Origin of the sequence: Nocardia sp. NPDC049190 (assembly GCF_040648115.1) — a bacterium.
In the GTDB taxonomy this organism is placed as follows: domain Bacteria; phylum Actinomycetota; class Actinomycetes; order Mycobacteriales; family Mycobacteriaceae; genus Nocardia.
On the sequence record NZ_JBEZDE010000023.1, the window covers coordinates 1 to 113,095 of the forward strand.

Consider the following 113,095-nt stretch of genomic DNA (forward strand, 5'->3'; position numbering starts at 1 on the left):
CCTTCGGCGTCCCCGTCGACCCCGACGTATACAACACATACGCCGTATCCCACACACAACAACCACGCACACGATCCACATCCGACACAGCAGCCCCCGACCGCGACGCGATCGACACCTCCGCATCCGGATCATCCAGTACCAACACCCGAACCCCGCCTGGAAGCAGGTTCCGTGACGCCTCCACCGTCACCCCCACCCGCACACCTGAATCCGCGACCATCCGCGCAACACGATCAGCCGGATTCCGCGGATCAATCGGAACAAACGCGGCACCCGTCTTCGCCACCGCCCATACACCCACCACGAACTCCACCGACCGCCCCATCGCCAACGCGACCTGATCACCCGGGCCCACACCCCACTCGATCAACTCCCGAGCGACACGATTCGACCACACATCCAACTCCGCATAAGACACTTCACGCTCACCCGACACCACCGCGACCGCCGCCGGATCCCCCACCGACAACACCTCCGCCAACACCCGCGGAGTCTCGGCAACACCACCCGAAGCAGGCACCAACCCCAACCGCTCGTCAACGGACAACAAATCAACGCCACCCACCGGCATCTCCGGACGCAACACGAACGCCTCGAGAATCCGATTCAACCGGGCAGCGAATTCCTCCACGGTCTCGCGGTCGAAGAGATCCGTCGCGTAGTTGATCCGCAGTGCGACGTCGCCGTCTGCGGCGGCGTTTTCCGCGACGGTGACGATGATGTCCACCTTCGCCGGTTCCGGCCCCGGATCCAGAATCTCCACGGTCAACTCGGGCAGCTCCAAGCTCGCCCGGTCCATGTTCTCGAAAGCAAGGTAGACCTGGCACAACGGTGCATATGCCAGAGACCGTTTCGGATCGATTTCCTCCACGACTCGCTCATACGGCAGATCGCTGTAGGCGAAGGCATCCGCGTCGATGTCTTTCACTCGACCGAGGAATGCGGTGAACGATTCGTCGAAACGCACCTCGGTGCGCAGTGGCACAGTGTTGACGAACATGCCGATGAGTGGTTCGAGAGCTCGCTCGCCCCGTCCCGCCACCGGCGTACCGATGGTGATGTCCGACGAACTCGACAGGCGGGCCAGCAGAACCGCCAGCGCGGCGTGGACGACCATGAAGGTCGTGACGTGCGCCGCACGGGCGAGTTGTTCGATTCCGGCGAAGGTCTCGGCCGTGATCACCGAGTCCGCGACGTCTCCGCGCATGGACTGCCGCGCCGGGCGCGGACGGTCGAGGGGAAGCTCCAGTACCGGCGGCATCCCCGCCAATTGCGCTGCCCAATAACGCAACTGCTGCGCCGCAAGGGACTCCGGGTCGCTCTCCTCGCCGAGCAGGCTGCGATGCCAGATGCTGTAGTCGGCATACTGCACCTTCAATGGCTGCCAGTCCGGCCGCTTTCCCTCTGACCTCGCCGCGTAAGCGGCCGCTACGTCGGCCGCGAGTGGTCGAAGAGACGATCCGTCGCAGCAGATATGGTGCAGCACAACGACCAGCACGTGGCGTCGACGACCGGCGGTCGCCAGCAGCGCGGCCTGGATCGGCGCACGTTCGCGCACGTCGGTCCCGATCGAGGCCAGCTCGCGAATCCGGCTCGCGATGTCATCGGGATCGGTTGCCTTCGGGGTCAGGTCGAGATCCGCGACTACCTGCTCGGCCGGCAGAATGACCTGCGCTCCTTCACCATCCACGGCAGGGTAGACGGTGCGCAGGGACTCGTGCCGATCGATCACGTCGGTCAGGGCCGCGCGCAGTGCGGCCGTATTGAGCCGTCCGGTCAGCTGCACCACCAGGGGGATGTTGTACGCCGCGGAGGCCGGGTCGGTCCGATTGACCAGCCACATCCTATTCTGCGCTGGTGACAACGGGATGGGCAGAGCCCGCGCCGTCGCCCGCAGGGCAGGCCGGCCCGGCCGGTGCTCACCTTCGATATGCGCCGCGAGTTCGGCGACAGTCGGTTTGCCGAACAGATCCCGGACCGACACGCCGCATCGGGTCACCTCGGCGATACGCACAGCGGCACTGGTCGCGGTCAGCGAATTGCCACCCAGCTCGAAGAAGCTGTCCAACACGCCTACCCGCTCTATACCCAAGACCTCGGCGAAGACGTCGGCGATAGATTCCTCGACCACCGTACGCGGCGCGACATACGCCGCGGCCGAATCGAACACCGGCTCGGGCAGTGCACGAAGGTCGAGTTTGCCGTTGACGGTCAGTGGCAACGCGGGCAACACGACAATGCTCGCCGGGACCATGTACTCCGGCAGACGGGTGCCGAGGTGCGCGCGCAGGGAGTCGGCCGCACAGACCGTATCACCGGCCGGCACGACATATCCGACCAGTCGGGCCGCCTCGGTGCCGGGAAGATGCACGACAACGGCCGCCGCCGAGACAGTGCCATGCGTCAACAGCGCATCACGGATTTCGTCCAACTCGATCCGGAACCCGCGCAGCTGCACCTGCTGGTCGGCTCGGCCGCGGTATTCCAACTCGCCCTTGTGATTCCATCGTGCGACATCGCCGCTGCGATAGAGGCGCTCGCCCGGCTTGCCGAACGGGCTGGCGACGAAGCGTCCTGCGCTCAACGCTGGTCGATTGAGGTAGCCGCGGGCGAGTTGGGCGCCCGCGACATAGATCTCGCCCCACGCGCCCAGCGGGACCGGACGCAACCGTCCATCCAGGACATACGTGCGCAAACCCGGCAGCGCCGGGCCGATCGTGCTCGGTGCACCCGGCACGGCGATTTTTGACGTCAGGCCGATATAGGTGACGAAGACGGTGGTTTCGGTGATCCCGTAGCTATTGGCCAGCACGGGCAGCGTCGGGTTGTGTTCATACCAGTCCGCCAACGACGCCGGGTTGAGAGCTTCTCCCGAGAGAATGACCAGCCGGAGGAAAAGCTCCCCATGCGGCGCACCTGCCTGCGCATACCGCTGTTGCGCGGCTGCGAACTGGTGAAACGCCGACGGCGTCTGGTTGAAGATCGTCACCTTCTCGCGCACCGCGAGGCGGACGACATCATCGGGCGAACGTGTGGTGGCGCTATCGACAACGACGACACGGCCACCGGAGACCAGCGCACCGAATATCTCCCATACCGAGTAATCGAACGCGAACGAGTGGAAGAATGTCCAGACGTCTTCGGCCCGGATTCCGATCTCGGCACACGCGTTCACCAAATAAGTGGCGACGGCACGATGGCTGATCGACACGCCCTTCGGGCGACCGGTCGATCCGGAGGTGTAGATGACATACGCGAGGTGGTCGGAGCACAGTGGACCGGTCCGATCCGCATCGGTGATCGGATCCGACCCATACTCGGAGGTATCCGGGCTGTCATCGAACAGCACCACACGCACGGGATCGCCCGGCACGTGCTCGCGCAGGCTCTGATTCGTCACGACAACGATCGGATCGGCATCATTCAGGACGTATTCGAGCCGATCGGCCGGATGAGCCACGTCCAACGGCAGATATCCGGCGCCTGACTTGAGCACGGCAAGTACTACAACGAGCAGATCGGCATCCCGGGGCATCGCGATAGCCACCAGTGATTCCGGTCCGGCGCCGCGAGCGATGAGCTGACGGGCGAACCGGTTGGACCGCTCGTCCAACTCGCGGTAGGTGAGTTCGGTCTCGCCCGACGTGACTGCCACCGCGGACGGAGTGGCGACAGCCTGTCGAGTCAGCAGATCCACCAGTGTCGCGGAGGGCAACTCGCCGTCGTGGCCGGCGAGTTCCCCGATGATGCGTGACTCATCGGCCGGGCGGACGAGCTGGATGTCGGCGACTGGAGTGTCCAGGGGGGATTCCATCAGACGACGCAGAAAATCGATGAACAGTTGGGCGTGCGATTCGAGTTCATCCTGGCCGTACAGGTTTGCGTTGCCGTGCAGTTCGATGAGCAGCGGCGCATCGGCTCCGGAGCGGTACAGGTTCAGCTGCAGATCGTCGAGTGCCCCCGAGGTCAGTGCGCGGTATCGGCCGACGGCTGACCCGAGCCGAATCTCGGAGTCGAAGAACAGGATGTTGACGATCGGACCGAACGAGTTCGCTGCCGCGTCCAGCGCATTCGATTCGCGGCGCAGGTCTTCGAACCGGTACAGCTGGTGCCGCATCGCCGAGATGAGTTCGGACACCGATGCGCGAACCAACTGTTCCACGGTGGTCGTCGGATCCACAGCGAGTCGAATCGGCACCATGTTCGCCAACATCGCCGCGGCATTGCGCAGACGCATCGTCACCCGACCGCTCACTGGCATCGACAACACCACGTCGTCGGTTCGTGTCATCCGACCGAGGAACGCGGCGAACGCGGCGATCACCACCTGCGCGGGGGACGCCTCCAGTTCGTCGGCGAAGCGATCGAGCGTGTCGGACAACTGCGACGGAAGCTGTTGGCCGGCTACGCGATCGACTTTGCTCCACCGCGCGGTCCGGCCGGACAGACTCGCCGGTGTCGGAAGATCAGCGACCTTGTCGAGCCAGTACGCTTTGTCGGTCTCGAAACGGGGACTCGTGCGATACGCGCGCTCCGTCTCGACGATGTCGCGCAACCTGGCCGCCACCAACCGCGTGGGCGCCCGGCCCTCGACGAGGGCGTTGTAGTGCTCGGCGATCCGGGTCACCACGTTGAATGCGCCGTACCCGTCGATCACGAGATGATGGGCACGCCCGTACCAGAGATACCGGTCTTCGGCGAGCCGGATGAGTCGCATCGCGGTGAGCCGGTCGCGGCTGAGATCGACGGCCTTGGTGTTGTAGTCGCGGCGCATCCATTCCATCGCCGCCGCGAACGGATCGTCCTCGTCACCGAGATCCAGCACAGCCTCGTCGTAGATGATGCTGCGGTCGACGAATTGATATGGACGACCGTCGGACTCGACGACCCGCACCACCAAGGACTCGGTCTCCAGTGCGGCGCTGTTCACCGCCCGGCTGAACGCGTCGATGTCCAACGAGCCCTCGATCTCGACATACTGTGCGATGTTGACAGCCGGTCCACCGGGCATGTTGTCCGCGAACCACATGCCGTATTGCGCTGTCGAGAGCGGAATCAGACCCAGATCGCCCTCGGCAGTTCCGGCTGACTTCAGATTCATCCTATGACCCCTCACTCAGACTCGGAGGCACTGAGGCACGGCGAAATCAAGCCACCCAGCCCGTATCCGATTTTTGGCTTTAAATGCACTTTGTCCACGCCGAAGCGGCACGCACCCCTGCTCCCGAACGCGCCGATGATTTATAGCATGTGTCCCCGCGTAATAAATATTCGAACCCCAGCGTCGACACAACTGGTGCAGCTACTCTCCACCTCCGCTGTCGGATTCCCAACACCTCAAGATCTGAAATGCAGAACTTTTGAACGTACGGCCGATTCGACCGACGGTCATGCGCGATCAGCTATCTGACAGCATTGCGGGTCAGTCTATCCGCGTCCAACCCTGCAGCCGTGCATGAACGCGGGCGTTTCGGCCCGGTTTCCAGAACAGCGGCCGCGACAGCCGGAGCCGACTTCGGCAGGTAGAGACGGTGAGTTGTTGCCAAAAGTCATGGCATCGAGGCAAATTCGGCGCGCGCCACCCAGGCCCGGCGCAGCCGTCACGTCCGGAGCGACTCGAACGCCAGCCCGTCCTACAGCGGATAGGTACGGCAAATCGACCGCATTCTTCGAACGTTTGCGCGAACGCGTCCGCTCGTGATCACTCACCGGCATTCATGTCCAAGAATCAAGATAGCCATAGCAATATTGCGGCAAAAAGAACATTTCGTCATCCGAACCGGAAACTCGAATCGCCAGGCCCAATACTCGATGCGGGGCAGCTTCGGTTCATATAAACCCGACTCGAAGTTTATTGAGGTCGGCCAAGGAAACCGCCGGTATGATTTTCGCCAGTGCGAATCCGCCCGAATTTCGGGGCCGCGGTACCTTTTCCAGGTGCTGGGGTTGGTTCCGGACATAGTGGTCGAGCGCGGGCAATGCCGAGGCTTCGGTCATGGGCGCCCCGGCGGCAGCCGCGGCTCGGCGCAGGCCGCACCGGACGCGGACGCCGGAGTCAGCCTGGATGTTGCGACACCACTGGACGCGTTCACCGAAGCCGGACACCGCGTTTGCGGCCGAAGTGCATCGGATTCTGAACGGTCCGCACCGCACAACTACTCGCGGTTGAACCGCGCCCGAACCACGTCCATTCGCACGCGCAACTCCTCCGGTGTGATCACTCCGCGATCCATCAGCGTATGAGCCGTCACGACGACCGATCGGGTCCGTACCGGAAAATCGTGATAGACGGTCTCCCCCAGCGCGTCCTCGGCATGGCGGCGTTCCAGATTGTCCAACGCGCCTCGCCAGGACAGGCATTCACAGGTCGCCTGCATGCTCGACTCCCACGGGTCTGGCTTGCGGTCGAGTTCTGGCAACGTGCTCTCCCGCGTCGAGTCGGGGTCGAGTGTGCGTAGAAGGACTTCGTACGGAGTGCTTTTCACCGTTGCCCCCCTGTGCCCGAGGCTGCCTGGACCTGGTCCGGCGATGCTTGGGCGGTCCAGTCCACCTGTGGCAGCGCGACGCCGATCATGGTGTCTCGGGTGACGATGGCCGCGAGTTGATCTTCGGTCCACCCCTCGGTGCCTTCGGGGCGCATCGGCATCACCATGAACCGGGACTTCTGGTTCGAATCGTGTACCCGCACCTCGACCTCGGGGGGGAAATGCAAACCGAACTCGGCGAGGACCTCCCTGGGCCACCGGACGAGCCGGCGACGGTAGTTGGGGGTGCGGTACCAGTCCGGAGACATGCCGAGGACCGGCCGCGGGTAGCACGAACACAGCGTGCACACGATCACGTTGTGCACCGTGGGCGTGTTCTCCAGCACATAGAAAAAGGTGTAGTCGCTTGGCGTACCGGATCCGGTCGGATCACGCCAGTCGATGCCGATTTCCTTACATGTCTCGGTGCCGTCGGCGAGCAGGCGCGCCTTGAAATCCGGGTCCATCCACGCCTTCGCGACCAGTTTCGAGCCGCCGTGCGGACCGACCGATTCAGCCCACTCGGCGAATCGTCGGTGGTCTTCCTGCGAAAACAGGCCTTTTTCGATGGCAAGTTCGCGAACCGCGGTCTCCAGGACCTCGAACTCGCTGATCTGTTCACTCGTCTGGATCGGTGCGTGTTCCCCATGATCGTGGGTTCGACTCACTTGCCATCCTCCTCTGCGGGCTCGAGCCAGCGCTCGGAGACCTCCGTCTCCAGGGTGTCGACGTCGAAGCCGGTGTAGTTGGGCCAAAGGTCCTTCTGGCGGAACCGCACTACATAGAAAGGCTCGAAGCGACCGTCTTCACGTCCCCAAGCCTCATCCTCCGGAATCACCCACTCGGGTCGGTGCTCCACGACGACACCGGTTTGCCCGCGGGTGTATGCCTGGGTACGAGTATGGAACATCGATGTCGCGTTTCGAACCCTGACGTGATCGCCGATTTCATACTTCCTGGTCACCTCCCCGCCTCCAATCGTGCGCGCACCTCGTCCACCTTTGCGGACAATTCGTCCGGGGTGATCAAACCCTTGTTGATCAAAACCTTCGCGGCGACGGTCGCCCAGCGCGCGTAGTAGGGCAGGCCGAAGTACAGCGTCGCGCCGAGGTCGTTCTCGGCGCGTCGGCGTTCCTCGGAATTCCACGCGCCACGCCAACCGAGGCATTCACACGTGACGTAGGTGTTCATCTCCCACGGTTCTTCGGTCTTCTCCTGATACACGATCGGTACATCCGGCTGCCCGCCGACGTCATGCAAGACGTGCCGGAGTACGTCGAACAATTCGTTGGATATCTCGTACGGCGAGTCGAGCGGCCTGCGTAACACCGGAGCTATATCTGCCACGCGACTTTGCATTTCGTCGAATCGGTTCGGTGAACTCATAAGGTCTCCGTAGTGACGGATCCGATGTCCCGGCCGGCCGGATGCTCGCCTGCCGCGCAGACCGGGCGACGCTCGAGCGAGCGAAGCCGGTGACAGTGCACTGCGAACCAGCGCCTGCCGTCCTCCATCGGTTCGTGCAGGTGGACCGCCATTTGCGACGCCGCACTCCGATCAAGTCCGACAACGTGCAGCACAGGTGACACGAGCACAAAGATGGACATCTCGACGAGTGCCGAGGGAACGCCGCTACGCGTCGACACGGGCGTATGAACGAGCACCATAGGATCTCCAACCGGCTGATCCGACGGCCTGACAAACGGGTGAACACTGCTCGCGGGGGTATGGCCCCTATCCCAATTGCATGATCCGCTTGACACGGTACACGCCGAGATCGGGTTAATGAAGATACGCGCACGCCGGGCGCGGTAGACAATACCCACCACAGCAGCGCACTGCGTCGTCCGACCTTCGTGCGGCGCCGCAACGCATCCTGCCGAACGCTGTACCGCCTCGAGGCTCGGGGGCTTCGCCATCGACCGCTGGTTTCCGAGCGTGCTCGGATAATGGTCGACCCGCTCATCTCGCGGAAATCATCCCCTATTGATGGCGGCGCAGGTATTGAACTAGGGGCCGATCCGGAGGAAACTGATTGTTACACCGGAATACCGGAGAGAGCCACACTGAAGACGGAGACGTCCGTCGGAAGTGATGAACTTATCCAGGATCCGGCCAGGCCCCCGGCAAGCCAATCGAATACCGGAGTTGTCAGCGACGACTGGAGCTCATGGTTTCGATGGAGACTACCGGGGACTGCTTTGTCTGGGGGTGTCGTTCTGGATGGTCTCGAATGCAATGTCGGCCGGCACGATCGCCGAACGCGTGATGGAACAGGTGGCGGTTCAGTGCCCCCAAGGCGGCCCTGACCGGGGCATCAGCCCTCCCGGAAGCCCGTGGCGTTCGTACGTCTAGTCGGCCACACCCAACACCAGCGTCGCAATGGCGAGCGGAAGGAAGAACCCGGTTCCCAAGCAGAACTGTGGTGAATAGTCAGCCACGCGGATGTGGGTGTACGCCGCACAGACGAAGAACAAGACCAACCCGATCGCGGCCGCGGTGCCGACCAGCGGTACGCCGAGGAGTCCGAGCGCAAGACCGAGTGCCCCAGCTGTTTTGAGCGTGCCGATCGGGAAGATCAGCCAGGATTCCGGCACACCGGCACTGGCGAGTGCGGGCCGCAGCGTCCGCATGATCGGTGCGAACCGGGTTATCGCGGCAACTCCGGAAAACGCGTTGACCGCGATCGTGATGAGTGCGACGACGACGTAAGGGACGCTCATTGGGATTCTCGATTCCACTGGCCGACGATGTCGGCGGTCTGCCAGCTCGCTGGTTTCGGGCCCTTCGAGTGCCCGCGGCGTGCGGCACCCGTGCGCATGGACAAGACGGCTTCTCGCGCCCGACCGTCAGACGACTCCAGTTCGGACCGTGCCTTCCTCTACCCCGGCATGACAGGCACGCTGACGCTCGGCATGCCGTCCAGGCGCGCCTTCCAACCGGAAAATACACTGTTCATATAATACGAATACCATACGACATTCGATGGGAACAGTGCACTACGCAACTCGTGACATGGGCAACTTCAGCGCGGCCGCCGTCGGTTCCAAGGTCGAACGGCCTGCAGAATCTGTCCGGTCGGCGGAGGATCGACGCCCGCATCGCCGGTCGACCCTCGTTTCGAATGCCCATACGGCTCTCCGCGGCGAACTCGCGTCACGTGCCATAGCCGATCCCCTTCGCACCGGCCCACGCCCCGCAGCCTGCGTCACCATCCAGACCATGGGGGCGTGAGTCCATCGACAGCCCCGACCGAGGGCCGACGACCGGGCAGTGGTTCGTCCAGATAGAGGACTTCACCCGCACCGAAGGGCAGGCGCTCATGACAGCGCACGCGCGACCAGCCCACTCCGCAGCACTTGCACCCGCGGCGGACGGGCTATGCCCGACTCAATCCGCGGCAAATTGATTGGTGGCGTCTCGCCCTGCTGCGCTGGTCCGGTGCAGGAAGTCGGCGATCAGTTCGAGTTCGGCGTCGCTGTAGCTGCCGCAGATCTCGTCCATCAACACATTCATGCCTGCGTAGTGCCGAAACAACTCCGCGTTGCGTTCGCGCAGCGCACGAACGGTTACCGCACGCCGATCTTTCGAAGCACGCTCCCGAAGTACCCAGCCTCCCCGCTCGAGGCGGTCCAGGATGCCGGTCATGGTGGCGGGATGCAATCCCGTCACCCGGGCGAGCCCACTGGGGCTCAGCGAACCATGCTGGGTGATGATGTCCAAGCAGTCCAGATCCACGTCCTTGAGATCGATCTGATCGCCGACTCGATAGTTGAGCAGGGACAACTGGACGCGTAGATCCCGTAGCGCACCCTTGACGGCGGTAGTCAATCGCCTACGCCGGCGCGCCTCGCTCACTTCCGACTCGGAGCTCACACCCCAATCCCCTCACATCATATGAAACTCAAATAATCTCAAACAATACAGGAGAGAAGGCTCGGGGCCTGAGAGCACGCGAATCGGCAGCCAGTTCTCGATCCCCGCAGCTACGCCGGCATGACATCAGTCCGCAGAAGTTTCACTGCGGTCGCCGCTCCAGAGGGTGTGGTATTTGCCGTCGGCGTCGACGCGTTCGTAGGTATGTGCACCGAAAAAGTCGCGCTGCGCCTGCGTGAGCGCCGCCGGGAGCCGCTCGGCGCGCAGGGCGTCGTAGTACGAGAGCGAGGATGCGAATGCCGGCACCGGGATTCCGAGCAGGGTGGCCGTGGATACGACACGGCGCCAACTGTCGATAGCTGTTTCGATCGCGTCACGGAAGTACGGCGCGAGGATCAAACTCGGGAGTGCCGGGTTCTCGTCGTAGGCCTCTTTGATCCGGTTCAAGAACCGAGCCCGGATGATGCAACCGCCGCGCCAGATCGTTGCCAGGTCGCCAGGATGCAGATCCCAGTTGTACTCGACACTGCCCGCCGCGATCTGGTCGAAACCCTGTGCGTAGGCGACGACTTTCGACGCGTAGAGGGCCTGCCTGATGTCTTCGGTGAACTGAGCAATATCGGTGGGCTTCTCCGCGAGCGTGCCCGAAGCGAGACCCACGGCCGCTTTGCGCTGCTGGCGGGACCCGGACAACGCGCGCGCGAAGACGGCTTCGGCGATCCCGGTCACTGGAACACCGAGATCTAGCGCGGACTTCACGGTCCAGCGGCCGGTGCCCTTCTGCTCGGCCGCGTCGACGATGACATCGACGAGCGGGCGGCCGGTTTTCGCGTCGACCTGGTCGAGGACCTCGGCGGTGATCTCGACGAGGTAGCTTTCCAAGTCGCCGGAGTTCCACTGGGTGAACACTTCGGCGATCTGCTTCGCCTCGAAGCCGAGCGCGTCGCGGAACAGGTGGTAGGCCTCGCCGATGAGCTGCATATCGGCGTATTCGATACCGTTGTGGACCATCTTCACGAAGTGCCCGGATCCGTCCGGGCCGATATGCGTGCAGCATGGCGTGCCGTCGACCTGCGCCGCGATGGATTCCAGCAGCGGTCCGAGTGAGTCGTAGGACTCTTTCGGGCCGCCCGGCATGATCGCGGGGCCGTTCAGCGCGCCCTCCTCGCCGCCGGAGATGCCGGCACCGACGAAATTCAGTCCGCGGTCGCGCATGGCGGCTTCCCGCCGAATGGTGTCGGTGTAGAGGGCGTTACCGCCGTCGATGATGATGTCGCCCGGCTCCATCGCGGCGGCTAGTTCCTCGATGACGGCATCTGTCGCTGCGCCCGCCTTGACCATGATCAGCACTCGGCGCGGCTTCTCGAGCGCCGCTACGAACTCCTCGATGGTCTCGGTCCGCACGAAGTCACCGTCGTCGCCGTGCGCCTGCAGGAGTGCATCGGTCTTCGCGATGCTGCGGTTGTGCAGGGCCACGGTATAGCCATGCTTGGCGAAGTTTCGGGCAATGTTGCTACCCATCACCGCCAGGCCGGTAACCCCGATCTGTGCACGCGCTGTAGAAGACGCCATGAACCGCTCTCTTCGTTCGACAGGTGTAATTGGGTGACCGCGCGACGCTGCACGGTGGCATCGTGGAGTTCTTCCATGACGCCCCGACCTTTCTACCCCCTCGACCCCCGACGCGACGAACACGCCCGGCAAGTTTACGATCGCGACGACCACACTCGCCCGAAGTGCTCGTACCGGATTTCGGTCACCCACCCGAGCGTCGAGCCGGCGAGCGCCCGCGCCACGCTTTTGCCGACCCATACCGCGAGCCGCGTGACCGCCCGATCCTCTTGAAGCGATGTCGCTGTGTCGCCGATCGCGGCGACAACGGTGTGACACACCGCGACACTGCTCGGTCGCCTCGCTACAACCAGTACGCTCGGCGCGGCGCCCTCGACCTCAGTCTCGGTGACCGGGATGCACCGGGATTATGCTTATCGGCCCGAAACTCGGCTGAATAGCCAACTCGCACACCCGAAACCGATCGTCGCAAGCACAACGCACCAGAACACGGCAAGCGCGGCGTAGGATCCGGCGCCGGTGGCGTTGAGCAGCCCACGCACCGTTTCCACGACGGGCGTTGCCGGCTGATGTTCGGCGAAACCGCGCAGCCATCCCGGCATGGTGGCGGTCTGTACGAACGCGCTGCTGATATACGGCGTGAACATGATCGCGTAGGTGAGCCCACCAGCCGCCTCCGGATTCTTGGCCGCCAGTCCCAGTGCGACGGCGATCCACGAGACCGCCACAATGAACAGTGTGATCACCGCCGATGCCGACAGCCAGCCGACAATGCCTGCCTGCGGGCGGTAGCCGAGAACGATCGCCGCGGCGACCGCGATGCCGATGGCGGCGACATTCCGGACGACGCCTTCAGCGACATGTCCGGCCAGGAGAACTTGGTCGTACATCGGCAGCGTGCGGAAACGATCGATGCTGCCCTTCGTCATATCGGTCGACACACTGGTTGCCGTGATCGATGATCCGAATCCGGTACAGAGCAGCATTATGCCCGGCACAACGTAGTCCAGATACGGTCCGCCGACGTCGATCGCCCCGCCGAAGACGTAGGTGAACAGCATCATGACCAAAACCGGCATGAGCAGCGAGATGATCAGGGTATCCCGACTGCGCACAGTGTGCCGGGCGCAGCGCCGGAACATGACGATCGTGTCGGAGACGATATGCGGCGTCATCGGGCACTGGCCTCGACGATGTCAGCCGTGCGGGCACCAGCGTCGTCGGTGTTCAGGGTTCTCGCGAAATCCCCTGCGCGGATCCTGCGTTCCCGCGCGAGTATCGACGCCACGCCTTGCTCGAGGCGGTCTGCCGTGAGCTGCGTGAATCTGATGTGCGCACCCACCCCGAGCCGTTCGACCTGCCCGCCCCACATGGGCTGCTCGAACGAGACGGAGCACACCAACGTCGGCAGTCCGGCACGCAAGCTTTCGAACAACGTGCCGACACCGCCATGATGGACCGCGGCGGCACAATGCGGAAAGACCAGGTCATGCGCGAACGGACCGACAACCTTCACGTGGGCGCCGACGTGCGCGCCCGCGACGTCCAGATCGCTCCATCCCGCGCTCACCAGCGCCCGCACACCGAGCCGAGCAGACACCCTGGAGACCATGGCCAGCACGGCGGCAGCATCCCGGATCGGCATGCTGCCGAAGCCGAAGAATACCGGAGGATCCCCGCCGTCTACCCAGGACAGAATGTCGGCATGGTCGCCCGCGAGGTCGCCGACGGCTGCTCGGGTGGCACGATCGAGCGTGAGAAACCCGGTGAAAGGTCTGCGCTCGCCCCACTGCCGAGGCAACCCCGGAACGAGCGCAGGATCGTAAATCTGCACTTCCGGGACGTTCCGACGAGCCAGCACCGCGGCCGTACCCGCCCGCGACTTCGGCAGCCCCAGTTCTGCCCGCAGGTCGTTGATATAACGCATGAACACGACGCGGCGCAGATTCTCACCGAGCATCCAGGTCGCGCGATTGATCGGTGCCGGCGGGCGCCAATGCGACGGCAGCGCACCGGGAAACGGATAGGCGCCGTTGCTCCGGCACGGAAAGTAGTGCAGGCTGACCAAGGGAACGCCCATTGCCTCGGCCACAGAACACGCCCGGTCTTCGGTTACCGTGCTGGCGACGATCAGGTCGGCTCCTGTGCAAACATCGATGACTTCGCGGTTCATCTGGGCGGCGTACCCGGCCATCTGCCGTGCGACGAGTTGCATGAGGCGCAAGGAATTTCCCGAGGCCAGCGCCTTCTGCCCTGGCTCCGAACTGTAGAGCCGCTGGACATCGGGACCACACGCGCGGGCGGCGAGCCCGGTACCGGTCACGAAGTCGATCAAGTTGGGCGGCGCGCCGAGTAGTACGTCATGACCTCGCCGCCGTAGTTCCAGCCCCAGCGCCACCACCGGCTGGACGTCTCCCCGGGTTCCGGTGAGCGGAATCGCAATTCTCACAACGCTTCTTTCGTGCTGTTGTCATACCCGTTCACACTGTGCTCTCCGCGGCACGCGGCCGACTGCGATGCGGGCTCAGTAGACATCGTGCATCGGTACAGTAAACAGTTGTGCACATCGCGATGTTCATGGATTACCACCCGACGACGCTCGGTGGTGTCCAGACCGCGGTGCGTTCACTGTGTCGGGGACTGGAGCGTGCCGGTCACCAGGTCACACTCTTCGTCGCGCCGCTACCCGGTGCGACCACGACGACCTCGGCGGTCGAACTCCGCTCCACTCCCGCTCTGCAGGTGAACGGTCTCGCAGTTGTACTGCCTACCAAGCGGATCGACGAGATGATCGACGCCGCCTTCGCCGCACGCGGCCCGATCGACATCGTGCACACGCACACCACCTACGGCGTCGCGATCGCCGGAATGAAAGCAGCACGGCGGCACCGACTTCCGCTGGTGCATACCGCGCAGAGCCGTGATGACGCCTTCATCGAATACACCTCGCCCGCACCATATCTGGTAGCGCTGGCCCTGCGCGTGGTGCACGGCCGGTTCGTGCCGCACCGCCACTACATGCCACGCTGTTTCGAAAGCCGCGCCGCGCGGCACGCATGGTGGACGATCGTCGGTCAGGCGCAAGCCGCCGACCAGGTGATCACACCGACTCGCCATTTCGCCGAATTGATGGCCGAACACGGGCTGACCCGGCCGATTCGGGTCGTGTCGAACGGCATCGACGACGAACTGCTCGAAAGCCACAGCGGAGGCACGATCTCCGATCGGCGACCCAGCGAGCACTTGCGACTGGTCTGGTGTGGACGGTTGTCGACCGAGAAGCGTCTGCTCGAATCCATAGACGCAGTACGACAGGTGGACAACTGCTCACTCGAAATCTTCGGCGACGGCGATTTGCGCGACGCCGCGGCGGCCGCCATCGCCGAGCACGACCTCGGCGGCCGAATCCGATTGCATGGCAGAGTGACACAGGCGGAATGCCTCGAAGCAATGTCCGATTGCGATGCGCTGCTGTTTCCTTCCTACGGCTTCGACACGCAGGGAATGGTGCTGCTCGAGGCGGTGGCGGTGGGACTGCCGATCATCTATTGCGATCCCGACCTCGACGAGTCGGTGCCGCCCGGTGGCGGCGTTCGCACCGCAGAGCCCTCAGCGCATGGGATTGCCGCAACAATCGCCGAGCTCGCCGGCGACCGCGCCGCACTCGCCACCATGCGGAATATTCTGGCCGAATGGAGCCACTCGGTGCTCCAGTCACGCCACACCGGAGCGGTCATGGAAACATACCGGCAGACAAACGAAGCACTGATGCGCGCCACGGAACCGGTAATGCCGCACGATCTCTCGGAAGTTCCCACCGCGCCCGGCCGACTACCACTGGTGGGGCATAGTCTCATGGCGCTGCGCAACGCCCCCGGGTTCGTAACATCCCTGCCCGAACTCGGGCCGATAGTACGGATATTCTTCGGACGGAAAACCGGATACGTTCTCACCACTCCGGATCTGGTTCGCGAGGTCGGCCTGAGCGACGCCGGATTCAATCGTGACGACCTCCACGAGGCGATCGAGGACATAGCCGGTGGAGCGGTCAATGTCTTGCGCGGGGAAGAGCACCGGTTGCGGCGGAGGATGATCGCGCCCGCATTGCGACAGAGCCGCCTCGCCGAGTACACGAAGACAGCGGCCGATATCGCGAATACCTGGTCTGCGGGGCTCCCGTCGGGCAAGCGCGTGAATTTGATGGACGAGGCGCACGCTCTGGTGCTCGACACGGTGTCGTCGACGCTGTTCACGGCGGACTTCAGCGACGACGTACGTCGGGAAATCCGGGAAAGTGTGCCGTGGCTGCTCAGTCAAGTGATTCTGCGGACCGCGTTGCCGCCACAGCTTCGTCGTCTTCGGGTACTCGCGAACCGGCGCTGGCGCACGAAAGCCCACCGCCTGCGTGCCACGATCGGGAAGGTCGTGTCCGAATATCGTCGACGTGACGAAGATTTCAACGACGTGGTCTCCGCGCTCATCCGTCACATCGACAGCGAGACCGGAGCAACGCTGTCCGATGAGCACATCATCGACGAGACGATCCTGATGCTGGCCGGCGGGGTGGGGTCGATGGCGTCGCTGACGGGATGGCTGTGGCATGAAGTCATGCGCCACCCCCACGTAGCCGAACAGCTCTACGACGAACTCGACGCCGTCATCGGTTCGGGCCCTATTACGGCCGATCATCTCGGTGCGCTTCCTTATCTCAAACACGTTGTGGCGGAGACGCTCAGAATGTGGGGGCCTTGGATCAGCGCCGCCACCGCCGACGGCGATATCACAGTATGCGGGCTGACCATTCCGAACGGCACGGCAATCATGTTCAGCCCCTATATGGTCCAGCACGACAGACGCTATTTTCCGAATCCGGAGGCGTTCAACCCTGCTCGCTGGTCCGCCGAGCACGTCGGTGCGAACGACAAAAGAGCCGGTCTCTCTTTCGGTGTCGGCCGCCGACGCTGTCTGGGCGACCACTTCGCAATGCTCGAGATCGCGCTGGCGGCCGCGGCGCTGCTGTCGCGATGGCGGCCGATTCCCGACCCGAATTATGTTGTGCGGGCATCCAATCGAGACTTTGTTCTTTCACCGTCGTCGCTGCCGGTCACGCTGCATCCGCGATAACGATCGCATGTCGCGGTTTCCGGGCGTTTCTCCGGCGTCACCTCCCACCACGGGCCCGATTCAGCTGAAGGCTCACGCCGGACAAGTTCAACGCAACTGTCGGTTTCGGCGATAACGTCTCGATAATTCGCGTCGAATGACTGTGCATGGACCGACGTTTCCCCTGTGTGGTGCGCCCGTACGCTCAGCGACGCCCTCGCGGAAATACGGATCAGGGATCGACCGCAGGCACGCAACGCGCCCGGACGGACTTCTTCGACCGTGCACGCTGAGCGCCGGCTATTGTAGCAGCGGTGATCACGCCGTTACCTCACGCGACGGAAGTTGACATTTCCTTGACTGGAATTCGCCGTCACGAGGGTGAACACTGACAATTGTGGGTTAGCGATGTCAACAATTCCGCCCAACCGAAGGATGCAATATGTCCACCAGAATCGTAAAAATCGCCGCCGCGACGGCCACGGCGTTGGCCCTCGGCGCAGTCGCAGCTCCCGCCGCATCGGCCGATACGTCTCCGTCTACAGCGCCAGCGACGGCCTCAGCCACTCCGGTCCAGGGATCAGTCGCGATTTGCATACCCCTGGGCAGCGTCGTCTTCTGCATCTGAGGTCATCGGCCGAGCGGCCCCTCCGAAGCGGGCTCGAGTCGGCCTCCGTGAAAATACCGATCCGTCGCTGGAAGCGTTGCGCGGTAGCTCGATTCACGTTTTCGCTCGAGCGACGGGTTCGCCCGCCGCGGTCGCGACAGTGGCCGCGGCGGCCTGTTCCGCAGCCTCGACCGTGCTTCGTCCGAGGCCGCATGCGGTCGCAACACCGTACGCGGTGCGGCCGGATGCCTGCTCGAACAGCGACAGACTCTGGATACTGGCTGTGACGTCGGCCGGCGACACGACACCGGCGATCACTCGCCACTGCTCATCCAGGCCGCGAAGCGACCGGTAGAACACCGGGTCGAGCGGCGCGGGGTGGGATCCGTACGCGCAGGGGATATGCGCAGGCGGCAGCGGAACTCCCTGGCTACGCAGTATTCGCGCGGTGGCATTCAACAGATTCACAGCAGGCGCGATGGTACGCGGAGCAAGCAGTTCTTTGTGCTGGTAGTCGCCGTAACACAGATGTAGAACGGTCTGCGCGCCGATCTCGTGCGCACGAGCGAGGAATCCCGCCAGCTGGCGCGCCACCAACCGTCCGACCGGCGCCTGCGCGCCCAGTTGCGTCGCCTTCACCACCGCCAGCTGGGCGATCGGCGACTCCACCTGCCAGGTGAGCGTGTCGCCGAATTCCGCAACCAATTCGGCCATTTCGGCGAGCACGGCTTCGACGAAAACCGGCAGATTGCGCAATGCCGGGATGACCGTGCCCGCGTGCCGTAGCGCGCGCCCCAGCGGCAGCCCATCGGCGACCGCGGCGCCCGCGAAGACGAACAACGCCATGTCCAGCGGATTCGGTTGACTGATCTGCAATCTCGTGTCCGCGAGCTCGGGATGTCGCTGCTGTACGGCGCGGAACGCGGTGACTGCCTCGGTGATTCGTTCGACGCGGTTCATCGACACGTGGCGCGGCCCGAGTGCGCGCCCGTCGCGGATGCCGTAGCTGCGCATGTCTGAGTAGTCTGCGAAGTCACCGACCCGTGCCACCTCGAATACGTCGAGGTGCTGCTCGCGATCTCGGAGATACTGGACGACCCAGTCCGGGTCGATGTCACAAGGGACACCAGTCAAACGATGTCCAGCGGCACGTTGAACGAACCACTCCAGCACGTCGTTGTCGCTTGTCATCAACGGCCGCGGCAAACTGCCCACAAAGTGTACGAGTCTGGTCATCGCCTGTCCAAAGGTAGTGATCAGTTGCGGATCAGGCGCTCGTCCCCCTGGTGATCCGGGGCCACAATCCGATGATTGCGGTCAACGGTAAGTCAGTTGACAACCGCGGCTTCCCCATTATTGGGAAGGTAACGCACTGCGCTGGGCGCGGAGCGTCGGATCAGGCCATCCGCCGAAACCTGCTGCGCGCGTGCCGAGATCGGCCTGAGCACAGCATCGCGGATGCCAACGCCACACTCGCTGCCCTCGCTCACGCGCTGGACTGCGACGCTGCCGACTTCCGCAATCACACGCACTCTCAGGAAAAGATCGCCGAAGCACTCACGACCGGAGCAGCAACTTGGGAATACAGCAGCGGACTCGGTCATGGTTGCCAGGCAGCCGCCGAAGGCGTGTCGAGAAGTCGCCGGCCGCGCTGACAAGGTGCAGTGACGGTACTGGTAACGCCGGAGTTTCCGTCGTCGATTACGGCACCGTTGGTGTCGTAATAGGGTTCTACGCCGCAAGTATCGAGGGCGTACCTGGTGTGACGGAGACCGCTCGCCGACGGCACTCGCGCCTGTCGCTACCTCGTGGAAGGGCTGGTATGGCAGGACCAGCAAAAGTGACCTCGACAGCGGGGCGGCACGCGGTGTCGGCATGCGCCGGGGAGTGCGCTACGGCAGTAGCGGCGCCCTGGGTAGATCAAGACGGTGCGGCATCGCCGATGAGCGGACTGGAGCGCGATCACCGGCGGCCGCCAGAACTGTCGGCAACTCCACATCGGCCGCTCTCCGGCGGTCATAGCCTGACCGTCGAAACGGCCTCATCCCCGGTTCCGAGTCGATCGCGAGCACCAAGTCTCAATCGTTATCGCACAGAGATTCCTGCTCGGACGGCGGAGTTTCGCGGAATTACGGTGGTATCGGGTCGATTCGCCAGCGCCAGGAGCAGACCGCGACCGTTTTCCCGGATAGGATCTACTTCGGGGGAATCGCCAACTCAACTCCCGATGGCCAATTCAACTCCCGATGGGAGGTCTCCGGTGAGCAAAACTATTCGAATTCCCGCAGCGGAACTCGCCGACCATATCGGCGAATCCATTGTCGGGTACGGCACGCTCACACAGGCCGGCGTGGTCCAGTCGCGCGGCGATCTTGTGGTCGCGGTATTCGGGATCGAGTCCAACCGGCGCGAGAAGTCGTTCACGCCAAGCCAGTTGGTCGAAGTGGAGGTCACCGAGTAGTCAAGCCGCCCGCGCCGCGGCCGCGCGCGTACCTCCGCTATCGGAGGAGCCGTTATTGCGACTTCACCGATCCCGGTGCGGCGTGGTCAGCCGATCAGCGCGTTCATGATCGTTCCGGCGCTGGTGGCGATGGTACCGCCGGCCATACCGCCCGCGACCATTTTCGCCGATGCGAGTGACCCACCGTTCCATTTCTCCCAGGCGAATCTGCCGCCCGCGTAGGTGATTCCCATGACTCCCGACAGCATCACTAACCAGGTGAAGTATCGGACGAGCATCAGGATCTTGTCGGAATTGGGCGGGGCCTCAGGGACAGGATTGCTCACTTGAGCCATCAACAATGCCTCGACTGCAGTATGGATCATGGCTGATCTGTCCTCCGCGTATTCCGCTGGACAATTAATACGCAATCGCTCTGACGATCGAAGTATCGTGGTCGCCGCAGAATCCGTCAACCCCCGCGGCAGCTACTCGATTTTCTCGGCAATCGACGCGAGGGCGCCGAATCGGTGTCAGACGGTCGATGTTGGGTAGTGCCGGGATGTGAGCGATTGTCCGGCAGGTGCACTCGGCGGCGGGCGAGATGGTCGGTCACCGCTACTTCTGGGCGACGGCGAAGATCCGCCTAAACGGTAGCCACGTGGTGCCATCGGCGCGGCGCGGATAGGCGGAACGCAACAGTGACGAGAGCTGGACGGTGAATTCGCGCCACCCCGCGTCGTCGAGGGTGCTACGAACAGGACGCAGGGCCGTACCGGCCACCCAGTCGAGAACCGGGTTTTCGCCGGTCAGGCGCTGAAGGTACGTCGTCTCCCAGGCATCGACAGTTCCGCCCGCAGTGGCGAGCGCCTCGGCGTATCCAGCGGGATCCAGGACCGCTCGCGGCGGCAGCAGCCCCGCGGGGCTCAGCTGGTCACGCCATTCGTCGCGGGCGGCGAGTTCCCGAATCGCACGGTGCGAGGGCGCGTCGAAGTTGCCTGGGACCTGAATGGCCAGCCATGCCCCGGCGGGCAGTTGCCGCAGCCACTGCGACAGCAGTGTCGGATGGTCGGGCACCCACTGCAGGACAGCGTTACACACCACGACGTCGGTGTCCGCGCTCGGTCGCCAGTCCCGCACCTCGCCGAGCGTCACGTCGATACCGCGAGTCCGTGCCGCGACGACCATGTCGGGCGACGAGTCGAGGCCCCGAATCCTCGCAGCGGGCCAGCGCTCGGCGAGCGCCGCGGTGAGATGCCCGGGTCCACAGCCGAGGTCGACGACGCAGCGGGGTGCGGCCGCGACAACCCTGTTCACCAGATCGAAGAACGGGCGGGAGCGGTGATCGTCGAAGGCGAGGTACTTCTCCGGATCCCACATCGGCCACTCCACGAGTTACATTCACCCAAACCGTACGTACGTACCGTACGCTTCCCGCGCCGAGGTGCACGTCCCCGGGCGACAACAGCCGCCACGTCCGGCGATTCCTGCGCGCCGACGCCTTCCGTTGACTGGGTCGCCGAAGGGGTCAGCGCGACGACGGCCGGGCCCGACTCCGACACATGGTTTCGACTCGATCCATGACGGAACCGCATCCGCCCGCAGTCACGGTTTCATAACGGCCGACTATGGGTATCACAGGGTTATGACGGATCGCCGACCAGCCCGGATCGCCGGTATGGAACCGGGAACCGGAGCGCTTGCTTTGTCCACGTGCCTTGCCTTTTCGATCGGCATCGCCGCGATTACACAGTCCGCGTTTCCAACTCTCGTGGCCTGCGGAAGCATCATGGCGGGACTTGCTCTCGTGCTGAACATTCTGCCGCGCAGGACATAACGCGGTCTCTGCAGACCGCGCCGCGCCGACCCCTTGCCCTCGGCCTCGAATCCTGGTGGCATCTAGTGAGGTACCGGCATTACTCGGAGGCGCGCATGCTGTCGTTGCAGGAGATTTCGGATCGGTTGGAGATCGAGGATCTGATGGTGCGTTATTCGCACGCGGTCGATACCCAGCAGTGGGACCTGCTGGACGAGGTGTTCACGCCGGACGCGCACATCGACTACTCGGCCATGGGCGGCTCGGCGGGCGATCTGAAATCCACGAAGAAGTTCCTCGCGGCGGTACTACCGAATTTCCTGGCGTTCCAACATCTGATCGGCAACTCGTCCATCGCCGTCGACGGTGACACGGCCACCGGGCGCACGCTGTGCCACAACCCGATGATGGTGCCCGGTGGCGACGGTCCGCCGAGCATGATGCTGTGCGGGTTGTGGTACCTGGACACATTCGTCCGCGTCGACGGGCAGTGGCGAATCAAAAAACGGGTCGAGGAGAAAAGCTTCCTCTTCGTGGCGCCGTCAGCGCCGGGCACGGTCTGACCCCCTTTTGCGCGCGCTCGACACCCGCCCGGAGATCCATATCCGGCAGGTCGAACGCGCGGATCGTTGCCGCTACGCGCCGAATCCCGCAGTCGGCGGCGCCGCGTACGCGGTGTGTCGCTGTGCGCGTCAGGGCTGATGGTGGGGCGACAAGGCATATGCCGACTCGTCGCGTGGACCGTCCGTATCGCGTGCCGCCGCCGTTCGCGCTCTGCTCACCAGGAAAACCACGACCAGCACCACGCTGAACCAGACATAGGTATTGCCGATGACGTGCTGCCATGGCGTCCACGCGGATTCGCGATGCTCGCCGTCGGGCAGCCAGTTCTGCGGACCGATCACGAACACAGCCGTGGTGACCGCGATCGTCACCCACCAGCCGATCGCCTGCCGGCCCGGGAGACGGGTCGTGTAGCCGACGAGGGCGAAGAGCGCGGGCGCGATCCACACCCAGTGGTGCGACCAGGAGATCGGCGAGACCAGCAGGGTGAACACCGCGTTGATAGCCAACGCCAGTGCGGGGAAAACTGCCGCCCGGCGCATCGCGACGACGACCAATGCGAGCAGCAGGGTACCGAGAACCAGCCACACAGCCGTGAAGGCGGGCTCGGGCACCTCGAATCGTGCGAACACCGCCTGGATCGACTGGTTGGTGTGGAACGCCGAACCACTCAGCCCGGATACGTTGCCCAGGCCGCCGAACCAGTACTTGACCGACTCCTTGGGCAGTATCGCGAAGCCGAGCGCCGTCGCGACCGCGCCGGTGACCGCGGCCGTCGCAGCAGCCCGGTAGTCCCGCCGCACCAGGAAGTAGAGGACGAACGCCGCGGGCGTGAGCTTGATCGCTGCGGCAATACCGATAAGCATGCCCCTCCGCCAGCGCGGCTTGTGCGTGAGGCAGTCCGCGGCGACCAAGGCCATCAGCAACAGGTTGACCTGACCGAAGTCCAGAGTCGAATGAATCGGTTCCAGCAGCAGCGCGAGCGGCGTAGCACATGCCGTGGCCCAGATCGCGAGTCGGCGCTGGGTCTCCTGCGGCCATACCCGCCGCGCGACCGAATACAGCGTAATGGCGAGCGCGGCGACCGATGAGACGAAGAATGTGAGCGCGGCCACGTCCCAGGGCAGCACCGCGAACGGGCTCAGCGCGAGTGCGGCGAACGGTGGATAGATGAACGGGAGGCCCGCGCCGATGGTGGTCTGCGGCAGCTGTCCGTACATATCCGCGCCATGCCGCAGCGCGTCGACACCGAGCCGATATACCTGCAGGTCGATGAACCCGCCGGTAATTTTGTGGAACGGCCAGACTGGTGTCAGCAGGAAGAACGCGGAGAACGCGATCGAGAGGACAGGCGCCAGCCGCACCACACGCTCGAGTCGGCGGTTTCGGGACATCGGCGTATCAGTGGTGGCGGTGACACTACTCATCCGCGGCGACTATACCGACCACGTCCGTCCGCTCGGCAGGCGGGAGACATTCATCGGTACCGGACAAGGCGAGCCACGGCATGGGCGATGACAATCGGGGTTGCATCGGCACCGGCCCGCGACCGCGGGAGGTCGGCATCATCACGGCGTCCGTAGCCCGGGCGCAGCCGGAAAAGTCCGCGACGGCACGCGGGAGGTCACCGTCTTCGGACGTGATCACGTGGTAGGAAGGGCTCGTGGGCGCTGACGAGATTGATCCGGAACTGCTCGAACTGGCCGGGAAGGTGTTCGACTTCGCTCGACGTGGTGACGCGGCCGGCTTGGCCGCCTTTGTGGACGCGGGCGTTCCGGTGAACCTCACCAACGACGCCGGCGACACGTTGCTCATGCTTGCCGCATACCACGGTCACGACGACGCGGTAGCGGCGCTACTCGAGCGGTCGGCCGACCCGAACCGCACCAATGACAAGGGCCAAACCCCCTTGGCCGGGGCGGTATTCAAGGGAGAAACGGGGATCGCGCGGCTGCTCACCGCAGCGGGAGCCGACCCGGATGCCGGCACGCCGTCCGCACGTGCCGCGGCCGTCATGTTCGGTAAGACCGATCTTCTCGAGCTGTTCGGCGCCTGAGTTTCGCGTCATCCGCGCTCCCGGACGGCCATTACCGCTTTGCGGGCCGCCACCAGTACCGGATCCCACACCGGTGAGAACGGCGGCGCATATCCGAGGTCGAGGGCCGTCATCTCCTCGACGGTCATCCGGGCGGTCAGCGCGACCGCGGCGATGTCGACACGCTTGCCCGCGCCTTCACGTCCCACGATCTGCACGCCGAGCAGCCGGCCGGTGTTGCGCTCGGCGAGCATCTTCACTGTCATCTTCGCGGTGTCAGGGTAGTAGCCAGAGCGACTGGTGGATTCGATGGTGACCGCGACATACTGCAAGCCCGCGGCGCTCGCGTCCTTCTCACGCAAGCCGGTTCGCGCCACCTCGAGGTCACACACCTTGCTGACAGCGGTACCGACAACGCCGGGAAAGATCGCGTATCCCCCGCCGATTCCCGCGCCGATGATCTGGCCATGCTTATTGGCATGCGTGCCGAGTGGGATGTGGCGTTCACGACCGGTGACCAGATCGAGCACCTCGACGCAGTCACCGCCCGCCCAGATATTCGGATGGCCGTGCACGCGCATGGCGAGATCGGTGAGCAGACCGCCGTGCACACCGACCGGTAGGCCGGCGACGCGGGCCAGTTCTGTCTCCGGGCGTACACCGATGCCGAGCACCACGACGTCCGCGGGGTAGTCGGCGGTGTCCGCCACGACCGCAGCGACCCGGCCGTCCTCGCCGGTCCGGATCTCGGTCACCTCAGCGTTGCACACGATTTTGATGCCCATTTCACACATCGCGTCGCGGACCAAAGCACCCATGTCCGGATCGAGGGTGGACATCGGTTCCGCGCCGCGGTTGACCATCGTGACGTCGTAGCCACGCTGGATGAGCGCCTCCGCCATCTCGACACCGATGTATCCCGCACCCACCACGACGGCGCGGTTTCCGCGCGCCCGCTGCAATGTCTCGATCAGCGCCTGCCCGTCATCGAGGGTCTGTACACCGTGAACACCGTCCGCGTCGATACCGGGCAGCGGCGGCCGAATGGGGCTGGCACCGGTGGCGACCACGAGCTGGTCGTAGGCCGTCCACGTTTCGGCACCGGACGCGAGGTCGCGGGACCGCACCCGGCCGCCGCTGATGTCGATCTCGGTTACCTCGGTGCGCAGTCGCACGTCGATGTCGCGGGCGCGGTGTTCCTCTGGTGTCCGCGCGATCAGGGCATCCCGGTCGGCGACGTCGCCTCCGACCCAGTAGGGAATACCGCAGGCGGAGAACGAGGTGAACCGACCGCGTTCGAAGACGACGATTTCCAGCTCGCCCGCGTCCTTCATCCTGCGCGCCTGCGAAGCCGCGGACATCCCCGTCGCATCACCGCCGATGACCACCAGTCGCTCGCTCATGGTTCTCACGCTACGACGAAAGGGAACGACGCATCGAGACTTGCTCTGGTCGCCGCCCGTGGCCGTCCTGTTCGGCGCACGAGTCACCGCGTTATGCGGATTTCCGGTTGCCGCGCAGCTGACCCGGTATTTACTTCACACTGACCTTCTGCAACTATGCCTCGGTCACCTTCTGCCTCACGCATGCCGTTCGCGTTCTCGCGCGACGGCGCCGTGCCGGGGTTCCCACTGTGGTCGACGCTGTCGGCACGCTAGGCGCCGGTCCACGCGGTGCTGTTCATCTCGTTCTTCGCTTTCGTCTTGCTGCTTCCGTCGATGCTGGTGCCGCCGACCAGCGCGCCGACCGCATACGCGGCGGCCACCTCGATCGCGACCATCGGTCTGTATATCGCCTGGGGCGTTCCACTTCCGCTGCGCCAACTGTGCGGCGGCCGATTTCGCAGCGGCCCAGGGCAACTCGGCGCTCGGTACCGGCCGACCGGCGTGGTCGCCCTGATCTGGATCGTGGTGATCAGGGTCCTGCTCATCCTGCCCACCGGCGATCGCGGTTATCCGTGGCACGACGAGTTCACCTGGAACGTCGTGAATTACGCACCGATCACCTTGGTGGCGGTGGTGGTCGCGATCGGGATCTGGTAGCTGATGTCGGCACGGACCTGGTTCAACGGTCCGAAGCGAACCGTGGACGAACCTCCTGCCGACGAATCGGATAGCGAGACGACCGCCGTCGCCTGAGCGATCGTGCACGGCGGCGAGCCGGCGTGTCGAATTTGTCGGCTCCGATCGCTAGTGTTCGTCGGCATGGAAAGGACCGACCTGGTGCGTGTTTCGCCTACCGGGAGGATTGTGTTCCCGGGAAATCCATGGCCCGACGGGCATGCGATCGAGGAATTCGCCTGGACCGGGCGCATCGATCCGGCGGGCCGCCTGTGGTTCGATCTCCACCTCAGGTCCGCGGACTACAACACCGAGCGCACGCCCGAGGACGATGCGGACGGACAGGACGACAAAGACGACTGGTCCTCACCGATAGTCTGGAACAACTACCACTGCTGCACGCTGTCGTCCACGTATTGGGGCGAGGACGACGAGACGGGATTTCGTGCCGCCGAGCCCGGTCGAGCCTTTCTGTTGACAGCGGATCAGCCGCAGCGGCTGGTGGCCGATCCCCTGCCCCTTGCCCAGTTCGACGACGTCGAAAGCCTCGCGTTCAATATCTATCTGCTCGGGCATGATTCGGTCGCCGACCAGGAAGTGTCGTTCACCCGGCGTGCTGACGGCCGGCATGACATCGACTGGCAGGGCCGGATCGCGCTCACCTACGTGAGTCGGTACGAATTCGAGTACGAGTTCCGCGCCCAAATATCCGGCGCCACACTCGACTTCATTCGCTTTCCCGCACACTTCTCGGTCGAACAGGCGCGTCAGAGATTGGCCGCGGTGCTGGACGCGCCTGAGGAATTCGAGCTCGGTCTGGTTGACGGTCAGCCCGCTTGGGTATCGAAACCGACGATCCGCCGACCTGGGCCTGTTGCCAGACCGCACTGAGCCGCGCTACTTCGCGTGATCGGACCTATCGGCCGGACAGGTGACCGGGCAGCACGCAGATCGCGTCCAGGCCGAGAACGTGGTTGAGTCGGCCGAAGGCGAGCCAGGAGCCGATGCTCATGCTGAGTTCGACTACTTCGACTTGACTGAAGTGGGCGAACATTCGGGCCCAGAACTGGTCGTCCAGGTTATGGTGATCGGTGGCATACCGCTCGGCGTATTCGGCGGCGAGGCGGGTGCGTTCGTCGAACGCATCGGTGCCGCGCCAATCGGCAACGGCGTCCGCGAATTCGGGCTCCACTTTTGTCCCGTCGCGTTCGGTGCGCCAGTCCTGACAGAACAGGCACCCGTTGATCTGTGCAATTCTCAGCCGGGCCGCCTCGAACTCCCGTAGACCCAGTGTGCTGTGCGAATACACCGACAGCGAGAAGTTGGACGCGGCGATACCGATACCGGGGACCATTTCCCCCCAGACGTATCCGATCGGATCTTTCCCCTGAGGAATGTCGATGATCATCTTTGTATCCTTCCGAGTTTGCCGACTGCGGGGCGTAGGGGAACATCCAGCGCGTCGTAGAGTCCGGGATCCGCCGTCATCAGCCAATCGATCGCGCTCACCAAACGCCCAACGGCCGTGGCGTTCCCGCCGGCAGCGCGGTTGCCGGCCGGATCGGTCGCCTCGACCGTCACTTCGATACGCGGGATACCCTCGATGATCACGCGGTGTGCGCCCGCGCCGCCGTCGGCGGGTACGGGCCAGTCGGGAGCGCAGGACGGGTGGATGCGGGTGACGTGCTCGATGACCAGGCGTGGTTCACCTTCGACGATGCCCTGCACCTCGAACCGCACGGCGCCCTGCGTGCCCGCCTCGAACTCCCCCATGGATCTGGTGGTGATGGTGCAATCCAGTGCTCGGCGGTCCAGTGTTTCGCGGATCTCGTCGAGTTCGACGCCGAGCGCCCGCGCCATCAGCCGAATCTGCCCACCCCACACCATAGTCGGCACCGACGGCGCCACCATCGGTGGCTGATAGTCCATCGGTTGCCCCATGCCGACCAGGTAGCGCACCGAGTCCGGTTGGTCATAGGTGGAATAGTCGAAGATCTCCTGGCAACGAATCACCTCGACCGTGCTGCCGAGTCCGCTGACCAACAGCGGCAGGACGTCATTGCCCCATCCGGGGTCGATGCCGGAGACGAATAGCGAACCGCCGCCCTCGGCAATCGCGGCGAGCACTGGCTCGCGCACCTCTGCCGGCGCGTTACGCGGGTCGTAAAGCGCGTAGAGCGCGGGCGTGACGACCACGGCACCCGCTCGGAGTGCGCGAATGATGTCGGCGAGCGCGTCGTCGGGGCGGATGTCGCCGGAGGCCGCGTAGACGACGGCGTCCGGGACCGCTGCGAGCGCTCCATCAATGTCATCGCTGGCCGCGATGCCCAACACATAGTCGAGGCCGCCGAGCTCACCCGCGTCTCGGCCGACCTTGCCGGGATCGTGGACGAGCACTCCGGTCAGGCGCAGTGCAGGATGGGCTTCGACAGCCCTGATGGCTGCCTGGCCGACATTGCCGGTGCCCCAGACCACCGTGGAGATCATCAATTGAGCGTAGCAAGCGCTTGGTCGGCCGTGCGTTATTCCGCACAAGCCAGCGCGCATCACGCCGCGTGAACTCTCCGGCCTCGATCCCCACCGCGGCGGCTCCGGACCCCTGGGTATCGGCGAACAAGTCTGGTCGGCGTCGAGTTACGGTATACCCCCGCGGCACAGCACAGGGACGGTGGTACGGATCGGGTGGAAGGCAGACACGACAATGAACGACCCGTATTCGTCGTGGACCGCGCGGAATTCGCCCGATGAGCCGCCGCTGTCCGCCCGCTACCAGAGTGCCGACCCGATCGTCTGGCACGGCAGCATGGTCTATCCGATGTACACCGAGCAGATCGGACCTTCGCCCACTACCGTCACCGTGACGCTGGTGTCGGCGGCGCCGCCCGCGGGACTGCGCGGGCTGGGGATGGGTCTGTCCGTGGTGGACGGCTACGTGGATCTGCACGGACGTTCGCTCGCCGGGGTTGACGCGTGGACCGACGCGTTGGCTGCCGGGGTCAGTTTCGCCGTGACGCCCACGGCGCCCGGCACTCTGGTGACGCTCACCCCGGTGTGGGTAGATGAATTCGGCACCCAGAAGTCCTGGATCGGCAACTACGGCATCGTAGTGGAGCACCGGACCAACGGCCGAGTCGTCCTGTGGTGCAGTATCGGTGAAGGACCGCCGAATTTCGCGAACCTTGTGGTGGAGGTACACACTGCGCCCACCGTTGTCGGGCCTGATATGTCCGTCCCTACCACGCCGGCCACGGCGCCGATCGCCACGAGCACGCCTTCGACTCGCTCTGCCGCCTCGGCTGGGCCGCCTACCGCACCGACCATGCCCGTTCCTCGCATCGATGTGAACCTGCAGCCCGCCGTGTCGCCCCCGCCCGCAAGCCCATCTCCCGCTGAGCCGCTCGCGACCACGAACGACCACCCACCAACCCGGGAGCAACCGGCGAAGGCCCCGCGGACCCGGCCTTCCGGCACGCTTTTCGCCAATGCGCCATCTCCCCAAAGCCCGCAACCCGCGGTGGACATCAGGCCCGCCACACCGAGCCCTAGTGCGCAGATCTCGGAAACCCCGGCCGCTCCGGAGTTGGTGCCGCAGGCCGACAACCAGCCGATGGCAATTTCCCCGCAACGGCAGGTGGGTTCGGACCAGACCGGTGATCCAGGCTATCGCAGCGCACTGTACGACCTCGGCGTCGCCATGCACAGCCGCGGCGAGGAGGAGCAGGCGTGCGGACTCTGGGCGCAGGCCGCCGAGGCAGGACATGCCGCAGCCGCATATGAACTCGGCGCAGTCCGGTTACGACGGGGGGAGCTGGCCGGAGCCGTTTTTTGGTGGCGCACCGCAGCCGACCGTCGCGATTCGCGTGCGATGGCCGGACTTGCCGAATTGCTGGACCAGCAGGGCAACCACGACGAGGCAAGAATCTGGCAGACACGTGCGGCGGAGGAGCACGCGTCCAACATGGCTGTTCAGCCGACTTCTGACTGATTCCAGCACAATTCGGCATTGACGCCCTCAGCGCGCAACCGTCTAGGTTGCGTCCGCTCGTCCGGCGTCACGGGGGTTCCGACTGGTGAGATCGCGTATTCAACTGTCGACTTATCTATTCGCAGCGGTTCGTGGTCGGGGTTCGCTACCCCGTAACGTCCCGCAGGTGACCGGGCGTGGTGACTCGTCAACTGTCTGTCGCCGGTGTGGTCGCACCGAAGCGGCCCAGGTGGGCGGCGCATTGTTGGGCGTCTTCTTGGAGCACATCTGGTGCGCGGCTCCCAGCAGCGACAAGCTGGTTGCGAGGCGGGTGCCGACCATGAGGACGCTCCAATGTCTAGCAATGCTATTGACAAGTGTGACACGAAATCTAGTAACACTAGATTGTCAAGCGATGCTATAGTCGACCTATGGGGATCCGGACGCGACGAGAACGGGAACGCGCCGAACGGCACCGGCTGATCATCGACACCGCTCGGGAGTTGGCCGAGTCGCAGGGCTGGGACGCGGTGACTGTCCGCAGGCTGGCGGAACGGATCGAATACAGCCAGCCTGTGCTGTATTCGCACTTCGCGGGCAAGGACGAGATCGTCACGGCGGTCGCCGAGGAAGGCATCGCGGAGATGGCCGCGTGGAGCCGCGCGGCGTTGGAGTCCGCGGGCGGCGAGCCGCGCGCAGCGTTGGCGGCGGTGGCGCGGTCCTACCTCGACTTCGCGACCGCGCGGCCCGCGCTCTACGACGCGATGTTCCTGATGAAGGTGAACCTCGCGTTCGGCGAGAATGCCTCGCAGCCGCTGCGGGACGCGTTCGCCGTCATGTTCGCCGCCTTCTCACCGTTCGCGGGCGAGCACGATCCAGAGACCTTCACCGAGGTCGGCTGGAGCGCCCTGCACGGCCTGGCGACCCTGGACCGCGGCGGACGTCTGCGGCCGACTCAGCGGGACGCCCGCCTGGCGGTGTTGGTCGACCAGTGGACCCGGTAGACCTCTGCCGAGTCCATGGTTTCCGAGCCGATGGGGCCACTGGTCTCCCGCATGGGCGCGGACGCTGTCGCGATCGGCCACCAGCGCCGCCACCGTGCTGGACCCCACCCGCGAACACCAGGTCACCGCAACAGTCGATCTGACCCTGATCGGCCACTACTACGAACGGTTCGCCGACAACGCCGTCGAGGTCGGACGCCACACCATCTTCCTGTCCGGCGAAACCGCCGACCGTTGGACCCCACGCGCCGGCGACAGCGTCTGCTCGGTCGGAACGGGCATGTGCAGCTTGCCTATCCGAGCGCGATCCCGCCGGTAGCGATCTGGAATCTAGCAAAGCTAGACAAGATAGCGGACAAATGTTACCGTTGCTCCAGTTTCTAACTCTGCTAGAATTTGGAGCCGAAAATGCTCATTGTCACCGGCCAGATCATCGCCGCCATCGCCGTTCTCGCCAATGCCGTCGTCTATGGCGCCGATGTCTGCGCGGCTGTGATCTTCCGGTCCGTGTACCGCAAGCTCGATGATGCGACCGTGACCATGAGTGCGGGATGGGGTCACTATTACGGCGATAAGCGCATGCCGGTCTTCGGTGTGGGTGGTGTGGTCACCGCGGTGCTTACACTGCTGATCGCGCTGTGGGCCGGGCAGATCGGCGCCGCTGTCGCGGCGGGGATCACGGTGGCGGCACTGCTGACCTGGCTCGCCTTCTACGTCCGCATCGCCAAGCCGATCAATTCCCGGCAGACCGCCGCTGCGCAGAGCGGCATCATTCCGGCCAATGCCCGTGCGCTGCAGGACGAGTGGGACAGCATTCTGAGGTACCGGGTCACCCTGCAGTTCATTGCCATTGCCGGACTGTGCGCCGCGCTGATCCTGTTCTGATCTCAGACCACGCGGTAGGCGGTGTCGCGCGTGAGTAGGTGGTCGGTGCACCAGTAGAAACACAGGCGCAACTCGGATCTGGTGTGCGGTCGCGAGACCGCGGAGAAGCGAGCCAGGTAGGCGAGCCCGGCCAGCCACCAGTACGAGTTCGTCACCAGCGAAACTGAATCGAGATCGGAGGAGGTAGCCATCCTCCACGACGCCACGGTCCCGCTGAACCGCCGACGCAAGACGCGCGGGACGCGGCAGGCAACAGCTTGCGCTTCCCCCACCCGACAGCTTCCGGCTGATCGCCGGGGGCACACCTGATATCGAATTCACTGAGGAGTAACTGATATGACCTTCACCATCAATGAGCAGCAGTTCCTCGCGGAGGCCGGGATCGGTCGGCTGGCCACGGTGTCACCCGACGGCGTTGTGCAGAATAACCCGACCAGCTATCGGGTGAACGCCGACGGCACGATCGACATCGGAGGCATGCGGATGCGTGGCAGTCGAAAGTACCGCAATGTCGAGGCGGGCAGCCGGGTGTCGTTCGTCATCGACCAACAGGTTTCATTGGAGCCATACGTAATTCGCGGCATCGAGGTACGCGGCACGGCCGAGGCGCTCGATGACGAGGAGCCACCGTTCCAAGCCCAGGAACGCGCGGTCATCCGAATTCACCCCGAACGGGTTATCTCCTGGGGCATCGACGGCGGATCCTTCGACTTCACCAGTCGCGGCGCCGAGTAGTCAGGCATCGTGGGCGATCCCACAAGAAAGGCAGTCACCGACCGACCGGTAGTGAGCGTACTTGCGCTACCAGCGAAAACACTAACTACCCGGCCTTGGGGGAACCTCACGTGTACGCCGACCGTCGAAGCCACTCTCGGTAGGTCTCGTGCCGGAATTGGTAGGCGGTGCCGGTCACTCGTAGCAGGCCACTGCGACGAGTCCAGTCGAGAAACACCTTGGGCTTACTCGGGAACGCCCTGGTGAGCCGGAAGACGAGTGCCGCAACGAAGTATCGTCCGCTCACAAGCCCCCTGATGAGCCCGATCGTGAGCCCTCCCTTGCGGCGCTGCCAGCGAGCCACAACGCAGGACGGCTCGCGCCCGCACCGGATCGCCGGGCCGGGCCGATCACGCGGACAGCGGCGTGAATTCGCGGCTGCCGATATAGCCGGGCCGGGGCGACGGTGCGGCAAACGGCTCGACGAGGGTGTTCTCCATGCTGTTGAACACCAGAAAGATGTTCGAGCGCGGGAATGGCGTGATGTTGTTCGACGAGCCGTGCATCAGGTTGGAGTCGAACAGCAGCGCCGACCCCGCCCGACCGGTGAATTGGCTGATCCCGTACCGCGCCGCCAACGCGGCGATATCGTCGGCGGTCGGCACACCGATCTCCTGCTCCTGCAACGACTCCCGGTAGTGCTCGGCCGGCGTGCTGCCGAGGCAGGGTACGAAGGTGCGGTGCGAGCCCGGCATGACCATCAGGCTGCCATTGATCGGATAGTTGTCGGTCAGCGCGATCGACAGGCTCACCGCACGCGGCGCCGGCATGCCGTCCTCCGCGTGCCAGGTCTCGAAATCCGAGTGCCAGTAAAAGCCCGTACCGCGGAAGCCGGGCATATAGTTGACCCGGCTCTGGTGCACATATACCTCCGAGCCCAACACCTGCCTGGCCAGTCCGAGGACGCGTTCCTCGCGCACCAGCTCGGCGATGGCTGCGCTGAGCTTGTGCACCTCGAAGATCGAACGCACCCGATTCGACGACTTCTCCACGATGAGCCGGTCGTCGTCACGCAACGCTGGGTCGCTTGCGAGTCGGTCGATTTCACCACTGAACTCGGCCACTTCCGCGGGCGTCAGCAGCTCGTCGACGATCACGAACCCGTCGGCGTCGAACGAGGCGAGTTCCTTGCTGTCGACCGTGCCCCATACCGTGGGATCGGCACGCTCCAAGTGTGGCGCAGGCATGCTCAGCCGAGTCGGGTAGCGATCGAACTGGTCGAGTTCCGGTCGAGAATCGGTGCGCTGCAGAAACATTACTGTTCTCATCCTCCGATCGTCGTGGCGACCAGCGGGTAGACGCCGTCGCTGTCGTGAACCTCCTGCCCCGTGACCGGCGGGTTGAACACACACATCATTCGCATCGTGCTACGTACTTCGAGGCGGTGGCGTTCGTGTCCGTCGAGCAGATACATCGAGCCGGGCGCGAGCTCGTAAGTGTCGCCGTTGTCCAAGTCGGTCAACGTACCCTCGCCCTCGACGAGCCACACCGCCTCCACGTGGTAGCGGTAGTGGAACTCGTGCACGGTGCCGGCTTCGATGGTGGTCTCGTGGAAGGAGAAACCCACGCCGTCGCCGCCGAGGACGATGCGCTTGCTGCGCCAGCCCCGGCCCGCTACGTCGCGCTCGGTATCGGTGATCTCCGCGGTGGTGCGCACGATCATGCGGCCGCTCCCATTCCACCGCACACCGTGTCCACGGCGCCGGTAAGGATGTGCAAGCCCTGGTCGAGCTCTTCGTCGGTGATCGTCAATGGCGGAAGCAACTTGACCACCTCATCGCTGGAGCCGGAGGTTTCTACCAGTAGACCACGCTCGAATGCGATTTGGCAGACCTTGCTCGCCTGCGACGGGTCGTCGAACACCACACCCTGCACCAGGCCTCGTCCGCGGGTCGAGAGGCCGGGGAAGTATCCGGCCAACTCACCGAGGATGCCACCGATCCGCTCTCCCTTGGCCTGCGTCGAGGCCTGCAGGGCGCCGTCGGACCAGAAATGTTTCAGCGCGGCGGTTGCGGTGACGAATGCCGGGTTGTTGCCGCGGAAAGTGCCGTTGTGCTCCCCCGGTGACCACTGATCGAGTTCTGGCTTGAACAGCACCAACGCCATCGGCAAGCCGTAGCCGCCGATCGACTTCGACAGCGTGACGATATCGGGCGTGATACCGGCGATCTCGAAGGAGAAGAACGGGCCGGTACGTCCGCAGCCCATCTGCACGTCGTCGACGATCAGCAGGATTTCCCTGGCGGCGCAGAGACTGGCCAGGTGGCGCAGCCATTCGGCGCGCGCGACATTGACCCCGCCCTCGCCTTGCACCGTCTCCACGATCACCGCCGCCGGGCGATCGAAGCCCGAGGAAGTGTCGTCGAGCACCTTCTCCATCCACTGGAAGTCGGCGGTCGTGCCGTCGAAGTAACCGTCATAGGGCATGTGTGCGACGTGCACCAGTGGCACGCCCGCGCCCGCGCGCTTGGCTGCGTTGCCGGTCACCGACAGCGCGCCGAGCGACATGCCGTGGAAGGCGTTCGTGAAGCTGACTATCGTCTCGCGACCAGTGATCTTGCGGGCCAGCTTGAGTGCGGCCTCCACGGCGTTGGCGCCGGTCGGCCCGGGGAACTGGACCTTGTAATCCAGACCGCGCGGGCTGAACACCGTGTCACGCAGAGTCTCGAGCAGTTCGCGCTTGGCCGTCGTGGACATGTCCAGGCCGTGGGTGATGCCGTCGCTCGCGATGTAGTCCAGCAGCGGGCGCTTGAGTACCTCGTTGTTGTGGCCGTAGTTCAGCGCACCGGCGCCCGCGAAGAAGTCGAGGTAGTCCTTGCCGTCCTCGTCGCGCAGCCAGCTGCCTTTCGCTGTGGTGAACACGGTGGGCCAGGCGCGGCAATAACCGCGCACATTCGATTCGAGACTCTCGAAAACAGTGGTGTCGGCGCTGATCATCGGTGGTCCTCCTCGGTGGAGCGAGCAATCCGTTCGATGCGGTACAGGTCCTCGGGTGCATGGCGGTCGGGAAAGACGCCTGCATCGAACAACGGGCGCTTGGTGATGGCGGCCGCTCTGGTCCGGGCCACCGACGTGAACAAGGCGATCGACGCGGAGTTGTCCGGCGAGATCGTGGTCTCCAGTACCGAAACTCCGTGGACCGCGACGTTGTTCAGCAACGTGTGCAGCAACTCGACTCCGGTGCCACGGCCGCGCTGTGCGCGTTCCACCGCGATCTGCCAGACGAAGACGGTGTCCAGCGCCTGCGGGCGGACGAATCCGATCACGTATCCCACAATGCGTCCGCCTACCTCGGCGACCACGGAGGTGCTCGCGAAATCGCGGCACCAGAGCAGATACGCGTAGCTCGAATTGGTATCGAGCACCGTGGAGTCCTTCGCGATCCGCCACATCTGAGCGCCATCGGCCAGGCGGGGTGCGCGCAGGATCACGGCCGGTCCGGCGGGTTGCCGATTCGAGGTGGCCCCCAAGTCAGCTGCGGCGTTCTCGATGCGCAATCGCTCGGCATCCGCTGTGGACAGGATTGGCGGTGACATACAACTCCCTCGTCGGGTCAGCACTACTTATCCAGATTTGCGAAGCGACTTTGAGGTGAACCTGTCGGCTTCTTTACGGTCGTGTTACGGATGGATGTCGTCCAACCGGGGCAGGCGCACCACGAACCGTGCGCCACCGCCGGGACGCTCCGTGCATTCGACCCGGCCGCGATGAGTGGCGATGGTCTCGGCCACCAACGCGAGGCCGATGCCGGTTCCAGTGACCGAGCGACGGGCGTTGTGTCCGGTCGCGAACCTTTTGAAGATGCGGATCCGGTCGGTGGGCAGTACACCAGGGCCCGCATCGTCGACGGTGATTACCGCGTCGGTGCCGTCGCGGCTCGCGGTGACCGCCACCACACCGCCGCCGTGCCGATCCGCGTTGTGCAGCAAATTGGCGACCGCGCGCTCCAGCTCCAATTTGCGGCCGCGCACGGTGACGTCCTGGGCCACCGTCAGCAGTTCCGCCGGGTAGCGTCGGTCGGCCAGCGTGTGGGTCAGCAGATCACGGACAGACAGCGGCTCGGCGTCCCCGTGGTGCATACCCGCCTCCACACGGGCGAGGGCGAGTAGGTCGTCCAGCAGCCTGCGCAGGTGGTCGACCTCGTCGGTGACCAGGCCGAGCGCGCGCCGCGAGCGCTCCGGCAGATCGTCGCGGTGCCGATTGAGCACGTCGACGCTGGCCATCAATGTCGTCAGCGGCGTGCGCAGCTCATGGCTGACATCGCCGAAGAGCCGGTGTTCGCGCACGATGCGGCGCTGCAGCGAGTCCACCATCGTGTTGAACGACTCCACGGTGGTGGCCAGATCCGGGTCCCGGGTGGCCGACAGCCGCAAGTCCAGATCGCCGGAGGCGATGCGTGCTGCCGTCCTGGCGAGCTGGTGCAGCGGAGTCAGAACGCGTCTACTCGCCCACCACCCCACGGCGGCCGCGATCAGCGTCACCACGACGGCACCCGCGATCAGCACATTACGCAGCAGCTCCAGGTTCGAATCCAGGTCGCCGGACTGCTCGGCGCCCGTCTGCGGTCGCTCTGCCTCCAGGTAGCTGCGGCTGATGATGAATACCGAGACGGCGAGCACCAGCGACGCCAGCGCGGCCATCGCCGCGAAGGCGGCGGTCACCCGGCCGCGCAGGCTCCAGGCATTCGGGTTCCAGTGTTTCGCGTCCAGGAACCGCTCAGCGTTGAACCGCTCAGCGTTGAACCGCTCAGCGTTGAACATCGAGTCGGTAGCCGAGCCCACGCACCGTCACAACAATGCGCGGATCCGACGGATCCCGTTCGATCTTGGTGCGCAACCTGCGCATATGGACGTCCACAATGCGCTCGTCGCCGAAGAACCCACGATCCCACACCCGCTCGAGCAGGACCGTGCGGCTCAGCACGCGGCCAGGCGCCTCCGCCAGTTCGCACAACAGCCGGAACTCGGTGAGCGTGAGCCGGATCTCCTCGTCGCCGCGCCGGACGACCCCGCTGTCCTGCGCGAGCACCAGCGGCGTCATGTCGTCGGCGTCGAGAACAACCTCTTGCGGCGTCTCGCGCTCGGCGCTGAACCGTGCGCGGCGGCGCACCGCGCGCATCCGGGCAGTGATCTCCTTGATCTCGAACGGCTTCGTGACGAAATCATCAGCGCCCGCCTCCAGCGCCGCCACCACGTCATGGGTGTCGTCGCGTGCGCTCACCACAATGATCGGCACATCATGGTCACGGCGAATTTCCCGAATACATTCGAATCCGTCCATACCGCCGAGCATCAGATCGACGATCATCACGTCGGGGACGCCATTGCTTCGCAGAAGGGTGAGTGCGTCCTCGGCTTCCTCTGCCTCGTCGACGTCGTAACCTTCGTCCTCCATGGCGAGTCGTAATGCGCCACGGACCCGGTCGTCGTCTTCTACGATCATCAGGTTTGCGCTCAAAGACCTTATCCCTTGCAGACACGCGGACGTGCGCAACGATGAGGAGAATCGCATCCCCATACCGACGCGACATTCCGCTTTCGAGCAACCTTGCCTCGTCTGATGTACCCGATGATACCGGCCGGTAAACGTTCTACGGTCCGGCGCAGAGCCGTGCGCACCCATCGGTGGCCGCGATTCCCACGGTTGATCGGCCGCTGAAAATCGGTCACTGACAGCGGCTGCGCCGCCCGCTTTTGCCCGCATCGCCGCGCAGGCCGGGGACGGGCACAGCACCGGATCGGCGCACCGCACACACCGGTCGACGTCGGTCCGACAACCGGTGACCGGACTCACGCCGAATATGACAGGCCGGTCACCATCGCGTGATGTTCGGATGCTCGAGGCGGTTGAAGTTACTCGGTGAACCGTCGGGTCGCCGATCCTGATAGCGGAAATGCAATTGCCGCGCATCGAACGTGGCGAACCATTCGTCCCAACCCACGGTGCGTAGGACCGCGCCACCGTACCCGGGGAAGTCGAAGCGCAGGACCCCCAGCCGCCCGTTGTATTCGCTGCCGGGCAGGGTCGCGGGGCGGGCTCCACGTTGCTCTGCCCATCGACGAATCACGTCATGATTCGTCGTGATGCGGGTATCGTTCATGTGCTCCGCTCGCCGCGCAGGGGATGAGACTTCCGGTACGGATCTCGGCCACCGCGAACTGCCCGACTCGGGGTTCCGGGTGCCTGGTCGTCGCTGATCGTTCATGACGAACTCCTCGGAGCCGTTGGCGTCGTTTGTCCGGCTCCCCTTCACGTACCCCACGTCGTCGAGGCGCAAACCGTGCGCACCGGGCACCGATCGATCCTCCGTTCGACTGATTCGACGCGGGGTGGGCGGGTACCCCGATGACGTCCCGTGGTGCGGTCCGTTGCCCAGGTCGACCTGCGTTTATCGGCGCCCGACGCTTTCCGCGGATGTCACATCGGGACGCACCGCCCGAGCGATGAGGAGACGCAGGAACATGACCCGTCCGGTACCACCCGATCCCAGCCCGATTCCGCCGGAGCCGACCCCAGCTCCGGCGCCACCGGTGCCTCCCGAACCTGCGCCGCCTGAGCCACAGCCCGTCCCGCCGGTGCCGCCGCGACCGCGCCCGGGACCGGCCCCGGAGCCGCCACTACCGCCGGGACCCGATCCGTTCCCGGCCCCGGATCCGCAGCCACCGGGGCCGGCGCCGGATCCCGTGCCACCGGATCCGCTGTAGCCACGGCCTTTCGCCGACGGGCCACGATAGGACGCGTCGTGCCGTTCGGCGTATCAGTCCCGCAAGGCCCGGTCGCGCAGCTGGTGCAACGTTCGGGACAGGATGCGTGACACATGCATCTGGGAGACGCCCAGCCGGTCCGCGATCTGGGTCTGCGTCAGCGATTCGAAGAACCGCATCACCAGGACCTGCCGCTCACGCTCGGGCAGCTCCTCGATCAGCGGGCGAACTGCCACATAGTCCTCCACCACGCGGTAGGACGTCTCCTCCGCGCCGAGACTTTCCAACAACGGCAATGGCGGGTTGTCGATGTCGCCGCCCGCGACTGCATCGATGGAGGAAGACTGATAGGCGTTGCCCGCGATGAGGGCCTGGGTGACTTCCACCAGATCCACGTCCAACTCCGCGGCGATCTCTCTCGCCCGGGGCATCCGGCCGAGCCGCTGGGACAGCGTCTCCACTGTGGCGCCGATACCGAGCTGGATCTCCTTGACCCGGCGGGGCACGCGCACCGCCCAGGTGTTGTCCCGGAAATGACGGCGTACCTCGCCCATGATGGTCGGCACCGCGAAGGACAGAAAAGACGAACCGCGGGTGACGTCGAAGCGGTCCGTCGCTTGGACGAGGCCGAGGCGCGCGACCTGCAGCAGGTCATCGAAGTTCTCGCCGCGGCCGGAGAATTTTCGCGCGATGTGCTCGGCCAGCGGTAGGCACCGGCCGATCAATTCCGATCGCAAGGCCGGTCGACGCGGGTCGTCGGCATCCATCGCGGCGATATTTTCGAACAGTGGCTCGATATTGTCGTAACTGTCGCTACGCGATCTCGATTCACCGCGCATCCGGCACACCTCGAACCCAACTGAAGTCCACGATGGTCGGATACCCGCGCAGTACTCCGTCATAGGGGCTTTGCACCGTGGCGATCGACTCGGTCAGGGTTCGGATGATGTGCCAGCCGAAGTCCCTCTCGTCTACCACTGAGGCCGAGCCCGCGATCGACGAGGCGTGGACGAACATTTGGTCGGTGTCGTAGGTGAAGTCGCAATCGATCGTCGAACCGGGGACGGCGTCCAGGATGAGAGAGGTAGCCACCTCGTCCAACGCCAACCGAATATCGGTCACCTCATCGAGTGCGAAATCCGCAATGAGAGCCACTGTTTCCGCGAGGGCCCGCAGCATAGTCAGCTGCTCCAACCGGGCAGGTACGCGCACACCGACCGTGGTCGTGTCGGTCGAGGATCGGGAGGTCCACTTCCCCATGCCCATCACCACCTTGTTCTCGCAGTCGGCCGGGGCGACCACACCGCTGCTGACGCTCCCCGAGTTCATCGCGCGACAGCCGACACACCGCGATACCGCGTCCCTCACCCGTGACGTACCCGCCGCATGGTGCTCGAAACGCCGACGATCCGAGCCGGCCGCGGGTCACCTGTCGGTGACATCGATGTAGCACCGGACGTGCCGGCCACCCGTTCGCACTCGTCGGGCATGATGTCGGCCACCCACATCAAGTGGCGGACGCGACCGGCGCCGTACTGATGATCCGGTGTCTGCTGGAGAACGCTCCGAATTCTCGCGAGTACTTCGCAAGCGCAGTCACGACCTCGGCCGAGTCCTCCAGATTCTTGTGACCGACTCGGCAGAAACTCGCCCGAACCCGACCACTCGATCCGCGCGCGAGGCGGTCCTCGAGTGGTAGCGACCCACTCTCCGACATCTCGTCAGCATCTGTCAGGACAACGGCCGGTCGGGAACGCACTCGGCTCCCAGAACGAGGTCGCGTGGACAGGGCGGCTCAGGAGTCCAGTGCTGCCCGCATCGACGGGTACCGGTGAAACAGCCGTCGCACATCGGTGACCTCGAGGGCACGCTCGACCGCCTGGCAGCCCGCGACGATGCGGAGGTCGGGCCCCCCGCGTGTGTCTCGGGTTCGTTTCACCGCGCCCAGTGTGGCCGCGACCCGCAGACTGAGGAATCGCGCGGCGCGCAGGTCGACGACAATGGCATGACAATCCGACTCGGCCGCCTTGTTGACCGCACGGAAGAACTCGGCGTATGCGGCGGCATCCAGCTCGCCTTCGACCCGTACGACGACACATTCTCGGCGGCGGTCCACGTACTGCGCCCACAATCGCGCATTCCGGCGGGTCTTCGGCCCCGAGCCGTTTCGGTGTACTCCGTCGGCGTGCTCGCGAAGCAAAGAGATGGCGGACATACTGAACCTCCCGTACAAGGGGGGATTTCCAGTCCTACGCGACAGAGCGGCGGTCCGCGGAAGGATGTCGTGGCGAGGTCGTCGCTACCCTCCGCCGATCGACACGCCCGAGACTGTGCTCGCGAGTCGAACCGGGTTCGGCTGTAGTCTCAACCTGCGTACAGTCTGTCATGGTCCGGTTCCGCTGTCACAGGTTCAGACAGGAACGGCCGCGGCGGATCGAGGCAGTCGTGCCCGATGGCTCACGATCGCGCGGCACACAGCGTCGATCTCACTTATGAGGTTATCCCCGCGTTGCTTCCTGATCGGGTCTCGTCGATTCGCCCGGTGTGGTCGGTCTCATCCCTGGTCTGCTCACGATTAACCGGTAGACCCTCGGGTACCACCGCAGCATGGCCGTGACGATCGACCAATTGCTGCACGCGCTGACCCGTGCGGTGAACTCGTTGTCCGGCGCCGACGTCAAATTCGCGGTGGCAGGTGGTTGCGCCGTCTACGCCCGCGGCGGCCCGATCTCGCAGCACGATGTGGACATCTTCGTCAAGCCGCAGGACGCGTCGCGGGCTGTACAGACGATGGCCCGTAGTGGACTGCGAGTGTGTGATCCGCCGGAAGATTGGCTTCGCAAGGTGTACGACGGGGATGTCCTGATCGATGTGATCTTCCGGCCGAACGATCGTGAAGTGACCGATGAATTGCTCGATCGTGCCACTGTGATGCGGATCGGACCGACGGCGGCGCCGGTGATCAGTGGCACCGACCTCATGGTGGACAAGATTCTGGTCTTCGACGCGCATCGGCTCGACCTCAGCCCCGTGCTGCACATCGCTCGTGACGTCCGCGAACAGGTGAACTGGACAGAGGTGCGGGCCCGCACGGCCGAGTCGCCGTATGCCAGGGCTTTCCTCGGGCTACTCGATGACCTCGGCATCACCGATACGCGGAAGGCGGACTGAATGGAGCAACCCCAGTACCTCGTCGCCCACCTGCGCAGGGCGCTCGCCGAGGATCCGCGAACCGCCGAACTCGGAGTGCACGTGACGATTCGCGGCGAAGTGGTCGTGCTCGGCGGCGAAGTGAGCAGTGAGAGCGTCAAACAACAGGTGGAGACCGTAGTGCGCGAACAGCTTCCGCACGCACGGATCCACAACGATCTGCACGTCACACAACATGCCGCGCCCACGGACAGCGAAGATCTCGGAAGGGGTTGAACAGCATGCGAATCGCGGCGGTCGGCGATGTCCACCTGGGCGCGGAGTCTCGCGGTCAATACCGGCCCGCGATGCGCGAGCTACCTCAGCACGCCGACATCCTCCTGTTGGCCGGTGACCTGACCAGGCATGGCACCCTCGACGAAGCCGAGGTCGTCGCAGCGGAGTTCTGCGACATCGGTGTCCCGGTCGTCGCGGTGCTCGGCAACCACGACCACCACAGTGATGTCGAGCAGGACATCGCGAAACTGCTCACCGACCATGGCATCACCGTGTTGGAAGGAACGGCGGCGCGTTTCGAGATCGACGGGTACAGTCTCGGGGTCGCCGGCACCAAGGGCTTCGGCGGTGGATTCGCCGGAAAATGTGCCAGCGTCTTCGGGGAACGACTGATGCGCGAATTCGCCAGACATACAGTGGATCTCGCAGAATCATTGAGCGACGCGCTCGCCGAATCGGACACCGACATCACGGTCGCACTGACTCACTACTCCCCCGTCAGTGACACCTTGCACGGCGAGCCGCGCGAGATCTACCCATTTCTCGGCTCCTACCTGCTCGGCGAGGCGATCGACGCCAGCGGCGCCGACCTGGCACTGCACGGCCACGCGCACGCAGGGGCCGAACGTGGCACCACCCCGGGGGGCATCCGGGTGCGCAATGTCGCCCAGCCGGTCATCCGTTCCGCGTACGCCGTCTACGAATTGCACCCGAACGCGGACTGATCGACGCGGACCACATTTCCTCGCGGACACCCGTTTCGGACCAGGCGACTCGGGCATTCGACAGGCATGGAAGCTCCGACGACTCATTCGAACGGGGCGACGAGACCGCTCAACGTCCTCGTCTGGAATGTGCACGACTTCTGGACGACCTCGTTCGTACGAGGTCGGCACCGGTACCTGGTGCCGCGCGACGGCGAACGCGGCGAATGGGCACGGGGCAGACGCGGCCGCGCGTGGCCTCCCAATGCCATCGAGGTCGCACCCGCCGATCTCGCCGACGAAGACATCGACATCGTCGTCCTGCAGCGCCCGCACGAATTGGATCTGGTGTCCGAATGGCTGGGCCGCTCTCCCGGCACCGACCTGCCCGCGATCTACCTCGAGCACGACCCGCCGACCGCGCACGCGGCGCTCACGCGGCATCCGCTGGCGGACCGGACCGATGTCCAGCTCGTGCATGTCACGCACTTCAACCGACTCATGTGGGACAACGGGCGGTGCCCGACCACGGTCATCCCGCACGGGGTGCTCGATCCGGGGCATCTGTACACCGGAGAACTCCCACGAGCGGCAACGATCATCAACGAGCCGGTGCACCGCTGGCGAATTACCGGCACCGATCTGCTTGGTTCGCTATCCGACGCCGCGCCGATCGACGTCTATGGCATGGGCACCGAACAGCTGCACGCGGCACTGTGCGTCGAACCACAGCGGGTGTGCGGCCTCGGCGATCTAGTCCAGGACCACTTGCACGCCGAGTTGGCGCGCCGCCGGGTATTCGTGCACATCCCCCGCTGGACCTCGCTGGGTATGTCGGTGATCGAGGCAATGTATCTCGGGATGCCGATCGTCGCGATCGGCACCACCGAGGCATCGGCTTCCATTCCGGCCGAGGCGGGTGTCGTGTCCACCGAACCGGAAATCCTCACCGAGGCGATCCGACTATTTCTGCACGAACCCATGTTCGCCCAACTGACCGGCAAAGCGGCCAGGCACTGGGCTCACGCCAATTTCGGGATCGAGGAGTTCGTCGCCAGCTGGGACCACCTCCTCGTCGAATCCGCCCATGGACAACACGCGACCGGCTGAGTGGCCGCAACAGGTCGCCCGACTGGACAACGCAGGTCGTAGCCGCCGCAAGACAGCTCCCGCGGCGACCGGTTGCTCGGCAACGAAAGGGGTATTCGGTCGAACGCGCACTGTGTGGATTCAGCACGAAAGGACACTCTCATGCCTCACGGAACCGACGAACCGGCTCGGGAGTACGACCGTACCGAGCATCGCCCGCGCCCGGAACAGAGTTTTCCGGACTACACCAGATCCGATCGGCAGCATGCGGGAGAATCCATCCAGGACACTCGAAACTGGCCGGGGATACTCCTGTTCGCGGTCAGCATCGTCACCGTCGGACTCACCTTGACCGCCGCGGGCTACGGCTTCGAAGGTTGGGCGATCATCGCAGGCGTCGTCGCCACGGTGTGCCTGTGCTTCGGTGTCTTCCTGATCGCGGCCGAACACCGTCGGGTCAAGACATACGAAGGACGCGCGCTGAGCGATCCGGGCGGCCACTGATTCGGTGCCGCAGACCAGGGTGCGAATCACAACGTGCTGCCGCGGTATCCACGAATTCGCCTGCGGCCAGGCCGATCCGCACACCCTCTGTCACGGCGAACCTTTCGGGTGTCCTGATGCCCGGATTACACGACGCCGCCCCCGAAAACCGGGACAGCGGTACGGAACGAGTTTCAAACGACGGAGTCGGGGCATTGCCGACATACGACCGAACGGGCCGATGGTGTCTTGCGTGAAACACGGTCGAGCAGAAAATGATCGGGCCCTGGTCCGGACGAAAGGGTGATCGATGGACGGCTGTCGTGCCGAAACCGACGGCCTGCCCGCGGCGCTGTTCGACCGCGCCTACCCGCCGACCGCGTACAAGCATGACGAACGTTCCCTGGCCCGCAGCAACGTCGACAGATCCACCGCAGGATGCGCGCACGTGATATTGGTGCTGCGCGCACTCGGCCTCGGTGACCTACTGACCGCGGTGCCCGCCCTGCGGGCGCTCCGTGCCGCCCGCCCGCGAGACCGGTTGGTATTGGCGGCACCGGGTTGGCTGCGACCTGTCGTCGATCTGGCCGATTGCGTGGACGAACTGCACGCCACCCCGATGGCAGGGGCGCTGCGCTGGAACGCGGCGCCACCCTCGATTGCGGTCAATCTGCACGGCGGCGGTCCGGCGAGCATCACCGATCTGCTCGCGACCGGTCCGGAACAGCTGATCACTTATCGACATAGAGACTTTCCGCTGGTGCCCGGACCGCAGTGGCCCACAGACGTGCACGAGACCAGCCGCTGGTGCATGCTGCTCGAGTCGGCCGGGATCCCAGCCGATCCGACTCGGCTCGACCTCGATCCCCCACCGGGCGCCTCCAGCACACGCACGCACATCGTCGTGCACCCGGGTGGCAGCGCACCCGCCAGGCGATGGCCCGCAACACGGTTCGCCACGGTAACCGCGAATCTACGGGAGTGGGGCTACCCGATCATGGTGACCGGCGGTGCCGACGACGCGGCCCTCGCCCAGTTCGTCGCCGAACGAGCAGGGCTGCCACGCCATGCCGCCGTAGCAGGAGAACTGACGCTCGGCCAACTGGCCACCACGATTGCGGGCGCTGCCCTGGTGGTGAGCGGCGATACCGACGTCGGGCACCTGGCCACCGCATTCGGAACACCATCGGTACTCGTGTTCGGGCCGAACCCGCCCGAGTGGTGGGGGCCGCCCTCGCACCGGCAGCGCCATACCGCACTGTGGGCCGGGCACACGAGCGATCCGCACGCCGCCGAACCAGATCGCGGTCTCCTGATGATCAATGCCGCCGAAGTAGCGGCAGCTGCCGACCGGCAGCTGGCAGCCTGGAATTGTGAGGCACAAGTATGACAACCCACCACCTCCAGAACGTCGCCGATCTGCTGCTCGTGCAACACAGTCGAATGCGAGAACTGGTCGATGACATGCTGCTGGGCGCTTCGGACACCGATCGGCAGGAGTCGCTGAAGGAATTAGCACGTTTGCTCGCCGTCCACGAGGCCACCCAGGCCGAATTCCTGCACAGCACGGTGCGATCCAGGTAATTGCCCTGCGCGGAGTCGCCTGTGGGCCCGGCCAACTCGATCCCGGGCCCGAGACCGTACTTCAATCACGGTGGTCTTCGTTCGCGAACAGGCATCCATTCATTCCAGATACTCGTCCAACTCCACGGGTATTTCAGTGGGCTCGGCAGGAATGCGCCCAGATCTAAGAGAAAACGGACGAAAAGGGACAGGCAGAGGCATTGTCCGGCAACGGATTCAGGGTCGTTAATGGAAAAGGCGTGCCGCCGAAGGAACCCGGTCGAGGATCGACATCGGCTAGGACGGCAATCGCCACGTCGTGGCGGGCTCGCCGACAGTGATGCGGTCGGGGTCATATCGACAAGGAGGCAGCGTCTTGCCTATTTCTCCCAGCCAGGGGGAGACCGGAGGCGGGACCACCGTCGCCATCACTGGCACGAACCTCGGCGGCGCCACCGCCGTGCACTTCGGTTCCAAGTTGGCCACTATCACCGACGACACGACTACATCGATCACCGCTGTCTCGCCATCCGGGGCGGGCGCTGTCCCGGTAACCGTGACCACGGAGGGAGGGACCAGCAACCCGCTGTCGTACTTCTATGTCGCGGCGCCGTTCATCGGCACCCTGTCGTCGGTCTCCGGCGTCACCGCGGGCGGCAATACAGTGACCATCACCGGCACCGGTCTGTCCACCGCCTCCGCGGTGCATTTCGGCGCCGCGTCCGCGATCCCGACTGTGGTCAACGACAGCCAGGCGACCGTGGTCGCCCCCGCGGGAACGGGGACGGTGTCGGTCACGGTCACCACCGCCGGCGGAACCAGCAACGGGCTGTCCTACACCTACGTGCCGGTTCCCACACTGACCTCGGTCTCACCGACTTCGGGGTCGGCGCCCGGGGGGGGACCTCGATCACCCTCACCGGCACCGGCTTCACCGGCGCTACCGCAGTCAGCTTCGGCCACCGTAGCGACATCGCTGACCGTCAACTCCAGTACCCAGATCGCCGCGGTCGCCCCTGCGGGAACGGGGACGGTGTGTCGGTCACGGTCACCACCACCGGCGGAACCAGCAACGGGCTGTCCTTCATCTACATCTGATGCTGTCGCGCGCGGCAGCCCCGAGCCCTCCGCTCGCCGGAACTCGAGGCTGCCGCTGGACAAGGTTGCGACCACCGTCCTCGCCGGGAGTCGTTATTACGTGGTTCGACCGGTTCGGTGGCATCGCGGCGGCGGACGGCCACCCTTCGATGTGCGCCCTCGGGTTGATACCGCCGTCCGATCAGAAAGGTTCTGGCGCAACAACTTCGAGCACCGCACGAACGACGGCGAGAACGGTCGACAGTGGGCGAGTCGGGTGGTTCCGAGTCGGTGTCAGGGTGCGGATGCCGTGGCCTTCTGGTCGATGTATCGGGTCATCGCCCAGTTCAGACCGCGCATCGCCAGGGTGTAGGCGGGCGGGAAGTAGCGCTGCGCCCAGAAACCGACCCGAATGTCGTGCGAGGTGAAGACCAGGTATCTGTCGCGCTCGACGCCGCGCACGATCGACCGCGCGGCCGCCTCCGGGGTGACCGCGTGTCGCATGAACAGCGACATGCCGCGTCGCACCGCCTCGGCGGTCCGGTCCACGCCCGCGATGTCGAGGCTGTCGACCATCGGCGTCGACATCGCCCCTGGGCACACCAGGCTCACTCCGATGCCGTGACGGCGCAAGTCGAACCGCAGCACCTCGGACACCCCGCGCAGGCCGAACTTGCCCGCGCTGTAGGGGGCGTGCCAAGGCAGACCGAACAGGCCCGCAGCCGAGGACACGTTCACGATATGGCCGCCGCGTCCTGCCGTGATCATCGGCGGAACGAACTCCTCGATCACATGGATCGGCCCCATCAGGTCGATGTCGATGGTGCGCCGCCACTGCTGGTGGGTCAGTCGGTCGACGGTGCCCCACGTCGCGATACCCGCGACATTCATGACGATGTCGACACTGCCGACTTCCGCGTGGACCGCGGCTGCCAACGCGACCACTTGGTCGTAGTCGCTGATGTCGGCGGGTGCGGCAAGAGGAACGGTCGCGCCCGCCGCGCGCGCGTCGTCGGCGGTCCGGCGCAGACCGTCCTCGGTGATGTCGGTCAGGACGAGGGCAGCGCCTTTGGCCGCGGCCGCGAGCGCCGTGCTGCGGCCGAGGCCGCTGGCCGCCCCGGTGATCAAACACGTCTTGCCGCCGAACTGGGTCATAGTGGACGACCCTACGCAGCCATCGAGACCGCTGTCCACCACGCCGGCAACACTGTCCCAGACGCAAGTCGGCTCCAGTTCGGCGCCGGATCACCCTTGCCTACTTCGAGTTTCACTGTCCCCGACGTTGTGGGACCGGTGCCAGAGCGACGGTGATGTTGTCGCCACCACCGGAGCGCAACGCAAACTCGACGAGGCCACGGGCCACCTCGATGGGTGCCGCCTCCGCCACCCGACTCGTCAGCGTGGCCGGGTCGGGAAGATAGTTCCACAGGCCGTCGGAGCACAGCAGGAGCAGGCCGGGGCCGATGGTCCGAACGACCCGGACGCAATCGTCCGCCCACGGCTCGAGCGGGCTGTCCGCACCAAGCCATCGGATGAGAGTGTGCGCCCGCGGATCGTTCATGGCGTCGCTTTCGTCCAGCGCGCCCGCGTCGACCAAGGCTTGGGCCCACGAGTCGTCGACGCTCAGCCGTTGCGACGGGGCGTTCCCCGGCCCGTCCGTCGATTCCGCGGGCAGCCAGTACGCACGGCTGTCACCGACGTTGGCGACGGTGATCTCGACCGGCTGCGCACCACGTGGCACGATCGCGCAAACGTAGGTGCACGACGGCGCCGGGCCATCTGCAACGTCGACCTCGCGGACCGCCTGCGCGGCCGCGGCGAGCCCGGCCATGATCGCGTCGGCCGGGAGCCGCCCTACCGCCAGCGCGGCGACTGTCGCATGCACTCCTGCGCGCACCGCCGCACCTGAGGCCACCTGTGGCTGGGCGGACGTGGACACACCGTCGCTCACCGCGATCACCGTGGCCGCGGAACTGCCCGCGGCCACGCCGTCGAAGACCGCGGTTGCGACGGAGTCCTCGTTTCGCGTGTGCACGAGTCCGCGATCGGTCATCACCGCCACCGCGCCGAGATCCGCCTCGAAACGATCGAGTCCCGCCTCGGGCCGACCGCAACCCACGCATCGCCCTTCGGTGTCATATCGGTCGCCGCCACACCTCGCGCAGGGGCCGCCGAGTGGCTTGGCATCGCGACTCGGTAACGCGATGTATCGGTAGCCGAGGTCGAGCCCGCAGACCGGACAAGTGGCGCCGTCGAAGCCGGTATTCGCGCATCCCGCGCAGCGAAGACCGACCCCCTCGTCGCTCATCGGTATATCCCCACGCGCGCGCCTGTCGATTCGGAGACGCCCTGCGTAACCAGTCCGCGTGGCCGTATCCACAATGGCCCGCTGCTGGTGCGAGGTTTCACACCGTCCTCCTTCTTATCCCCGGCCCGGCGACTTCGATGGCGATAGTACGGGAACCTTCCCAGCGTCAGATGCACAGCGGGGTCGAGTCGCCTCGGCAGGTTGTCCCGTGGCGGATACGCCTGCAGCGGGCGCACGTAAGCGCACCCGGTGCGATCACACGGGATACATAACAGGCCCGCGCGGAGCTCGGGCGCCGCGCACGAACCAGGTCGGTGCCCAGAGCGACTGCCAGCCAGGCGAGTGGAACTTCCTCGGCGAAGTGGTTGTGCCGAAATTGGGCGCCTCACCGGAATAGCCAACTCGGTCACCAGGTTCCACCGTGCAGCAGGTAGATCGGCCACCACCGAGCCGATCAGTCTGTGACGGTGATACCCACTGCTCGCGCGAACGCCGGAGCGAGGTCGATCAGTTGCATGGTGCTGATCGTCGCGCCACGCAGGGAGTCGAGCCCACCGATGATGTCGAGAGTGGACGCACCGCGCAGGTCCACTTCCGATAGCCGAGCCCTGTGCAACGACAGCCCACCCAACCGCGATCCGGGGATCGTGATGTTGGTGAGGGCGGCATCACCGAAGTCGCAGTCACACAGCACACAATCGATGAAGGACACCTCGCGCAGTCGGGCAGCGCGGAAGGTGACCGAGTCGAACTTGCATCCCTCGAACCGCATCCGGCGCAGGTTCGCGCCCGCGAAATCGACGCCGGAGAAAGCAGCGGAGACCAGTTCGCCGTCCATCCAGAAGGTGTCGGCGAGTTCGGTGCCCACCCAGCGGACATCGCGCAGCCACACATCGGCGAACCGGGTGTATCGCATGCTCCCTCCGGTGATCACCGTCGAGGTGAACACGGACTGGCTGAACCGAGCGTTCTGCACATCGAGTTCGTCGAACCGGCCACCGTCGACCCGCACACAGTCGTAGTCGCCTTCGGGCTCCAAAACACCCTCCGGGGCGGTGAGGTATTGCGCGTAGGGCAGGTCGTGAAATTCGCGCGCCATGCGTTCCTCCGGTTCATCGCGGTTGACGTCGCCGCTCGAGTACGCGCAATATGGTGCCGCACAGTCGGTCCAGCATGCGGCGCAGAGCGGACCCGCAGATTCTCCCCGCGTAGGCCGCCGCGATCATGGGGCTGTTCTAGTCGAGAGCGATGCTGTGCGAGTTGTCCACGCTCGCTGCGGGCACGCCGCCACCTCGACGCGCTCAGGCGCTGCGGGATCCCCCCAATGGAGGTGCCGTCTCCGCGCGACCGAAGGTGAGCACTCCGTCCTCGAGCGCGCCCTTGCGCAGTAGCTGACGGTCCCGAAAGTAGTTGTTGATCACCCGCCATGGGCCGTTGGTGCCTTGACGCGGCATCACCGCGTCACCGCGCCGGATGTAGCCGGAGGTCAGAGCGCCGCCCATCACCGACTCCGCGGAGCGGTCGCCCTCCTCGGCGACCGCCTCGACCCAGGTGTAGCCATGCCGCTTCATGTGGTTGAGTACACGGCAGAAGTATTCGGCGGCGAGGTCGGCCTTCAGCGTCCACGAGGCGTTGGTGTAGCCGAGCACCATCATCGCGTTCGGAACGCCATCGAGCAGCACGCCCTTGTAAACCACCCGATCGCGGGTATTCACGGACTCACCGTCTATCACCAGGCTCGCGCCTCCGAGCATCTGCACACTCAGCCCGGTTGCGCTGACGACGATGTCGGCCGCGAGTTCCTCGCCGGAGACCAAGCGGATGCCGGTCTCGGTGAAGGTCTCGATACGGTCGGTGACGATGGACGCCTTGCCGCCGCGCAGCACCTTGAACAGATCGCCGTTGGGCACTATGCACAGCCGTTGGTCCCACGGGGCGTAACTCGGGGTGAAGTGGCGCAGGTCGACATCTGAGCCGACTTGCCTGCGCACCGCGCCGAGCAGCAGCTTCTTGGCTGCTTGCGGATTGGATCGGGAGAGCTGGAAACTCGCACGCTGCAACGCGATATTGCGGGCGCGACCGATACGGTAGGCCATCTCTGCGGGCACTCGCGCCAGCTTCAAGCCGACTGCCACCGGGTCGTCGGCGGGCAGTGAGGTGATGTAGGTCGGCGAACGTTGCAGCATCGTGACATGTGCCGCGTCATCGCTCATGGCCGGGATCAAGGTGATCGCGGTGGCGCCGGATCCGATCACGACAACCCGCTTACCGGTGTAGTCGAGGTCTCCGGGCCAGTGCTGCGGGTGCACGATCCGCCCGCCGAAGCTCTCCTCACCGGGAAACTGCGGCCGATAGCCGTTGTCATAGTCGTAATAGCCGGTGCAGCCGACCACGAAATCGCAGGTATAGACCTCGGTCTCACCAGTGTGTTCGTTATACGCCTCGATCGTCCATCGGCCTGCCCGACGGGACCAGTGCGCCGTGGTCACCTTGCGTCCGAACCGGATGTGCTCGGTGACGCCATACTCGGCGGCGGTGTCCTCGATGTACTGGCGGATGTGCGGTCCGTCGGCGAGCACCTTGGTGCCTTTCCAGGGACGGAAGCCGTAGCCGAAGGTGTACATATCCGAGTCGGAACGAATTCCGGGATACCGGAACAGATCCCAGGTACCGCCGACCGCAGACCTGCGCTCCAGGATGACATAGCTGCGTCCGGTGCGCTCTTTGGTCAGATGGCAGGCCACGCCGATCCCGGACAGCCCCGCACCAATGATCAGTACTTCGACATGCCGCATCATCGGGGTACTCATTTCGTCGGGTCGGCACGGCCACCTTCAGCCGAGCGCTGCCGCCAGATTATGTGTTATCTAAAGTTGCGTCTAGTTGTGCCGGTGAATGCTTTCCCGCGGCTCGGCGTACACCTCGTCTTGTCCGGCTACCCGCACGCACTGGTTCCCGGTGCGCGCGTTGCCGAACGCGGCGCCTCCACCCCATCGAGTACGGCGGCGGCGTCACGCCATCGCCATCGTCGAACAGCCCAACGCCGAGCCGCCGACACGGCCGCAAACACCCCGGTAATCGGCGCATTTCCGGGCGCGGCGACAATGTCTACCGATCCAGCTTCCGGCCGCGACCGGAGAGCCGACGTCTTAAGGGAGTCATGACCAGTACATCCGCCCGGCGATGGCGTCGCCGCCTGCCCGACACCGCGACAACCGAGGCAGGCGCGCCAACGCTCGCGCGCAGGCTCGGACGGCTCGATCTCACCGCCATGGGCGTCGGCACCATCGTCGGTGCGGGGATCTTCGTCATCACCGGCGTCGCCGCCGCCGAAAAGGCGGGGCCCGCAATCGTATTGTCGTTCATCCTGGCCGGAACGGTCTGCGCGCTGGTGGCACTGTGCTACAGCGAACTCGCAGCGATGGTGCCGGTGTCGGGCAGCGCCTACACCTACACCTACGCGACGCTCGGGGAAGCACCGGCGTTTCTGGTCGGATGGAACCTGCTGCTGGAGTTCATCATCGCCGGTGCCGCCGTGGCGATCGGCTGGTCGGGAACCACCGTGTCAGCGCTGGAGTCGATGTTCGGCATCACCGTACCGAAGGCGCTCGCCGCCGGGCCCGCCGAAGGCGGCGTGGTGAACCTGCCTGCCATGTTGATCATCGCGGCGATCGTCGTGGTATTGGTCGGCGAAGTGACACTCACAGCGCGGATCACCAAAGCGCTGGTAACCGTGACCATCGGTGTGCTTGTGCTGGTGGTGGCCGTCGGCGCGCCACACGTCGACATCGGCAATTGGACGCCGTTCGCACCGTTCGGGCTCGGCGGCGTCATCGGCGGCGCGGCGATCGCGTTCTTCGCCTTCCTCGGCTTCGACGTCGTGGCTGCGTCGGCGGAAGAAGCCCGTGACCCGCGCCGGGACGTGCCGTTCGCCATCATCGGTACGGTGCTCATCGCCACCCTGCTCTACGCGCTGGTCAGCGCGGTGCTCACCGGTATCGCGCCGTTCGCGGCGCTGAACAACGGAGCACCGATCGCGACCGCATTCGGCAGGCTGCACATCGGTTGGATCGGCAACGTCATCGTGATCGCGTCGATCATCGCGCTCAGCAAGGGCCTCCTGATGGTCGTGTACGCGCAGGTGCGGCTGATGTTCGCGATGTGCCGCGACCGGCTGCTGCCATATGGGCTCGCCGTCACCGGCAAGCGCTCGACCCCGACACGGCTCACACTGGTACTCGGCGTGCTCGGCGCGATGGTCGCGGGCTTGCTGCCGATCGATATCGTGGTCGAACTGGTGAACATCGGCGCGTTGTCGGCGTTCGCGGTGGTATGCGTCGGTGTGCTGGTGCTGCGCCGGGTGGAACCGGATCGCGAACGACCGTTCCGGACCCCGTTCGTCCCGCTGGTTCCGATTCTCGCGCTGACCGGCTGCGCCCTGCTCGCGACCACGCTCGACGCGCTCACCTGGGTGCGGTTCGCAGTATGGGTACTCGTCGGGATCGGGGTCTACCTCGGATACGGACGCAAACGCTCCACGCTTGTTGAAGCGTGACACGCCGCCGGGCGGTCCCGGCCGGGGAACATCACGGCTGATAGCCAGCCCCGAACACGCGTCTGTCTCGAGACAACGTGACCGCACAATGTGCGTGTCTGCATCGCATGCCAGAACATCAAAACTTGCCTCGTGACACCGCAGGACACTCTCACATCGCCGCGCGGATCGGTGCGCCGAACCGAATCGAACGTGTCGAGGTCGACGATCCGCGGCTGCGCCGATCGTGCAGCGCTTCACTTCATGCAAGTCTGCGCGGAATGCGGAATTCACAGCGGCGCAGCTGTTTTCACGATGGCATCGACTGCACTGCGGGTTCCACGTGAATCAGCTCCGGGTGGACGCGCGCATCCGCTGTGGCGCTGATCGCCCGGTCCTGGCGAACAACCGTTGCCATCGGTCGCATCGTCTCGCCGCAGCCCGGGCGTCTAGGGTCGAGTGATGACCTGGACCGCGGGATTCGACCTCGATATGACGCTGATCGACTCGCGCCCCGGCGTCTCCCGGGCCATCGACATCCTCGCCGCCGAGTTCGGCCTTCCGCTATCCGGCGACAAGTTCGCAGATCGGCTCGGACCGCCAATGGCCGATCTACTCGTCGACGCCGGAGCACCCGCGGAACTTGTGCCCACGCTGGTCACCCGTTACCGCGCGCTGTATCCCGCGCTCGTGCCGAGCATTCCTGCGATGCCCGGCGCGCAGGCGGCGCTGGCGGCCATCACGGCGCGCGATGGGCGGGTGCTCGTTGTCACCGGCAAGCACGCCCCGCTCGCGCGCCTGCATATCGACGAACTCGGCTGGCGCGTCGATCATCTCGCTGGTGATCTGTGGTCGGCGGCCAAGGCTACCGCGCTGCGCGAGCAGGGGGCGGATCTGTTCGTCGGCGACCATGTCGGCGATATGCGCGGAGCGAGAGCCGCCGGAGTGGTCGCGGTCGGGGTCACCACGGGCCCGTGCGCGGCGGATGAGTTGCACGCGGCAGGCGCCGACGTGGTGCTCGCGGACCTCACCGAGTTCCCGGCCTGGTTCGCCAAGGAGTTCGGCGCAGCGATCGTGGGGTAGCAAGCATCGCTCCGAGTCGCGACGTCGGGCCGTCCAGCGGTGCCCGACGGCCGGTGTCGAAGACGACCCTGGCGCGTCTCACGCTTCCGCCCGCCGGCAGGTGCACTTCGTCGAATACGGATGGCCGCGGCGGTCGACCACTCTGGACCGTGGCAGCCGCATCCATGAACTGCCCATCGGATGTACCCGGAGCGATATGTTCGCACTCTGAGAGGAGAACGAGCGATGCACCGATTCACCGATAAAGTCGCCATCGTCACCGGCGCCGCACAGGGCATTGGCGCGGCCACCGCGTTGCGCCTGGCCGCCGAGGGCGCGACCGTCGCCGTCCTGGACCGCAGCGCCGTCGACGAAACCGTGGCGCAGATCACCGCTACGGGCGGTGTCGCGCGCGGTTACGTCTGCGACGTCACCGATCGCACGTCGGTCCGGACCACATTCGATACGATGGCATCCGATCTCGGCCACCCGCACATACTGGTCAACAACGCCGGCATCACCCGAGACGACCTGTTCTTCCGCCTGTCCGAGGATGACTGGAACACCGTACTCTCGGTCAACCTGACCGGCGCCTACCACTGCGCGCAGGTCGCGCAGAAGTTCATGGTGGCCCGGCGTTACGGCAAAATCGTGTCGCTGTCGAGTCGATCGGCGCTCGGTAATCGCGGCCAGGCCAACTACGCGGCCGCCAAAGCAGGCATCCAAGGCTTGACCGCGACCCTCGCTATCGAGCTCGGCCCGTACAACATCAACGTCAATGCCGTCGCACCCGGATACATCGCGACGGCTATGACCGCCGCTACCGCGAACCGGATGGGGATGACCGCCGAGGACCACCAGAAGACTGTTGCCGAACGCACGCCGCTCGGCCGGGTCGGCCAGCCCGAGGAAGTTGCGGCGGTCATCGCCTTCCTCGCCAGCGACGACGCCTCCTACGTCAGTGGGCAGACGCTATATGTCAACGGCGGCGCGCGCTAGCGATATCGAACCGGCGTACTCGCCGGACACCCGATCCCCTCGGCCCGATCGGCCCACGCACCACGGTGATCGGCCGAGAACGCGAGCGCCGGTGCACTCACCAAGCCACCGGCCCGGTCCGGTCGAAGAACCCGCCGGTCGGCCCGTCCGGGCCGAGGGTTGCCAGCCGCACAATCGCGTCGGTCCCCTCGGTGACGGTCTGGACACCAGCATGGCCGTTGAGGTCCGTCGCGGTGTAGCCGGGGTCGGCAGCGTTGACCTTCATTCCCGGCAGCGCACGCGAATACTGCGAGGTAATCATGTTCAACGCCGTTTTCGACGCGGGGTAGGGCAGACCGAGCAGGGTGGATTCGAGCCGACCGGGGTCGGAGGTACGCGCCAGCGAACCGATGCCGCTCGAGACCATCACGATGCGCGGTCGAGCCGCGTCGCACAACAGCGGCAGGAACGCGTTCGTCACCTGGACCGGTCCGAACACGTTGGTCTCGAACACCGCACGGAAATCAGCGGCCGAGACCTCTTGCGGCATCGCGCGGGTACCCCCGATACCCGCATTGTTGACCAGTACGTCCAGCCGGGGCGTGCGCTGCCGGATCGCGTCGACCGCCGCGGCGATCGACGCGTCCGACGTGACATCGAGTTGGACGAACTCGACGTCCAGCCCGGTCCGGACGAGTTCCGCGGCGGCCGCCGCGCCCCGATCCGGGTCCCGTGAGCCGAGGAAGACTCGCCAGCCCAAACCCGCCAGTCTGCGCACGGTTTCGCGTCCCAACCCCTTGTTCGCTCCGGTCACCAGCGCCGTTGTCATCTCCGTCATGCCACGAGTGTCGCCATACCCCGGACCGGTGCACAGGGCTGCCAGCTCCTGGGAGTAGCGGTCCCACCCCGGCCGCGACCGGCTGGGGGATGATCGGACAATGGATCGGACCGAGTTGGCCGCACTGCTCCGGCAGGCACGCGACAGGGTGCGCCCGGGTGATGTCGGCTTGCCCGCCGGTTCGCGCAGACAGGTGCCAGGGCTGCGCCGCGAGGAAGTCGCACAGCTCGCTGGCGTCAGCGTGGACTATGTAGTGCGATTGGAGCAGGGTCGCGGCCCCCACCCATCCAGCTCGGTGCTCGCCGCGCTCGCCCGTGCGCTACGGCTCAATGACGAGGACCGCACTCTGCTGTTCCAGTTCGCGGGCGCGGCGCCGCCGCAACATGGCCGGATCGAGATGGTGGTGCGGCCGAGCGTATTGCGTCTGCTCGACCGGATGGCGGACCTGCCCGCGTTGGTTCTTTCGGCGAAATCCGATGTCCTGGCATGGAATTCGATGGCAATCGCACTGCTCGGTGATCTGTCGGCGTGGCCGCTCGCGCGGCGCAACATCATCTGGCAGCGCTTCCTGGGGACCGAGCGAGGACGGTTCGCGATGACGCCCGCAGAGGCTGACAACGCCGCGGCGTTCTCGGTGGCAAGTCTGCGCGGGGCCCGCGCCCGTTACCCCGACGATCCCGATCTGCTCCGCCTCATCTCCGAACTGCGTTCCCGCAGCCCGCGTTTCGAGCAGCTGTGGAACGAGCGGCGGTCCGGGCAGTGGCGTAGTGCGAGCAAAACGATCGACCATCCGGAGTTCGGGCCGCTTCGACTGGACTGTGACACCCTGTTGGTCCCGGACACCGATCAAGCCGTTGTCGTCTACTCGGCGGCGCCCGACAGCCCAGAAGCCTCCGCGCTGGATCTGCTCCGGGTCACCGGAACGCAGCGGTTCACCCCCGCGTAGCACCCGAGCTCGAGCTCGGCCGCTGACGATTACGCGCGCCCCTACGCCGCCTTGTACCGGCGCAAGTACTCGCCGGTCAGCGAGGTGGGGTGGCCGAGAAGAGCGGCGGGCGTTCCGGTGAATACGATCTCGCCACCGGCCTTGCCGCCATCGGGACCCAAATCGATCACCCAATCCGAGTGGGCGACCACGTCGAGGTTGTGTTCGATCACCACGACCGTATTACCGCGGTCCACCAGACCGTCCATCAGCGCGAGCAGCGTGTCCACATCCGACATGTGCAAACCGGTGGTCGGCTCGTCCAGTACGAAGACGGTTCCGGTGTTGTGCAGTTGTGTCGCCAGCTTGATCCGCTGCCGCTCGCCGCCGGACAGCGTGCTCATCGCCTGGCCGAGGCTGAGGTAGTCGAGCCCGACCTCGTTCATAGTGCGCAACTTGGCATTCAGGGCCTTCTCCGGGAAGAACCCGAGAGCTTCCTCGGCCGACAACTCCAGTACATCGGCGATCGACTTGTCGCGCAGGGTCAGCGCGAGCACGTCGTCGGAGAAACGCCGCCCGTCGCAGGCGTCGCAATGGGTGGTCACCGGATCCATGTAGGCAATCTCGGTGATGATCACGCCGCGACCCTCGCATTGCTCGCAAGCGCCCGTCGAATTGAAGCTGAACAGACCGGGCGACTTTCCGGTCGCCTTGGCGAACAACTTGCGTATCGGATCCATCAGACCGAGATAGGTTGCGGGCGTGGACCGCGACGACGCCGCGATCGCCGACTGGTCGACAAAGATCACCTCTGGATGCTGCACCACGAACACGTCTCGGATCAGGCTGCTTTTGCCCGAACCTGCGACGCCGGTGATCGCCGTGAGGATGCCGGTCGGGACCCCGACGGACACATTTTTCAGATTGTGTGCCGTCGCACCGGCGATGAGCAATTCGCCCGTACGCTCGCGGAAGCTGTCCTTGACGCGAAACGGCCTGCGCAGCCCCGCACCGGTAGGGGTCTCGGCCGCTCGGAGGTCGGCGAAACTGCCCTCGAACACGACTTGCCCACCGCGCACACCCGCGCGCGGGCCGACATCGATGACATGATCGGCGATCTGGATGACATCCGGATCGTGCTCCACCACGAGCACCGTGTTGCCCTTGTCCCGCAACGCTCTCAGCAGGTTGTTCAGGCGGCCGACATCGCGCGGGTGCAGACCTACGCTCGGCTCGTCGAAGACGTAGGTCATGCCGATCAATGTGCTGGACAGATGCTTGATCATCTTGAGCCGCTGGCCCTCACCGCCCGACAGCGTCGAGGTCGGACGGTCCAGGCTCAGATAGCCGAGGCCGATGTCGGCCACGCGCTGCAGAGCGGTCCGGATGGCGCCCGCCAGGCCGACGGCAGCCGGGTCGGTGATCTCGTCGAGTACCGCCATCAGGTCGGTGACCTGCAGTCCCGCCCAGTCCGCGATGTTGCGCCCGTCGATCTTCGTGGCGAGCGCCGCGGCGTTCAGCCGGGCGCCGTCGCAGGTCGGACAGGTGCCTTCGGTGAGGAACTGCTGCATCTGCGCGCGGGTCTTCTCGCTGAGCGTGGAGGTGTCGCGCTGCAGCCTGGTGCGGGTGAACCTGGTGACGATGCCCTCGTAGTTCGCCTTCCAGGTGCCCTTGCTGAAGGTCAGTTCCACCTTGCCGCCGGTGCCGTGCAGCAGGTCGTGGAATTCGTCAGCGGTGTAGTCGGACAGCGTCTTGTCCGGATCGAACCGGCCTGATTTGCCATACAGTTGCCAATCCCCACTGCCCACCGCATAGCCCGGCAACAGGATCGCGCCCTCGTTGAGCGACTTGGTCCGATCGAGCAGTCGATTCGGATCGGCACACACTGTGACGCCCAGTCCGTCGCAGTCCGGGCACATGCCCTGCGGCACGTTGAACGAGTAGTGATAGACGAATCCGGCCGAGGGCGAGCCGAATCGAGCGAACATGGCCCGCACCATGGAAAAGACGTCGGTCATGGTGCCGACGGTCGAGCGCGGCCCGCCGCCTACCGGCTGCTGGTCGATGATCACCGGCGCGGTGAGGTTCTCGATCGCTTCAGCGTGTGGACGCTCGTAGCGGGGCAAGAAGTTGAGGATGAACGCGGGGAACGTGGCGTAGAGCTGACGCTGCGACTCCACGGCGATGGTGTCGAAGACGATCGACGACTTGCCGGAGCCGGAGACCCCGGTGAAGACGGTGATCTTGTTCTTGGGGATCTCCAGGGACACATTGCGCAGGTTGTGCTCGCTGGCCCCGAGTATCCGGATTACGTCCGGGAATGCGGCGGATTCTGCGAAAGGCATATCGAACACCTTGCCATCGGGTACCGACAGGGCGCACGCAGCGATGTCGCCTGGACCATAGTGCCGTCACCGCGGTGGCGACGCGGCGCCATGCTCCGCTGCGGGTCGGCATGGCAGCTCTCTACCGTCTCGTCGCTTCCGGCGGCACCTGGCGGTAGTCGGCCTCTGGAACATGACCGCGCGCAGCGACTTTCGCTGTCTATCTCGGCTTCTGCCGGCGATTCGGGCGACGACGCCGTGCACAACACGGATGACGGTCCCGGCGCGCTCATCCGCGACGCTGAAGACAGCTACCCCGATATCCGTGCGGTCGTGACCGAAACTCCTCCCCAGGGCGCAGCTGCGGCGTAGGTTCCTGTGGCGCTACACCTTGCTCTGGCACAAGCCCATGTGATCGGTTGTTCGCGGCGGACGCAGTGCCGGGTTACAGTCGTGGTATGACGTCGCCTCGGGACCGTGGAACGCGGAAGGTCACCGTTACGCTGCCCGAGGATGTGGTGGCGGCGCTCGAGCGGTGGCGGACGACCGGCCGGATCGAATCGGTGTCCGCGTTCGTCGCCGAATCGGTGCTGGCGAGGATCAACCAATCCGAATCGCTGGCCAAGCTCGAGGAGACATTCGGCGGCCGACCGCCGCTGGACCTGATCAACCGCGCCCGTGCCGCGCAGGGGTTACCGCCGCTGTCGGAAGAGGAGGCGGGCGGCCCGCACGCCGGCGCGGCGTGAGAGCCAGGGCCTTAGGTGGCGTCGTCTTCGATGCCGCCGCTGTGATCGCGTTCGCCAACCGCGCCAACTATGCCCAGGCGGTCACCTGGGCGACGGTGAGCGCGGGCAATACCATCGTCGTCCCGAGCACCGTTCTCGCGGCGGCCCGCGCTCACATTCCCTCCGACCGACGCGACGTCCTCGGCGTACTGCTCGGCCTGCCGCATACCGTGATCCCGGCGTTCGATCAAGCGACCGCAGAACGCCTCGGCGTCGACATCGTCGGCAACCCCGCGGCCGAAGCCCTGATCGCGGCGGGTCACGCCACGCGCGAGGCGGTCACGCGGGACTGGCCGTGCCTCACCAGCCGCCCGAAGAAGCTTCGCCAGATCGACCCGCGCGTCATCATCGACCCGCTCCCTTGACACCGGTCGGTTCGGCCGGCCTCCGGGGTCCGGTCAGCGCAGGAGCTGGATGACAGGCGCGAACTTGTCCATACTGTCCTCGAGCACGGTGACATAGGTGATGCCGTACCGGTCCCGGCGATCGCGAACGTGGTCGGCCATCTCCTGCGGGGTGCCCATGAGCAAGAGAGGGTGCGCTTCCGGGGTGTCGGCGACATCGGGGGGCAGTGCGGGGCCGAAGATCTCTAGGACATCCGCGCGCTCGGCGGGCGGGACCACACGCTGCACCAAGATGTTGAACTCGACCCTATCGATGCGGGGGCCCAGCAGTTCGCGCACGTAGGCCACGCGCTCCTCGATTTCGGCGAGTCCAGCCATTTGCAGTGGCGCGCCGTTACGCGCGGCGGCGGCCCCGGTGAAGGCAATGATGTCGGCGTGCTCGGCGGCAACACGCAGCAATCGGTCGCCCCAGCCGCCGATGAGTAGGGGCGGGCCGTACGGTTGCGCGGGCTGCGGCTGGTACTCCGGATCGGCGAACAGCCGCCGCAATGTGACCACAGTGTCGGCCAGATGCTCGACCCGTTTGCGACCGCTGTCGAAGGGGATCCCCGCGGTCTCGAACTCCGCCTGCACATAGCCTGCGCCGAGGCCGAGTTCGATCCGGCCATCGGTGAACTGGTCGGCGCCTGCCACGTCGCGGGCCAGCAGCGCCGGGTTGTAGAACGGGGTGTTGAGCACGAAGGTGGTCAATCGAACCCGCTCGGTCGCCTCGGCGGCCAGGATCATCGCGGGGAAGGGCGCCGGCAAGCCGAGGTGGTCGGCGACGCCGATCACGTCGAAGCCGAGTTCCTCTGCCCTACGACATTTTTCGATCCACTTCGACCGAGATTCCGGGACCAGCATATTGACACCGAACCGGAAGGAGCGCTGCGCAGTCACACCTCTTGTCTAACGAACCGGGTTGGGCGCGCTCACCTCGCCCCCGCGTTCGCGCGGTTCGCACGGGGCCGGCGCCTCTCCCCTGCTCTCACGGCGCCGGCGAACACGACGACGGCAGCGGCGGCCACCGGGACAGGGCAGCTCAACACCTGCCCGACCATGTGACCGGTCTGCCTCTCGGCGGTGTCATCGCCCGCGCCGCGACGGTGGTGACGCGCTGGCCGTCATGTTCCGGGCTTCGGGCCACCAGCTGGCCTTGCCATGTCCGGGCGGGCAGCAGGATGAGCGCGGGCCACTCCCGCACTACCGCGTCGACACTGGCGGACGATGTCGTGCGACTGATCGCCGCGCTGATCGAGCGGAGCGCTTCCCCGCTGACCTACAGTGAACGCTAGATATTTGCTGTCTGATGCTTCCCCCATCGATCCGAGAGGAAGGTACGGATGACCGCACAGCTGGACCCGACGGTGCAGGAGTTCGTCGACGCGCTCAACGCCAACGATCAGGATCGCTTCTTCGCGGTGCTCGCAGACGATGCGACCATGTCCGACGACGGCGTGGAACGCAACCTCGCCCAGTGGAGCGAATCGGAGATCTTCGGCAGCAACGCCCGCATGCAGATCGAGTCCATTGGCGACAGCGGCACGGAACTCGTTGCCGACTACACCAACTCGCGCTGGGGCTCGATGCGCACGAGCTGGCGGTTCGTCGTCCACGCCGGCAGGGTCAGTCGCTTCGAAACCGGGCAGGCCTGAGCACTTGCCCTCCGGACCCCGAACTTGACATTCTGACCCCGTGTTCGTCGCGCCCCGTTACGGAACGGCCTCCCTGGCCGACCTTTTTCCCTCCGTCCTCGCCGGGCTCGGCGTACCAGGCGCGGACGATCGACTAGGTCTCGAGCTCACCGCGGCCAACGTCTGCGTCCTGCTCGTGGACGGACTCGGCGCTGACGCGCTCGCGGCGAATCTCGATGCGGCGCCATTTCTCGCCGGCCTCCCGTCCATCACACTGACGGCGGGGTTCCCGACGACGACAGCCACCAGCCTGGGTTCGCTCGGCGTCGGCGCCCCACCCGGCGAGCATGGGATTGTGGGTTATCTGCTCAGCATTCCCGGCTACGACCGGCTGCTGAACCCGCTTGCCTGGCGGTTGCACGGTGAGCAGAACCCGTCCGATCTGCGGGCCGAGCTCGTGCCAGAGGAATTCCAGCCCACTCCAACGGTATTCGAGCGCGCGGCCGCCGACGGTATCGCCGTGGCCCAGGTGTCGCCGCGCTATCAGGAAGGGTCGGGATTGACCAGAGCGGTATTGCGCGGCTGCGAGTTCCGTCCCCAGATATCGTTCGGCGACCTGGTCGCCAACGTCGCCGAGGCGTTGCGCGCAGGGCCCCGCTCGCTCGTCTACACCTACCACGGCGAACTCGACCTCACCGGCCACGTGCGCGGGCCGTCTGCCCCGGCCTGGCAGTTGGAACTCGCCCACGTCGACCGACTGGCGGCGGCGATCGCCCGACAACTGCCCCCGGATGCGGTTCTGATCGTCACCGCGGACCACGGCATGGTAGAGCTCACCGACCGCGTCGACTTCGACACCACAGCCGCGCTGCAGGACAGCGTTCGTCTGCTCGGCGGCGAGCCACGCGCCAGACACGTCTATACCCGCGATGGCGCGGCGGCCGACGTCGCGGCGACCTGGCAGGGCACGCTCGGCGCGGATTTCGCGATACTCACCAGGGACGAAGCGGTAACCAACGGCTGGTTCGGCCCGACGGTCATGCCCACGATCGCCGATCGTATCGGCGATCTGGTCGTGGTCGCTCGCGGGCAGGGCGGCGTGATCCGCAGCGGCACCGAGCCGTTGCAATCGATGCTGGTCGGCCACCACGGCTCGCTCACCCCGGCCGAGATGAACGTCCCACTACGGGTATTCCGCGCGTAGACCCGGTCCACCGGTCGGCGTAGACTCGCGCGCCCTGGCCTTAGGCTGGACTCGATCGACGCGGGTATCGCCGCGCCATAACCATTCAGGAGGAGCACATGAACGCCACGCTGTCACGGACCGGCCGAACCGGCCTCGGGATCGCGGCGATCGCCATGGTGCTCGCGGGCTGCACAGACATCGAGCGGGCCCTCAACCGCGGCGGTGACACCCCGTGCAACGAGTACATCAAGCAGGACCAGGACACCAAGCGCACCACGATCACCAAATTCGTCAAGGAACAGTCCCAGAACGACCGAGAACCGGCGGGCACCGTGGTAGATGCGACGATCGTCTCGGTCGACGTGCTCTGCGGCAGCCAGGCCAACGCCCAAACCCCCATTGAGAACGCTGACGTCGCGGGGATTTTCATCAAGAAGTGACCGCTGGGTCGCGGCGTCGGATGGACGGGCGGCCGATCGGCCGCCCGCTGTCGTTCGTCCGTGCCGGCCAGGTGCCTTCGACAACCTCGGTCAGTACTGCGTCTGATACCAGGTGAGCCGGTGGCCCGCAGCCAGTAGCGGCCGAAGCCGGTGGTCAGCAAGTCAGGCCGCTCGCCCGACGCACCACTGACCCGTCGCGGCTGGTGGTGTGTCGTCAAATCCGTCCGCTCGCACTCGGCATACGCTCAGAATTAGTGAGCGAATGTGAGTTCACTCGACGATGGGGTTCTTCCAGGTGGCACAGTTCCGCACCCTCACTCAGCAACGGGTCGAACTGGAAAGAGAATGGGAACGCTGGGCGACGACTCCGAATACCGCGGTGCCGCGTAAGCCTCGGACCAGCTTGTTACGCAAAGAAGTAGCGCAATCCTGGCAGCGGTCACTGCACACGGTCGATCCCGGCCGCACGGTCGCGCCGGGATTGGACGACATCGGCGATCTGTGGGCCGAGTCCCCACTCCGAGGCCCAGTGACCGCGTTGGCGTCCGATCTGCGCGGAATCGCTGAGGACTCCGGCTATCTGGCCGTGGTCAGCGATGCCGCGGGCACCATTCTCTGGTCGTGTGGTGCGCGCGCGCTGCGCAGACAGGCCGAGCAGGTCAATCTCGCGCCCGGTGGCTGCTGGAACGAAAGCCACATGGGCACCAACGGTTTGGCACTCGCGTTGCGCACCGACCGCCCGGCGTCGGTGTTCTCCGCCGAGCATCTGGTCGCCGTGCTGCACGGCTGGGTGTGCTACTCCGCGCCCATCCACGGTCCGGACGGCAGGCAGGTCGGCGCCCTGGATCTGTCCAGTTCCTGGGACCGGTCCCATCCCGCGGTACTCACCTCGGTGCGGGCCCTTGTCACGGCGGTAGAGACGATTCTGCGGTCCGCCGAACCCGCCCCGATACCCGGGCTCCGGCTGGACTGCCTCGGCACCGCACGGCTGCTGCGCGATGGCAGTCCGCTTCCGCTACCGCCGCGGCAACTGGAGATCCTCACCCTGCTCGCACTCGAGCCGAACGGCTTCACCCCGGATCAGCTGCACACCGCCGTATACGGCGACCGCGCGGTCTCCACCAGCACGCTGAAGGCCGACGTCTCTCGGCTGCGCCGAGCCACCGGTGGCGAAATCACCAATCGACGTTACGTTTTGAACGGGCCGGTGGCCTGTGACGCCGTGGATCTGCTCGGCGCCATCGCAGCAGGCGACGCAACTTCAGCGGTGTGGCTGTATCGCGGCCCGCTGCTGCCGGGGTCGGAGACCCCTGGCGTGGTGGCGTGGCGCGATTATCTTCACGTCGGTGTGCGGACCGCGGTTCTGGCCAGCGACCGCGTCGAGCATGCGGTGGCATTCGGCGAACGAGCGCCCGACGATGTCGAGGTGCACGAACACGTGTTGCGGCTGCTCCCATCCGGCGATGTGCGACGTGCCGTGGTGACCGCACGATTGCACACCGCACTGCACGCATAGCCGTTCCGCACCAACCGCGTACCAACCTCGTCGGACCATAGTGACCCGGTCAGCGAGAGTCACGAGGAGCAGGTGTCATGGTCCACGCCATATCGGGGTCCGATCCCGGCGTCGTCGGCTACGTCAGGTGCTGTGACGAGGTCATCGGTGGCGAGTGGGCGGCGGCGTGATGCCCCAGCGGATTCATCGGGTGGACATCACCGACCGCGCCAGGACCGCGCTGCGCCGAATGATCGAACAACACGGCGCGGTGCTGTTTCACCAGTCCGACGAGCGTTTCGGCGGCAGCACGCCCGTGTGCCGTCCGGTCCGTGAGTTCCGGGTCGGCGGGGCGGATGTCCTGGTCGGAAATCTGCCCTGGCACACCGAATTCTGGATGAGCGGTGACCAGTACGAACTCAGCAAGCACGCCCACCTCACCGTCGACGTCGCCTACAGCGGCGGGACACTGGACGCGCCCGATGGCGTGCGCTTCACCCTCAGGTCACGGCTGCTCACGGACGAGGAAGCAGCAGCGCTGGCGGCCCGACCACCGCCGCGCACCGGAGCCGACCGGTTGGCATGAGCCCGGATGGGCCGACCGGCGGGATATCCGCCCGGGTGGGCACGACCACCCGGGCGGATGTCGAGCGTCAGCGACCTGGAAGGTGACGCAGGCCGCGGGCGATCGCCATGAGGAACGGCTGCCATAGGTCTCGCGGGAACAGTCTCGGCGGATCGAGATTCAGGTATCTGGTCACCACGACGCTTTGCGGTTCGGTGTATTTCAACAGACCTTGGGGACCGTGCCTGCGGCCGACGCCGGAGATGCCCATACCGCCCATCGGCGCGGCCGTAGTGCCCCAGGCCGGCGCGTAACCCTCGTCCACGCACACCGTGCCGGCGTGCAACTGGGCGGCGATCCGCTCGCCCGCGGACTTGCTCGCCGCCCACACCGACGCGTTGAGGCCGTAGTCGGTGTCGTTCGCCGAGCGCACGGCCTCCTCGATGCTATCCACCGGATAGATCGACACCAGCGGGCCGAAAGTCTCGTCGCGGAAGCACTCCATTTCTTCGGTCACGCCGGTGAGCACGGTGGGCTCGAAGAACAGCGGACCCAGATCCGGGCGGCTGGCGCCACCGGTGAGCACCTTCGCGCCCTTGGAGGTGGCGTCTGCGACGTGTTTGGACACCTTCTCCAACTGCGCTTCGGAGATCAGGCTGCCGATGTCGGTCGAATAGTCGTAGGACGCACCCAGTCTCGCAGCGTTCACCGCGGCGATGAACTTTTCGGTGAACTCCGCTTCGACTTCCTGCTCGACGTAGAGCCGCTCGATCGAGATACACAGCTGCCCCGCATTGGAGAAGCAGGCCCGCACGGCGGCCTTTGCGGCCTTGTTCAGATCGGCGCCCTTGGTGACGATCATCGGATTCTTGCCACCGAGTTCCGCGGAGAATCCGATGAGCCTGCGGCCGCACCGCTCGGCGAGCCCGCGGCCGGTCTCCGAGGAGCCGGTGAACATCAGGTAGTCGCAGCCCTCGACGATCGCGGTGCCGACCACGGTGCCCGGGCCGGGGACGACCGCCAGCAGATCACGTGGCAGGCCGGCACGGTAGAGCAGTTCGACACCGGCCAGGGCCGCGAATGGAGTCTGGCTGTCGGGCTTGGCCACCACGGCATTGCCCGCGATCAGCGCCGGGATGGAGTCGCCGATCGACAGCAACATCGGGTAATTCCATGGCGCGATGATCCCGACCACGCCCTTGCTCTGATAGCGGACGGCGGCTCGGTTGAGCACCGGGAACGCGCCAGGCACCTTGTGCGGACTCAGCAGGCGCGGCGCCGCCTCGGAAAAGTACCGGGCCGCGAACATCAACCCCATGACCTCTTCTTGGGCCGCCCAGCGCGCCTTACCCGTCTCGGCCTGCAGCACGTCCATCAGGAAATGGCGGTGCTCCACCACCAACGCTCGGTAACGCTGCACCACCGCGGCGCGTTCCGTGACCGGCCGCGCCGCCCACTCCGCCTGGGCTACGCGCGCCTTGTCGATGGCGACAGCCACATCCTCGGAGGTGCCGATCGGCACACTACCCAGCGGCTTGCCGGTGAACGTCTCGGCGATCGTCTTGCGTTGGCGGTCCCCGGGCGCATCGATCGCGGCCAATGCGCTCAGGCGCTCGAAGACTCCGGCTTCCGGCGCGGACATCACGACCTCCTATTTGTGAGTAACCGCAAGATACAGACAATCTACGCCATCGCGAGCCTGATCGGCAGCCGGATTCCGCGATCGGCGACAACCCAGGACAGTACGGAGACGACCCGCCCGCATCGGCCGACGAATTCCCTTGCGGCACATCAGAAATAATGCCATGTCACATTAGAAGGTAATTATTCGCCCATATCGACAGTGCGATGTCAAACCGAGTCCCGGTCAACGGGATAAGGCATCGGGCGGACGTCGATCTCGAGTACGTTGGGCGAATGTTCAGAAGGAGGCTCGGTGTCCGCGGCCGGATCTTGGCCATCGCACTCATCCCGAGCCTGACTCTCCTACTAGTCGGTGTTGGTACGGCGGGGTACCTGGTATTCAAGGGAACCTACGCACGGGTGTGGGCCATCCAAGTGCAGAAGTCGACGCCGTCGGCCCGGGAATTCACCGAGTCCGTCCAGCTGGAACGGCGCCTGACCCTTGCCGAACTCGCGGGCGACCGCGAAGCCGCACCCGCACTCGCCGCGGCACGCGTCCGAACCGACAAGGCGGTCGCCGAACTGCGCAGCGCCTCGGGCGGGCTGCAAACACTCGCATCGTCCCTGATCGGGGACAAGGTCACTCACTTCATGAATGTGTTGGACCGACTCCCGATGGTGCGCGCGCAGGTCGACACCGGGACACTGCCCATTCTCGAGGCATACACGTTCTACAACGATGGACTCCTGGCCATCCCGACTGCCACGCAGATCGCCCAGCAGTTCTCGCCGGACCCGGAGATCGCGATCGAACTCGCGGAGGGCCTGCGACTGTTCTACGCGGCGGAGGCGATGTCGCGTAGCAACGCGCTGGCCCTCGCCTTGGTGAACGCGCATGATCGTGCGACCGTCCCGGCGGCGGAATACCTCAGGCAGGTCGGCTATTACCACACCCAGATCGACTATCTGACCAGCGAATTCGATGCTCCGCAGCGCGATGCCGCCAAGGCGGCGACCAGTTCCTCCGCATGGCAGCAACTGACCTCGATGGAGGGAGTCCTCACCCGACTGGCACTGCAGACCCCTCCCGACGATGGTCAGAACACAATCCGTCCGGGTGCCCCGGAGGCCGACGGCACTGCACGGTCCGGCATCGCTGCGGACCTGCCGTGGAGCGTGGCGGACTGGCAGAACGCGGCGACGGACGTCAACCGCGGGCTCATCGACATCTGGATCAACCAGAACAAACAAGCGCAGGCGGTCGCCGAAGACAAGGCCGGGGGCTCCACGGTGAGTTCGCTGCTGTTCGGCATCGGAGTCTTGCTGGTTGCGATCGCGGGATTCGTCATCGCGATCAAGCTGGCCAATCGGATCATCCGCAGGCTACGGCTGCTACGGGGGGAAACCCTCGCACTCGCCGACGAGGGCCTGCCCGACATGATGCGTCGCCTGCGCGCGGGCGAGCCGGTGGACATAGTCGAGCAGACACCGCTACTGGACTACGGCCAAGACGAGATCGGCCAGGTCGCCAAAGCATTCGGCCGCGCGCACGCCGCTGCGGTCGCGGGAGCGGTCACCGAGGCCCGGACTCGCGAGGGCGTGAAAGCGGTCTTCCTCAACATCGCCCACCGCAGCCAGATCGTGGTGCACCAGCAGTTGGAAATCCTTGACGAGGCCGAGCGACAGCAGGAGGACCCTGCCTTGCTCGACACGTTCTTCCGGCTGGATCACCTGGCCACCCGAGAACGTCGCAACGCCGAGAATCTGGTCATCCTCGGAGGTGGTCAGCCCGGCAGGCAGTGGCGTAACCCGGTGGACCTGGTCTCGCTGGTGCGCAGCGCCATCGGCGAAACGCTCGACTATTCGCGCGTCCGGCTCGCCCGGCAACCCGAAGTGCTCATCGTCGGTTCCGCGGTCGCCGACTTGATCCACCTGCTCGCGGAACTGATCGACAACGCCACCGCGTTCTCCCCGCCGCAGGCACGGGTAGAGGTGAGCGGAAATGTCGTCGGCAAGGGCGTAGTCGTCGAGATCGAGGACCAGGGCATGGGTATGCCCGAAGACGAACTGACCAAGGCGAACGAGATGCTGCGCAATCCACCGGATTTCGGTGTCGCCGCCCTGTCCGCCGATTCCCGTCTCGGCTTGTTCGTGGTGGCTCAGCTCGGTGTTCAGTACGGAATCTCGGTTCGGCTGGTCGAGTCCGATTATGGCGGGATCCGAGCCATCGTGCTCATTCCGTCCGCGCTCATCGCCCGCGAAACCGGGAAACCGTCCGCGAGATCCAAGGGATCCGAGACGGCGTCTTCGCAGTCGGCGGCACCACCCTCCGCGCAGCGGACTCCCCTGCCGACCGCAGACCCGAGCCCGGCTCCCCTCGAGGCGGCCGTAGCGACGCTGGTCGTCGAACCACCCGCGGCGAACCCGACAGCACCCGAGGAAACCTGTACCGCATCCCCCGGCAACGGCGACGCCAGACCCGCATTACCGCGCCGCAATCGCCAGGCGAATCTCGCACCACAACTGACCGAGCCGGCCGCAACCCAGACCGGACCACCGCGACAGCGCACCGCCGAACAGGCACGTGATCTGATGTCGGCGATCGAGAACGGCACCAGACAGGGCCGCAAGCCGCTCGCAGACAACAGCCCCACTCCGGACGATCAGAAAGACTAAGGTGACTTCATCCAATCCAGGTGATCTCAATTGGTTGCTCGACGATCTCGTCGACCGGCTGGCTGGTGTCCGATATGCGGTGGTGCTGTCCACCGACGGATTGCTGCTCGGTCGCTCTGCCGCGATAACGCGGGAGGACGCCGAACATTTCGCCGCAATGTCCTCCACGCTGTACGGTCTGGCGCGCAGCGCGGGTAGTCGCTTCGACGGCGGCGGCGTGCGCCAGGCAGTGATCGAACTCGACCGTGCCGTGCTGTTCGTGACTTCCGCCGGTGACAACGCCTGCCTGGCGCTGCAGGCCGCCGAGTCCGCGAACCTCGGCATGGTGGCCTACGAGATGAACCTGACCGTCCAACGAGTCGGCACTTATCTGTCCACCACTGCGCGACAGGACCTGGTCGGGCAAGTCGAGTCCGAACTGCCATGACCAACCACGGTGAGCCTTGGTTCGACGACGCGGCAGGTCCGCTGGTCCGTCCCTACGCGCGCACTCGTGGGCGCACGAAGGGATCCGGACCGGAACTGGATATGCTCACATCCGTAGTGGCCGACGACTCCGCGCCCGCACTGCGTCGCAACGAACCCGAGTACGCCGAAATCCTTCGACTATGCCGGGTTTCGCAGACGGTGGCAGAAGTGTCCGCCTGGTTGCGATTGCCGCTCGCGGTGACCAAGATCCTCGTTGGTGATCTGATCGGCGACGGGCAGTTGATCTTCCGTGCCCCCGTTCCGACGGAGGCCGGACCCGATGACCTCAACATATTGCGAGCGGTGCTGGATGGAATCCGAAAAATTTGACTCGAGCGGCACGCCGCACCTGGCCGCCTCGGTCAAAATCCTCGTCGCCGGTGGATTCGGCGTCGGCAAGACGACTATGGTTTCAGCGATCAGCGAGTGTGCGCCTTTACGCACCGAAGAGCTGATCACCGAGGTGAGTACAGGTGTCGACGACCTATCGGGTGTCGAGCGGAAGACCACGACCACAGTCGCGCTGGACTTCGGCAGACTCACCATCGACGGCAACCTCGTGCTCTACCTGTTCGGCACCCCCGGCCAGGACAGGTACTGGTTCCTGTGGGACGAACTCGCTCGCGGCGCCCTCGGTGCCGTGGTATTGGCCGATACCCGCAGGCTGGGCAATTCCTTTGCCGCCGTGGACTTCTTCGAGCGCCGCCGCCTGCCGTTCATGGTCGGCGTCAACTGTTTCGAGGGCGCGCCGCGCTACACCATCGACGAGGTGCGTGACGCGCTGGACCTCGATTCGGTCACCCCGGTGATGCTCTGCGACGCCCGTGACCGCGGATCCTGCAAAACCGTGCTGCTCACCCTGGTGGAGCATCTTATCGAACGCGCACACCGCAAGCGGGTCACGACCTGAACTCACCCCGCGCCGGGCGCCCCGATCCTCAGCACACCACCGGACATCGAACGGGCGGCCGGACCCTGCTGTGGGCAGCTCGTAGGTATCAACCTCCGCCGAACGCTCACGCCCGGCGCAGCCAAGCGAGAAACAACACCCCGCCGCCCGCGGCGAGCAGGAGCGCGACCGGGAGTGGCCACCACTGCCCGTTCCGGCCGAGCAAGCCACGGGTGAGCCGCACCTGAAACGCGCCGAGTCCCGCCAGAGTCAGCAACCAGACCGGCAGCAAGCCGACCCCGATCACCGCATGCACCACCCATGCGCCCGCCAGAGTGGGTCCGCCCCAGGCGCCTTCGACATTGTCGGCCGCGATCACTGGATAGCAGATCCCCCGGATAGCGACGACTGCCGCGAGGAAGACCAGAAACCAGGCGAGGACGCCGACCGCACCGCTGAGCATCGAATGCGCGATCGCACGCAGCCGAAAATTTTTGCGGGAGAACGGTTTCGCCGACCATCCGACGGGGCACGCGCAGCCGTGTCCCGATTCGCCGCAACGCCAGCGGAAGTGCGCGCAACGCATACGTGGCATAAGGCAGCAATGCGCGCATCCACGGCACGGCGCCGACAGTGACGGCGTTCGATCCGCGCCTCACCGCAGCTGTCCCGCCGCGACCAAGTCATCGAACAGTAGTTGGTCCACCGGAGGGACCAGGGCCCGGTCGGCATAGGAGAACCACGCGACCTCCTCGATCTCGTTGCTCGCGGCAAGCGAGCCGCAGTAATCGGCGGTGTAGCAACTCATCCGCACCAATGGATCACCCCCGAGCCCGTGCACCGCCTCGTAGGTACCGACGTATGCGACGGTTTCGGGCAGCAGCGCGACCGTGAGCTCCTCCTCGATCTCGCGCAACAATGTCTGCAGATCGGTCTCGGCACCCTCGCGCTTGCCGCCGGGAATGTAGAAGACGTCCTTGCCCCGCGGTCTGGCGCACAGAATCCGCCCATCCTCGATCCGCACCCACGCGACCGTGTCGATCAACTGCTGTACGCGCCCGTCCGCCATCGCCGCAGCCTAGCGCCGTCGCATGCACTCGGCCGAGCGGGCAGCACCGAACCCCGGTCCGAGTCGCCTGCCGCAGCCGGGAGAAGGGCGAAGTCCGTGGCAGCAGAACCGAGACCGGATCGCCGCGACTATTACCAGACTTCGGGACGGTCCTGCCGCAACATGTACCCAGTGCAAGCCGAGCACAGGACGGGTGCGACCCGACGCGAAGTTCGGGCCGGAGCGGTACCGATATCTACTCAGCAGCAACGCGCCGCAACGACGAAGGTCGCGGCCGCGAGCGCCAACCCGGTCACCATTATCGCGATCACGCCGACCAGCGCAGTGCAGGTGGTTGCCCGTCGAACCGCGCCAACCGGGTCGACCAGCCGCTCGGCCCGCGCCAGCACCGCGGTGCCTGCCACGGCGAGCGCCCCCGGCGGTGCGGGCTCGGCGATGCCGACGATCGCGAGCAGTCCGCCCAGCAGCGGAAGCGAACCGTGCGCCTCGGCGGCCCTGTCATCGGCGCACATCTCCAGCAATCGGGTGATCTCGGCGGCACCGACGGTCATCAAGCGCAGGCCCGGCAGTGCGGTGGCGATCGCGCTCAGCGCGGCGGTCATCGGCGCATGCCTGCCGGACAGATGCGCGCGTTCGTGGGCGAGAACCGCGGCGAGCTGCTCCGTGGTCAACGCAGCGAGCGCGGCACTCGTGACGACGATGATGTCGGGCCGACCCGGCAGGCAATAGGCCTGTCGCTCGGGCGAATCCAGTACGACAGCCCCGACGCCCGGCACTCGCCTGCCGACCAGACGCACAGCACGCGCGTGGGCACGTGTGCGCCTGCCCATGGACATACCGACACCTACAGCCCGCGCCACCAGCGCGAACGTGGCCGTGGCGACCAACGCCGCCACCGCGAAGCTGATCGCCTGGCCGGCCGCACCGCCGCGCACGTGGATCGGCACCCACAGGATCGCGAAACAGACGCGCAGGGCTTCCTTCGGATGCCCCCAGTACGTAGCGAACTCGGTGGTCAGCATGATCGCCGCGACCACCCATGCGGTCAGTGCGGCACCGATCGCGACGGCCCACGCGATCGCGCCGAGCCGCGGCGCGCTGCCGCGGTGGGTGAGACCACGCAGTACCCGAGGACCCAGGGTCGCCACCGCGCTGCCGTAGAGCAGCAGCGCGATCGCCGGGCTCACGGGACTTCTGGGGTCTTGCGCGCCGACAGCCGCCGCAGCGCGGCGCGCAGCCCTGCCGACTCCTCTGCGCTGATCCGGTCGACGAAATGGCTGAGCACCAGGTCCGAGCGTCCGCCGGAACCGAGCGCCTCGAGCATCAGCCGGGCGCTGTGCTCTTCTCTGGTGAGGGTCGGCCAATAGCGATATGCCTTGCCGGAGCGCTCACGTGCCAGCCAGCCCTTGCGATGCAGGTTGTCCATGGTCGACATGACCGTGGTGTAGGCGATGTCCCGTTGAGTCGAGAGTTCGTCGAAGATCTCGCGCACCGTCGTGTCCTCCGTATCCCGATCCCAGATGCGGTCCATGATCACCGCCTCCAGATCCCCGAACCCACGCATCGTGCCGACTCCCTCATGGCTAGCTGTGCCCTATCGTGGCAACAGGGTACCGGCTATGGCCGATTACTACGGAGTTAAATCGTAGATTCGACTGCTCCAGCCCGATGCAATGGACTACATCTCGACTTTCGCAACCTCTCTCGAACATTCATTCGATCATAGATCGCAGACGCCTTCCCGAACGACCGGTATGCGGCATTTCGGTACGTTCGGCTGGTTGGCGGCCTGGCAGATTCGATCAGCACGTATGAGGGCACGGCCCTGTGCCTGTGTGTCCCACGACGGTCAGAATGCCCGATCAGAGCACCCGCATCACTGACAGGCACGGTGTGCGTGGCGACACCGTCGTCGGTACCGACATGCAACAAAAGCCCAGTCGGTTCGGCCAGTTACCCGATTTGCCGATCTGCCCGCAGTGTAAGCGAAGTCTTCCGGAACGTGCTCGGTGCCACCGAAACCACAGTCCCCGCAAATGGCACGCTGATCACTCGATGCACGTGTTCCGCAAGCACCCTGGCGACATTGCGATGCCGCGACCCGCCTTCACCGGCCGGGCCGAACTCGAAAGGCAAACCGCATCATGGGTGCACTGGTACAACACCCAGCGCCACTCGGCGATCGGATACCTGGCGCCGGCCGAATACGAACACCTCTACCATCAACAGACCATCTCCACCGAGGTGGCCTGAATCCGAGTCTCCACCGGATCCAGGACGATTCAGGCCATGCACCCACCGGAACCGGGAGGCAACAACCCTGACTATTCGGGCTGCAGAAGGGTTGATGCCCCAATGAGCGCGCACCGTCGCCTGCCGTGGCGAACATATTGGCCGGTTCGGCACCGATGGTGATGACGTCGGCTACGCCTGTCTCCTGCCCGCGGCCCGGGCGCTGTCAACCGCGCGGGTGGCACGTGTGAGGAGTTCATGGGCTCGTGGTGTCTGGCGGACCTCGAGGTTCTGCCTTGCGAGCAGTAGTGCCCGACGCGGGTCGGTGCCCGTGTCGAGCAGGAACTCAGCCGCGTGGTCGGCGAATGCCGCGGGATGCTGCGTGACCAGTTCGTCGTAGCGTGCTGCTGCCCGGGCATGCCACTCTCGGGACTCGTGCGTACGGCCGACTTCGCTCAGTATGCGGGCGAGTTGTGCCGGGTAGTCGGGGTCGTCGGAGGAGATCGTGAGCGGGTGCAGCCGGGCGATCGCGGAGTCGGGCTCGCCGAGGGCGGCTTCGACTTCGGCGAGGTGGCCCTGGGCTGGAGCGTAGGCCGGAAGGCGGCGATGCGCGGCGGCGAGCCACCTGCGCCCGCGTGGGAGATCCCCTTGGGCGAGCCACATTTTGGCGCGCTGAAAGTGCAGCTGCGCCAGCGGGATCGGCGAGACACCACGGTAGCGATCCCGACTCTCGTCGAATAGATGCTCTGCCGTGGCCACATCCCCGCTTTCGGCGCACAGTGAGGCCAGCGCTGCGACAGAGGCGAAGTCGGCTCGACGTTTCACAGCGTCCCGCACGAATGTGTGGGCCTGGTCGTAGCGTCCGACCGCCGCGAAGATCGCGGCGCGTTCGGCATCCACGACGGCGGGGTCTGCTCTGAGTCGGCGGGCTTCATCGAGGTCACCCAGCGCATCGGTGAAGCGATGGAACGTGGCTCGCGCCCGGGCGCGGGCGATGAGGGCTACGCCGTCGGCCGGGTGATCGTGCGTGAGTTGTTCGGCCCGCGCGTGCGCCCATTCGTAGTCCGCGACGCGACCGAGGATGTGCCCCCGCAGCGCCACGAGTTCGATGAGCTCGGCTCGACCACCGACATCGAGCCCTCCCGCGAGGGCGATTCGCTGCCGGCCGTCGATCTGCGCTCCCAGATTCGCCAGCGCGAGAGCACCTGCCGTTGTCGGTGACTCGCCCTCGGTCACCCCGCCGGTTGCTGCCGGGTCACCGCGTCTGGGCATCGCCGCCATCCTCACCTGGACTTGTCGAGTGAAAGCTCGGTCTTGGCCGGTGGGTTCGGTTCCGGGGGAACGAGATATGGGAAGGTGTGGGAGGCTCGCACTGCCTGTTGGTCGACGCCGTCGCTGATCCGGGCGCCGTTGCCGGCATTGACCAGCATCGTCACAATGGTGTCTGCGGCATCGTCATTGAGGCTTCGGCCACCACAGGTCTGATGGTCCGCACCCTTCAACAGCGCCCGCTCGATCTCGAAGTAGCTATCGTCCGCATACGGCTTGGACACATCGACCACCATGAAATCGGCCAGCAGCAGCTCGGTCAGGGGGTGGTTGCCGTGCGCGTCCGGCGGCCAGTCGGTCTTGTGGTCGAGGCTGTCCCAGAAGCCGAGGTTCGCGTTCATCCGCGCGCGATACGCACCAAGGTATGTCGGCCCGAGGTTGTACGGGTCCTCCTGGTTATACAGATCACGAAGGTCCAGATCCCGGTTGACGGTATCGAAGTCCTTTGCGCCGAGCACGACGCTTTTCATCAGGGGGCGGCCGAAGCGTTCCAGACGGACCGTGATCGGCCCGGGAACCATCGTTTCGCCGACGACAGCGAACAGCGGCCCGGTGTCGGCCCCGAAAATCGTGGCGATATCGAGTTCGACAACGACGCTGAGGACGTTTTGGCGGTACTGCCTGCTGTCGCCGGGGCTGGCAAACGCCAGCTGCCGGGTCATGATGGTTTGCGCAGCCCTGACCCCGTCGAAGAAAAAAGGATCCATCCGCCGTCCGGCGAAGGCGCGCAGGCCGTGAGCCTGTCCACCCTGTTCGTCGTTCACCCGGAAGGACACAGATTGGCCGGTCGAGGCGGTGCAGGTGCCTTCCTGCGCGAGCGACGAGCCGGCCTGCTGCTCGACCGGACCGGTAAAACGAAAGCTGAGGATGTACTCCTTCTCGCCGACGGTGAACGCGGCCGCGGTTTCGCGCGGGAGCGTGAGCGGCCGGAGCCGGAATCGGTAGTCGACCGCATCGGAGAACAGCGCGGCCGGTTCTGCGTTCGGAAACACGTTGAGCACCAGGACCAGAAGGCCGGGCTGCTGCGGACTGGGGAAGGCGTAGACATCGGTGATGTCCACGACGGGATCCGCCAAGGCCCGGGGCCCGGAATTATGGTCAGACATTTCTCACCACTCCTTCAGACCATCGAAAAGACTCTGGTGGAGCGCGATCTCACCCAACGCAGGCACCGACCATCCCGTCGGAAATTGCCGGCCGGTCAGGGGCCATGAGATCGTTGCATCCCTCCTGCTCAGGTCTCGAGGTCGGCCAGCCAGCGCAGGGCACGCAGGCCGGGCACGAAGAAATATTCGCCTCCCCGTGTGACGACGAACGCCGGCAGACCCTGGAGCCGCCGGCGGATCGGCTGTTGCGGGATGGTGAAGTGATCGCTTCCGCTGTTCGCGCCCACGATGGGGTCCTTATCGCCGGTAGGGCCATGAAAGAACTGCCCCTTGTTCATCCACTCCGACTGGACGAACTCGAATTGCCGCTCCAAGTTCGCTCCGACGAACACGAATGCCAGCCCTCGTTCCGCGCCGTCGTCCTGGGTGACCCCGGGCGGAAGCATCGGGCCGTAGCTGGTACCGCGCCGGATCATGCGATGAAAGCGCGCGAAGCCGCTGATGTCCGAGTCGCGCGGATTCATCCGTCGAATGTGCGAGCCGGGAGGGGTTTTCAAGCCCTGCGGATCATCATCCTGGTAGAGGAAATCGTTGTTGCGTTCCGGGTCAGCACCTAACTGAGGGTCATCGTGCATGGGACACAGCGCCAACGGTGCGCCGCTCTGCCAGCGCCCCAACATCTTTGCCGCCAGAAAGTCTTCCTCTTCCGGACTCGAGGCGTTCGCCTTCACATACTGGCGAAACGCGGCAACACGTTGGTGTAGCTTGCGAAAAACCACGTAGGTGCCGTTCCTGCCCAGGACCTCGGGGCGCGGCATCGGCGACACTTCATGCCGCTCATTCTCATAGCCCAGCAAAAACTCGCCCGCCTTGAGGGGCTTCTCTTGGGGGTTCGATCCCGGAATGCCGCTTCCTTCAATCGCGGGATGGCTGATGCCGTCCCGGAACCCGAACGCTTCTTTCTCCGTGGGCAGCACGTGACAATCCAGGTGCCATAGGGCCGTGACCCCGGACAGGCCCTCGAACGCCGTCCGCGCCTGCGCCAGAACACGCTCGAGCCCCGCCGCGTCGGGTGAGAGCGCGCTGAGCCCGACATGGACATCCGAGGTCCCGAACGGTTTCTCCCAGTTTTCGGGGGCGCTGTCACCGACATCCCCCAGTTCTGCCGCGCGCGCGGCCATACCCTGCCGGAACGGCAGGGGGAAGCTGTCGAGCGAGTCCTGCGGAACACCCAGCGCCTCGAGGCCCTGGAAGCTGAGCCCGGCACTGACCCACGCCTGGTGGCGTGGGTCCATCGGGCTCGTGGCGTCGGCGAGCGCAGGAATCAGCCTCCGTAACAGCTCACGCCCGGCGCGCCGGTCCTCGATGCGCAGCACAATATAGGCGCCGACGTACGGCGAGGGCCGCGGATGCAGGGCCCCGTTCTGGATATCGTCCAATTCGAGCACGACAGGCTCTTGTACTGTTGCCATAGATGCGTCGCCTCCATAACCAGCGGCAGCCGCTCACCGGCTCCGCCGTGTGGATTCAGCCCGCCGCCTCGGCCAGCAGCGGCTTCAACGCCGGGTGCTGGAGCGCTTGGGCGGCCTCGGGGTGGTCGAGCACCTGTTGGAACGCCTGCTGCACACGCAGCGCCTTGTCGATCTCTTGCACGGTCGCGTCGTTGGTATTGGCGAAGATGTCGGCTTCGGTCTGGGTCTCGACCAGCCAATTCTTGAACGCCTCCCACGACATGGAGTCGTAGCCGCCTTCGGGTGCTTCCACAAGATGATTCATCCAGCCGAACTTGATCTGGCTCTTGTCGCCGCCGACGAGGGATGCGATGGCGTCGTCGAAGTAGGGGTCGAAATCCAAGTCGAAGCTGATCGTGATGAGAAGCCGCGTACCGTTGTCGAGGACCACATACCTGGCGTCGTGAACGCCGATCTTCTTGTACATGTCCCGTACATCCCCCCGGCTCGACAGGCCCGCCGCAATCTCATCGATCACCTGCTCGGCATGTCCGGGCTTTATATGCCACAAGGCGCAATACTCGGTCACCGGCCCGCTCTTCTTGCCCTTTCGTGGCAGCTTGGCCGACGTTGCCTGTTGCGTACTCGCCATGGCTATCTCCTTCGTAGTTGGTCACTTTCGACGTGTGACTCACCGTCGCTGGTCCGGTTCATGAACCAGACCAGCAAGGGGTTTCGAAGTCCGAGATCCTGATAGCCGGCAACGAGAACAAGGCCTCTCGTCACCCACGAGGGTCTCCGTCTGTGTGGAGCCGCCCGTCACGATCGACTCTTCCACACCGATCCATCGCCCACCACGTTTCCCCACAACATGAGGACAAAAGTCGCAACTCTCACCGATGTCCGCCTCTTTACAACCATTTCGTGCAGTGCCGGGCCGGGACTCCGCGGTGCACAACAACGAGACGGAATATTGACGTATCTGCCTCCGATTGGAGAGATAATTGTTGTAGCTCTGGCGGAAAGATCACAAGCAAAGGCATCCCGCACACCGAGATCGACCCCATGCTTGTGAACGGTGAATCCGTCGACTTCGGCTACCACGGCCAGGCGATCGGCTCGCCGCCTATCCGATGTTCGAGACACTGGTGCTTGCCGCGATAGTGATGGGTGGTTAAGGAGGAAGCATGCCCGCCTTGGCTGAGCTTGCCGTGGGGATCGCGCCCCTCGCCGGTGGATTGGCTATCGGTGCAGCGGTGGGTTATCTGAGGGGCCCGGATGTCCGCAAGACGATCAAGCAAGATATAGAACTGCTGGACTGCGTACCTCCGGAGGAGGTGGAGCGGCGAGCCGAACTCCAACGGAGCATCGATAGTCGCATCGACGACCTGGTCGCGACCGTCAACCGATACCGGCCGCTGCGCAGAGCGGCCGCCTCCTATCGCGGCGGCTTGCGCGACATCCTGCTGCTTATCTGCGCGATTCTGTTTACCGGGGTCTGGTGGAGCGTCGATCACCACAAGAGCAGCTGGCTACCGATGTTCATTGTTCTCATTGTGATTTCAGTGTGGGCGGCCGGCTATGCGTTCATCAGTGTCCGCAGATCCCTACTTAGTTTCCGGCAAAGGAAGGACTGATCTACAGCACCGTGCCAGCCGGCACCACTGAGGTACCCGACTCCTTCCGTACAGTGCTCCCCGCGCCCACGACTGCCACGGTAACCACACGCCCATCGGCATGAGCGATCACTATAGTTAGCGATAGTCAGAGTTGGTCGGGCAGTCGAAAGACGGCTAGCGCGTGTGAGACAAGCTGGTGACCGTGTCGGCGTGTCGGGGAATCAGCGACGAGTGTGTGCGGTGATGATTGACGGTTTGTGTCGATCCCTGCGGTGCCGAAGTCGTTGCAGTCCTTGTTGGGTGCGTTCCGGCCGTGTTTCACCACTCCGACGTTCACCACCTTCGTCACGCTGACGATCGGGATGATCGCCGCCCCGACCCGGCGGACGGTGTGCGGCATGCTCACCGCCGCCCGGATGGGTGGCCATCACGGTCGCGCGCACCGGTTCTTCGCCACCGCAGCCTGGAGCCTCGACCAGGTCGGACTGACCATGCTGGGGCTGGTCATCGGCTGGCTCACCCCGACCGGTGCGCCGCTGCTCATCGCTATCGATGACACGTTGTTCCGGCGCAGCGGCAAGAAGGTGCACGGCGCGGTGTGGGCCTACGACGGCTCCCGCCAGGTCGCCAAGGGACAGGCCAAACTTTCGCGCGGCACCACCTTCGTGGTTGCCGCGGTGGTGGTCGATCTGCCGTTCGCAGGCCGCCCGATTGCGCTGCCGGTGCTGTTTCGGTTATGGCGTCCCGGCGGGCGAACCAAAACGATTCTCGCCCGCGAGCTGATCGGCCGGATCGCCGCCGCGCGCCCCGACCGTGCCGTCCATGTCGTCGCCGACGGCGCGTATGTGTGCAGCACCCTGCGGCACCTGCCCGTGAACGTGACATTGACCGGGCCACTACCCCGCAACGCCGCCCTGTACGAGGTGCATCCCGACCTGGACAACCCGCCGAATATGCGGGGTCGGCGAGGTCGGCCCCGTACCCGGGGCGCCAGGATCGGCACACCGTCCGAGCTGGCCGCGACCACCGCGGGGGTGCAGATCATGGTGACTCGCTACGGCCGCACTGCCGCCGTGACCGTGCACGAACGACGCTGCCTGTGGTACGGCGCGTTCCGCTCCCGGCCCGTCCGAGTGCTGGTTGTGCGCGAGCCGCGCCGCCCCGGACTGGCGCTACTGACCACCGACACCACCACTGCGGCAGCCGAACTCATCGCCCGGTATTCCGCCCGCTGGTCGATCGAGGTCGCATTCTTCGACGCCAAACACGTCACCGGCGCCGGCGAGGCCCGCAACCGCACCCGGCTGGCGGTGGAGCGCACCGTCCCGTTCGGGATGCTCACCCAAACCCTGGTGATCCTCTGGTACCACCTGGCCGGGCACTCACCAGCGGTCGTCGCCGAGCACCGCACCCGGGCCCGCTGGTACACCACCAAAACCCATCCCAGCTACCCCGACATGCTCACCAAGCTCCGGCGCACGCTGATCGCCGCCCAATATTGTGCCGACCTACCCGGCGACCCCACCCCCGAACAAATCCACACTATCCGCCTGGCCTGGGCAAACGCCGCCGCCTGACTATGAAACACGAGCTACATTCGTCGGGTCGATATGCGAACATATGTTCGTGTCCGATGTCTCCGTCTCCCGATCCCGCCGAACTCGGATCGTCGCGCGGGCGGAGGCATCGATCCTGCACGCCGACCTCGACTCGTTCTATGCCGCGGTCGAGCAACGCGATGATCCGCGCCTGCGTGGCAAACCGGTGATCGTCGGCGGCGGCGTCGTGCTCGCCGCCAGCTACGAGGCGAAGGCGTTCGGGGTACGCACGCCGATGAGCAGCGGACAGGCGCGCCGGTTGTGTCCGCAGGCGATCGTGGTCCGCCCACGTATGTCGGCCTACGCCGAGGCGAGCAAGGCAGTTTTCGAGATCTTCCACGACACCACGCCGATCGTGGAGGGCATCTCCATCGACGAGGCGTTCCTGGACGTGGGCGGGCTACGCCGGATCGCGGGCGAGCCGGCGGCGATCGCGCAACGGCTCCGCGCCGAGGTGCGCCATCGAGTCGGCCTGCCCATCTCGGTCGGGATCGCCCGCACCAAATTCCTTGCGAAAGTGGCCAGCGCAGTCGCCAAGCCCGACGGTCTTCGCCTGGCGCCCCCGGACGGCGAACTCGATTTCCTGCACCCGCTACCGGTCGAAAGGCTTTGGGGCGTCGGCGATGTCACCGCGCGCACGTTGCGCGAACACGGCATCACCCGGGTCGGCCAATTGGCCGAGCTGGGCGAGGGACCCCTGCGCGCGATACTCGGCCCCGCCGCGGCCCGCCATCTCTACGCGCTGTCTTGGGCACGCGATCCGCGCCGGGTCGAGACCGGCAAGCGGCGCCGCTCGATCGGCGCTCAGCGCGCTCTCGGTCGCGGCACTCGGCCGCCGGACGAGATCGAGGCCTACCTGGACGGCCTCACCGACCGACTCGGCAGGCGTCTACGCGCCGCCGACCGAGTATGCCGAACCATCGTGCTGCGCTTACGTTTCGACGATTTCACCCGCGCCACCCGTTCGCGCACACTCGCCGAGCCCACCGACCACACCGAAACGATCCTGCACGCAGCTCGCACCTTGCTGGCCGGAGCCATGCCGCTGATCCAGGTGCGCGGCCTCACCTTGATCGGACTCGCACTGACCAATCTCGACAATGCCGACGCGGTCCAGTTGACACTGCCCTTCGGCGCCCGCGCGCGCAACACCCTCGACACGACCCTCGACGACTTGCGGCAGCGCTTCGGGTCCGCCGCCGTCACCCGAGCTGCCCTACTCAACCACGGCGAGGGCTTCTCGGTTCCTCTGCTCCCCGATTGAACGGCGGCCAGACCACCCAGCCCTCGCGACCGACGCCGATCGCGCTAGCCCTGGGGAGCCGTCAGTGCTTCCCGTTGAATTCGTTCGAACTGGGCGCCCATGGCGGCCGACAGCGCTTGCGCGGCTGAGAGCGGGCGCACCATCACCATCAGGTCGTCGATCATTCCGTCGTCGTCGAAATGGAGGAAATCGCAACCGTTCACCGTCTTTCCGTCGACGGTCGCTTCGAACAGCAGTGCGTGGTCACGTCCGTCCGCGCCGGCGATCTCACGCACATAGCGGAAGTCCTCGAACACTCGCATGACGCCGCGCAGGATCGCGACGGTAATCGGCTTGCCTGGATACGGCTTGAACGCCACGGGGCTGGTGAAGACCACGTTCTCAGCCAGCAGCCTCTCGATCGCCGCGATGTCCCCGGCCTCGACAGCCGCTCGGAATGCATTCATCCTGTACCCCGCATATGCAACCAGTTGAATAAGTCGCCCTGACGGTATCCCATTTCCGGGTTACCCGGAAGGCCGACGAACTCTCGCGCGACGCACCGAAACGATCTGCGTCAACCTGCCACGCGAGCGGCCCTCGCCGACGTACCATGCCGTTCGTGGCCGATTCCGCTCGTTCCACCGCACTGCGGGTCCTCGTATACAGCAACGACGCCGACACTCGAACCCAGGTGATCCTCGCCTTGGGCAAACATCCGCACCCAGAACTGGCCGAACTCGACTTCCTCGAGGTAGCCACGGCACCCGTGGTGATCGAACAGATGGATGCCGGAGGCATCGATCTGGCCATTCTCGACGGCGAATCGGCCCCAGCAGGCGGACTGGGCATCGCCAAGCAGCTGAAGGACGAAATCGCGGACTGCCCCCCGGTACTGGTACTCACCGGCCGTCCGGACGACGCATGGCTGGCCAAATGGTCGCGCGCCGAGGCATCGGTCGCGCACCCGATCGATCCGATCCGCCTCACCGAGGCGGTTGTCGGGCTACTGCGCGACCGCTCCGCGGCCTGAGCAGCATCACCTTCGACAGCCACCGCTGCGCATTTATAGCGATAATAAATTAGTAGTCTTCCACCGCCCGGACTCAGACGTCCGGACGCGATCGTTTTCCGTCCAAACGATCGCCGGGCACTACCCGCGCGGCGTTGATTTCGACTCCGAACCGCGTCGAAACCCTACGAGACGTCGCCAACACCGACACATCCGTGACGCAGGTCGACACACATCAAACGTCACGTGACAATTTCCCGGATTACCCCCGTTTCAGTCATGAATAGGCGTACTGAATTCGATCAAACGCTGCATCGAAACCGGCTGCGTATCGACCGCGCAGTTGTAGGCTGTGCCCTAACTCACATGGGAGCGAGAACCGTATGAACTCGCCCCCCGAGTAAGCCGAGGGGCGAGCCTGGCCGAGTCGGACAACAACGTCAGCCCGCCTCGGGCGCGTTTGTTATTCAGCTCCAGCTCGCAGGAGGGGAAGTGCAATCGTGAACATCGAGGTGCCGACTCTTGTACTCGGCGCGATCGCCGCGGCCTTCGCGGTGTTCTCCATCGTCATGGCGGCCCTCGTCGGCCCGAAGCGCTACAACCGGGCCAAACTGGAAGCCTACGAATGCGGTATCGAACCCACCCCGCACGCCGTCGCGGGCGGGCCGGGAAACATTACCGGACAACGCTTCCCGGTGAAGTACTACCTCACCGCCATGCTGTTCATCATCTTCGATATCGAGATCGTGTTCCTCTACCCGTGGGCTGTCCACTTCGATGCGCTCGGTCTCTTCGGTCTTGCCGCGATGGCGCTGTTCATCGTCAACGTCTCCGTGGCCTACGCCTACGAATGGCGACGTGGCGGTCTCAGCTGGGACTGAATGTCGGCAACCGCATTCGTAGACGACGAGTGGAAGTGAGTCAGTAGAACATGGGTCTTGAGGAAAAACTGCCCAGCGGGTTTCTGCTGAGCACGGTCGAAGATTTGGCGGGCTACCTGCGCAAGGGCTCGCTGTGGCCGGCCACCTTCGGCCTCGCCTGCTGTGCCATCGAGATGATGGCCACCGGCGCAGGGCGTTTCGATATCGCACGCTTCGGTATGGAAGCCTTCCGCGCTTCCCCCCGACAGGCCGATCTGATGATCGTCGCGGGTCGGGTGAGCCAGAAGATGGCACCGGTGCTGCGCCAGGTCTATGACCAGATGACCGAACCCAAATGGGTGCTGGCCATGGGCGTCTGTGCCTCTTCCGGCGGGATGTTCAACAATTACGCCATCGTGCAGGGCGTGGATCACGTGGTTCCGGTCGACATCTATCTCCCCGGCTGCCCGCCCCGCCCGGAGATGCTGCTCAACGCGATCCTGGCACTGCACGCGAAGATTCAAGAGATGCCGCTCGGCGTCAACCGCGAAGAAGCTGTCCGCGCCGCCGAACAGGCCGCGCTCGCTTCGACGCCGACCATCCGGATGGAGGGTCTCCTGCGATGACCTTCGACACCCCCGATGACACCGAAACCCCGGCGGCGCACAACGAGACCGACGCCGCGGCCACCGCAGGACCCGAAGGCACACTGCCCGAGGCTGATTCCGCACGGTCGGACGCCGAGGTGATCGGCACGCGCCGCGGCATGTTCGGCGTCAGCGGTACCGGCGACACCTCCGGCTATGGCCGTCTCGTCCGGCCGGTCAGCCTCCCGGGCAGTACGCCCGCGCCGTACGGCAGTTACTTCGACGAACTAGTCGACGCGCTGCGCGCCGCGCTACTCGCGGCCGGCACTCGCTTCGACGCGGCACTGGAGAAAGTGGTCGTCTTCCGCGGCGAACTCACCTTGCACGTCCGCCGCGAATACCTCGTTGCCGTCGCACGAGCTTTGCGCGACGAAACCGCTCTGCGTTTCGAGCTCTGCCTCGGTGTGAACGGCGTGCACTATCCACAGGACTCCGGCCACGAGTTGCATGCGGTCTACCACCTCACGTCGATCACGCACAACCGCCGCCTGCGGGTGGAGGTGTCCGTGTCGGACGCGGACCCGCACATTCCCTCGCTCTACGACGTGTACCCGACCACCGACTGGCACGAGCGCGAGACCTACGACTTCTTCGGCATCCTCTTCGACGGTCACCCCTCGCTCACCCGGATCACCATGCCGGACGACTGGCGAGGCCACCCCCAGCGCAAGGACTACCCGCTCGGCGGGATCCCGGTCGAATACAAGGGCGCGCGCATCCCGCCGCCCGACGAGCGGAGGGCGTACAGCTGATGAACGACACCGACACCCGGCCCGACGTCACTGACGACACCGGGCCGGAACCCGCTGTGGTCACCGTCGGAGGGCAGGATTGGGATCAGGTCGCCGAGACGCTGTCCGGCGCCGGCGAGGAACGCATCGTCGTGAACATGGGTCCGCAACATCCGTCCACCCACGGCGTGCTGCGGCTGATCCTGGAGATCGAGGGCGAGACAGTCACCGAGGCCCGCTGCGGGATCGGATACCTGCATACCGGAATCGAGAAGAACCTCGAATTCCGCAACTGGACCCAGGGCGTCACCTTCGTCACCCGGATGGACTACCTGTCGCCATTCTTCAACGAGACGGCGTACTGCCTGGGCGTGGAACAGTTGCTCGACATCACCGAGCAGATCCCGGAACGCGCCACAGTGATTCGTGTCCTGCTCATGGAACTCAACCGCATCTCCTCGCATCTGGTCGCGCTGGCCACCGGCGGGATGGAGCTGGGCGCTCTCACCCCCATGCTGTTCGGCTTCCGCGAACGTGAACTGATCCTCGACGTCTTCGAGACCATTACCGGTCTGCGAATGAATCACGCCTATATCCGGCCGGGTGGGCTCATCCAAGACCTGCCAGCCGACGGCGTGACCAAGGTGCGCGAACTGCTCGCGCTGCTGCCCAAGCGGCTGCGCGACATGGAACACCTGCTCACCTCGAACCCGATTTGGAAGGCGCGCACCCAAGACATCGGCTACCTCGACCTGCAGGGCTGCATGGCTCTCGGGATCACCGGGCCGGTGCTGCGCGCGACCGGTCTCCCGCACGACCTGCGCAAGGCGCAACCGTATTGCGGCTACGAGAACTACGAGTTCGACATCCCCACCACCGCCGGCTGCGACTGCTATGGCCGCTACGTGATCCGGGTGGAGGAGATGAAGGAGTCGCTGAAGATCGTCGAACAATGCCTGGACCGGCTGCGGCCCGGCCCGGTGATGGTGGACGACAAGAAGATCGCCTGGCCCGCCGATCTGCAGCTCGGCCCGGACGGACTCGGCAACTCTCCCAAGCACATCGGCAAGATCATGGGCACGTCCATGGAGGGTCTCATCCATCACTTCAAGCTGGTCACCGAGGGCATCCGGGTTCCGGCGGGCCAGGTGTACGTGGCCGTCGAGTCACCGCGCGGCGAACTGGGCGTGCACATGGTCAGCGACGGCGGCACCCGACCCTACCGGGTGCACTATCGCGACCCCTCGTTCACCAATCTGCAAGCGGTCGCGGCGATGTGCGAGGGCGGTATGGTCGCCGACGTCATCGCCTCGGTCGCCAGCATCGACCCGGTCATGGGCGGAGTAGACCGATGACGGAAATCCTGCTGAAGCTCAGCACCCGACCAGAGCCCTACGCTCCGTTCGTGCGCGATCGGCTCGAGGCCGACGCGAAGGAGATCATCGCTCGCTACCCGCACCCACGCTCGGCGCTGCTTCCCCTGCTGCACCTGGTGCAGTCCGAAGAGGGCTACGTCACCGGCACCGGCATCGACTTCTGCGCCGACCAGTTGGGCCTCACCGGTGCCGAGGTCACCGCCGTGGCCACCTTCTACTCCATGTATCGGCGCACCCCGACCGGCGACTACCACGTGGGCGTGTGCACCAACACATTGTGCGCGGTCATGGGCGGCGACGCCATCCTCGCCGAGCTGAAACGCCATTTGGACGTCGAGCACGGCGAGACCACGACGGACGGATCCATCACGCTCGAGCATGTCGAATGCAACGCGGCCTGCGACTTCGCGCCGGTGGTCATGGTCAACTGGGAGTTCTTCGACAACCAGACGCCGGAATCGGCCCGTGCCCTGGTAGATGCGCTGCGCGCCGGTCAACAGGTGACGCCCACCCGCGGTGCGCCGCTGTGCACGTTCAAGCAGACCGCACGCGTCCTCGCCGGTTTTCCGGACGAGCGCCCCGGCGCCCTCGACGGCGCCGCGGGCGAGGCCACCCTCGCCGGACTGCGCGTCGCCCGCGAGCAGAACATGCAAGCCCCTGAGCCGCAGCAGGATTCGGAGGGGATCTGATGTCACTCACTCCAGTGCTCACCAAGTACTGGGACGACCCGCAGTCCTGGACGATCAACACCTACCGCCGTCACGACGGCTATCAGGCGCTGCGGACCGCCCTCGACATGAACCCCGACCAGGTCATCCAGACCGTCAAGGACGCTGGTTTACGCGGCCGTGGCGGCGCGGGGTTCCCGACCGGCATGAAGTGGAGCTTCATCCCACAGGGCCTCGCGACCGACGGCGTCACCAAGCCGCACTACCTCGTGGTCAACGCTGATGAGTCGGAACCTGGTACCTGCAAGGACATTCCGCTCATGCTGGCCACGCCGCACGTGCTGATCGAGGGCATCATCATCGCGGCATATGCCATCCGCGCCGCGCACGCCTTCATCTACGTCCGCGGCGAAGTGGTCCCGGTGCTGCGCCGGCTGCAGGCGGCGGTGGCGCAGGCCTACGAGGCCGGGTTCCTCGGGCGCGACATCCTCGGCTCCGGCTACGACCTCGAGTTGATCGTGCACGCGGGCGCGGGCGCCTACATCTGTGGCGAGGAGACCGCACTGCTCGATTCGCTCGAAGGACGTCGTGGCCAGCCGCGCTTGCGTCCACCTTTTCCGGCCGTCGAGGGCCTCTACGCCTGCCCGACCGTCGTGAACAACGTGGAATCGATCGCCAGCGTGCCGCCGATCATCCGCAACGGCACCGCCTGGTTCCGTGCCATGGGCAGCGAGAAGTCACCTGGATTCACCCTCTACTCACTGTCCGGCCACGTTGCCCGGCCAGGGCAGTACGAGGCGCCGCTCGGAGTGACGCTGCGCGAACTATTGGCTTATGCCGGCGGCGTTCGCGCTGGGCACCGGGTGAAATTCTGGACCCCGGGGGGTTCGTCCACGCCACTGTTCACCGACGAGCACCTGGACGTGCCGCTCGACTACGAGGGCGTCGCCGCCGCCGGGTCCATGCTGGGTACCAAGGCATTGCAGATCTTCGACGACACGACCTGTGTCGTACGAGCGGTGCTGCGCTGGACCGAGTTCTACGCGCACGAGTCCTGCGGAAAGTGCACGCCATGCCGGGAGGGTACCTACTGGCTGGTTCAGCTGCTTCGACGAATCGAAGCCGGCCGCGGCACGGAATCGGATCTGGGCAAACTCCTCGACATCAGCGACACCATCAACGGCAAGTCGTTCTGCGCCCTCGGTGATGGTGCGGCAAGCCCGATCATCTCCTCGCTGAAGTACTTCCGCGAGGAGTACATCGACCATCTGCGGCTCGGCGAATGCCCGTTCGACCCGGCGCGCTCCACCGCATGGGCTGAAGCAGGAGAAGGGGTTCGATGACCGCCACCGTGAGTAGCAACACCAGCGGGCTGGTTCCGGCCGACCTGGTGACCGTCACCATCGACGACACCACGGTCAGTGTGCCCGCGGGCACTCTGCTGATCCGGGCCGCAGAACTGATCGGCATCCAGATCCCTCGTTTCTGCGACCATCCGCTGCTCGACCCGGTCGGCGCCTGCCGTCAGTGCCTGGTTGAAGTGGAGGGCCAGCGCAAGCCGGTCGCGTCGTGCACCATGGCCGTCGCCGACGGCATGGTGGTGCGCACCCAGCTCACCTCCGCCGTCGCCGATAAGGCGCAAGAGGGCGTGATGGAGTTGCTGCTGATCAACCACCCGCTCGACTGCCCGGTGTGCGACAAGGGCGGTGAGTGCCCGCTGCAGAACCAGGCGATGTCCACCGGCCGTAGCGAATCCCGGTTCGACGGTGCGAAGCGCACCTACCCCAAGCCGATTCCACTGTCTTCGGCCGTGCTACTCGACCGGGAACGCTGCGTGCTCTGCGCCCGCTGCACCCGGTTCTCGCAGCAGGTCGCGGGTGATCCGTTCATCGAACTGATGGATCGCGGTGCGCTGCAACAGGTCGGCACCGCACAGGCCGAACCGCTGGACTCCTACTTCTCCGGCAATACCGTGCAGATCTGCCCCGTCGGCGCACTCACCGGCACCAGTTACCGGTTCCGGGCCCGACCGTTCGACCTGGTGTCCAGCCCGAATATCTGTGAGCACTGTGCCTCGGGGTGCGCCCAACGCACCGACCATCGGCGCGGCAAGGTTCTGCGCAGGCTCGCGGGTGACGACCCCGAGGTCAATGACGAGTGGAACTGTGACAAGGGGCGCTGGGCCTTCGCCTACGCCACCGAACGCGACCGGCTCACCACCCCGCTGGTGCGCGGCTGGGACGGCAAACTCGCCCCGGCCTCCTGGTCGGAGGCACTGGCCGCGGCCGCGGAGGGTCTCGCGGCCTCCTTCGGCAATGCCGGTGTGCTCGTCGGCGGCCGGGTCACCGAGGAGGACGCCTACGCCTACGCCAAGTTCGCGCGCGTCGCCCTCGGCACCAACGACATCGACTTCCGCTCCCGCGTGCACTCCGTGGAGGAGGCCGACTTTCTCGCCGCCCGCGTCGCCGGGCGGGGCACCACGATCACCTACGACAGCTTGGAGGCCGCACCGGTCGTCCTGCTCGCCGGTTTCGAACCGGAAGAGGAGTCGCCCATTGTCTACCTGCGGTTGCGGAAGGCAGCCCGCAAGCGTCGCCTGCCGGTCTACTCGGTGGCGCCGTACTCCTCACGTGGGCTCGGTCGGATGTCCGGCCGCCTCGTGCAGGCCACGCCCGGCACCGAACCACTCCTGCTCGACGCCATCCGCACCGGCGAAAGCACCACACTCGCGGCCGATTCCGCCCAACTGATCGAATTGGCCCGGCTGCTGCGCGAGCCGGACTCGGTGATCATGGTCGGCGAACGAATGGCGGGTATCCCCGGAGCGCTGTCGGCGGCCGTCCAGCTCGCCGACGAGACCGGAGCAGCGTTGGTGTGGGTCCCGCGCCGCGCAGGGGAACGCGGTGCCGTCGAGGCCGGCGCGTTGCCCGGCCTGCTGCCCGGTGGCCGCCCGGTCGCGGATCCCCTGGCTCGCCAACAGGTCCGGGCTGTGTGGAATGTGCCGGACCTGCCGGTTACAGTCGGCCGCGACACCACAGCCATCCTGGAAGCCGCGTCCGGCCTCGGCGCACTGGTGATCGGTGGTGTCGACATCACCGACCTGCCCGACCCGGCTGCCGCGCTGGCAGCCGTCGACGCCGCGCGGTTCGTGGTCAGCCTGGAACTGCGCCACAGCCCGGTTACCGAACGTGCCGACGTGGTCTTCCCGGTCGCAACGGCCATGGAGAAATCCGGCACCTTCCGTACCTGGGAGGGACGGCCACGACCATTCGCCGCCGCGCTGGGTGATGACATGGTGCGCCGCCAGCCCGCACCGCTGTCGGATCAGCGCGTACTACATGCGATCGCCGACGAGATGGCGGTGCGCCTCGCCCTGCCCGATATCGAATCCGCCCGGCGCGAACTCGCCGAACTCGGCACGTGGGATGGCGATCCCGTCGCACCACCCGCGCACGCCACGCAACCGTCGGCCCGGCCCGGGCCCGGCGAAGCGGTGCTCGCCAGTTGGCGAATGCTGCTGGATCTGGGCCGACTGCAGGACGGCGAACCGAACCTGGCGGGTATCGCCCGCCCTCCGGTAGTGCGCCTGTCCGCCACCACGGCCACCGAAATCGGCGTGACCGCCGATGATCGGGTCACCGTCGCCACCGATCGCGGCTCCGTCACGCTGCCGCTGCTGATCACCGATCTGCCCGATCGCGTGGTCTGGCTCCCACAGCACTCGCCCGGCTGCTCCGTTTCCGAGCAACTCGCCGTCCAACCCGGCGGCATCGTGCACGTGCGACGCGCCGACGACAGGATGAAGGAACACCGTCATGAGTGATCTGACTGCGCTCTTCGCGGCGTCCGTGGAGCCCTCCGTGGTGACCCGAGCCGCCCCGTATGGGCCCGACGCCACCGCAGGCTTCGGACACGACCCGATGTGGCTCGTGATCGCGAAAGCACTGGCCGTCTTCGTCTACCTGATGTTGATTCCGCTGATCGCGGTACTGGCGGAACGAAAGATCGTGGCACGCATGCAGATGCGGATCGGCCCCAATCGGACCGGACCGTTCGGCTCGCTGCAGAGTATCGCCGACGGCGTGAAGATGGCCCTCAAAGAGGACATCGTCCCAGCGATCGTGGACAAGCCGATCTACATTCTGGCGCCGATCATCTCGGTGATTCCCGCCTTCATGGCGTTCGCGGTCATCCCGTTCGGGCCCGAGGTGTCGATCTTCGGCAACCACACCGCGCTACAACTGACCGACCTGCCCGTGGCTGTGCTGTACATCCTGGCGATCACCTCGATCGGCGTATACGGCATCGTGCTGGCGGGATGGTCGTCGGGCTCCACCTATCCGCTGCTCGGCGGCCTGCGCTCGACCGCACAGGTCATCTCCTACGAGATCGCGATGGCATTGTGCTTCGCGACCGTATTCCTGCTCGGTGGCACCATGGCCACCTCCGGAATCGTCTCCGCGCAGGAGGGCACGTGGTATGTCTTCCTGCTGCTCCCGTCGTTTTTGATCTACTGCGTCTCGATGGTCGGCGAGACCAACCGGGCGCCCTTCGATCTGCCAGAGGCCGAGGGCGAGCTGGTCGGCGGCTTCCACACCGAATACTCCTCGCTCAAGTTCGCCATGTTCATGCTGGCCGAATATGTCAACATGGGAACGGTTTCCGCGCTGGCGACAACCCTGTTCCTCGGCGGCTGGCACGCCCCGTGGCCACTGAACATGTGGGACGGCGCGAACTCCGGCTGGTGGCCGGTGCTGTGGTTCACCGCCAAGGTGTGGACGTTCCTGTTCGTGTTCATCTGGCTGCGCGGCACGCTGCCCCGGCTGAGATACGACCAGTTCATGAGCATCGGCTGGAAACTGCTGATCCCGACTTCCCTGTTCTGGGTCATGGTGGTGGCCACCGCACGGGTGCTGCAGGCCGAAGGCTACCCCGTGCAGACGCCGATCCTGGTGTTCGGCGGCCTGGTGATCACCGGGTTGCTGGTGCTCCAGTTCCTGCGCGCGGGACGGGCGAAAGGCGCGCCACCACCGATGGATCAGCCCGCGACAGCCACCGACTCGACGGTGTTCCTCGGCTTCCCGGTGCCGCCGCTGCCTACCGATATCCGCTCCCGGGACGCCGGCCAGGTAGGGCTACTGGAACCACTCGCCGGATTCATGGTCACTGCTGCCACGATGTTCAAGCGGCCCATCACCGAGTTCTATCCGGAACAGAAGGCGCCCACCGCGCCCCGCTACCACGGCAGGCATCAGCTCAACCGGCATCCGGATGGTCTGGAGAAGTGCATCGGCTGCGAACTGTGCGCCTGGGCGTGTCCCGCCGACGCGATCTACGTCGAAGGCGCCGATAACACCGAGTCCGAACGCTACTCGCCGGGCGAACGCTACGGCCGGGTCTACCAGATCAACTACCTGCGCTGTATCGGCTGCGGGTTGTGCATCGAGGCGTGCCCCACCCGGGCACTCACCATGACCAACGACTACGAACTCACCGACGACAACCGGGCCGGTTTGATCTACGAGAAGGACCGGCTGCTCGCTCCGTTGGAGCCCGGCATGGCCGCGCCGCCGCACGCCATGTACCCCGGCACCGACGAAGCCGACTACTACCTCGGCAACGTTCCGGGCACACCGGACACCGTCGCGACTTCCGACAACGGCGCCGTCGAGCCGAGGCGGCCCGCACCGGCGAGCGTGGAAGGAGTAACACGGTGATCGACTCGATCCTGGCCGCCGAGCCATTGGTTCGCGCCTCTACGGGTGAGGCCGTCCAGTTCTGGATCCTGGCTCCGCTGGCGGTGCTCGGCGCGCTGGGCATGGTGTTCGCGCCCAAGGCGGTGCACTCCGCGATCTGTCTTGCCGCGACGATGATCGCGCTGGCCGCGTTCTATATCGCACAGGGCGCGCTGTTTCTCGGCGTCGTACAGATCGTCGTCTATACCGGCGCGGTGATGATGCTGTTCCTGTTCGTGCTGATGCTCGTCGGTGTCGATTCCGCCGAGTCACTGAAGGAAACCCTTCGCGGCCAACGCCTCGCCGCCGCCGCGGTCGGCCTCGGCTTCGGGCTGCTGCTGATCAGCGGCATAGCCAACGGTGTGCGCGACTCCGGAATCAGTTTCCCCGCGACCGGGTTCGCCGGCCGCGACGTGATCGGCGAACTGGCCGAGCTGATCTTCGTGCGCTACGTGTGGGCATTCGAACTCACCGGCGCCCTGCTGATCACGGCCACCATCGGCGCGATGGTGCTCGCGCATCGCGAACAGTTCGGACCGCGGATGGGCCAGCGCGAGCTGTCCCGCCGTCGGTTCCGCGAAGCGGGTCACCGTGCCACGCCGCTGCCGACACCCGGCGTATACGCCCGGCACAACGCGGTCGACATCCCGGCGCAGTTGCCCGACGGCACCTTCGAGGAGCTCTCGGTCAGCACTATTCTGCGGCACCGCCGCGCCAGGGCGCTCACCGAAGCGGCCGTCATCTCGGTCGGCACCGCAGGCACATCGAACGAGGCCGAGAACCAGAGCGACGAGGAAGGCAACCGGTGAATCCAGAGAACTACCTGTTCCTGTCGGCCCTGCTGTTCACGATCGGCGCGGCAGGTGTGCTGCTGCGGCGCAACGCCATCATCGTGTTCATGTGCATCGAGTTGATGCTCAACGCGGTGAACCTCGCGTTCGTCACCTTCGCCAGGCTGCATGCCAACCTGGACGGCCAAGTGTTCGCGTTCTTCACCATGGTTGTCGCCGCGGCCGAAGTCGTCGTCGGTCTGGCCATCATCATGACCATCTTCCGCGCCCGCCGCTCGACCTCGGTCGACGACGCCAACCTGCTGAAGTTCTGACATGGACACGGCAATACTCTGGCTGCTGCCCGCCCTGCCCTTGGCGGGTGCGATCGTCCTGCTGCTCACAGGACGCTACGCCGACAAGCGGGGCCACCTCCTCGGCACCGCGATGGCGCTGGCCTCCTTCGTGGTCGCCGCGATCGCGTTCTTTGCGATGCTCGGGCGCGACAGCGCCGAACGCGCGGTACACAAGGATCTGTTCAGTTGGGTACCGGTGGCAGGTCTCCAGGTCGACTTCGGACTCCAACTGGACCAGCTCTCGGTGTGTTTCGCCCTGCTGATCACCGGTGTCGGCTCGCTGATCCACGTCTACTCGATCGGCTACATGAGCCACGACCCGGCCCGACGTCGTTTCTTCGCCTACCTCAACCTGTTCCTCGCGGCCATGCTGCTGCTGGTGCTCGCGAACAACTACCTCGTGCTCTACCTGGGGTGGGAGGGCGTCGGCCTGGCGTCCTATCTGCTGATCGGGTTCTGGCACGAGAAGCCGTCGGCCGCAACGGCGGCCAAGAAGGCGTTCGTCGTCAACCGGGTCGGCGACATGGGCCTGGCGATCGCCATGATGGTCATGTTCGCGACGTTCGGCTCGATCGGCTTCGGTGACGTGTTCGCCGCCGCGCCAGCCGCGAGCGCGGGCACGGTCACCGCGATCGGTCTGCTGCTGCTGCTCGCGGCGTGCGGCAAGTCCGCGCAGGTGCCGCTGCAATCGTGGCTCGGCGACGCGATGGAAGGCCCGACACCGGTGTCCGCACTGATCCACGCGGCCACCATGGTCACCGCGGGCGTTTACCTGATCGCACGGTCCAACCCGATCTTCGACCTCGCGCCGAACGCGCGCCTCGCGGTCGTCCTGGTCGGCGCGGTGACGTTGCTGTTCGGTGCGATCGTCGGTTGCGCCAAAGACGACATCAAGAAAGCGCTGGCAGCCTCCACGATGAGCCAGATCGGTTACATGGTGCTCGCCGCGGGCCTCGGCCCCGCCGGATACGCGGTGGCGATCATGCATTTGCTCACCCACGGATTCTTCAAAGCCGGTCTGTTCCTCGGAGCCGGTTCGGTGATGCACGCCATGAACGACGAAACCGACATGCGCCGCTATGGCGGCCTGCGCACCCTGCTACCGATCACCTACGCCACTTTCGGTCTCGGGTATCTCGCCATTATCGGGGTCCCGCCGTTCGCTGGATTCTTCTCCAAGGATCGGATCATCGAGGCAGCGTTCAACCAAGGCGGTACAAGCGGGTTGGCGCTGGGCACGGTGACGCTGCTGGGTGCCGGTCTGACCGCGTTCTACATGACCCGGGTCATGCTGATGACCTTCTTCGGCACACGCCGCTGGAATCCGGATACGCAGCCCCACGAATCTCCTGCGGTGATGACCGGTCCGATGATCCTGCTCGCTGTCGGGTCGGTCGGCGCGGGCGCCCTGTTCGTCCTCGGCTCCTCGCTACAGAACTGGCTCGAACCGGTGGTCGGCGCCCATCACGGCGAAGAAGTCGTTCCTGCCTCCGTGGTCACGGCACTGGCCTTGGCGGTGGTCGCCATCGGTGTCGGCGTGGCTTACACACAGTACGCCCGGCGTGAGATCCCTGACACCGCACCGGAATCCGTTTCTCCGCTGACCGTCGCTGCACGCAGCGACCTCTACGGCGACGCGGTCAACGAGGCGGCGTTCATGCGGCCGGGACAGCATCTGACCCGGGCATTGGTCTTCCTCGACAATCGAGGCATCGACGGAGTCGTGAACGGCACCGCGGCGCTGATCGGCGGCTTGTCGGCCCGGGTCCGGCGGGTGCAGTCCGGATTCGTGCGCTCGTATGCCCTGTCCATGTTCACCGGCGCGGCCCTGGTGGCCGCAGCCCTGCTGGCGGTGAGGTTGTGGTGAGCGGTTTTCCTTGGTTGACGACGCTGTGGGCGGCGCCGCTCGTCGGAGCGGCGATCGTTCTCGTGCTGCCCGCTGCGCGCCGTACCCTCGCTCGCGGCGTGGCGCTGAGTTTCTCCTTGGTGGCGCTGATCGTCGGTGTCGGACTTGCGGTGGGATTCGATCCCGGCGGGGCGCAGTACCAATTCATCGAATCCCACCGGTGGATTCCGGCGTTCGGCGCCGGATACACGTTGGGGCTGGACGGGATCGCCCTCGTTCTGGTGTTACTCACCGCGGGACTGGTTCCGCTGCTGATGCTCGCGGGCTGGCACGACGAACGTGAGGTCGGTAGCGGCAAACGGGTCGCGCACACCTACGTCGCGCTCACCCTGTTGGTCGAGGCGATGGTGCTGATCTCCTTCGTCGCGCTGGACATCCTGTTGTTCTACGTGTTCTTCGAGGCGATGCTGATCCCGATGTACTTCCTCATCGGCGGCTTCGGGCCGCGGACCGGGGATGTGCAGCTGCGTCAGCAGCGGTCCCGGGCGGCGGTCAAGTTCCTGCTGTACAACCTGTTCGGCGGACTTGTCATGTTGGCCGCGGTGATCGGCCTGTACGTGCTCACCGCGCGCCAAGGACTCGGCGAGGGATCCCTCGGCACGTTCGACTTCCGCGCCGTGATGGCGGCAGCGAATGCGGGCCAGCTCGGCGCCGGACCCGCGGTGCTCAACGCGCTGTTCCTCGGGTTCATGTTCGCCTTCGCGGTCAAGGCGCCGCTGTGGCCGCTGCACACCTGGCTGCCGGATGCCGCAGTCGCGGCCACGCCGTCGAGCGCGGTGTTGATGATGGCGGTCGTCGACAAGGTCGGCACCTTCGGCATGCTGCGCTACTGCCTGCCGCTGTTCCCCGACGCGTCGGGAACTTATGCGCCGCTGGTGGTCACGCTCGCGGTGATCGGCATCATCTACGGAGCGCTGTTGGCCATCGGACAGACCGACGTGATGCGCCTGATCGCCTACACCTCGATCTCCCACTTCGGGTTCATCATTCTCGGCATCTTCGCCATGACGAGCCAGGGCCAGACCGGCGCGACCTTGTACATGGTCAACCACGGCATCTCCACCGCCGCGTTGTTCCTTGTAGCCGGATTCCTGGTGTCGCGCCGGGGGACCCGGCTCATCGCCGACTTCGGTGGCGTGCAGAAGGTCGCCCCGGTGCTGGCGGGCTCGTTCTTCATTGCCGGTCTCGCGACCCTGTCACTGCCCGGTCTCGCGCCGTTTGTCAGCGAATTCCTCGTACTGGTCGGCACCTTCAGTCGCTACCAGCTCGCGGCGGTGGTCGCCACCGGCGCACTGGTCCTGGCTGCACTGTATGTGCTGTGGCTCTACCAACGAATGATGACCGGACCGGTCAAAGCCGGCAGCGAGCGAATCCACGATCTGGTGCCGCGCGAACTCACCGTGGTGATTCCGCTGATCGCCGCCCTGCTGTTCCTCGGCGTCTACCCCAAGATCCTGACGGACTTCATCAATCCCGCTGTGAGCCACACGCTCACCACCATCGGCCGGACCGATCCCGCGCCGTCGACCCCCCCGCTGCCCGAAGCAGGTTCGGCCGAACACCCCGGAGGTGCCCACAAATGAGCCGACTGATTCCGTGTCTCGCCGTTCTTGTCGCCGGCCTGCTCGCCGCGGTGATCACCCTCTCGAGGACGGCCTGAGTGAGCGACTTCGACTATGTGACAACGCTCGCCGCGAGTATGCCCGCGCCGAGTATCGAATACGGCTACCTGTCCCCCATGCTCTTCGTGTTCGGCGCCGCCGTGCTCGGTGTGCTCGTCGAGGCGTTCGTCGGACGTCGCTTCCGCTACAACGCTCAGTTGGTGTTGAGTCTGGTCGGGCTGGCGGCTGCGCTGGCGGCCGTCGTGGCACTGGCCGGAACCGACGCGACCGCGATAGCGGGGGCCGTGGCAGTCGACGGATTCAGCTTGTTCCTGCAGGGCACGATCTTGGTGGTGTCGATTCTGAGCATCCTGTTCATCGCCGAGCGCGGCGCTGAACCAGGTTCCGAGACACGTTCGGGACCGGGAACCTGGAGTCTGGCTGCCGCCACGGTCGGACGCGGCGTCGACGCCTTCACGCCGCAGGCGTCGGCGGTGCCTGGCAGCGCGACCGAAGCGGCAGCTTTGCGGGCGGGCGTCGCGACCACCGAGGTGTTCCCGTTGACGTTGCTCGCGGTCGGTGGCCTCATGCTGTTCCCCGCGTCCAATGACTTGCTCACCATGTTCGTTGCGCTCGAAGTGTTGTCGTTGCCGCTGTATCTGCTGTGCGGGCTGGCGCGACGCAATCGACTGCTCTCACAAGAGGCCGCGCTGAAGTATTTTCTGCTCGGCGCGTTCTCCTCGGCGTTCTTCCTCTACGGTGTCGCACTGTTGTACGGGCAGGCCGGCACAGTACGTCTCGGCGGGATCGCCGACGCCATCGCACAACACCCGGACAACGCGATGCTCGCCCTGCTCGGCGTGGCGATGCTCGCTGTCGGGCTGCTGTTCAAGGTCGGTGCGGTGCCATTCCAGTCTTGGGTGCCGGACGTATATCAAGGTGCGCCGACCTCGATCACCGGTTTTATGGCGGCGGCGACCAAGATCGCGGCAGTCGGTGCGTTGTTGCGCGTGCTGCAGATCGCCGTGCCCGGTTTGCGCGACGACTGGCGCCCGATCCTGGCCGCGGTCGCGATCGCAACGATGGCGGTCGGCGCGATCATGGCGATCACGCAGACCGACGTCAAACGCATGCTCGCGTACTCCTCGGTCGCCCACGCGGGTTTCATCCTCACCGGGCTCGCGGCGGCGAACAATCGCGGAGTCGCGGCGGTGCTGTTCTATCTGTTTGCCTACGGCCTCGGCACCCTCGGCGCCTTCGCCGTGGTCAGTTTGGTCCGTGAATCCACCGGCGCCGAAGCCACCGGCTTACCTCGATGGGCCGGTCTCGGCCGCCGTTCCCCGTGGCTGGCTACAGTTTTCGCGATACTGTTGCTTTCCTTCGCGGGTCTGCCTCTCACCAGCGGGTTCGTCAGCAAGTTCGCTGTCTTCGAGGCGGCCGCCACGGGCGGCGCCGCGCCGTTGGTGATTGTCGGCGTGATCTCCAGCGCAATCGCGGCCTTCTTCTATATCCGCGTGATCGTGCTGATGTTCTTCACCGACCCGCCCGACGACGCACCTCTCGTCGTCACCCCGACGCTCACCACCATCATCGTGGCGATTTCCGCGGCGGCGACGCTTGTGCTCGGCGTATTCCCGCAGCCGGTGCTCGACCTGGCCGAGCAGGCGGCGACGTTCGTCCGCTGATCTCGGGTGATCCTCCCGATCCAGTGCCCGCCACCCGTCGTGGTGGCGGGCACTGTGACGTTCAGACGCCGGTGTCTCCGGAGTCAGGCCGCTTCGCCGACCCACGGCTTCGTCGACTCATGTCCGGTCGCGGCGCCAACCCAGCTCGGTGCGGGACACGAACAGCGCTGTTTGCCTCCAGGCACGTGGCTTGATCGAGGATGCCCGCAGGCGCGGCCGCCACGCCCTGGAGCCCGGTCCGACCCGCTCGGTGTCAGAACTGCGCACTCAGTTGACAGCAGCGCCGAACCACTCGCACAACCGGACGAGCAGATCTTGCTGATCTTCACCGACCCACGCCACGTGACCGTCCGGCCGCAGCAGCGCTGCGGGCACGTCCAGCTCCGGACTCATATCGACGACGTGGTCGACCCGATCCGTCCAACCCGCCACCGACAGCCGACCGGTCTGGTCGAGCAACACCCCACGGCCGCCGTGTGTCAGCGCATAGAGGCGCCCCCGCTTCAATTTCACATCCCGCAACCGCCGACCGAGCAATTCGTGCCCCTCGCCGAGGTCGTAGCGGACCCCGATCGCGGTGATCTTCTCGGTCAGATACCGGTTCACGTCCTCGAAGTCCATCAGTTCCGACAGCAGCCGACGCACGGCCTGAGGACCCGGCTCGGTGGACATCAGCTCGGACTGCACGCGGGTGTTGTTCAGCACGTCCGCTGCTACCGGGTGCCGCTCGGTGTGGTAGCTGTCCAGCAGCCCCTCCGGCGCCCAGCCGTTGACCTCGGCAGCCAGCTTCCAGCCCAGATTGAACGCGTCCTGGATGCCGAGGTTGAGGCCTTGCCCACCCATCGGTGGGTGGACGTGCGCAGCGTCGCCGGCCAGCAGCACCCGGCCGGCCCGGTAGCGCTCGGCCAGCCGGGTGGCGTCGCCGAAGCGGGAAAGCCAGCGCGGAGAGTGCACGCCGAAGTCGGTGTCGGCGAACACAAGCAGCCGTTGCTTGAACTCGTCGAGGGTGGGCGGGACCGACCGATCCTCAGCAACCCCCTCGGCGGGCACGACGATGCGGTACACCCCGCCCCCGGAGGGCCCGGCGCCGAACCCCTTGTGGGTCTTGCGGATCTCGGTCACCACGGCGGCCAGTGTCTCCGGCGGCGCAGCCACCTCCATCTCCCCCAGCAACCACTCCACCCGCGCGGGCTCCCCGGGAAACCCGATTCGGAGCAGGTTGCGCACCGCGCTGCGGCCGCCGTCGCAGCCGACGAGGTAGCGCGAGCGAAGCTGCGTACTGTCGGCCAGATCGACGGTCACCCCATGGTCATCCTGACTCAGCCCGACCAGTTCGCAGCCGCGTCGGATCTCGACGCCGAGTTCGATGGCGTGCTCGGTCAGCAAGCGCTCGGTAACGGGCTGCGGGATGCCGAGGACGTACGGATGTGCGGTGTTCAGGCGGTCGGGCTGCGGCTTGGTGATACCAGCGAAGAAGCCGCCTACCGGGTACTGCTTACCGAGCGCCAGGAACCGCTCCAGCAGACCGCGCTGGTCCATCACCTCGATGCTGCGCACGTGTAGGCCGAGCGACCGGACATGTCTGGTCGGCTCGGCTTCCTTCTCCAGCACAAGCGCGTGCACGCCGTGCAACCGCAACTCGCTGGCCAGCATCAAGCCGGTCGGTCCACCGCCGGCAACGATCACATCGATCATGAAACCCCTCATCCCACAAGGTTGTATTTCGTCCAGCTGCTCCCCGCAGTCCTACGGCGAGCACCGCACCTCCCGCCGAGGGCTCACAACAACACGGCAACTCCCACCGTCGTGTCGACGTCCCGCAGGACCGTACGCTGCCACAGCACAGGTACTTCCTGAGCCCTTGTTTCCGCAGGTTCTGGCTTCGGCTGGAGATTCTGCAGCACAACGGGGGTCTTGCCGCAAGACCCCTGGTGCGTTATATGTTGAAAGTGGCAAGGAGTGCGTAATCTCCTTGCTTTTGTCGTGCACCGCCTTTGTCGTGCGCTTTTCGTGGTCGACATACTCCGCACGGATCAGTGACACACGGCGGAGTGTCGCGCCCAGTTGAAACACCTCGAGTTCATTCCTAATCGGTGTCGGCGGCCGGTCGAACCACTTCAGCCGAGAGCCCCTTCGCCCTTCCGGCATCGCGAGCAGCATCACCAGATCCGCAGGCGCCGACGCTTGGGCCCGGACGCACCGCCCTCGCCGCGCACGGCGCTTTCTTCACAACATCGGGGCACGGACACGACCTACTTGGCCCAGAACTCCCGAAGCTGACCCCAGGGGCAATGTAGGACGCGCGGGTAACTGCTGATCCGCCTTACGGTTTGGGCTCGTGCGTCTGGAGTGGTCGCCCGATACATATACGTGCCTCCCGAGGCCGGGTACCGCGCGGCCAGCCGTGCCGAGGAGGTCGCGTTGCGGTAGGCCACGACCGCCGCGACGGCGAGCCCCAGCAACAGCCCCGACCCACCCGCGCGAGCCGCCGGAGCCAGGGTCACGAATATCCCGGCCCCGATCATCGACCCGAGTCCTATGACGACAGCGTCGGTGACCCCCAAGCTCCGGCGCAGCTCATCGGGCGTATTCGTCAGTGTTGTCTTCAACACCGTGCTCCCGTCCCAACCCGATCCCCGATTTTTATCAAATGCATTTGATGTACTCGTGTTATCCTTGGCCCATGACGTCGTCCCGTCAAGCCGTGCCACCATTCGTTCACCTGGCCGCGCACCCGCTGCGCTGGCAGTTGCTGAACGAACTGTCCGGAAGCGACTACCGGGTCCGTGAGTTGGTGGGGTTGGTCGGTGAACCGCAGAACCTGGTCTCCTACCACCTGCGTCTGCTGCGCGAGGGCGGGCTGGTGCGCACCACACGCAGCAGCCACGACGGCCGCGACAGCTACTACCACATGGACCTGGACCGCTGCGCCGAGACACTGATCGGCGCGGGCACCGAATTACACCCGGCACTCCGATTGAGCATCGTGCCACCGGTATTCGACCCGGCAGAACCGCTCTCGGTGCTGTTCGTATGCAGCGGCAACAGTGCACGCTCAGCGATCGCCGAGGCACTGCTGCGTCACCACAGCGGCGGTCGCGTCGAAGCGGTCAGCGCAGGTAGCCGCCCCAAACCTACGATGCACCCCAATGCGGTGCGGGTGCTGCGTGAGGAGTTCGGCATCGACATCTCCACCCAGACGCCGCGCCACCTCGACACCCTCGCAGGCCACCGGTTCGACGCGGTGATCACCCTGTGTGACAAGGCCCGCGAAGTCTGCCCCGACTTCGGGCAGGCCCCACGCCGGATCCACTGGAGCATCCCCGACCCGGCAGTCGCGAACGGCACCGACGAAGACAACTACCCAATCTTCCAGGCCACCACCACCGAGATCGACACCCGCGTCCGTCACCTACTGCCGACCCTCACCGCCGTCGGCCTCACCCGAAGGAACCAACGATGAGCACCTCCAGCGAATACGCCGGCGTCCGCTACCTCGTCGACGACGTCCAAGCCGCCATCGCCTTCTACACCGGCCACCTCGGCTTCACCCTGCACACCAACGCCGCACCCGCTTTCGCCGACGTCGTCCGCGGCCCGCTGCGGCTACTGTTGTCCGGCCCGACCAGTTCCGGCGCCCGCGTCACCCCCGCCGGCGCCGGTGCCGGCGGCAACCGCATCCATCTCACCGTCACCGACCTCGAAGCAGAAATCACACGCCTGCGCGACACCGGCGCCGAATTCCGCAGCGACGTGATCACCGGTCCCGGCGGAAGCCAGATCCTGCTCGCCGACCCCGCTGGCAACTTGATCGAACTGTTCCAACCCGCCCCCTGAGCCTGCGACACCTCCGAATCACCGTCCCCGTGGACCGATCGGCCGAATTGGGACACGTCCGCCTCGCTCCGGAACCCGGAACCACTGCCGCCCAGTCCGACCCCCGGGGAACCGCCGGGTGCGACAGTGTCAGCAGGGCCGATCTCAGAACAGAGTGTCACGGACCCGCAAGGGGTGGGACCCGAATACGCCGGAATGGGGCCGCGGCGAGACGCGGACGCTGGAGCTGAAAAAGGGTGTCCCTTAAGGGTTCCATCGGCGAGACATCTCCACGTGCGGATCTCGCGACTGCCGAACTGCGAGAACGTTGTCTCACATAGGTGGTCCGCGAATTGTCCGGTGATGGGGTGCTGAACGGTACCCTGGCCGAGTGGGAGAACTCGTCGGTTACGCCCGGTGCTCGACCGTGCTGCAAGACCTCACCGCTCAACGCGAGATCCTCACCTCACTGGGCGTTCCGGATGAGAGGGTCTATCTCGACAGAGGCCTTACCGGCACAAACCGCAGCCCTCCCGGACTCGACCAGGCCCTCGCCGCCGTACGAACTGGTGACACCCTGGTGGTGCCCAAGCTCGACCGGCTGGCTCGCTCGGTTCCCGACGCCCGCGAGATCGGCGATACCCTCGTCGCCCGCGGAGTCCGCCTCTCGCTGGGCAGCAGCATCTACGACCCCGCCGACCCGATGTCGAAGATGTTTTTCAACATGCTCGCCGACTTCGCCGAATTCGAAACCGACCTGCTGCGGATGCGCACCCGTGAGGGCATGGCCATCGCCCGCTCCCGCGGCAAGCTCAAAGGCCGCCGACCCAAGCTCACCACCCGCCAGCAAGCCGAACTCGTCCGGATGCACGCCAGCAGCGATTACACCATCGCCGAACTGATGGAGGTCTTCTCCGTCGGGCGCGCCACCGTCTACCGCGTCCTCGACCGTGCCGGATCATCCAGGCCCGCCATCGAGACCAACTCGCAGTCTCGCGCCAACGGATAGGTCACGTGGACGCTGCACTCGAATTCGCGCTTCTACCCGCGTTTCCCGCATTCCTGGCAGCCGATGTGCGTGCCGTCGTGCAGACATTACCACCAGCACACCTTCCACCCGCAGGATCCTTCCGGTTATGGGTGCAAGGCGAGCACCTCACCCTCCCGTATCGCCTGTACAACCCCGCGCCGGCCGAGGACGTCTCCGGTCGGCTGTCTACGAGGCAAGCCAAGGTCCTGCACTGCCCCTACACCCGCCACCACGACGGCCACGTCCGCCAACACCACCTCGACCAGATCATCGACGCCACCGACCCGTGGATCATCCCCTTCATCGTCCAGCTCGTCGGCGAATACGTGCTCGACATCGTCCTCACCATCCAGCACAGACTCACCGACCTCGACCAACCCCATACGCCCCAGCATCAGGCCTACGGCCGGTTCTGCGCCGCCAACCCCGAGCTGTACTGACGCGGTCCGGTTGCTGCGCAGCACATTCCACGGATTCAGCGTTCTCGAGGCAACCGGGGGGTTCGGGTACGCCCGCGCGACCACGGACTACTGGGAACGCATCGTCGACGCACTGCACGTCGCACTCGAACAATGGCCCTCCGAACAGGAGCGACACCAATGAGATCCGCCACATTGAAAGTTCCCGGCGCCACCATCTACTACGAGGTCCGCGGCAGCGGCCCGGTTCTACTGTTGCTTCCCGGCAGCGGAGGCGACGCCGCCGTCTTCGACCCCGTCATCGGCCCCCTCGCCGAGCAATTCACCGTGGTCACCCTCGACCCGCGCGGCTACTCCCGTAGCGTGCTCGACCAGGACACAGCGGTCGAGATGCAGGTCGAGGTGCAGGCCGACGACGCATTCCTACTAGGGAGGCGAGGAACATCTTTGAGAAATCCGGCGCTTAGGAGTTGCCGCAGACTGGGCTTCCTGGGCTCATCGTCACGGTCAGCAGTTGAACGGGAAGCACGACTTCGGCTGTGCGGGCGCGAGGGTCGACGGCACCACGGCGGTGTCGGCCGGCCTGTCGGTAGATCCCATGTGGGTGAGGGCCAGCACGATCAGCAGGAGGATCGCGCCGCCCACGAGTGCCGCGAAGCCCCACAGGATAGGCATGGGCGATGCACTGTGGTAGCCGTGGAAGTACGGAGATCGGTAGCGCCCCGGCCGCTGGGGTGCGCGTCGGTCGGTGAAGCGGACCGACCCCCTCACGTAACTTCCGCCTACCCGTCCCCTGCGAGAATACCGCCGCACGGCTTCATACCCCATGACCGTCAGTATGACGCGAGAGCCCGACACAATCGGCCGATCAGCTCCGCGTCATTGTTGAGAGACGATCAGCTGAGTCGTGGAAGTGCCCCACCCGCAATGCAAGCCACTGCATGCCGTCTGGACACCTCCTCGATCTCGAGATGCGCAGACGGCGGTCCGAGAGAGCTTGATGCGTAACTGGCAGGAGCAGGGGGGAGGAATCCCATGAAATTTAATCAATGAAACGTGCGGTTGAACCTATGGACTACGAGCGCTTCACTATCATATTCATAGCTGTTACGCATTGATTGTGGGTTGGTTAGCTCCATGGGTGGCTAGACGGGTGAATTCCGGCGGCAGTTACAGGTGAATTTGGGCGTCGTTCGGTGTCCCGCTTGGCGATTTGTGCAGACGAAAATTGACAGCACTTCGTCTGCCATGGGCGGGTTGGGGGCGCTGGCCGGGCGGCCGCTCTGGGTGGTGCAAGTCGGGAGCGGGGACTCTCGGTATGACTGGGGTTATCACACCATCGTGTCGTCACCAAGAGTTCTTGTGTCAGCGTCGTTTACCTGCTTGTGTTCGTCGTGCCGGCCCACGGCGAGTCGCTGCCGCATCCTGTTGGTCGATGTCCGACTTGACGCGGTCTGGGTCGGGTCGGCCAACTATGTCCAGTTCGTCCGGGGCGTCTTCATGATTCCCGTAGGCGAGCTCGACTGCCCGATCGGTGTTACGGCCGTCCGAACCCGTCATGGAAGGGGGCTGTAGTCGGTCGGCCAGCAATCCTTGGAAATGCGGGCACGTCATGATGTCGTCGTGTGGGCATTCCAAGCCGCCCTCGAGCATGTCGAGTGCGGCCTGCGCCCGGGCGATTCGTGCCAGCAACCTCTCGCGGTGACCCGCCATCACCTCATGGCGGGCCGGTGCGGACCGGGCGGCCAGCATCGTCCGGATGTCCGCGAGTCCGAGGCCCGCCTCCTTCGAGATCAGGATCGCCGCCACCCGGTACAAGTCCGCGTTGTTGTAGCGGCGACGGTCGCCTGCGCGGGCCGGTTTCAGCAGTCCTTCCGCCTCCCAATGTCGCAGCACGTGTGTCGGCAACCCGAACTGAGCCGCCACCTCGCCGATTGACTTCATGTCGACATTAAGTCGCACAATGGCGGTCATGTCCACATTGCTTACCCTCCTCAACGCCTTTGATGACCTACCCCAGGCTCGTAACCTGCGGGAACACACGTATAAAGCGCTTGGCGACACCGTTGTCGACGTCGGCTGCGGGGGCGGGCGCGCCGTCGGCGAGTTGGCTGCCCGTGGGGTGAGAGCCGTCGGCATCGACCTGGACCCCGCCATGATCGAGATCGCCATCGAGCGCTGGCCCACGAGCGAGTTCCACGTCGGTGACGCCACCGCGTTGCCTCTCGATGACGGCTCGGTCACCGGCTACCGCGCCGACAAGGTCCTGCACGCCCTCGCCGAGCCCGAGCGAGCCGTCGTTGAGGCCCGCCGGGTCCTGGCTAGAAACGGTCGCGCGGTGCTTGTCGGCCAGGACTGGGATACGTTTGTGATCGACTCCGACGATCCCGAACTCACCCGCGCGCTCGTCCACGCGCGCGCAGACGGTATGCCAAACCCGCGGGTCGCCCGCCGATACCGGAACCTCCTTCTGGACAACGGGTTCGTCAACGTCGCCGTCGAGGTCCATACGATCGTGTGGACAGACAGCGCATGCCTGCCGCTCCTCGCCAACATCGCAGGAGAAGGCGCCTGGCTCGACGAGCAAGCCGCCAGGGCACGCAACGATCGGCTGTTCCTCGCCTTCCCGGTCTTTCTCGCCTCCGGCACTCGCGCCGATTGAATACCAGCTTGGGGTGGTTCTGGTGGGGGTAGCAGGCGGCTGGAGTGGACGTGTCGGTGTTGCCGACAAGCTACCCCGTGCTGGTCAGCGCTCGGGGCCGATGACGGATTCCTGGTCGGTTTCGGTGATGTTGGTGAGCATCGGCTGTGAAGCGGTAGAGGTCGGCACGCAGGCATTGCGCGGAGTAGGCGCGGCCGGCGAAGCGGGGGTCCTGGTAGTAATCGCGCGAAAAACAACGACAATGGCTTGACCAGCAGTGATGTCGAGTTTCCGGTTCAGGGTTCCCGACTGGCCTAAAATCGGGCGGATTGCCGTAGTCGTTTGGTTGGGGCTGGGGTTCAGGTTGTGGTCAGGTGACGGTAGATGGTTTTGCGTGAGACGCCGAAGGTCTCGGCGATCTGAGCGACGGTGTATCGGCGCTTGCCCTGCGAGTCGAGTTCGTCATACATCTCGCTGGCCTTGAGCGCCTGCAGCTTGGTCAGCGCTGGTGGCCGGCCGCCGACCCGGCCGCGGGCTCGCGCCGACTCCAGTCCCTCTAGGGTGCCCTCGCTGATCAGGTCCGCGGTCATCTCGTCCATCGCGGCGATGACGTGGAACAGGAACCGCCCGGCGGGGGTGGTGGTGTCGATGCCTTGTTTGAGCACGATCAGGTCGATGCCGCGTTCATCGAGCTGGGCGGCGAGTCGGTCATGTGCCGCACCGACCGGAACGGCCGCGACAGCCGGGTGATTACCAGTTCATCGCTGCGGCGCAGATGCTCGAAACAGCGGTCCCACTCCGGCCGCCGTGCGAGCTTGCCCGATCCTTGTCGACCCAGATCCGTTCGCACCCGACAGCTTCGAGCGCGTCGACCGGGGAGTCGTCTTTCTGCCCGCGGGTCGACACCCGCGCGTATCCGAAGCGGCCCATGCCGCGAACTGTCCCATAAAGGGCTGACATGTTCCGGTTCCGTCCCGTAGTTTCCGCGCACGGGTTGTGTCCCAAATTGTGGGGTGTGTGAACTGCGGGTTTCCGGAGCGAGGCGGCGGCGGTGCCGTTGGGACTCAAACGATCATTTTCGTCCCACCGGCCGCACGGCCAGCCGACTCCTTGTCAACGCGAACTCGTCGGATCCAGTTGTGCTGGGACTGTTGCGTTGTGGGTCAGATCGGTAGAGCGCCGCGGCGTAGGAGGTGTCGTAGTGAGTGCGGTACAGCCAGCACTCCCGTGCCTTCGACTGTGGTGTGCGGGCCGAGGCTCTCCAGGTTTATCGACAATCGCTGTGCCGCTGCATATGCACCGAATACCAGGTCCTGCGCGGAGTCTGCAGCCGGGAAGCGATCGTCGAGTTCCTCTGGATCCGGCTCCTGGTCTTCGGGAGGCAAGCGATCATCCCCGTTACGCTCATGCAGTATGGCCGCATACGCTGCTGTCCGATCGTGCTCCTCTTGCGCCGAGCGCGGCTCGCCCCTGGTCGTTGGCCTCCATCCATGCCTTCAGCTCGGCGAGTGTGTCCACGGGGTCGTGTTCCTCGCACCGATAGACATAGACGTCGTCGGAAGACACGCAGTGCATGCGGAATTCGCCGTCCCGGGCGATGCACCACTGGCTCCATGTAGTGTCGGCGTAGTCGTCGATGATGAACTGTTCGTACCAGTGCGCGGTCCCGAACTGCTGGCTCAATTGCTCCATCCGCTGATACAGCTCGTACCGGCTGTGCGCCGAGGTCGAGGCCGGTGTCATTCCGCCGAGTGCCTCGTTGCGGCAGAAGACCAGGGTCCACCCGTCCAGCACCGGAGTGACGAATACCTCAGGGCAGAGGCTGTGCCCGTACAGCTGCGAATTCTCGGTCCAGAAATCGCCTTTCCGGCTCGTCCACATGTCGGTGGGCATACGCTCCGGTTTTGTCCCCTGCCACGGCGCGAATCCCATACGCATCGTCGCGGGAACCGGATCAGTGAGATCGAGCGCGTTCAGGACCGCGGCCTGATCGGTGGTCGGCAGCGCAAACCACGCGCCGTCGAATATGCCCATGGACAATGATTCAGGTGCCTCGCCGTGCTGCTTCATCCGGATCAACCGCCGAAGCATCACCAGATCTTCCGCAGCGATGTGGTTCCACCCGAACTCGGCGAGCATCACCAGCGCTGCTCGCCGCGCAGCCGAGTCCCGGGGTACCAACCGCAGTAAGTCGATGATGCCCGGCCCGAATTCTTTCAGCTCCCGCATCGCCTCGTACCGGACCGTTCCGAACGAACTGCCCAATAGCGCAAGGAGAACGGGCAGGTGTTTGCATCGGTGTGCGGCAACGACTTCGCCACACCACTTCCAAAATGTGCAGCCGATCGGTGCAGAGGACAGCTGGGGAGAGAACTCAGGATACGAGTGGCGGCAGGCAGTCCGAGCGTGACCAGCAGCCGCTCACTCAACCCTTCGCTCGGCGCATCCACCAGCGCGCCGACGAGAAGATTGAATTCTATCGGTCTGCGCAGCACCTCGATGCATTCCGGCCAGGCGTAGTCGAAACGATCGTCGGCCAACACATCCAGCGCAACGTCGACCGGACCTCGGTTACGGCGGTCCCAGGAGGTCACCCAGCACACCCGAGTTCGAACCTGCGGATCGGTGTCGGTCAGCAGCGTCCGGCATTGTGCTTTGTCGAGATGCTCTATCAGCAGTCCATAGAAATGGTCTCGATCCCCTTCGGCGACGATTAGTGCCGCATCAGGCAACGTTCGCCTTGTCTATGATCTGTCGTAGTCGTTGGTCGGTGGCGTGCTTGTTGCGCCAGATGATGTAGCGGCGGATC

Annotated in this window: 110 protein-coding genes and 5 pseudogenes; 61 read left to right on the forward strand and 54 right to left on the reverse strand. The window is 65.5% G+C overall.

Features of this window, described 5'->3' with window-relative positions:
- From AB0B25_RS20195 to AB0B25_RS20240, 10 genes are all read right to left on the reverse strand, one after another.
- The coding region (locus AB0B25_RS20195) for an amino acid adenylation domain-containing protein (RefSeq protein ID WP_357181544.1) at positions 1-5,104 on the reverse strand (5,104 nt) is incomplete at its 3' end.
- Between the two features lie 1,054 nt (positions 5,105-6,158).
- On the reverse strand, positions 6,159-6,488 hold the full coding sequence (locus AB0B25_RS20200) for a ScnB (protein ID WP_357181547.1): 330 nt from the start codon (positions 6,486-6,488) through the stop codon (positions 6,159-6,161).
- The gene (gene scnC / locus AB0B25_RS20205; RefSeq protein ID WP_357181550.1) at positions 6,485-7,195 is read right to left on the reverse strand and encodes a thiocyanate hydrolase subunit gamma; all 711 of its coding nucleotides are present in this window, start codon (positions 7,193-7,195) and stop codon (positions 6,485-6,487) included. Before scnC ends, AB0B25_RS20200 begins: the two co-directional genes overlap by 4 nt.
- The gene (locus tag AB0B25_RS20210) at positions 7,192-7,437 is read right to left on the reverse strand and encodes an SH3-like domain-containing protein (RefSeq protein WP_357181838.1); all 246 of its coding nucleotides are present in this window, start codon (positions 7,435-7,437) and stop codon (positions 7,192-7,194) included. The genes scnC and AB0B25_RS20210 overlap by 4 nt, the downstream gene beginning before the upstream one ends.
- A gap of 50 nt (positions 7,438-7,487) precedes the next feature.
- Complete coding sequence (locus tag AB0B25_RS20215; RefSeq protein WP_357181553.1) at positions 7,488-7,913, reverse strand: hypothetical protein; 426 nt, start codon at positions 7,911-7,913, stop codon at positions 7,488-7,490.
- Between the two features lie 965 nt (positions 7,914-8,878).
- On the reverse strand, positions 8,879-9,250 hold the full coding sequence (locus AB0B25_RS20220; protein ID WP_357181555.1) for a DoxX family protein: 372 nt from the start codon (positions 9,248-9,250) through the stop codon (positions 8,879-8,881).
- Positions 9,251-9,917: 667 nt separating this feature from the next.
- Positions 9,918-10,403 carry a MarR family transcriptional regulator gene (locus AB0B25_RS20225; protein WP_357181558.1) on the reverse strand — a complete coding sequence of 162 codons (486 nt, stop codon included), beginning with the start codon at positions 10,401-10,403 and terminating at the stop codon, positions 9,918-9,920.
- 126 nt (positions 10,404-10,529) lie between these two features.
- Complete coding sequence (gene gndA / locus AB0B25_RS20230) at positions 10,530-11,975, reverse strand: NADP-dependent phosphogluconate dehydrogenase (protein WP_357181561.1); 1,446 nt, start codon at positions 11,973-11,975, stop codon at positions 10,530-10,532.
- Positions 11,976-12,388: 413 nt separating this feature from the next.
- Positions 12,389-13,150 carry an ABC transporter permease gene (locus AB0B25_RS20235; protein ID WP_357181564.1) on the reverse strand — a complete coding sequence of 254 codons (762 nt, stop codon included), beginning with the start codon at positions 13,148-13,150 and terminating at the stop codon, positions 12,389-12,391.
- Positions 13,147-14,424: a glycosyltransferase gene (locus tag AB0B25_RS20240; RefSeq protein ID WP_357181567.1), complete on the reverse strand. Its 1,278-nt coding sequence runs from the start codon at positions 14,422-14,424 to the stop codon at positions 13,147-13,149. The genes AB0B25_RS20235 and AB0B25_RS20240 overlap by 4 nt, the downstream gene beginning before the upstream one ends.
- Before the next feature lie 110 nt (positions 14,425-14,534).
- On the opposite strand from AB0B25_RS20240, the gene AB0B25_RS20245 reads away from it, so the two are divergent.
- On the forward strand, positions 14,535-17,099 hold the full coding sequence (locus tag AB0B25_RS20245; RefSeq protein WP_357181570.1) for a cytochrome P450: 2,565 nt from the start codon (positions 14,535-14,537) through the stop codon (positions 17,097-17,099).
- 700 nt (positions 17,100-17,799) lie between these two features.
- Here the strand turns inward: AB0B25_RS20245 and AB0B25_RS20250 are convergent.
- On the reverse strand, positions 17,800-18,921 hold the full coding sequence (locus tag AB0B25_RS20250) for a hypothetical protein (protein ID WP_357181573.1): 1,122 nt from the start codon (positions 18,919-18,921) through the stop codon (positions 17,800-17,802).
- Positions 18,922-19,945: 1,024 nt separating this feature from the next.
- Here AB0B25_RS20250 and AB0B25_RS20255 point away from each other — a divergent pair.
- On the forward strand, positions 19,946-20,146 hold the full coding sequence (locus tag AB0B25_RS20255) for a hypothetical protein (RefSeq protein WP_357181575.1): 201 nt from the start codon (positions 19,946-19,948) through the stop codon (positions 20,144-20,146).
- 86 nt (positions 20,147-20,232) lie between these two features.
- Here AB0B25_RS20255 and AB0B25_RS20260 read toward each other — a convergent pair whose 3' ends face one another.
- Positions 20,233-20,511, reverse strand: coding sequence for a hypothetical protein (locus AB0B25_RS20260; protein WP_357181578.1), 279 nt, complete (start codon positions 20,509-20,511; stop codon positions 20,233-20,235).
- A 232-nt stretch (positions 20,512-20,743) separates the two neighbouring features.
- Positions 20,744-21,505: a trans-aconitate 2-methyltransferase gene (locus tag AB0B25_RS20265; protein ID WP_357181581.1), complete on the reverse strand. Its 762-nt coding sequence runs from the start codon at positions 21,503-21,505 to the stop codon at positions 20,744-20,746.
- Positions 21,506-22,057: 552 nt separating this feature from the next.
- Here AB0B25_RS20265 and AB0B25_RS20270 point away from each other — a divergent pair.
- Positions 22,058-22,504, forward strand: a complete 447-nt coding sequence (locus AB0B25_RS20270) for a nuclear transport factor 2 family protein (RefSeq protein ID WP_357181584.1) — start codon at positions 22,058-22,060, stop codon at positions 22,502-22,504.
- 129 nt (positions 22,505-22,633) lie between these two features.
- Here the strand turns inward: AB0B25_RS20270 and AB0B25_RS20275 are convergent, their stop codons facing one another.
- Entirely contained in the window at positions 22,634-23,932 is a 1,299-nt protein-coding gene (locus tag AB0B25_RS20275) for a glycosyltransferase 87 family protein (protein WP_357181586.1), read from the reverse strand.
- A 236-nt stretch (positions 23,933-24,168) separates the two neighbouring features.
- Between AB0B25_RS20275 and AB0B25_RS20280 the strand changes: the two genes are divergently transcribed.
- Positions 24,169-24,561 carry an ankyrin repeat domain-containing protein gene (locus AB0B25_RS20280; RefSeq protein ID WP_357181589.1) on the forward strand — a complete coding sequence of 131 codons (393 nt, stop codon included), beginning with the start codon at positions 24,169-24,171 and terminating at the stop codon, positions 24,559-24,561.
- 8 nt (positions 24,562-24,569) lie between these two features.
- Here the strand turns inward: AB0B25_RS20280 and AB0B25_RS20285 are convergent, their stop codons facing one another.
- The gene (locus AB0B25_RS20285) at positions 24,570-25,943 is read right to left on the reverse strand and encodes an FAD-dependent oxidoreductase (RefSeq protein WP_357181592.1); all 1,374 of its coding nucleotides are present in this window, start codon (positions 25,941-25,943) and stop codon (positions 24,570-24,572) included.
- 270 nt (positions 25,944-26,213) lie between these two features.
- Here AB0B25_RS20285 and AB0B25_RS20290 point away from each other — a divergent pair, with 270 nt between their 5' ends.
- Both AB0B25_RS20290 and AB0B25_RS20295 read left to right on the forward strand, forming a co-directional pair.
- Entirely contained in the window at positions 26,214-26,582 is a 369-nt protein-coding gene (locus AB0B25_RS20290; protein WP_357181594.1) for a hypothetical protein, read from the forward strand.
- A 162-nt stretch (positions 26,583-26,744) separates the two neighbouring features.
- Positions 26,745-27,491, forward strand: a complete 747-nt coding sequence (locus AB0B25_RS20295) for a hypothetical protein (protein ID WP_357181596.1) — start codon at positions 26,745-26,747, stop codon at positions 27,489-27,491.
- Positions 27,492-27,516: 25 nt separating this feature from the next.
- Here AB0B25_RS20295 and AB0B25_RS20300 read toward each other — a convergent pair whose 3' ends face one another.
- Both AB0B25_RS20300 and AB0B25_RS20305 read right to left on the reverse strand, forming a co-directional pair.
- Entirely contained in the window at positions 27,517-28,008 is a 492-nt protein-coding gene (locus tag AB0B25_RS20300) for a carboxymuconolactone decarboxylase family protein (RefSeq protein ID WP_357181599.1), read from the reverse strand.
- Entirely contained in the window at positions 28,005-29,087 is a 1,083-nt protein-coding gene (locus AB0B25_RS20305) for a dihydrodipicolinate reductase (RefSeq protein WP_357181602.1), read from the reverse strand. Before AB0B25_RS20305 ends, AB0B25_RS20300 begins: the two co-directional genes overlap by 4 nt.
- A gap of 214 nt (positions 29,088-29,301) precedes the next feature.
- Between AB0B25_RS20305 and AB0B25_RS20310 the strand changes: the two genes are divergently transcribed.
- From AB0B25_RS20310 to AB0B25_RS20325, 4 genes and pseudogenes are all read left to right on the forward strand, one after another.
- Entirely contained in the window at positions 29,302-30,585 is a 1,284-nt protein-coding gene (locus AB0B25_RS20310) for a hypothetical protein (protein WP_357181605.1), read from the forward strand.
- Positions 30,586-30,995: 410 nt separating this feature from the next.
- Positions 30,996-31,568: a TetR/AcrR family transcriptional regulator gene (locus AB0B25_RS20315; protein ID WP_357181608.1), complete on the forward strand. Its 573-nt coding sequence runs from the start codon at positions 30,996-30,998 to the stop codon at positions 31,566-31,568.
- A gap of 94 nt (positions 31,569-31,662) precedes the next feature.
- A pseudogene (locus AB0B25_RS20320) lies at positions 31,663-31,887 on the forward strand (hypothetical protein); the annotation flags it as partial.
- Positions 31,888-31,976: 89 nt separating this feature from the next.
- Positions 31,977-32,453 carry a DUF1772 domain-containing protein gene (locus AB0B25_RS20325; protein WP_357181610.1) on the forward strand — a complete coding sequence of 159 codons (477 nt, stop codon included), beginning with the start codon at positions 31,977-31,979 and terminating at the stop codon, positions 32,451-32,453.
- Between the two features lie 2 nt (positions 32,454-32,455).
- Here AB0B25_RS20325 and AB0B25_RS20330 read toward each other — a convergent pair whose 3' ends face one another.
- On the reverse strand, positions 32,456-32,608 hold the full coding sequence (locus AB0B25_RS20330) for a hypothetical protein (protein ID WP_357181613.1): 153 nt from the start codon (positions 32,606-32,608) through the stop codon (positions 32,456-32,458).
- A gap of 181 nt (positions 32,609-32,789) precedes the next feature.
- On the opposite strand from AB0B25_RS20330, the gene AB0B25_RS20335 reads away from it, so the two are divergent.
- Positions 32,790-33,188 (forward strand): PPOX class F420-dependent oxidoreductase, encoded by a 399-nt coding sequence (locus AB0B25_RS20335; RefSeq protein WP_357181616.1) that lies wholly within the window; start codon positions 32,790-32,792, stop codon positions 33,186-33,188.
- Positions 33,189-33,294: 106 nt separating this feature from the next.
- Here AB0B25_RS20335 and AB0B25_RS20340 read toward each other — a convergent pair whose 3' ends face one another.
- The 11 genes from AB0B25_RS20340 to AB0B25_RS20390 all read right to left on the reverse strand — a co-directional run bounded on the left by AB0B25_RS20340 (position 33,295) and on the right by AB0B25_RS20390 (position 42,146).
- Entirely contained in the window at positions 33,295-33,474 is a 180-nt protein-coding gene (locus AB0B25_RS20340; RefSeq protein ID WP_357181619.1) for a hypothetical protein, read from the reverse strand.
- A 103-nt stretch (positions 33,475-33,577) separates the two neighbouring features.
- Entirely contained in the window at positions 33,578-34,495 is a 918-nt protein-coding gene (gene thpD / locus AB0B25_RS20345; RefSeq protein ID WP_357181622.1) for an ectoine hydroxylase, read from the reverse strand.
- Positions 34,492-34,890: an ectoine synthase gene (locus AB0B25_RS20350; RefSeq protein ID WP_357181624.1), complete on the reverse strand. Its 399-nt coding sequence runs from the start codon at positions 34,888-34,890 to the stop codon at positions 34,492-34,494. Before AB0B25_RS20350 ends, thpD begins: the two co-directional genes overlap by 4 nt.
- A complete protein-coding gene (gene ectB, locus AB0B25_RS20355) occupies positions 34,887-36,164 on the reverse strand; it encodes a diaminobutyrate--2-oxoglutarate transaminase (protein ID WP_357181627.1) in 1,278 nt (425 codons plus the stop codon). Before ectB ends, AB0B25_RS20350 begins: the two co-directional genes overlap by 4 nt.
- Entirely contained in the window at positions 36,161-36,763 is a 603-nt protein-coding gene (ectA, locus tag AB0B25_RS20360; protein WP_357181630.1) for a diaminobutyrate acetyltransferase, read from the reverse strand. The genes ectB and ectA overlap by 4 nt, the downstream gene beginning before the upstream one ends.
- Positions 36,764-36,847: 84 nt before the next feature.
- Positions 36,848-38,008 carry a HAMP domain-containing sensor histidine kinase gene (locus AB0B25_RS20365; protein ID WP_357181634.1) on the reverse strand — a complete coding sequence of 387 codons (1,161 nt, stop codon included), beginning with the start codon at positions 38,006-38,008 and terminating at the stop codon, positions 36,848-36,850.
- Positions 37,974-38,684, reverse strand: coding sequence for a response regulator transcription factor (locus tag AB0B25_RS20370; RefSeq protein ID WP_357181637.1), 711 nt, complete (start codon positions 38,682-38,684; stop codon positions 37,974-37,976). Before AB0B25_RS20370 ends, AB0B25_RS20365 begins: the two co-directional genes overlap by 35 nt.
- A gap of 355 nt (positions 38,685-39,039) precedes the next feature.
- On the reverse strand, positions 39,040-39,327 hold the full coding sequence (locus AB0B25_RS20375; protein ID WP_357181639.1) for a hypothetical protein: 288 nt from the start codon (positions 39,325-39,327) through the stop codon (positions 39,040-39,042).
- A gap of 657 nt (positions 39,328-39,984) precedes the next feature.
- Entirely contained in the window at positions 39,985-40,770 is a 786-nt protein-coding gene (locus AB0B25_RS20380; RefSeq protein ID WP_357181641.1) for an RNA polymerase sigma factor SigF, read from the reverse strand.
- The gene (locus AB0B25_RS20385; protein ID WP_357181643.1) at positions 40,760-41,260 is read right to left on the reverse strand and encodes an anti-sigma factor; all 501 of its coding nucleotides are present in this window, start codon (positions 41,258-41,260) and stop codon (positions 40,760-40,762) included. Before AB0B25_RS20385 ends, AB0B25_RS20380 begins: the two co-directional genes overlap by 11 nt.
- A gap of 466 nt (positions 41,261-41,726) precedes the next feature.
- Positions 41,727-42,146 carry an STAS domain-containing protein gene (locus AB0B25_RS20390; RefSeq protein WP_357181645.1) on the reverse strand — a complete coding sequence of 140 codons (420 nt, stop codon included), beginning with the start codon at positions 42,144-42,146 and terminating at the stop codon, positions 41,727-41,729.
- A 392-nt stretch (positions 42,147-42,538) separates the two neighbouring features.
- Here AB0B25_RS20390 and AB0B25_RS20395 point away from each other — a divergent pair, with 392 nt between their 5' ends.
- The 8 genes from AB0B25_RS20395 to AB0B25_RS20430 all read left to right on the forward strand — a co-directional run bounded on the left by AB0B25_RS20395 (position 42,539) and on the right by AB0B25_RS20430 (position 48,646).
- Positions 42,539-43,102, forward strand: a complete 564-nt coding sequence (locus tag AB0B25_RS20395; protein ID WP_357181648.1) for a hypothetical protein — start codon at positions 42,539-42,541, stop codon at positions 43,100-43,102.
- Positions 43,103-43,357, forward strand: a complete 255-nt coding sequence (locus AB0B25_RS20400; protein ID WP_357181651.1) for a BON domain-containing protein — start codon at positions 43,103-43,105, stop codon at positions 43,355-43,357.
- A gap of 5 nt (positions 43,358-43,362) precedes the next feature.
- Positions 43,363-44,082, forward strand: coding sequence for a metallophosphoesterase (locus AB0B25_RS20405; RefSeq protein WP_357181654.1), 720 nt, complete (start codon positions 43,363-43,365; stop codon positions 44,080-44,082).
- A gap of 66 nt (positions 44,083-44,148) precedes the next feature.
- Complete coding sequence (locus tag AB0B25_RS20410; RefSeq protein WP_357181656.1) at positions 44,149-45,171, forward strand: glycosyltransferase; 1,023 nt, start codon at positions 44,149-44,151, stop codon at positions 45,169-45,171.
- Positions 45,172-45,312: 141 nt separating this feature from the next.
- Entirely contained in the window at positions 45,313-45,654 is a 342-nt protein-coding gene (locus AB0B25_RS20415) for a hypothetical protein (protein WP_357181659.1), read from the forward strand.
- Positions 45,655-45,943: 289 nt separating this feature from the next.
- Positions 45,944-47,023 (forward strand): glycosyltransferase family 9 protein, encoded by a 1,080-nt coding sequence (locus AB0B25_RS20420; protein ID WP_357181662.1) that lies wholly within the window; start codon positions 45,944-45,946, stop codon positions 47,021-47,023.
- Positions 47,020-47,217: a hypothetical protein gene (locus tag AB0B25_RS20425; RefSeq protein ID WP_357181665.1), complete on the forward strand. Its 198-nt coding sequence runs from the start codon at positions 47,020-47,022 to the stop codon at positions 47,215-47,217. Before AB0B25_RS20420 ends, AB0B25_RS20425 begins: the two co-directional genes overlap by 4 nt.
- Before the next feature lie 319 nt (positions 47,218-47,536).
- On the forward strand, positions 47,537-48,646 hold the full coding sequence (locus AB0B25_RS20430; RefSeq protein WP_357181668.1) for an IPT/TIG domain-containing protein: 1,110 nt from the start codon (positions 47,537-47,539) through the stop codon (positions 48,644-48,646).
- On the opposite strand, the gene AB0B25_RS20435 is transcribed toward AB0B25_RS20430, so the two are convergent.
- From AB0B25_RS20435 to AB0B25_RS20450, 4 genes are all read right to left on the reverse strand, one after another.
- Positions 48,568-49,428: an SDR family oxidoreductase gene (locus AB0B25_RS20435; protein ID WP_357181671.1), complete on the reverse strand. Its 861-nt coding sequence runs from the start codon at positions 49,426-49,428 to the stop codon at positions 48,568-48,570. The genes AB0B25_RS20430 and AB0B25_RS20435 overlap by 79 nt on opposite strands.
- A gap of 112 nt (positions 49,429-49,540) precedes the next feature.
- Complete coding sequence (locus tag AB0B25_RS20440; protein ID WP_357181674.1) at positions 49,541-50,581, reverse strand: PP2C family serine/threonine-protein phosphatase; 1,041 nt, start codon at positions 50,579-50,581, stop codon at positions 49,541-49,543.
- A 454-nt stretch (positions 50,582-51,035) separates the two neighbouring features.
- The gene (locus tag AB0B25_RS20445) at positions 51,036-51,680 is read right to left on the reverse strand and encodes a pentapeptide repeat-containing protein (protein ID WP_357181678.1); all 645 of its coding nucleotides are present in this window, start codon (positions 51,678-51,680) and stop codon (positions 51,036-51,038) included.
- 202 nt (positions 51,681-51,882) lie between these two features.
- Positions 51,883-53,379 (reverse strand): NAD(P)/FAD-dependent oxidoreductase, encoded by a 1,497-nt coding sequence (locus AB0B25_RS20450; protein ID WP_357181681.1) that lies wholly within the window; start codon positions 53,377-53,379, stop codon positions 51,883-51,885.
- A gap of 362 nt (positions 53,380-53,741) precedes the next feature.
- Between AB0B25_RS20450 and AB0B25_RS20455 the strand changes: the two genes are divergently transcribed.
- The 3 genes from AB0B25_RS20455 (at position 53,742) to fabG (ending at position 57,176) form a co-directional block, all read left to right on the forward strand.
- Complete coding sequence (locus AB0B25_RS20455) at positions 53,742-55,136, forward strand: amino acid permease (protein ID WP_357181684.1); 1,395 nt, start codon at positions 53,742-53,744, stop codon at positions 55,134-55,136.
- A gap of 441 nt (positions 55,137-55,577) precedes the next feature.
- The gene (locus tag AB0B25_RS20460) at positions 55,578-56,198 is read left to right on the forward strand and encodes an HAD hydrolase-like protein (RefSeq protein ID WP_357181687.1); all 621 of its coding nucleotides are present in this window, start codon (positions 55,578-55,580) and stop codon (positions 56,196-56,198) included.
- Between the two features lie 225 nt (positions 56,199-56,423).
- Entirely contained in the window at positions 56,424-57,176 is a 753-nt protein-coding gene (fabG, locus tag AB0B25_RS20465; protein ID WP_357181690.1) for a 3-oxoacyl-ACP reductase FabG, read from the forward strand.
- Positions 57,177-57,273: 97 nt separating this feature from the next.
- Here fabG and AB0B25_RS20470 read toward each other — a convergent pair whose 3' ends face one another.
- Positions 57,274-57,993: an SDR family oxidoreductase gene (locus AB0B25_RS20470; RefSeq protein WP_357181693.1), complete on the reverse strand. Its 720-nt coding sequence runs from the start codon at positions 57,991-57,993 to the stop codon at positions 57,274-57,276.
- Positions 57,994-58,093: 100 nt separating this feature from the next.
- Here AB0B25_RS20470 and AB0B25_RS20475 point away from each other — a divergent pair, with 100 nt between their 5' ends.
- Positions 58,094-58,939, forward strand: coding sequence for a helix-turn-helix transcriptional regulator (locus AB0B25_RS20475; RefSeq protein WP_357181696.1), 846 nt, complete (start codon positions 58,094-58,096; stop codon positions 58,937-58,939).
- A 41-nt stretch (positions 58,940-58,980) separates the two neighbouring features.
- On the opposite strand, the gene AB0B25_RS20480 is transcribed toward AB0B25_RS20475, so the two are convergent.
- Positions 58,981-61,263, reverse strand: coding sequence for an excinuclease ABC subunit UvrA (locus tag AB0B25_RS20480; RefSeq protein WP_357181699.1), 2,283 nt, complete (start codon positions 61,261-61,263; stop codon positions 58,981-58,983).
- A gap of 437 nt (positions 61,264-61,700) precedes the next feature.
- On the opposite strand from AB0B25_RS20480, the gene AB0B25_RS20485 reads away from it, so the two are divergent.
- Together AB0B25_RS20485 and AB0B25_RS20490 are read left to right on the forward strand one after the other, a co-directional pair.
- Positions 61,701-61,988: a hypothetical protein gene (locus AB0B25_RS20485; protein WP_357181702.1), complete on the forward strand. Its 288-nt coding sequence runs from the start codon at positions 61,701-61,703 to the stop codon at positions 61,986-61,988.
- Between the two features lie 41 nt (positions 61,989-62,029).
- Positions 62,030-62,392, forward strand: coding sequence for a hypothetical protein (locus AB0B25_RS20490; protein WP_357181704.1), 363 nt, complete (start codon positions 62,030-62,032; stop codon positions 62,390-62,392).
- Between the two features lie 33 nt (positions 62,393-62,425).
- Here AB0B25_RS20490 and AB0B25_RS20495 read toward each other — a convergent pair whose 3' ends face one another.
- The gene (locus AB0B25_RS20495; RefSeq protein ID WP_357181707.1) at positions 62,426-63,310 is read right to left on the reverse strand and encodes an LLM class F420-dependent oxidoreductase; all 885 of its coding nucleotides are present in this window, start codon (positions 63,308-63,310) and stop codon (positions 62,426-62,428) included.
- A 161-nt stretch (positions 63,311-63,471) separates the two neighbouring features.
- On the opposite strand from AB0B25_RS20495, the gene AB0B25_RS20500 reads away from it, so the two are divergent.
- The 6 genes from AB0B25_RS20500 to AB0B25_RS20525 all read left to right on the forward strand — a co-directional run bounded on the left by AB0B25_RS20500 (position 63,472) and on the right by AB0B25_RS20525 (position 67,751).
- Positions 63,472-63,705: a hypothetical protein gene (locus AB0B25_RS20500; protein WP_357181710.1), complete on the forward strand. Its 234-nt coding sequence runs from the start codon at positions 63,472-63,474 to the stop codon at positions 63,703-63,705.
- A 72-nt stretch (positions 63,706-63,777) separates the two neighbouring features.
- A complete protein-coding gene (locus tag AB0B25_RS20505) occupies positions 63,778-64,065 on the forward strand; it encodes a nuclear transport factor 2 family protein (protein ID WP_357181712.1) in 288 nt (95 codons plus the stop codon).
- 40 nt (positions 64,066-64,105) lie between these two features.
- Complete coding sequence (locus AB0B25_RS20510; protein WP_357181715.1) at positions 64,106-65,248, forward strand: alkaline phosphatase family protein; 1,143 nt, start codon at positions 64,106-64,108, stop codon at positions 65,246-65,248.
- 98 nt (positions 65,249-65,346) lie between these two features.
- Complete coding sequence (locus tag AB0B25_RS20515) at positions 65,347-65,670, forward strand: hypothetical protein (RefSeq protein WP_357181718.1); 324 nt, start codon at positions 65,347-65,349, stop codon at positions 65,668-65,670.
- 295 nt (positions 65,671-65,965) lie between these two features.
- Complete coding sequence (locus AB0B25_RS20520; RefSeq protein ID WP_357181721.1) at positions 65,966-67,186, forward strand: transcriptional regulator; 1,221 nt, start codon at positions 65,966-65,968, stop codon at positions 67,184-67,186.
- A gap of 169 nt (positions 67,187-67,355) precedes the next feature.
- Complete coding sequence (locus tag AB0B25_RS20525) at positions 67,356-67,751, forward strand: DUF779 domain-containing protein (RefSeq protein WP_357181723.1); 396 nt, start codon at positions 67,356-67,358, stop codon at positions 67,749-67,751.
- Positions 67,752-67,818: 67 nt separating this feature from the next.
- Here AB0B25_RS20525 and AB0B25_RS20530 read toward each other — a convergent pair whose 3' ends face one another.
- Positions 67,819-69,372, reverse strand: a complete 1,554-nt coding sequence (locus AB0B25_RS20530) for a succinic semialdehyde dehydrogenase (protein WP_357181726.1) — start codon at positions 69,370-69,372, stop codon at positions 67,819-67,821.
- Between the two features lie 275 nt (positions 69,373-69,647).
- On the opposite strand from AB0B25_RS20530, the gene AB0B25_RS20535 reads away from it, so the two are divergent.
- From AB0B25_RS20535 to AB0B25_RS20550, 4 genes are read left to right on the forward strand one after another with little or no spacing between them, the layout of a single operon-like run.
- Positions 69,648-72,029, forward strand: a complete 2,382-nt coding sequence (locus AB0B25_RS20535) for a nitrate- and nitrite sensing domain-containing protein (protein WP_357181729.1) — start codon at positions 69,648-69,650, stop codon at positions 72,027-72,029.
- Between the two features lies 1 nt (position 72,030).
- Complete coding sequence (locus tag AB0B25_RS20540) at positions 72,031-72,456, forward strand: roadblock/LC7 domain-containing protein (protein WP_357181732.1); 426 nt, start codon at positions 72,031-72,033, stop codon at positions 72,454-72,456.
- The gene (locus AB0B25_RS20545) at positions 72,453-72,827 is read left to right on the forward strand and encodes a DUF742 domain-containing protein (protein ID WP_357181734.1); all 375 of its coding nucleotides are present in this window, start codon (positions 72,453-72,455) and stop codon (positions 72,825-72,827) included. The genes AB0B25_RS20540 and AB0B25_RS20545 overlap by 4 nt, the downstream gene beginning before the upstream one ends.
- Complete coding sequence (locus AB0B25_RS20550; RefSeq protein ID WP_357077084.1) at positions 72,808-73,407, forward strand: ATP/GTP-binding protein; 600 nt, start codon at positions 72,808-72,810, stop codon at positions 73,405-73,407. Before AB0B25_RS20545 ends, AB0B25_RS20550 begins: the two co-directional genes overlap by 20 nt.
- 106 nt (positions 73,408-73,513) lie before the next feature.
- Here the strand turns inward: AB0B25_RS20550 and AB0B25_RS20555 are convergent, their stop codons facing one another.
- The 4 genes from AB0B25_RS20555 to AB0B25_RS20570 all read right to left on the reverse strand — a co-directional run bounded on the left by AB0B25_RS20555 (position 73,514) and on the right by AB0B25_RS20570 (position 76,019).
- Entirely contained in the window at positions 73,514-73,981 is a 468-nt protein-coding gene (locus tag AB0B25_RS20555) for a sensor domain-containing protein (protein WP_357181737.1), read from the reverse strand.
- Between the two features lie 60 nt (positions 73,982-74,041).
- Positions 74,042-74,455: an NUDIX domain-containing protein gene (locus AB0B25_RS20560; protein ID WP_357181739.1), complete on the reverse strand. Its 414-nt coding sequence runs from the start codon at positions 74,453-74,455 to the stop codon at positions 74,042-74,044.
- 239 nt (positions 74,456-74,694) lie between these two features.
- Positions 74,695-75,642, reverse strand: coding sequence for a M56 family metallopeptidase (locus tag AB0B25_RS20565; RefSeq protein ID WP_357181742.1), 948 nt, complete (start codon positions 75,640-75,642; stop codon positions 74,695-74,697).
- Positions 75,639-76,019 carry a BlaI/MecI/CopY family transcriptional regulator gene (locus AB0B25_RS20570; protein WP_357181744.1) on the reverse strand — a complete coding sequence of 127 codons (381 nt, stop codon included), beginning with the start codon at positions 76,017-76,019 and terminating at the stop codon, positions 75,639-75,641. Before AB0B25_RS20570 ends, AB0B25_RS20565 begins: the two co-directional genes overlap by 4 nt.
- 539 nt (positions 76,020-76,558) lie before the next feature.
- Here AB0B25_RS20570 and AB0B25_RS20575 point away from each other — a divergent pair.
- A pseudogene (locus tag AB0B25_RS20575) lies at positions 76,559-76,708 on the forward strand (integrase core domain-containing protein); the annotation flags it as partial.
- 171 nt (positions 76,709-76,879) lie between these two features.
- On the opposite strand, the gene AB0B25_RS20580 reads toward AB0B25_RS20575, so the two are convergent.
- From AB0B25_RS20580 to AB0B25_RS20595, 4 genes are all read right to left on the reverse strand, one after another.
- The gene (locus AB0B25_RS20580; RefSeq protein WP_357181747.1) at positions 76,880-77,959 is read right to left on the reverse strand and encodes a hypothetical protein; all 1,080 of its coding nucleotides are present in this window, start codon (positions 77,957-77,959) and stop codon (positions 76,880-76,882) included.
- 11 nt (positions 77,960-77,970) lie between these two features.
- Positions 77,971-79,122 carry a DUF4331 family protein gene (locus AB0B25_RS20585; RefSeq protein WP_357181749.1) on the reverse strand — a complete coding sequence of 384 codons (1,152 nt, stop codon included), beginning with the start codon at positions 79,120-79,122 and terminating at the stop codon, positions 77,971-77,973.
- A gap of 128 nt (positions 79,123-79,250) precedes the next feature.
- Complete coding sequence (locus AB0B25_RS20590; protein WP_357181752.1) at positions 79,251-80,594, reverse strand: Dyp-type peroxidase; 1,344 nt, start codon at positions 80,592-80,594, stop codon at positions 79,251-79,253.
- 55 nt (positions 80,595-80,649) lie between these two features.
- Positions 80,650-81,225 (reverse strand): hypothetical protein, encoded by a 576-nt coding sequence (locus tag AB0B25_RS20595; protein WP_357181755.1) that lies wholly within the window; start codon positions 81,223-81,225, stop codon positions 80,650-80,652.
- 272 nt (positions 81,226-81,497) lie between these two features.
- Here AB0B25_RS20595 and AB0B25_RS20600 point away from each other — a divergent pair, with 272 nt between their 5' ends.
- The 4 genes from AB0B25_RS20600 to dinB all read left to right on the forward strand — a co-directional run bounded on the left by AB0B25_RS20600 (position 81,498) and on the right by dinB (position 85,054).
- A complete protein-coding gene (locus AB0B25_RS20600) occupies positions 81,498-81,737 on the forward strand; it encodes a hypothetical protein (RefSeq protein WP_357181758.1) in 240 nt (79 codons plus the stop codon).
- A gap of 23 nt (positions 81,738-81,760) precedes the next feature.
- The gene (locus AB0B25_RS20605) at positions 81,761-82,210 is read left to right on the forward strand and encodes a YtxH domain-containing protein (RefSeq protein ID WP_357181761.1); all 450 of its coding nucleotides are present in this window, start codon (positions 81,761-81,763) and stop codon (positions 82,208-82,210) included.
- Between the two features lie 239 nt (positions 82,211-82,449).
- A complete protein-coding gene (locus tag AB0B25_RS20610; RefSeq protein ID WP_357181763.1) occupies positions 82,450-83,769 on the forward strand; it encodes a transposase in 1,320 nt (439 codons plus the stop codon).
- A gap of 43 nt (positions 83,770-83,812) precedes the next feature.
- Positions 83,813-85,054, forward strand: coding sequence for a DNA polymerase IV (dinB, locus tag AB0B25_RS20615; protein ID WP_357181765.1), 1,242 nt, complete (start codon positions 83,813-83,815; stop codon positions 85,052-85,054).
- A 44-nt stretch (positions 85,055-85,098) separates the two neighbouring features.
- Here dinB and AB0B25_RS20620 read toward each other — a convergent pair whose 3' ends face one another.
- The gene (locus AB0B25_RS20620; RefSeq protein ID WP_357181768.1) at positions 85,099-85,500 is read right to left on the reverse strand and encodes a nuclear transport factor 2 family protein; all 402 of its coding nucleotides are present in this window, start codon (positions 85,498-85,500) and stop codon (positions 85,099-85,101) included.
- A gap of 146 nt (positions 85,501-85,646) precedes the next feature.
- On the opposite strand from AB0B25_RS20620, the gene AB0B25_RS20625 reads away from it, so the two are divergent.
- The 15 genes and pseudogenes from AB0B25_RS20625 to nuoN all read left to right on the forward strand — a co-directional run bounded on the left by AB0B25_RS20625 (position 85,647) and on the right by nuoN (position 102,380).
- Positions 85,647-86,066 carry a hypothetical protein gene (locus AB0B25_RS20625; RefSeq protein ID WP_357181771.1) on the forward strand — a complete coding sequence of 140 codons (420 nt, stop codon included), beginning with the start codon at positions 85,647-85,649 and terminating at the stop codon, positions 86,064-86,066.
- A 479-nt stretch (positions 86,067-86,545) separates the two neighbouring features.
- A complete protein-coding gene (locus AB0B25_RS20630; RefSeq protein WP_357181774.1) occupies positions 86,546-86,926 on the forward strand; it encodes an NADH-quinone oxidoreductase subunit A in 381 nt (126 codons plus the stop codon).
- Between the two features lie 50 nt (positions 86,927-86,976).
- Complete coding sequence (locus AB0B25_RS20635; protein WP_357181777.1) at positions 86,977-87,531, forward strand: NADH-quinone oxidoreductase subunit B family protein; 555 nt, start codon at positions 86,977-86,979, stop codon at positions 87,529-87,531.
- Positions 87,528-88,304, forward strand: coding sequence for an NADH-quinone oxidoreductase subunit C (locus tag AB0B25_RS20640; protein WP_357181780.1), 777 nt, complete (start codon positions 87,528-87,530; stop codon positions 88,302-88,304). The genes AB0B25_RS20635 and AB0B25_RS20640 overlap by 4 nt, the downstream gene beginning before the upstream one ends.
- Entirely contained in the window at positions 88,304-89,638 is a 1,335-nt protein-coding gene (locus AB0B25_RS20645; protein WP_357181783.1) for an NADH-quinone oxidoreductase subunit D, read from the forward strand. The genes AB0B25_RS20640 and AB0B25_RS20645 overlap by 1 nt, the downstream gene beginning before the upstream one ends.
- A complete protein-coding gene (gene nuoE / locus AB0B25_RS20650) occupies positions 89,635-90,348 on the forward strand; it encodes an NADH-quinone oxidoreductase subunit NuoE (RefSeq protein WP_357181786.1) in 714 nt (237 codons plus the stop codon). The genes AB0B25_RS20645 and nuoE overlap by 4 nt, the downstream gene beginning before the upstream one ends.
- Positions 90,348-91,670 carry an NADH-quinone oxidoreductase subunit NuoF gene (gene nuoF, locus AB0B25_RS20655; protein ID WP_357181789.1) on the forward strand — a complete coding sequence of 441 codons (1,323 nt, stop codon included), beginning with the start codon at positions 90,348-90,350 and terminating at the stop codon, positions 91,668-91,670. The genes nuoE and nuoF overlap by 1 nt, the downstream gene beginning before the upstream one ends.
- Complete coding sequence (locus AB0B25_RS20660; RefSeq protein WP_357181792.1) at positions 91,667-94,150, forward strand: NADH-quinone oxidoreductase subunit G; 2,484 nt, start codon at positions 91,667-91,669, stop codon at positions 94,148-94,150. The genes nuoF and AB0B25_RS20660 overlap by 4 nt, the downstream gene beginning before the upstream one ends.
- Positions 94,143-95,444, forward strand: a pseudogene (gene nuoH, locus AB0B25_RS20665) (NADH-quinone oxidoreductase subunit NuoH); the annotation flags it as partial. The gene AB0B25_RS20660 and the pseudogene nuoH, both read left to right, overlap by 8 nt.
- Positions 95,445-95,465: 21 nt before the next feature.
- Positions 95,466-96,044, forward strand: a complete 579-nt coding sequence (gene nuoI / locus AB0B25_RS20670; protein ID WP_357181841.1) for an NADH-quinone oxidoreductase subunit NuoI — start codon at positions 95,466-95,468, stop codon at positions 96,042-96,044.
- Positions 96,041-96,871: an NADH-quinone oxidoreductase subunit J gene (locus tag AB0B25_RS20675; RefSeq protein WP_357181794.1), complete on the forward strand. Its 831-nt coding sequence runs from the start codon at positions 96,041-96,043 to the stop codon at positions 96,869-96,871. Before nuoI ends, AB0B25_RS20675 begins: the two co-directional genes overlap by 4 nt.
- A complete protein-coding gene (gene nuoK, locus AB0B25_RS20680) occupies positions 96,868-97,167 on the forward strand; it encodes an NADH-quinone oxidoreductase subunit NuoK (protein ID WP_357077030.1) in 300 nt (99 codons plus the stop codon). Before AB0B25_RS20675 ends, nuoK begins: the two co-directional genes overlap by 4 nt.
- Position 97,168: 1 nt before the next feature.
- A complete protein-coding gene (gene nuoL, locus AB0B25_RS20685) occupies positions 97,169-99,055 on the forward strand; it encodes an NADH-quinone oxidoreductase subunit L (protein WP_357181797.1) in 1,887 nt (628 codons plus the stop codon).
- On the forward strand, positions 99,052-100,677 hold the full coding sequence (locus AB0B25_RS20690; RefSeq protein WP_357181799.1) for an NADH-quinone oxidoreductase subunit M: 1,626 nt from the start codon (positions 99,052-99,054) through the stop codon (positions 100,675-100,677). The genes nuoL and AB0B25_RS20690 overlap by 4 nt, the downstream gene beginning before the upstream one ends.
- 77 nt (positions 100,678-100,754) lie before the next feature.
- Entirely contained in the window at positions 100,755-102,380 is a 1,626-nt protein-coding gene (gene nuoN / locus AB0B25_RS20695; protein WP_357181801.1) for an NADH-quinone oxidoreductase subunit NuoN, read from the forward strand.
- Between the two features lie 267 nt (positions 102,381-102,647).
- Here the strand turns inward: nuoN and rox are convergent, their stop codons facing one another.
- Together rox and AB0B25_RS20705 are read right to left on the reverse strand one after the other, a co-directional pair.
- Positions 102,648-104,075 carry a rifampin monooxygenase gene (rox, locus tag AB0B25_RS20700; RefSeq protein WP_357181804.1) on the reverse strand — a complete coding sequence of 476 codons (1,428 nt, stop codon included), beginning with the start codon at positions 104,073-104,075 and terminating at the stop codon, positions 102,648-102,650.
- 665 nt (positions 104,076-104,740) lie between these two features.
- A pseudogene (locus tag AB0B25_RS20705) lies at positions 104,741-104,992 on the reverse strand (amino acid permease); the annotation flags it as partial.
- Positions 104,993-105,063: 71 nt separating this feature from the next.
- Between AB0B25_RS20705 and AB0B25_RS20710 the strand changes: the two are divergent.
- The 5 genes from AB0B25_RS20710 to AB0B25_RS20730 all read left to right on the forward strand — a co-directional run bounded on the left by AB0B25_RS20710 (position 105,064) and on the right by AB0B25_RS20730 (position 107,829).
- On the forward strand, positions 105,064-105,843 hold the full coding sequence (locus tag AB0B25_RS20710) for an ArsR family transcriptional regulator (protein WP_357181807.1): 780 nt from the start codon (positions 105,064-105,066) through the stop codon (positions 105,841-105,843).
- Positions 105,840-106,217 carry a VOC family protein gene (locus tag AB0B25_RS20715; RefSeq protein ID WP_357181810.1) on the forward strand — a complete coding sequence of 126 codons (378 nt, stop codon included), beginning with the start codon at positions 105,840-105,842 and terminating at the stop codon, positions 106,215-106,217. Before AB0B25_RS20710 ends, AB0B25_RS20715 begins: the two co-directional genes overlap by 4 nt.
- 370 nt (positions 106,218-106,587) lie before the next feature.
- A complete protein-coding gene (locus AB0B25_RS20720; RefSeq protein WP_357181813.1) occupies positions 106,588-107,205 on the forward strand; it encodes a recombinase family protein in 618 nt (205 codons plus the stop codon).
- A 5-nt stretch (positions 107,206-107,210) separates the two neighbouring features.
- The gene (locus AB0B25_RS20725; RefSeq protein WP_357181816.1) at positions 107,211-107,666 is read left to right on the forward strand and encodes a hypothetical protein; all 456 of its coding nucleotides are present in this window, start codon (positions 107,211-107,213) and stop codon (positions 107,664-107,666) included.
- 10 nt (positions 107,667-107,676) lie between these two features.
- Positions 107,677-107,829, forward strand: a complete 153-nt coding sequence (locus tag AB0B25_RS20730; protein ID WP_357181819.1) for a TetR-like C-terminal domain-containing protein — start codon at positions 107,677-107,679, stop codon at positions 107,827-107,829.
- A 323-nt stretch (positions 107,830-108,152) separates the two neighbouring features.
- On the opposite strand, the gene AB0B25_RS20735 is transcribed toward AB0B25_RS20730, so the two are convergent.
- Positions 108,153-108,320 (reverse strand): hypothetical protein, encoded by a 168-nt coding sequence (locus AB0B25_RS20735; protein WP_357181822.1) that lies wholly within the window; start codon positions 108,318-108,320, stop codon positions 108,153-108,155.
- A gap of 690 nt (positions 108,321-109,010) precedes the next feature.
- A complete protein-coding gene (locus tag AB0B25_RS20740) occupies positions 109,011-109,589 on the reverse strand; it encodes a MerR family transcriptional regulator (RefSeq protein ID WP_357181825.1) in 579 nt (192 codons plus the stop codon).
- Positions 109,590-109,608: 19 nt separating this feature from the next.
- On the opposite strand from AB0B25_RS20740, the gene AB0B25_RS20745 reads away from it, so the two are divergent.
- Entirely contained in the window at positions 109,609-110,307 is a 699-nt protein-coding gene (locus AB0B25_RS20745) for a methyltransferase domain-containing protein (RefSeq protein ID WP_357181829.1), read from the forward strand.
- 338 nt (positions 110,308-110,645) lie between these two features.
- Here the strand turns inward: AB0B25_RS20745 and AB0B25_RS20750 are convergent, their stop codons facing one another.
- The 4 genes and pseudogenes from AB0B25_RS20750 to AB0B25_RS20765 form a co-directional block, all read right to left on the reverse strand.
- A complete protein-coding gene (locus AB0B25_RS20750; protein ID WP_357181843.1) occupies positions 110,646-110,885 on the reverse strand; it encodes a helix-turn-helix domain-containing protein in 240 nt (79 codons plus the stop codon).
- Positions 110,871-111,277: pseudogene (locus tag AB0B25_RS20755) on the reverse strand (recombinase family protein); the annotation flags it as partial. The pseudogene AB0B25_RS20755 and the gene AB0B25_RS20750, both read right to left, overlap by 15 nt.
- 413 nt (positions 111,278-111,690) lie before the next feature.
- Positions 111,691-112,515: a hypothetical protein gene (locus AB0B25_RS20760; protein ID WP_357181832.1), complete on the reverse strand. Its 825-nt coding sequence runs from the start codon at positions 112,513-112,515 to the stop codon at positions 111,691-111,693.
- The gene (locus AB0B25_RS20765) at positions 112,503-113,018 is read right to left on the reverse strand and encodes a hypothetical protein (protein ID WP_357181835.1); all 516 of its coding nucleotides are present in this window, start codon (positions 113,016-113,018) and stop codon (positions 112,503-112,505) included. Before AB0B25_RS20765 ends, AB0B25_RS20760 begins: the two co-directional genes overlap by 13 nt.
- Positions 113,019-113,095 lie beyond the last annotated feature (77 nt).

What these genes read in the sequence shown, in the direction of transcription:
- AB0B25_RS20620 (WP_357181768.1), bottom strand. Translation starts at nt 85,500, where the DNA reads ATGAATGCATTCCGAGCGGCTGTCGAGGCCGGGGACATCGCGGCGATC.
- AB0B25_RS20745 (WP_357181829.1), top strand. Translation starts at nt 109,609, where the DNA reads ATGGCGGTCATGTCCACATTGCTTACCCTCCTCAACGCCTTTGATGAC.
- AB0B25_RS20235 (WP_357181564.1), bottom strand. Translation starts at nt 13,150, where the DNA reads ATGACGCCGCATATCGTCTCCGACACGATCGTCATGTTCCGGCGCTGC.
- AB0B25_RS20415 (WP_357181659.1), top strand. Translation starts at nt 45,313, where the DNA reads ATGCCTCACGGAACCGACGAACCGGCTCGGGAGTACGACCGTACCGAG.
- AB0B25_RS20385 (WP_357181643.1), bottom strand. Translation starts at nt 41,260, where the DNA reads ATGAACTCGGGGAGCGTCAGCAGCGGTGTGGTCGCCCCGGCCGACTGC.
- AB0B25_RS20590 (WP_357181752.1), bottom strand. Translation starts at nt 80,594, where the DNA reads ATGGCAACAGTACAAGAGCCTGTCGTGCTCGAATTGGACGATATCCAG.
- AB0B25_RS20605 (WP_357181761.1), top strand. Translation starts at nt 81,761, where the DNA reads ATGCCCGCCTTGGCTGAGCTTGCCGTGGGGATCGCGCCCCTCGCCGGT.
- AB0B25_RS20560 (WP_357181739.1), bottom strand. Translation starts at nt 74,455, where the DNA reads ATGGCGGACGGGCGCGTACAGCAGTTGATCGACACGGTCGCGTGGGTG.
- AB0B25_RS20275 (WP_357181586.1), bottom strand. Translation starts at nt 23,932, where the DNA reads ATGAGTAGTGTCACCGCCACCACTGATACGCCGATGTCCCGAAACCGC.
- AB0B25_RS20450 (WP_357181681.1), bottom strand. Translation starts at nt 53,379, where the DNA reads ATGATGCGGCATGTCGAAGTACTGATCATTGGTGCGGGGCTGTCCGGG.
- AB0B25_RS20660 (WP_357181792.1), top strand. Translation starts at nt 91,667, where the DNA reads ATGACCGCCACCGTGAGTAGCAACACCAGCGGGCTGGTTCCGGCCGAC.
- AB0B25_RS20480 (WP_357181699.1), bottom strand. Translation starts at nt 61,263, where the DNA reads ATGCCTTTCGCAGAATCCGCCGCATTCCCGGACGTAATCCGGATACTC.
- AB0B25_RS20215 (WP_357181553.1), bottom strand. Translation starts at nt 7,913, where the DNA reads ATGAGTTCACCGAACCGATTCGACGAAATGCAAAGTCGCGTGGCAGAT.
- AB0B25_RS20420 (WP_357181662.1), top strand. Translation starts at nt 45,944, where the DNA reads ATGGACGGCTGTCGTGCCGAAACCGACGGCCTGCCCGCGGCGCTGTTC.
- AB0B25_RS20220 (WP_357181555.1), bottom strand. Translation starts at nt 9,250, where the DNA reads ATGAGCGTCCCTTACGTCGTCGTCGCACTCATCACGATCGCGGTCAAC.
- AB0B25_RS20325 (WP_357181610.1), top strand. Translation starts at nt 31,977, where the DNA reads ATGCTCATTGTCACCGGCCAGATCATCGCCGCCATCGCCGTTCTCGCC.
- AB0B25_RS20410 (WP_357181656.1), top strand. Translation starts at nt 44,149, where the DNA reads ATGGAAGCTCCGACGACTCATTCGAACGGGGCGACGAGACCGCTCAAC.
- AB0B25_RS20440 (WP_357181674.1), bottom strand. Translation starts at nt 50,581, where the DNA reads ATGAGCGACGAGGGGGTCGGTCTTCGCTGCGCGGGATGCGCGAATACC.
- AB0B25_RS20555 (WP_357181737.1), bottom strand. Translation starts at nt 73,981, where the DNA reads ATGCCACGTATGCGTTGCGCGCACTTCCGCTGGCGTTGCGGCGAATCG.
- AB0B25_RS20445 (WP_357181678.1), bottom strand. Translation starts at nt 51,680, where the DNA reads ATGGCGCGCGAATTTCACGACCTGCCCTACGCGCAATACCTCACCGCC.
- nuoF (WP_357181789.1), top strand. Translation starts at nt 90,348, where the DNA reads ATGTCACTCACTCCAGTGCTCACCAAGTACTGGGACGACCCGCAGTCC.
- AB0B25_RS20550 (WP_357077084.1), top strand. Translation starts at nt 72,808, where the DNA reads ATGGAATCCGAAAAATTTGACTCGAGCGGCACGCCGCACCTGGCCGCC.
- thpD (WP_357181622.1), bottom strand. Translation starts at nt 34,495, where the DNA reads ATGAGAACAGTAATGTTTCTGCAGCGCACCGATTCTCGACCGGAACTC.
- AB0B25_RS20750 (WP_357181843.1), bottom strand. Translation starts at nt 110,885, where the DNA reads ATGGACGAGATGACCGCGGACCTGATCAGCGAGGGCACCCTAGAGGGA.
- AB0B25_RS20435 (WP_357181671.1), bottom strand. Translation starts at nt 49,428, where the DNA reads ATGACCCAGTTCGGCGGCAAGACGTGTTTGATCACCGGGGCGGCCAGC.
- AB0B25_RS20640 (WP_357181780.1), top strand. Translation starts at nt 87,528, where the DNA reads ATGACCTTCGACACCCCCGATGACACCGAAACCCCGGCGGCGCACAAC.
- AB0B25_RS20595 (WP_357181755.1), bottom strand. Translation starts at nt 81,225, where the DNA reads ATGGCGAGTACGCAACAGGCAACGTCGGCCAAGCTGCCACGAAAGGGC.
- AB0B25_RS20270 (WP_357181584.1), top strand. Translation starts at nt 22,058, where the DNA reads ATGCTGTCGTTGCAGGAGATTTCGGATCGGTTGGAGATCGAGGATCTG.
- AB0B25_RS20735 (WP_357181822.1), bottom strand. Translation starts at nt 108,320, where the DNA reads ATGCCTATCCTGTGGGGCTTCGCGGCACTCGTGGGCGGCGCGATCCTC.
- AB0B25_RS20405 (WP_357181654.1), top strand. Translation starts at nt 43,363, where the DNA reads ATGCGAATCGCGGCGGTCGGCGATGTCCACCTGGGCGCGGAGTCTCGC.
- AB0B25_RS20460 (WP_357181687.1), top strand. Translation starts at nt 55,578, where the DNA reads ATGACCTGGACCGCGGGATTCGACCTCGATATGACGCTGATCGACTCG.
- AB0B25_RS20470 (WP_357181693.1), bottom strand. Translation starts at nt 57,993, where the DNA reads ATGACGGAGATGACAACGGCGCTGGTGACCGGAGCGAACAAGGGGTTG.
- AB0B25_RS20430 (WP_357181668.1), top strand. Translation starts at nt 47,537, where the DNA reads ATGCGGTCGGGGTCATATCGACAAGGAGGCAGCGTCTTGCCTATTTCT.
- AB0B25_RS20265 (WP_357181581.1), bottom strand. Translation starts at nt 21,505, where the DNA reads ATGTGGGATCCGGAGAAGTACCTCGCCTTCGACGATCACCGCTCCCGC.
- dinB (WP_357181765.1), top strand. Translation starts at nt 83,813, where the DNA reads ATGTTCGTGTCCGATGTCTCCGTCTCCCGATCCCGCCGAACTCGGATC.
- AB0B25_RS20425 (WP_357181665.1), top strand. Translation starts at nt 47,020, where the DNA reads ATGACAACCCACCACCTCCAGAACGTCGCCGATCTGCTGCTCGTGCAA.
- AB0B25_RS20285 (WP_357181592.1), bottom strand. Translation starts at nt 25,943, where the DNA reads ATGAGCGAGCGACTGGTGGTCATCGGCGGTGATGCGACGGGGATGTCC.
- AB0B25_RS20580 (WP_357181747.1), bottom strand. Translation starts at nt 77,959, where the DNA reads ATGCCCAGACGCGGTGACCCGGCAGCAACCGGCGGGGTGACCGAGGGC.
- AB0B25_RS20455 (WP_357181684.1), top strand. Translation starts at nt 53,742, where the DNA reads ATGACCAGTACATCCGCCCGGCGATGGCGTCGCCGCCTGCCCGACACC.
- AB0B25_RS20625 (WP_357181771.1), top strand. Translation starts at nt 85,647, where the DNA reads ATGCCGTTCGTGGCCGATTCCGCTCGTTCCACCGCACTGCGGGTCCTC.
- fabG (WP_357181690.1), top strand. Translation starts at nt 56,424, where the DNA reads ATGCACCGATTCACCGATAAAGTCGCCATCGTCACCGGCGCCGCACAG.
- AB0B25_RS20375 (WP_357181639.1), bottom strand. Translation starts at nt 39,327, where the DNA reads ATGAACGATACCCGCATCACGACGAATCATGACGTGATTCGTCGATGG.
- AB0B25_RS20710 (WP_357181807.1), top strand. Translation starts at nt 105,064, where the DNA reads ATGACGTCGTCCCGTCAAGCCGTGCCACCATTCGTTCACCTGGCCGCG.
- ectA (WP_357181630.1), bottom strand. Translation starts at nt 36,763, where the DNA reads ATGTCACCGCCAATCCTGTCCACAGCGGATGCCGAGCGATTGCGCATC.
- AB0B25_RS20380 (WP_357181641.1), bottom strand. Translation starts at nt 40,770, where the DNA reads ATGCGCGGTGAATCGAGATCGCGTAGCGACAGTTACGACAATATCGAG.
- AB0B25_RS20475 (WP_357181696.1), top strand. Translation starts at nt 58,094, where the DNA reads ATGGATCGGACCGAGTTGGCCGCACTGCTCCGGCAGGCACGCGACAGG.
- AB0B25_RS20250 (WP_357181573.1), bottom strand. Translation starts at nt 18,921, where the DNA reads ATGACCAGACTCGTACACTTTGTGGGCAGTTTGCCGCGGCCGTTGATG.
- AB0B25_RS20210 (WP_357181838.1), bottom strand. Translation starts at nt 7,437, where the DNA reads ATGTTCCATACTCGTACCCAGGCATACACCCGCGGGCAAACCGGTGTC.
- AB0B25_RS20525 (WP_357181723.1), top strand. Translation starts at nt 67,356, where the DNA reads ATGCCCCAGCGGATTCATCGGGTGGACATCACCGACCGCGCCAGGACC.
- AB0B25_RS20305 (WP_357181602.1), bottom strand. Translation starts at nt 29,087, where the DNA reads ATGATCTCCACGGTGGTCTGGGGCACCGGCAATGTCGGCCAGGCAGCC.
- AB0B25_RS20300 (WP_357181599.1), bottom strand. Translation starts at nt 28,008, where the DNA reads ATGATCATCGACATTCCTCAGGGGAAAGATCCGATCGGATACGTCTGG.
- AB0B25_RS20535 (WP_357181729.1), top strand. Translation starts at nt 69,648, where the DNA reads ATGTTCAGAAGGAGGCTCGGTGTCCGCGGCCGGATCTTGGCCATCGCA.
- AB0B25_RS20395 (WP_357181648.1), top strand. Translation starts at nt 42,539, where the DNA reads ATGGCCGTGACGATCGACCAATTGCTGCACGCGCTGACCCGTGCGGTG.
- AB0B25_RS20545 (WP_357181734.1), top strand. Translation starts at nt 72,453, where the DNA reads ATGACCAACCACGGTGAGCCTTGGTTCGACGACGCGGCAGGTCCGCTG.
- AB0B25_RS20530 (WP_357181726.1), bottom strand. Translation starts at nt 69,372, where the DNA reads ATGTCCGCGCCGGAAGCCGGAGTCTTCGAGCGCCTGAGCGCATTGGCC.
- AB0B25_RS20515 (WP_357181718.1), top strand. Translation starts at nt 65,347, where the DNA reads ATGAACGCCACGCTGTCACGGACCGGCCGAACCGGCCTCGGGATCGCG.
- AB0B25_RS20635 (WP_357181777.1), top strand. Translation starts at nt 86,977, where the DNA reads ATGGGTCTTGAGGAAAAACTGCCCAGCGGGTTTCTGCTGAGCACGGTC.
- AB0B25_RS20760 (WP_357181832.1), bottom strand. Translation starts at nt 112,515, where the DNA reads ATGCGGGAGCTGAAAGAATTCGGGCCGGGCATCATCGACTTACTGCGG.
- AB0B25_RS20485 (WP_357181702.1), top strand. Translation starts at nt 61,701, where the DNA reads ATGACGTCGCCTCGGGACCGTGGAACGCGGAAGGTCACCGTTACGCTG.
- nuoL (WP_357181797.1), top strand. Translation starts at nt 97,169, where the DNA reads ATGGACACGGCAATACTCTGGCTGCTGCCCGCCCTGCCCTTGGCGGGT.
- AB0B25_RS20400 (WP_357181651.1), top strand. Translation starts at nt 43,103, where the DNA reads ATGGAGCAACCCCAGTACCTCGTCGCCCACCTGCGCAGGGCGCTCGCC.
- AB0B25_RS20390 (WP_357181645.1), bottom strand. Translation starts at nt 42,146, where the DNA reads ATGTCCGCCATCTCTTTGCTTCGCGAGCACGCCGACGGAGTACACCGA.
- AB0B25_RS20350 (WP_357181624.1), bottom strand. Translation starts at nt 34,890, where the DNA reads ATGATCGTGCGCACCACCGCGGAGATCACCGATACCGAGCGCGACGTA.
- AB0B25_RS20740 (WP_357181825.1), bottom strand. Translation starts at nt 109,589, where the DNA reads ATGAAGTCAATCGGCGAGGTGGCGGCTCAGTTCGGGTTGCCGACACAC.
- gndA (WP_357181561.1), bottom strand. Translation starts at nt 11,975, where the DNA reads ATGGCGTCTTCTACAGCGCGTGCACAGATCGGGGTTACCGGCCTGGCG.
- AB0B25_RS20295 (WP_357181596.1), top strand. Translation starts at nt 26,745, where the DNA reads ATGGAAAGGACCGACCTGGTGCGTGTTTCGCCTACCGGGAGGATTGTG.
- AB0B25_RS20335 (WP_357181616.1), top strand. Translation starts at nt 32,790, where the DNA reads ATGACCTTCACCATCAATGAGCAGCAGTTCCTCGCGGAGGCCGGGATC.
- AB0B25_RS20585 (WP_357181749.1), bottom strand. Translation starts at nt 79,122, where the DNA reads ATGTCTGACCATAATTCCGGGCCCCGGGCCTTGGCGGATCCCGTCGTG.
- AB0B25_RS20260 (WP_357181578.1), bottom strand. Translation starts at nt 20,511, where the DNA reads ATGATCCATACTGCAGTCGAGGCATTGTTGATGGCTCAAGTGAGCAAT.
- AB0B25_RS20315 (WP_357181608.1), top strand. Translation starts at nt 30,996, where the DNA reads ATGGGGATCCGGACGCGACGAGAACGGGAACGCGCCGAACGGCACCGG.
- AB0B25_RS20570 (WP_357181744.1), bottom strand. Translation starts at nt 76,019, where the DNA reads ATGCGTGGGTTCGGGGATCTGGAGGCGGTGATCATGGACCGCATCTGG.
- nuoE (WP_357181786.1), top strand. Translation starts at nt 89,635, where the DNA reads ATGACGGAAATCCTGCTGAAGCTCAGCACCCGACCAGAGCCCTACGCT.
- AB0B25_RS20645 (WP_357181783.1), top strand. Translation starts at nt 88,304, where the DNA reads ATGAACGACACCGACACCCGGCCCGACGTCACTGACGACACCGGGCCG.
- ectB (WP_357181627.1), bottom strand. Translation starts at nt 36,164, where the DNA reads ATGATCAGCGCCGACACCACTGTTTTCGAGAGTCTCGAATCGAATGTG.
- rox (WP_357181804.1), bottom strand. Translation starts at nt 104,075, where the DNA reads ATGATCGATGTGATCGTTGCCGGCGGTGGACCGACCGGCTTGATGCTG.
- AB0B25_RS20310 (WP_357181605.1), top strand. Translation starts at nt 29,302, where the DNA reads ATGAACGACCCGTATTCGTCGTGGACCGCGCGGAATTCGCCCGATGAG.
- AB0B25_RS20715 (WP_357181810.1), top strand. Translation starts at nt 105,840, where the DNA reads ATGAGCACCTCCAGCGAATACGCCGGCGTCCGCTACCTCGTCGACGAC.